General features: G+C 69.0%; 105 protein-coding genes, 2 tRNA genes and 1 pseudogene (1 of these 108 cut by a window edge). 44 read left to right on the forward strand and 64 right to left on the reverse strand.

The annotated features are described in order from the left end of the window. Window positions 1–36: 36 nt before the first annotated feature. Window positions 37–531 carry a MarR family winged helix-turn-helix transcriptional regulator gene (locus ACLQ2R_RS30010; RefSeq protein WP_425964290.1) on the reverse strand — a complete coding sequence of 165 codons (495 nt, stop codon included), beginning with the start codon at window positions 529–531 and terminating at the stop codon, window positions 37–39. 71 nt (window positions 532–602) lie between these two features. Between ACLQ2R_RS30010 and ACLQ2R_RS30015 the strand changes: the two genes are divergently transcribed. The 4 genes from ACLQ2R_RS30015 (at window position 603) to ACLQ2R_RS30030 (ending at window position 2,965) form a co-directional block, all read left to right on the forward strand. Further along, window positions 603–1,043: a nuclear transport factor 2 family protein gene (locus ACLQ2R_RS30015; protein WP_425964292.1), complete on the forward strand. Its 441-nt coding sequence runs from the start codon at window positions 603–605 to the stop codon at window positions 1,041–1,043. A gap of 2 nt (window positions 1,044–1,045) precedes the next feature. After that, on the forward strand, window positions 1,046–1,546 hold the full coding sequence (locus tag ACLQ2R_RS30020; RefSeq protein WP_425964294.1) for an SRPBCC family protein: 501 nt from the start codon (window positions 1,046–1,048) through the stop codon (window positions 1,544–1,546). A gap of 89 nt (window positions 1,547–1,635) precedes the next feature. Then, the gene (locus tag ACLQ2R_RS30025; protein WP_425964296.1) at window positions 1,636–2,451 is read left to right on the forward strand and encodes a hypothetical protein; all 816 of its coding nucleotides are present in this window, start codon (window positions 1,636–1,638) and stop codon (window positions 2,449–2,451) included. 31 nt (window positions 2,452–2,482) lie between these two features. Then, the gene (locus ACLQ2R_RS30030) at window positions 2,483–2,965 is read left to right on the forward strand and encodes a GNAT family N-acetyltransferase (protein WP_425964297.1); all 483 of its coding nucleotides are present in this window, start codon (window positions 2,483–2,485) and stop codon (window positions 2,963–2,965) included. A gap of 62 nt (window positions 2,966–3,027) precedes the next feature. Here the strand turns inward: ACLQ2R_RS30030 and ACLQ2R_RS30035 are convergent, their stop codons facing one another. Further along, complete coding sequence (locus ACLQ2R_RS30035; RefSeq protein ID WP_425964299.1) at window positions 3,028–3,507, reverse strand: MarR family winged helix-turn-helix transcriptional regulator; 480 nt, start codon at window positions 3,505–3,507, stop codon at window positions 3,028–3,030. Window positions 3,508–3,611: 104 nt separating this feature from the next. Between ACLQ2R_RS30035 and ACLQ2R_RS30040 the strand changes: the two genes are divergently transcribed. Together ACLQ2R_RS30040 and ACLQ2R_RS30045 are read left to right on the forward strand one after the other, a co-directional pair. Further along, window positions 3,612–3,896 (forward strand): MFS transporter, encoded by a 285-nt coding sequence (locus tag ACLQ2R_RS30040; protein WP_425964300.1) that lies wholly within the window; start codon window positions 3,612–3,614, stop codon window positions 3,894–3,896. 14 nt (window positions 3,897–3,910) lie between these two features. Continuing rightward, window positions 3,911–4,732 carry an NAD(P)H-binding protein gene (locus ACLQ2R_RS30045; protein WP_425964301.1) on the forward strand — a complete coding sequence of 274 codons (822 nt, stop codon included), beginning with the start codon at window positions 3,911–3,913 and terminating at the stop codon, window positions 4,730–4,732. On the opposite strand, the gene ACLQ2R_RS30050 is transcribed toward ACLQ2R_RS30045, so the two are convergent. The 4 genes from ACLQ2R_RS30050 to ACLQ2R_RS30065 all read right to left on the reverse strand — a co-directional run bounded on the left by ACLQ2R_RS30050 (window position 4,722) and on the right by ACLQ2R_RS30065 (window position 8,149). After that, on the reverse strand, window positions 4,722–5,249 hold the full coding sequence (locus tag ACLQ2R_RS30050; protein ID WP_425964302.1) for a DoxX family protein: 528 nt from the start codon (window positions 5,247–5,249) through the stop codon (window positions 4,722–4,724). The two genes, ACLQ2R_RS30045 and ACLQ2R_RS30050, sit on opposite strands and share 11 nt — an antisense overlap. Before the next feature lie 351 nt (window positions 5,250–5,600). Next, the gene (locus ACLQ2R_RS30055) at window positions 5,601–6,308 is read right to left on the reverse strand and encodes a dihydrofolate reductase family protein (protein ID WP_425964303.1); all 708 of its coding nucleotides are present in this window, start codon (window positions 6,306–6,308) and stop codon (window positions 5,601–5,603) included. 127 nt (window positions 6,309–6,435) lie between these two features. Further along, window positions 6,436–7,794: a sigma-70 family RNA polymerase sigma factor gene (locus ACLQ2R_RS30060; protein WP_425964304.1), complete on the reverse strand. Its 1,359-nt coding sequence runs from the start codon at window positions 7,792–7,794 to the stop codon at window positions 6,436–6,438. Beyond that, on the reverse strand, window positions 7,781–8,149 hold the full coding sequence (locus ACLQ2R_RS30065; RefSeq protein WP_425964306.1) for a YciI family protein: 369 nt from the start codon (window positions 8,147–8,149) through the stop codon (window positions 7,781–7,783). The genes ACLQ2R_RS30060 and ACLQ2R_RS30065 overlap by 14 nt, the downstream gene beginning before the upstream one ends. 280 nt (window positions 8,150–8,429) lie before the next feature. On the opposite strand from ACLQ2R_RS30065, the gene ACLQ2R_RS30070 reads away from it, so the two are divergent. Next, the gene (locus ACLQ2R_RS30070; protein WP_425964307.1) at window positions 8,430–9,062 is read left to right on the forward strand and encodes a TetR/AcrR family transcriptional regulator; all 633 of its coding nucleotides are present in this window, start codon (window positions 8,430–8,432) and stop codon (window positions 9,060–9,062) included. Window positions 9,063–9,064: 2 nt separating this feature from the next. Then, on the forward strand, window positions 9,065–9,508 hold the full coding sequence (locus ACLQ2R_RS30075) for an acyl-CoA thioesterase (protein ID WP_386247391.1): 444 nt from the start codon (window positions 9,065–9,067) through the stop codon (window positions 9,506–9,508). 12 nt (window positions 9,509–9,520) lie between these two features. On the opposite strand, the gene ACLQ2R_RS30080 is transcribed toward ACLQ2R_RS30075, so the two are convergent. The 8 genes from ACLQ2R_RS30080 to ACLQ2R_RS30115 all read right to left on the reverse strand — a co-directional run bounded on the left by ACLQ2R_RS30080 (window position 9,521) and on the right by ACLQ2R_RS30115 (window position 19,194). Then, window positions 9,521–10,411, reverse strand: a complete 891-nt coding sequence (locus tag ACLQ2R_RS30080; protein WP_425964308.1) for an ABC transporter ATP-binding protein — start codon at window positions 10,409–10,411, stop codon at window positions 9,521–9,523. Next, window positions 10,408–11,421 carry a FecCD family ABC transporter permease gene (locus ACLQ2R_RS30085; RefSeq protein WP_425964560.1) on the reverse strand — a complete coding sequence of 338 codons (1,014 nt, stop codon included), beginning with the start codon at window positions 11,419–11,421 and terminating at the stop codon, window positions 10,408–10,410. The genes ACLQ2R_RS30080 and ACLQ2R_RS30085 overlap by 4 nt, the downstream gene beginning before the upstream one ends. A gap of 263 nt (window positions 11,422–11,684) precedes the next feature. Next, on the reverse strand, window positions 11,685–12,728 hold the full coding sequence (locus ACLQ2R_RS30090) for a FecCD family ABC transporter permease (RefSeq protein WP_425964309.1): 1,044 nt from the start codon (window positions 12,726–12,728) through the stop codon (window positions 11,685–11,687). Beyond that, complete coding sequence (locus ACLQ2R_RS30095) at window positions 12,725–13,798, reverse strand: iron-siderophore ABC transporter substrate-binding protein (RefSeq protein WP_425964311.1); 1,074 nt, start codon at window positions 13,796–13,798, stop codon at window positions 12,725–12,727. The genes ACLQ2R_RS30090 and ACLQ2R_RS30095 overlap by 4 nt, the downstream gene beginning before the upstream one ends. A 227-nt stretch (window positions 13,799–14,025) precedes the next feature. Continuing rightward, window positions 14,026–14,799: an AraC family transcriptional regulator gene (locus ACLQ2R_RS30100; protein WP_425964312.1), complete on the reverse strand. Its 774-nt coding sequence runs from the start codon at window positions 14,797–14,799 to the stop codon at window positions 14,026–14,028. 309 nt (window positions 14,800–15,108) lie between these two features. Then, entirely contained in the window at window positions 15,109–16,659 is a 1,551-nt protein-coding gene (locus ACLQ2R_RS30105) for a pectate lyase family protein (protein WP_425964314.1), read from the reverse strand. A 427-nt stretch (window positions 16,660–17,086) separates the two neighbouring features. Then, on the reverse strand, window positions 17,087–17,728 hold the full coding sequence (locus ACLQ2R_RS30110) for a MarC family protein (protein WP_425964316.1): 642 nt from the start codon (window positions 17,726–17,728) through the stop codon (window positions 17,087–17,089). Between the two features lie 206 nt (window positions 17,729–17,934). After that, the gene (locus ACLQ2R_RS30115) at window positions 17,935–19,194 is read right to left on the reverse strand and encodes an arginine deiminase (protein ID WP_425964317.1); all 1,260 of its coding nucleotides are present in this window, start codon (window positions 19,192–19,194) and stop codon (window positions 17,935–17,937) included. A 506-nt stretch (window positions 19,195–19,700) separates the two neighbouring features. Here ACLQ2R_RS30115 and ACLQ2R_RS30120 point away from each other — a divergent pair. Beyond that, window positions 19,701–21,551 (forward strand): hypothetical protein, encoded by a 1,851-nt coding sequence (locus ACLQ2R_RS30120; RefSeq protein WP_425964318.1) that lies wholly within the window; start codon window positions 19,701–19,703, stop codon window positions 21,549–21,551. Between the two features lie 157 nt (window positions 21,552–21,708). Here ACLQ2R_RS30120 and ACLQ2R_RS30125 read toward each other — a convergent pair whose 3' ends face one another. Continuing rightward, a complete protein-coding gene (locus ACLQ2R_RS30125) occupies window positions 21,709–22,239 on the reverse strand; it encodes a YceI family protein (RefSeq protein WP_425964562.1) in 531 nt (176 codons plus the stop codon). Between the two features lie 348 nt (window positions 22,240–22,587). On the opposite strand from ACLQ2R_RS30125, the gene ACLQ2R_RS30130 reads away from it, so the two are divergent. Further along, on the forward strand, window positions 22,588–23,688 hold the full coding sequence (locus ACLQ2R_RS30130) for a hypothetical protein (protein WP_425964320.1): 1,101 nt from the start codon (window positions 22,588–22,590) through the stop codon (window positions 23,686–23,688). Between the two features lie 103 nt (window positions 23,689–23,791). Here the strand turns inward: ACLQ2R_RS30130 and ACLQ2R_RS30135 are convergent, their stop codons facing one another. After that, complete coding sequence (locus tag ACLQ2R_RS30135; RefSeq protein WP_425964322.1) at window positions 23,792–24,523, reverse strand: helix-turn-helix domain-containing protein; 732 nt, start codon at window positions 24,521–24,523, stop codon at window positions 23,792–23,794. 75 nt (window positions 24,524–24,598) lie between these two features. Here ACLQ2R_RS30135 and ACLQ2R_RS30140 point away from each other — a divergent pair, with 75 nt between their 5' ends. Continuing rightward, a complete protein-coding gene (locus ACLQ2R_RS30140; protein WP_425964323.1) occupies window positions 24,599–25,690 on the forward strand; it encodes an LLM class flavin-dependent oxidoreductase in 1,092 nt (363 codons plus the stop codon). Here the strand turns inward: ACLQ2R_RS30140 and ACLQ2R_RS30145 are convergent. Beyond that, window positions 25,656–27,392, reverse strand: coding sequence for a hypothetical protein (locus tag ACLQ2R_RS30145; protein ID WP_425964325.1), 1,737 nt, complete (start codon window positions 27,390–27,392; stop codon window positions 25,656–25,658). The genes ACLQ2R_RS30140 and ACLQ2R_RS30145 overlap by 35 nt on opposite strands. Before the next feature lie 356 nt (window positions 27,393–27,748). On the opposite strand from ACLQ2R_RS30145, the gene ACLQ2R_RS30150 reads away from it, so the two are divergent. Next, entirely contained in the window at window positions 27,749–28,180 is a 432-nt protein-coding gene (locus tag ACLQ2R_RS30150) for a hypothetical protein (RefSeq protein WP_425964327.1), read from the forward strand. A 221-nt stretch (window positions 28,181–28,401) separates the two neighbouring features. Here ACLQ2R_RS30150 and ACLQ2R_RS30155 read toward each other — a convergent pair whose 3' ends face one another. The 9 genes from ACLQ2R_RS30155 to ACLQ2R_RS30195 all read right to left on the reverse strand — a co-directional run bounded on the left by ACLQ2R_RS30155 (window position 28,402) and on the right by ACLQ2R_RS30195 (window position 39,179). Then, window positions 28,402–29,541, reverse strand: coding sequence for an NAD(P)/FAD-dependent oxidoreductase (locus tag ACLQ2R_RS30155; RefSeq protein WP_425964329.1), 1,140 nt, complete (start codon window positions 29,539–29,541; stop codon window positions 28,402–28,404). A 132-nt stretch (window positions 29,542–29,673) separates the two neighbouring features. Then, entirely contained in the window at window positions 29,674–30,258 is a 585-nt protein-coding gene (locus ACLQ2R_RS30160; protein ID WP_425964331.1) for a maleylpyruvate isomerase family mycothiol-dependent enzyme, read from the reverse strand. A gap of 110 nt (window positions 30,259–30,368) precedes the next feature. Next, window positions 30,369–30,809 (reverse strand): SRPBCC family protein, encoded by a 441-nt coding sequence (locus tag ACLQ2R_RS30165; RefSeq protein ID WP_425964333.1) that lies wholly within the window; start codon window positions 30,807–30,809, stop codon window positions 30,369–30,371. After that, window positions 30,806–31,153, reverse strand: a complete 348-nt coding sequence (locus ACLQ2R_RS30170) for an ArsR/SmtB family transcription factor (protein WP_425964335.1) — start codon at window positions 31,151–31,153, stop codon at window positions 30,806–30,808. The genes ACLQ2R_RS30165 and ACLQ2R_RS30170 overlap by 4 nt, the downstream gene beginning before the upstream one ends. 130 nt (window positions 31,154–31,283) lie before the next feature. Next, window positions 31,284–35,135: a type I polyketide synthase gene (locus ACLQ2R_RS30175; RefSeq protein ID WP_425964337.1), complete on the reverse strand. Its 3,852-nt coding sequence runs from the start codon at window positions 35,133–35,135 to the stop codon at window positions 31,284–31,286. A gap of 20 nt (window positions 35,136–35,155) precedes the next feature. Continuing rightward, window positions 35,156–36,199 (reverse strand): ketoacyl-ACP synthase III family protein, encoded by a 1,044-nt coding sequence (locus ACLQ2R_RS30180; RefSeq protein WP_425964339.1) that lies wholly within the window; start codon window positions 36,197–36,199, stop codon window positions 35,156–35,158. A 19-nt stretch (window positions 36,200–36,218) separates the two neighbouring features. After that, complete coding sequence (locus ACLQ2R_RS30185) at window positions 36,219–36,488, reverse strand: hypothetical protein (RefSeq protein ID WP_425964340.1); 270 nt, start codon at window positions 36,486–36,488, stop codon at window positions 36,219–36,221. After that, entirely contained in the window at window positions 36,485–37,495 is a 1,011-nt protein-coding gene (locus tag ACLQ2R_RS30190) for a ketoacyl-ACP synthase III family protein (protein WP_425964341.1), read from the reverse strand. The genes ACLQ2R_RS30185 and ACLQ2R_RS30190 overlap by 4 nt, the downstream gene beginning before the upstream one ends. 400 nt (window positions 37,496–37,895) lie before the next feature. Further along, window positions 37,896–39,179, reverse strand: coding sequence for a cellulose binding domain-containing protein (locus ACLQ2R_RS30195; RefSeq protein ID WP_425964343.1), 1,284 nt, complete (start codon window positions 39,177–39,179; stop codon window positions 37,896–37,898). Window positions 39,180–39,752: 573 nt separating this feature from the next. On the opposite strand from ACLQ2R_RS30195, the gene ACLQ2R_RS30200 reads away from it, so the two are divergent. After that, on the forward strand, window positions 39,753–39,971 hold the full coding sequence (locus ACLQ2R_RS30200) for a hypothetical protein (RefSeq protein WP_425964344.1): 219 nt from the start codon (window positions 39,753–39,755) through the stop codon (window positions 39,969–39,971). Between the two features lie 222 nt (window positions 39,972–40,193). Here the strand turns inward: ACLQ2R_RS30200 and ACLQ2R_RS30205 are convergent, their stop codons facing one another. Next, window positions 40,194–40,589 carry a RidA family protein gene (locus ACLQ2R_RS30205; RefSeq protein WP_425964564.1) on the reverse strand — a complete coding sequence of 132 codons (396 nt, stop codon included), beginning with the start codon at window positions 40,587–40,589 and terminating at the stop codon, window positions 40,194–40,196. Window positions 40,590–40,709: 120 nt separating this feature from the next. Here ACLQ2R_RS30205 and ACLQ2R_RS30210 point away from each other — a divergent pair, with 120 nt between their 5' ends. Then, window positions 40,710–41,687 carry a helix-turn-helix transcriptional regulator gene (locus tag ACLQ2R_RS30210; RefSeq protein ID WP_425964345.1) on the forward strand — a complete coding sequence of 326 codons (978 nt, stop codon included), beginning with the start codon at window positions 40,710–40,712 and terminating at the stop codon, window positions 41,685–41,687. Between the two features lie 57 nt (window positions 41,688–41,744). Here the strand turns inward: ACLQ2R_RS30210 and ACLQ2R_RS30215 are convergent, their stop codons facing one another. Then, window positions 41,745–42,806 (reverse strand): STM4015 family protein, encoded by a 1,062-nt coding sequence (locus ACLQ2R_RS30215; protein ID WP_425964347.1) that lies wholly within the window; start codon window positions 42,804–42,806, stop codon window positions 41,745–41,747. 172 nt (window positions 42,807–42,978) lie between these two features. Between ACLQ2R_RS30215 and ACLQ2R_RS30220 the strand changes: the two genes are divergently transcribed. Continuing rightward, a complete protein-coding gene (locus tag ACLQ2R_RS30220) occupies window positions 42,979–43,335 on the forward strand; it encodes a helix-turn-helix domain-containing protein (RefSeq protein WP_425964348.1) in 357 nt (118 codons plus the stop codon). A gap of 15 nt (window positions 43,336–43,350) precedes the next feature. Here the strand turns inward: ACLQ2R_RS30220 and ACLQ2R_RS30225 are convergent, their stop codons facing one another. The 4 genes from ACLQ2R_RS30225 to ACLQ2R_RS30240 form a co-directional block, all read right to left on the reverse strand. Beyond that, window positions 43,351–43,953, reverse strand: a complete 603-nt coding sequence (locus tag ACLQ2R_RS30225; protein WP_425964350.1) for a ClpP family protease — start codon at window positions 43,951–43,953, stop codon at window positions 43,351–43,353. Continuing rightward, window positions 43,950–44,576: a ClpP family protease gene (locus ACLQ2R_RS30230; RefSeq protein ID WP_425964352.1), complete on the reverse strand. Its 627-nt coding sequence runs from the start codon at window positions 44,574–44,576 to the stop codon at window positions 43,950–43,952. The genes ACLQ2R_RS30225 and ACLQ2R_RS30230 overlap by 4 nt, the downstream gene beginning before the upstream one ends. 90 nt (window positions 44,577–44,666) lie before the next feature. After that, window positions 44,667–44,978 (reverse strand): GNAT family N-acetyltransferase, encoded by a 312-nt coding sequence (locus ACLQ2R_RS30235; RefSeq protein ID WP_425964354.1) that lies wholly within the window; start codon window positions 44,976–44,978, stop codon window positions 44,667–44,669. Continuing rightward, the gene (locus ACLQ2R_RS30240; protein ID WP_425964356.1) at window positions 44,975–46,462 is read right to left on the reverse strand and encodes a condensation domain-containing protein; all 1,488 of its coding nucleotides are present in this window, start codon (window positions 46,460–46,462) and stop codon (window positions 44,975–44,977) included. Before ACLQ2R_RS30240 ends, ACLQ2R_RS30235 begins: the two co-directional genes overlap by 4 nt. Before the next feature lie 286 nt (window positions 46,463–46,748). On the opposite strand from ACLQ2R_RS30240, the gene ACLQ2R_RS30245 reads away from it, so the two are divergent. Then, the gene (locus ACLQ2R_RS30245; RefSeq protein WP_425964358.1) at window positions 46,749–47,069 is read left to right on the forward strand and encodes a hypothetical protein; all 321 of its coding nucleotides are present in this window, start codon (window positions 46,749–46,751) and stop codon (window positions 47,067–47,069) included. Window positions 47,070–47,493: 424 nt separating this feature from the next. On the opposite strand, the gene ACLQ2R_RS30250 is transcribed toward ACLQ2R_RS30245, so the two are convergent. Next, on the reverse strand, window positions 47,494–48,873 hold the full coding sequence (locus tag ACLQ2R_RS30250; RefSeq protein ID WP_425964360.1) for a lectin: 1,380 nt from the start codon (window positions 48,871–48,873) through the stop codon (window positions 47,494–47,496). Between the two features lie 2,067 nt (window positions 48,874–50,940). Here ACLQ2R_RS30250 and ACLQ2R_RS30255 point away from each other — a divergent pair. Further along, window positions 50,941–51,282, forward strand: coding sequence for a Type 1 glutamine amidotransferase-like domain-containing protein (locus tag ACLQ2R_RS30255; RefSeq protein WP_425964362.1), 342 nt, complete (start codon window positions 50,941–50,943; stop codon window positions 51,280–51,282). A gap of 193 nt (window positions 51,283–51,475) precedes the next feature. Here the strand turns inward: ACLQ2R_RS30255 and ACLQ2R_RS30260 are convergent, their stop codons facing one another. Together ACLQ2R_RS30260 and ACLQ2R_RS30265 are read right to left on the reverse strand one after the other, a co-directional pair. Then, on the reverse strand, window positions 51,476–51,964 hold the full coding sequence (locus ACLQ2R_RS30260; RefSeq protein WP_425964364.1) for a VOC family protein: 489 nt from the start codon (window positions 51,962–51,964) through the stop codon (window positions 51,476–51,478). Window positions 51,965–52,032: 68 nt separating this feature from the next. Continuing rightward, window positions 52,033–52,986 (reverse strand): helix-turn-helix transcriptional regulator, encoded by a 954-nt coding sequence (locus ACLQ2R_RS30265; RefSeq protein WP_425964366.1) that lies wholly within the window; start codon window positions 52,984–52,986, stop codon window positions 52,033–52,035. A 642-nt stretch (window positions 52,987–53,628) separates the two neighbouring features. Here ACLQ2R_RS30265 and ACLQ2R_RS30270 point away from each other — a divergent pair. The 4 genes and pseudogenes from ACLQ2R_RS30270 to ACLQ2R_RS30285 all read left to right on the forward strand — a co-directional run. Beyond that, window positions 53,629–53,769 (forward strand): annotated as a pseudogene (locus ACLQ2R_RS30270) (IS5/IS1182 family transposase); the annotation flags it as partial. 28 nt (window positions 53,770–53,797) lie between these two features. Then, the gene (locus ACLQ2R_RS30275) at window positions 53,798–54,232 is read left to right on the forward strand and encodes a VOC family protein (protein ID WP_425964368.1); all 435 of its coding nucleotides are present in this window, start codon (window positions 53,798–53,800) and stop codon (window positions 54,230–54,232) included. Between the two features lie 53 nt (window positions 54,233–54,285). After that, window positions 54,286–54,495, forward strand: coding sequence for a hypothetical protein (locus ACLQ2R_RS30280; protein WP_425964370.1), 210 nt, complete (start codon window positions 54,286–54,288; stop codon window positions 54,493–54,495). 766 nt (window positions 54,496–55,261) lie between these two features. Continuing rightward, entirely contained in the window at window positions 55,262–56,230 is a 969-nt protein-coding gene (locus ACLQ2R_RS30285; RefSeq protein WP_425964372.1) for an ankyrin repeat domain-containing protein, read from the forward strand. A gap of 284 nt (window positions 56,231–56,514) precedes the next feature. Here the strand turns inward: ACLQ2R_RS30285 and ACLQ2R_RS30290 are convergent, their stop codons facing one another. Next, window positions 56,515–57,102 carry a hypothetical protein gene (locus ACLQ2R_RS30290; RefSeq protein ID WP_425964374.1) on the reverse strand — a complete coding sequence of 196 codons (588 nt, stop codon included), beginning with the start codon at window positions 57,100–57,102 and terminating at the stop codon, window positions 56,515–56,517. An 804-nt stretch (window positions 57,103–57,906) separates the two neighbouring features. Here ACLQ2R_RS30290 and ACLQ2R_RS30295 point away from each other — a divergent pair. After that, complete coding sequence (locus ACLQ2R_RS30295; RefSeq protein ID WP_425964376.1) at window positions 57,907–58,344, forward strand: tyrosine-type recombinase/integrase; 438 nt, start codon at window positions 57,907–57,909, stop codon at window positions 58,342–58,344. Window positions 58,345–58,400: 56 nt separating this feature from the next. On the opposite strand, the gene ACLQ2R_RS30300 is transcribed toward ACLQ2R_RS30295, so the two are convergent. The 7 genes from ACLQ2R_RS30300 to galU all read right to left on the reverse strand — a co-directional run bounded on the left by ACLQ2R_RS30300 (window position 58,401) and on the right by galU (window position 63,486). Further along, window positions 58,401–58,474, reverse strand: a tRNA-Ala gene (locus ACLQ2R_RS30300). A gap of 57 nt (window positions 58,475–58,531) precedes the next feature. After that, window positions 58,532–59,371 (reverse strand): hypothetical protein, encoded by an 840-nt coding sequence (locus ACLQ2R_RS30305; protein WP_425964378.1) that lies wholly within the window; start codon window positions 59,369–59,371, stop codon window positions 58,532–58,534. A 124-nt stretch (window positions 59,372–59,495) separates the two neighbouring features. Further along, entirely contained in the window at window positions 59,496–60,149 is a 654-nt protein-coding gene (locus ACLQ2R_RS30310; RefSeq protein WP_425964566.1) for a GNAT family N-acetyltransferase, read from the reverse strand. Between the two features lie 47 nt (window positions 60,150–60,196). Continuing rightward, window positions 60,197–60,670 (reverse strand): MogA/MoaB family molybdenum cofactor biosynthesis protein, encoded by a 474-nt coding sequence (locus tag ACLQ2R_RS30315; RefSeq protein ID WP_425964380.1) that lies wholly within the window; start codon window positions 60,668–60,670, stop codon window positions 60,197–60,199. Between the two features lie 217 nt (window positions 60,671–60,887). Continuing rightward, window positions 60,888–61,358: a cyclic pyranopterin monophosphate synthase MoaC gene (gene moaC, locus ACLQ2R_RS30320; protein ID WP_425964382.1), complete on the reverse strand. Its 471-nt coding sequence runs from the start codon at window positions 61,356–61,358 to the stop codon at window positions 60,888–60,890. Between the two features lie 35 nt (window positions 61,359–61,393). Continuing rightward, complete coding sequence (glp, locus tag ACLQ2R_RS30325; protein WP_425964567.1) at window positions 61,394–62,581, reverse strand: gephyrin-like molybdotransferase Glp; 1,188 nt, start codon at window positions 62,579–62,581, stop codon at window positions 61,394–61,396. Between the two features lie 5 nt (window positions 62,582–62,586). Next, the gene (galU, locus tag ACLQ2R_RS30330) at window positions 62,587–63,486 is read right to left on the reverse strand and encodes a UTP--glucose-1-phosphate uridylyltransferase GalU (RefSeq protein ID WP_425964384.1); all 900 of its coding nucleotides are present in this window, start codon (window positions 63,484–63,486) and stop codon (window positions 62,587–62,589) included. 25 nt (window positions 63,487–63,511) lie between these two features. Between galU and ACLQ2R_RS30335 the strand changes: the two genes are divergently transcribed. The 3 genes from ACLQ2R_RS30335 (at window position 63,512) to ACLQ2R_RS30345 (ending at window position 66,338) form a co-directional block, all read left to right on the forward strand. After that, the gene (locus ACLQ2R_RS30335; protein WP_425964386.1) at window positions 63,512–64,090 is read left to right on the forward strand and encodes a 5-formyltetrahydrofolate cyclo-ligase; all 579 of its coding nucleotides are present in this window, start codon (window positions 63,512–63,514) and stop codon (window positions 64,088–64,090) included. A 180-nt stretch (window positions 64,091–64,270) separates the two neighbouring features. Then, the gene (locus ACLQ2R_RS30340) at window positions 64,271–65,776 is read left to right on the forward strand and encodes a potassium/proton antiporter (protein ID WP_425964388.1); all 1,506 of its coding nucleotides are present in this window, start codon (window positions 64,271–64,273) and stop codon (window positions 65,774–65,776) included. A 202-nt stretch (window positions 65,777–65,978) separates the two neighbouring features. Then, window positions 65,979–66,338 carry an FmdB family zinc ribbon protein gene (locus ACLQ2R_RS30345; RefSeq protein WP_425964568.1) on the forward strand — a complete coding sequence of 120 codons (360 nt, stop codon included), beginning with the start codon at window positions 65,979–65,981 and terminating at the stop codon, window positions 66,336–66,338. 83 nt (window positions 66,339–66,421) lie between these two features. Here the strand turns inward: ACLQ2R_RS30345 and ACLQ2R_RS30350 are convergent, their stop codons facing one another. After that, complete coding sequence (locus ACLQ2R_RS30350; protein WP_425964390.1) at window positions 66,422–68,443, reverse strand: MFS transporter; 2,022 nt, start codon at window positions 68,441–68,443, stop codon at window positions 66,422–66,424. 127 nt (window positions 68,444–68,570) lie between these two features. Between ACLQ2R_RS30350 and ACLQ2R_RS30355 the strand changes: the two genes are divergently transcribed. Together ACLQ2R_RS30355 and ACLQ2R_RS30360 are read left to right on the forward strand one after the other, a co-directional pair. Continuing rightward, entirely contained in the window at window positions 68,571–69,380 is an 810-nt protein-coding gene (locus tag ACLQ2R_RS30355; RefSeq protein ID WP_425964392.1) for an S-methyl-5'-thioadenosine phosphorylase, read from the forward strand. A gap of 273 nt (window positions 69,381–69,653) precedes the next feature. Next, complete coding sequence (locus tag ACLQ2R_RS30360) at window positions 69,654–70,286, forward strand: RcpC/CpaB family pilus assembly protein (RefSeq protein WP_425964394.1); 633 nt, start codon at window positions 69,654–69,656, stop codon at window positions 70,284–70,286. A 71-nt stretch (window positions 70,287–70,357) separates the two neighbouring features. Here the strand turns inward: ACLQ2R_RS30360 and ACLQ2R_RS30365 are convergent, their stop codons facing one another. Further along, entirely contained in the window at window positions 70,358–70,753 is a 396-nt protein-coding gene (locus ACLQ2R_RS30365) for a hypothetical protein (RefSeq protein WP_425964396.1), read from the reverse strand. After that, the gene (locus tag ACLQ2R_RS30370) at window positions 70,750–71,226 is read right to left on the reverse strand and encodes a hypothetical protein (protein ID WP_425964398.1); all 477 of its coding nucleotides are present in this window, start codon (window positions 71,224–71,226) and stop codon (window positions 70,750–70,752) included. Before ACLQ2R_RS30370 ends, ACLQ2R_RS30365 begins: the two co-directional genes overlap by 4 nt. 947 nt (window positions 71,227–72,173) lie before the next feature. Here ACLQ2R_RS30370 and ACLQ2R_RS30375 point away from each other — a divergent pair. From ACLQ2R_RS30375 to ACLQ2R_RS30390, 4 genes are all read left to right on the forward strand, one after another. Continuing rightward, window positions 72,174–73,013: a helix-turn-helix domain-containing protein gene (locus tag ACLQ2R_RS30375; protein WP_425964400.1), complete on the forward strand. Its 840-nt coding sequence runs from the start codon at window positions 72,174–72,176 to the stop codon at window positions 73,011–73,013. After that, window positions 73,000–73,200, forward strand: a complete 201-nt coding sequence (locus ACLQ2R_RS30380; RefSeq protein WP_425964402.1) for a DUF397 domain-containing protein — start codon at window positions 73,000–73,002, stop codon at window positions 73,198–73,200. Before ACLQ2R_RS30375 ends, ACLQ2R_RS30380 begins: the two co-directional genes overlap by 14 nt. Window positions 73,201–73,367: 167 nt before the next feature. Next, window positions 73,368–73,568 (forward strand): DUF397 domain-containing protein, encoded by a 201-nt coding sequence (locus ACLQ2R_RS30385; protein WP_425964404.1) that lies wholly within the window; start codon window positions 73,368–73,370, stop codon window positions 73,566–73,568. A gap of 166 nt (window positions 73,569–73,734) precedes the next feature. Continuing rightward, the gene (locus tag ACLQ2R_RS30390) at window positions 73,735–73,935 is read left to right on the forward strand and encodes a DUF397 domain-containing protein (RefSeq protein WP_425964405.1); all 201 of its coding nucleotides are present in this window, start codon (window positions 73,735–73,737) and stop codon (window positions 73,933–73,935) included. A 432-nt stretch (window positions 73,936–74,367) separates the two neighbouring features. Here the strand turns inward: ACLQ2R_RS30390 and ACLQ2R_RS30395 are convergent, their stop codons facing one another. The 4 genes from ACLQ2R_RS30395 to ACLQ2R_RS30410 form a co-directional block, all read right to left on the reverse strand. After that, entirely contained in the window at window positions 74,368–75,339 is a 972-nt protein-coding gene (locus ACLQ2R_RS30395) for a hypothetical protein (RefSeq protein ID WP_425964406.1), read from the reverse strand. Next, window positions 75,336–75,896, reverse strand: coding sequence for an RNA polymerase sigma factor (locus ACLQ2R_RS30400; RefSeq protein WP_425964408.1), 561 nt, complete (start codon window positions 75,894–75,896; stop codon window positions 75,336–75,338). Before ACLQ2R_RS30400 ends, ACLQ2R_RS30395 begins: the two co-directional genes overlap by 4 nt. Window positions 75,897–76,208: 312 nt before the next feature. After that, complete coding sequence (locus ACLQ2R_RS30405; protein ID WP_425964410.1) at window positions 76,209–77,240, reverse strand: D-alanyl-D-alanine carboxypeptidase family protein; 1,032 nt, start codon at window positions 77,238–77,240, stop codon at window positions 76,209–76,211. A 385-nt stretch (window positions 77,241–77,625) separates the two neighbouring features. Continuing rightward, window positions 77,626–78,108 (reverse strand): hypothetical protein, encoded by a 483-nt coding sequence (locus ACLQ2R_RS30410; RefSeq protein ID WP_425964412.1) that lies wholly within the window; start codon window positions 78,106–78,108, stop codon window positions 77,626–77,628. Window positions 78,109–78,697: 589 nt separating this feature from the next. Here ACLQ2R_RS30410 and ACLQ2R_RS30415 point away from each other — a divergent pair. Beyond that, window positions 78,698–78,770 (forward strand) — tRNA-Arg (locus tag ACLQ2R_RS30415). 303 nt (window positions 78,771–79,073) lie between these two features. On the opposite strand, the gene ACLQ2R_RS30420 is transcribed toward ACLQ2R_RS30415, so the two are convergent. The 8 genes from ACLQ2R_RS30420 to ACLQ2R_RS30455 form a co-directional block, all read right to left on the reverse strand. Beyond that, window positions 79,074–79,463 (reverse strand): DUF3883 domain-containing protein, encoded by a 390-nt coding sequence (locus ACLQ2R_RS30420; RefSeq protein ID WP_425964413.1) that lies wholly within the window; start codon window positions 79,461–79,463, stop codon window positions 79,074–79,076. Window positions 79,464–79,641: 178 nt separating this feature from the next. Beyond that, complete coding sequence (locus ACLQ2R_RS30425; RefSeq protein WP_425964415.1) at window positions 79,642–81,006, reverse strand: tyrosine-type recombinase/integrase; 1,365 nt, start codon at window positions 81,004–81,006, stop codon at window positions 79,642–79,644. After that, window positions 81,003–81,194: a helix-turn-helix transcriptional regulator gene (locus ACLQ2R_RS30430; RefSeq protein ID WP_086568687.1), complete on the reverse strand. Its 192-nt coding sequence runs from the start codon at window positions 81,192–81,194 to the stop codon at window positions 81,003–81,005. The genes ACLQ2R_RS30425 and ACLQ2R_RS30430 overlap by 4 nt, the downstream gene beginning before the upstream one ends. After that, complete coding sequence (locus ACLQ2R_RS30435; RefSeq protein ID WP_425964570.1) at window positions 81,191–82,546, reverse strand: replication initiator; 1,356 nt, start codon at window positions 82,544–82,546, stop codon at window positions 81,191–81,193. Before ACLQ2R_RS30435 ends, ACLQ2R_RS30430 begins: the two co-directional genes overlap by 4 nt. Before the next feature lie 268 nt (window positions 82,547–82,814). Further along, entirely contained in the window at window positions 82,815–83,141 is a 327-nt protein-coding gene (locus ACLQ2R_RS30440) for a hypothetical protein (RefSeq protein WP_399532398.1), read from the reverse strand. Between the two features lie 14 nt (window positions 83,142–83,155). Then, window positions 83,156–83,776 (reverse strand): DUF2637 domain-containing protein, encoded by a 621-nt coding sequence (locus ACLQ2R_RS30445; RefSeq protein ID WP_425964418.1) that lies wholly within the window; start codon window positions 83,774–83,776, stop codon window positions 83,156–83,158. 13 nt (window positions 83,777–83,789) lie between these two features. Beyond that, on the reverse strand, window positions 83,790–85,142 hold the full coding sequence (locus ACLQ2R_RS30450) for an FtsK/SpoIIIE domain-containing protein (protein WP_425964419.1): 1,353 nt from the start codon (window positions 85,140–85,142) through the stop codon (window positions 83,790–83,792). Next, on the reverse strand, window positions 85,135–85,488 hold the full coding sequence (locus ACLQ2R_RS30455) for a hypothetical protein (RefSeq protein WP_355553785.1): 354 nt from the start codon (window positions 85,486–85,488) through the stop codon (window positions 85,135–85,137). The genes ACLQ2R_RS30450 and ACLQ2R_RS30455 overlap by 8 nt, the downstream gene beginning before the upstream one ends. Window positions 85,489–85,616: 128 nt before the next feature. On the opposite strand from ACLQ2R_RS30455, the gene ACLQ2R_RS30460 reads away from it, so the two are divergent. Next, window positions 85,617–85,952 (forward strand): winged helix-turn-helix domain-containing protein, encoded by a 336-nt coding sequence (locus tag ACLQ2R_RS30460; protein WP_425964421.1) that lies wholly within the window; start codon window positions 85,617–85,619, stop codon window positions 85,950–85,952. Window positions 85,953–85,957: 5 nt separating this feature from the next. Here ACLQ2R_RS30460 and ACLQ2R_RS30465 read toward each other — a convergent pair whose 3' ends face one another. Together ACLQ2R_RS30465 and ACLQ2R_RS30470 are read right to left on the reverse strand one after the other, a co-directional pair. After that, complete coding sequence (locus tag ACLQ2R_RS30465) at window positions 85,958–86,134, reverse strand: hypothetical protein (RefSeq protein WP_386310585.1); 177 nt, start codon at window positions 86,132–86,134, stop codon at window positions 85,958–85,960. After that, window positions 86,131–86,346, reverse strand: a complete 216-nt coding sequence (locus ACLQ2R_RS30470) for a hypothetical protein (protein WP_425964423.1) — start codon at window positions 86,344–86,346, stop codon at window positions 86,131–86,133. The genes ACLQ2R_RS30465 and ACLQ2R_RS30470 overlap by 4 nt, the downstream gene beginning before the upstream one ends. A 154-nt stretch (window positions 86,347–86,500) precedes the next feature. On the opposite strand from ACLQ2R_RS30470, the gene ACLQ2R_RS30475 reads away from it, so the two are divergent. Beyond that, complete coding sequence (locus ACLQ2R_RS30475; RefSeq protein WP_425964424.1) at window positions 86,501–87,241, forward strand: DUF5919 domain-containing protein; 741 nt, start codon at window positions 86,501–86,503, stop codon at window positions 87,239–87,241. Window positions 87,242–87,244: 3 nt separating this feature from the next. Next, on the forward strand, window positions 87,245–87,721 hold the full coding sequence (locus ACLQ2R_RS30480) for an NUDIX hydrolase (protein ID WP_425964425.1): 477 nt from the start codon (window positions 87,245–87,247) through the stop codon (window positions 87,719–87,721). Between the two features lie 57 nt (window positions 87,722–87,778). Here the strand turns inward: ACLQ2R_RS30480 and ACLQ2R_RS30485 are convergent, their stop codons facing one another. The 3 genes from ACLQ2R_RS30485 to ACLQ2R_RS30495 form a co-directional block, all read right to left on the reverse strand. After that, window positions 87,779–88,345, reverse strand: a complete 567-nt coding sequence (locus tag ACLQ2R_RS30485) for an HD domain-containing protein (protein WP_425964426.1) — start codon at window positions 88,343–88,345, stop codon at window positions 87,779–87,781. A 67-nt stretch (window positions 88,346–88,412) separates the two neighbouring features. Then, window positions 88,413–88,886: a GntR family transcriptional regulator gene (locus ACLQ2R_RS30490; protein ID WP_425964428.1), complete on the reverse strand. Its 474-nt coding sequence runs from the start codon at window positions 88,884–88,886 to the stop codon at window positions 88,413–88,415. A gap of 4 nt (window positions 88,887–88,890) precedes the next feature. Then, the gene (locus ACLQ2R_RS30495; protein ID WP_425964430.1) at window positions 88,891–89,235 is read right to left on the reverse strand and encodes a hypothetical protein; all 345 of its coding nucleotides are present in this window, start codon (window positions 89,233–89,235) and stop codon (window positions 88,891–88,893) included. 163 nt (window positions 89,236–89,398) lie between these two features. Here ACLQ2R_RS30495 and ACLQ2R_RS30500 point away from each other — a divergent pair, with 163 nt between their 5' ends. The 6 genes from ACLQ2R_RS30500 (at window position 89,399) to ACLQ2R_RS30525 (ending at window position 106,089) form a co-directional block, all read left to right on the forward strand. Then, window positions 89,399–90,133, forward strand: coding sequence for an XRE family transcriptional regulator (locus ACLQ2R_RS30500; RefSeq protein ID WP_425964432.1), 735 nt, complete (start codon window positions 89,399–89,401; stop codon window positions 90,131–90,133). Window positions 90,134–90,560: 427 nt separating this feature from the next. Then, window positions 90,561–95,675 carry a DEAD/DEAH box helicase gene (locus ACLQ2R_RS30505; RefSeq protein WP_425964433.1) on the forward strand — a complete coding sequence of 1,705 codons (5,115 nt, stop codon included), beginning with the start codon at window positions 90,561–90,563 and terminating at the stop codon, window positions 95,673–95,675. Continuing rightward, entirely contained in the window at window positions 95,672–98,548 is a 2,877-nt protein-coding gene (locus tag ACLQ2R_RS30510) for a helicase-related protein (protein WP_425964435.1), read from the forward strand. Before ACLQ2R_RS30505 ends, ACLQ2R_RS30510 begins: the two co-directional genes overlap by 4 nt. After that, on the forward strand, window positions 98,545–102,801 hold the full coding sequence (locus tag ACLQ2R_RS30515) for an Eco57I restriction-modification methylase domain-containing protein (protein ID WP_425964436.1): 4,257 nt from the start codon (window positions 98,545–98,547) through the stop codon (window positions 102,799–102,801). Before ACLQ2R_RS30510 ends, ACLQ2R_RS30515 begins: the two co-directional genes overlap by 4 nt. Further along, on the forward strand, window positions 102,794–104,905 hold the full coding sequence (locus ACLQ2R_RS30520) for an AAA family ATPase (RefSeq protein WP_425964438.1): 2,112 nt from the start codon (window positions 102,794–102,796) through the stop codon (window positions 104,903–104,905). The genes ACLQ2R_RS30515 and ACLQ2R_RS30520 overlap by 8 nt, the downstream gene beginning before the upstream one ends. Next, window positions 104,902–106,089 (forward strand): McrC family protein, encoded by a 1,188-nt coding sequence (locus ACLQ2R_RS30525; RefSeq protein ID WP_425964440.1) that lies wholly within the window; start codon window positions 104,902–104,904, stop codon window positions 106,087–106,089. The genes ACLQ2R_RS30520 and ACLQ2R_RS30525 overlap by 4 nt, the downstream gene beginning before the upstream one ends. Before the next feature lie 117 nt (window positions 106,090–106,206). On the opposite strand, the gene ACLQ2R_RS30530 is transcribed toward ACLQ2R_RS30525, so the two are convergent. Next, entirely contained in the window at window positions 106,207–106,341 is a 135-nt protein-coding gene (locus tag ACLQ2R_RS30530) for a hypothetical protein (protein WP_425964442.1), read from the reverse strand. Window positions 106,342–106,356: 15 nt separating this feature from the next. On the opposite strand from ACLQ2R_RS30530, the gene ACLQ2R_RS30535 reads away from it, so the two are divergent. The 3 genes in view from ACLQ2R_RS30535 to ACLQ2R_RS30545 are tightly spaced (each overlapping or abutting the next) and all read left to right on the forward strand, a layout consistent with a single transcriptional unit that may run on beyond the window. Beyond that, window positions 106,357–106,716 (forward strand): hypothetical protein, encoded by a 360-nt coding sequence (locus tag ACLQ2R_RS30535; protein ID WP_425964444.1) that lies wholly within the window; start codon window positions 106,357–106,359, stop codon window positions 106,714–106,716. Then, window positions 106,716–109,592 (forward strand): helicase-related protein, encoded by a 2,877-nt coding sequence (locus ACLQ2R_RS30540; protein ID WP_425964446.1) that lies wholly within the window; start codon window positions 106,716–106,718, stop codon window positions 109,590–109,592. The genes ACLQ2R_RS30535 and ACLQ2R_RS30540 overlap by 1 nt, the downstream gene beginning before the upstream one ends. Further along, window positions 109,589–112,813, forward strand: partial view of an Eco57I restriction-modification methylase domain-containing protein gene (locus ACLQ2R_RS30545; RefSeq protein WP_425964448.1) — the 5' portion only. Its footprint extends 879 nt past the window's final position; only the first 3,225 of its 4,104 coding nucleotides appear in the window; its start codon is at window positions 109,589–109,591; its stop codon lies off the right edge, out of view. Before ACLQ2R_RS30540 ends, ACLQ2R_RS30545 begins: the two co-directional genes overlap by 4 nt.

The following is a 112,813-nucleotide window of genomic DNA, read 5'->3' on the forward strand; positions in this document are numbered from 1 at the left end:
GGTCCGGGACGTCCCGGACCGCCGCCCCGGTGGTCGTCAGGCGCCCATCCCCCTCGCCAGCCTCTCCAGCAGCGCGTCCAGCTCGGCGCGTTCGGCCTCGGAGATCCCGGCGGCCAGCCTCGCCAGGCCGGCCACGTGGTCGGCCAGCGCCTTCTCCAGCAGTTCCCTTCCGGCGTCGGTGAGCCGGACGCGGACGCCCCGCCCGTCCTGCGGGTCGGGGTCCCGTCGCAGGTGACCCGCCCTCTCCAGCCGGTCGACACGGTTGGTGACCGCCGCCGGGGAGAGCAGCAGCGCCGGTGCCAGCTCGCCCGGCGACAGCTCCCCGCCGCCCCGGTAGAGGGTGGCGAGCACGTCGAACTCCCCCCGGTTGAGCCCGTACGGGTGCAGCACCGCGGCGATCGCCGCGGCGGCCTGCCGCTCGACCCGGGTGAGCCTGCCGAACAGCGCCATGGGCGCGGGATCCATGCCGGGCCGCAGGGCGGTCCACTGCTCGATCATGCGCCGCACCGGGTCCCCGGCATCTTCCGTCATCCCAGTATTTTGACATCGAAACAGATCGGTGCAAGTATTTCTACATCGAAATACATTCGGGAGGTCCGACCATGAACACCACCGTCCCCGGTACCGCCACCGCCACCGGCAACGCCCAGGTCGTCCGGGACTTCTACGCCGCGCTCAACCGGGGCGACCTGGAGGCGGCCCGCCGGACGCTCGCCCCGGACACGGTGCTGCACGTCCCCGGGCGCAGCTCCAACACCGGTGACTACGAGGGACGCGAGGCCGTCGTCGGCTTCGTCGTCGGCGCCTCGACCGTCACCCTGGGCACGCTCACGCTGCACCTCCACCGCGTCCTCGCCGACGACGAGCAGGCCGTCGCCCTGGCCACGTACACCGCCACCCGCCCCGGCCTGGACGTCCCGCTGGAGAACAACCTGGCGCACGTCATGACGATGCGGGACGGCCTGATCGCCGAGTCCTGGCTGCACAGCCGCGACCAGTACGAGGTCGACGCCTTCTGGGGCGCGTCCCCGGTGAAGGCCTGACCATGGGCGTGATCACCGGCACGCGGATCGTCCGGGCCACCCCGGCCGAGGCCGCACGGCTCTTCCTCGACTGGTCGAAGGACCCTCTCTGGCGCGCCCAGGTCCGGCGGATGACCGTCGAGCCCCCCGGGCAGGCGACGGCCGGCCAGCGCATCGTGGAGGAACTGCGGTTCGCGGGACTGCCCTTCGTCACCCCCACCCGCGTCGAGCGGTCCGGCCCCGCCTTCGCCGAGTACCGTGGCGGCAGCGCCACGGTCACCGTGAGCGGATCGCGCCGCATCGAGACCCGGCCCGGCGGCGCGGTCGCCCTCGTCGCGACCCTCGACGTCCGGCTGCGCGGCCCCCTGCGCCCGCTGACGGGGCTGCTGCTCCCCTCCTACCGGCGCCTGCAGGAGGAGGACCTCGACCGTCTCGCCGCACTCCTGGGCGACGGCGTGCCCGACGACGACCTCCGCGCCTCCCGATCTCTCCCCCCGCCTTCAGCGGGTCTGTGGTCCCGGTAACCGACCGACCGACCGGCACCGGCGTCCGCCCCCTGCGTCGGCGGGTACGTCACCACGCGGCGGCTGCCGGTCCGGGGTAGCGTGTCTCCATGATCGATCGGGAGTCCGGAACGGCCGGGGAGTCCGGAACGGCCGGGGAGTCCGGCCCCCCTCCCGAGGGGCGCCGGTTGACCCCGCGCCGGGTGGCCGTCGTCCTCCTCGCCGTCCTCGCGGTCCTGCTCGCCGCCGCCGTGGCCGTGACGGCGCTGGCCTTCCCCTCGGTCGCCGCCACGACCTGCCCCGGCTGCTACGGCCTGGAACGGCTCCGGCCCGGCCTGTACGCGGAGCCGGGCCTGCCGCCGGAGCGGCGCCGCCAGGTGATCGAGGTCGTCGAACGGGCGGAACGGCGGGTGAGCGACTTCTACGGGGGGCGGGAGAGCTCGCCGGACGTCCTGGTGTGCCTCACCCAGGACTGCTACCGCCGGATCGGCGGCGGCGAGGAACGCGGCGTCGCCGTGCTGAACCGCGCGGTGATGCTCTCCCCGGGCGGCGCCAACCCCGTGATCGCCTCCCACGAGCTGTCCCACGTGGAACTGCGCGCCCGTCTCGGCGGCGGCGAGGTCCCGCAGTGGTTCAACGAGGGACTCGCCGTCCTGGTCAGCGACGACCCCCGATACCTCTCCCGGTCCGGCGACCGGTGCCTGGCCGAGCCCCGTCCGGAGCTCCCGGCCACGCTGGAGGACTGGCTGAGCACCGCGTCCGCCGACCGGCGGACCTACGCCGAGGCCGCGTGCCGGGTGAGCCGCTGGGCCGGCGTGGGCGGCGGGCCGCAGGCGGTGCGGAACCTCACCGGACGCCTGTCGGCGGGCGAGTCCTTCGCGGAGGTCACGGGGATCGCCGCTCCCGCGCCGCCGTCCCGGCCGTGACCCCGCGTACCGGCCCGCCGTACCCTTCTCCATGCCGACGTGGGGAAAGGCGGGCACCATGAAGATCGTCCTCGACGACCTCTCCGGTCCGGAGATCGCCGGATTCCTCGACGAGCACGTCCGCGAGATGCGATCCATCACGCCCCCGGAGAGCAAGCACGCCCTCGATCTCGACGCGCTCCGCAGGCCCGGGATCACGTTCTGGTCGGTCCTGGACGACGGCCGCCTGGTGGGTTGCGGCGCGATCAAGCGGCTGGACGCGGAGCACGCCGAGGTGAAGTCGATGCGCACCGCGCCGTCCCGCAAGCGGAGCGGGACCGCCTCCCTGCTGCTGGAGCACATCATCACCGAGGCGCGGCGCATGGGATTCACCCGCCTCAGCCTCGAGACCGGCGCGGACGACTTCTTCCTGCCCGCCCGCAGGCTGTACGCGAAGTTCGGGTTCGCCTGCTGCGAACCCTTCGCGGACTACCGGCCCGACCCGCTCAGCGTGTTCATGACGCGGACCCTCTGACGGGGTGACCCGGCTCCGGGCACCCCGGCCGCCGGGCGAGGCGGCGGGAGCGGGCGCCCGGCTCAGGAGGTCGCGGACGGCCCCTCCGAGGCCAGACGCGCGGCCTGCTCACGGCCCACCTCGGTGGCCCGGCGGAGGTACTCGGCGATGACGTCCAGTTCAGCGTCGGTGAAGGTCTCCAGCGCTCTGCCGTACGCCTCGCCGGGGACGTCCCAGACCGCGGCGACGCGGGCGCGGGCGACGGGCGCCAGCTCGACCAGGGCGCGCCGGCGGTCGTGCGGGTCGGCGACGCGCACGACCAGTCCCGTCCTGGCCAGGCGGTCGACCAGGCGGGTGGCCGAGCCGGGGGTCAGGCCGGTCAGCCGGGCGATCTCGCCGGTGCTCACCGGTCCCGTCTCCAGATCGAGCAGGGCGACACACTGCAGGTCGGTGGGGTGCAATCCCAGGTGGTCGGCCATCGCCTGGTTGAACAGCGAGTAGGCGGCGTAGTGCCGCTGGCTCTCTGCGGCGACCCGCCTCAGCAACTCGGCTCGATTTGACACGGGCTCCTCCATGCCTCACATTTACGTGCGCCGCGCAATGTTTGCGTAACGCAATATTTGCGTCACATCTGCATGTTCCCATCATCCCGGAAAGAGGAGACCCCTTGTCCACGCTCGCCCGCGCCGATCCCCCTCAGGCGCTCTCGCCCGGACGGCGGCGGGCCGTTCTGGCGGTCGTCCTGGCCGCCGCCGTCCTGGACCTGCTGGACGCGACCGTCACCACCATCGCCGCGCCGACCGTCGCCGCCGACCTCGGCGGGGGCGAGGCCCTCGTCCAGTGGCTCGGCGCGAGCTACGCCCTCGCCCTCGGCGTCCTGCTGGTGGTCGGCGGCAGGCTCGGCGACAGGTACGGCCGGCGCCGGCCTCGCCACCGAACCCCGTCACCCTGAAGGGAACACCGATCATGACCATCCTCGTCACCGGCGGCCGCGGCGCCGTCGCAGGCGCCCTCGTCACCCTGCTGCGCGACCGCGGGCTCCCGTTCCGCACGGCCTCCCGCGAGCCCCGGGACCACGACACCGTACGGTGCGACCTCGGCGACCCGTCCACCTTCCCCCCTGCCCTGGACGGCGTGACCTCGGTCTTCCTGTACGCCTCGCCCTCCCACGCCCCCGCGTTCGCCGAGAGGGCCGCCGAGGCCGGGGTCGAGCACATCGTGCTGCTGTCCTCAGCCGTGGTCCTCTCCCCGGACGCGGAGACCGACCCCCTGGCCGCGTTCCACCTGGAGACGGAGAGGGCCCTGACGGCGTCCCCCGTCCGGTCCACGGCGCTGCGTCCCGGCGCCTTCGCCGGCAACGCGCTGGCCTGGGCCCGGTCCATCAGGTCCGGCGCCCCCGTCGGCCTGCCGTTTCCGAACTCCCACAGCGACCCCATCCACGAGGCCGACATCGCGGAGGCGGCCCTGGCCGTTCTCACCGACCCGGCCCTGGCCGGCCGGCCGTACACCCTGACCGGACCGCAGTCCCTGACCTTCGCCGAGCAGATCGGCATCCTGGCCCGTGTGACCGGCAGGAGCATCACCGTCGCCCCGATCACCCCGGAGGAATGGAGGTCACGGATGGCCGACCACATGCCCGGGGCCTACGCCGACGCCCTTCTGGCCTGGTGGGAGTCCACCGACGGCTCGCCCGTCGGGACCACCCGCACCGTCGAGGAGCTGACCGGTCGTCCCGCCCGCACCTTCGCCGACTGGGCCGGGGACCACGCCGGCGACTTCACCGGGTGATCCGGCTGCCGGCGGACGTGACGCCCGTGACGTCCGTACGGCGCGGGCGTCCCCCGACGACTCCCGCCGCCCACAGGGCCACGCCGATGTAGAGGACCTGCTCGGGAAGGCGCTGCCACAGCGGCGTCGCCGCCTCCCCCGCCAGGGGCACCCCGGCCAGCGCGGCGTGGACGTTGGCCGGGAGCATGAGCACGAACAGCAGCGCCAGGCAGATCCCGGCCGCCCGCCGGGTGCCCGTCACCACCAGCCCCACCGCCCCGGCCAGCTCCAGCACGCCGGTCAGGTGGACCACGAGGCCGGGGAACGGGACGAAGGGCGGAACCATGGCCGTCATGTCGGCGTGGTTCGGCATGAAGGTCACGTCCGACGGGACGAAGTGGGCGGTGGCCGTCATCACCAGCATGACGGCCAGTCCGTGCGCTGCGCTCACCTGCCAGGTGGAGAAGCGCGCCCGGTGGGTCAGCGCGCCCAGCAGACGGAAGAACAGCGTGGCGACGGCGAGAACGATCACGGTCATGGGGGTCACCTTTCCTTGGATAGTGATACTACCCAAGATTGGATAGTTGGGCTATCCAAAAAACCGAGGTGCCCGACGGCCGAGATCGGTGGCTGATGATCGGTGATCGATAGCCGATGGCCGATGGCCGGTGGGAGGTGGCCGGCGGGAGGTGGCCGGTGGGAGGTGGGAGGTGCCTCCGAGAGGGGAAGCCGGGAGCCGGGCGGGGTGGCCGGGGAGAACCATCGAGACCTCCCCGGCGTTCGAGACGTTTCCGGTGTCCCCCGCCGCCCCCTGCGTTCGCGGTGTTCGCGGTGTTCCCGGCTTTCGCAGCGTCCCCGGCGGCCCCGGTGGCCCGGGAGGCCCGGGAGGCTACGGCGTGTCGGTTCCGGGTGTGCCGCTGCCGCGGCCGCGGTCGTCCAGGACCAGGGGCTCCCGCCCGTCGATCCTGTAGCGGATGTGGGTGACCCTCGGGCTCTGGACGACCCGGATGGGCGTGAGCTCGATCGCCTCCTTCACGGCGAGGTCGAGGTCGGCGTCGAACAGGCGCATCCCGGTGCCGAGGACGGTCGGGACGATGTGCAGCTCCAGCTCGTCCAGGAGGCCGGCCTTGATGACCTGGCGCAGCAGGGTGCCGCCCCCGGAGATCGCCACGTCCTTGCCGCCCGCGACGGCGCGGGCCTGCTCGACGGCACTGGCGACCCCGTCGGTGACGTAGGTGAAGCTGGTCCCGCCCTTGCGCCTCAGGACCTCGCGGGGGCGGTGGGTCACGACGAACACCGGCGCGCGGAACGGAGGCTCGTCGCCCCAGGGCACCTCTCCCCCGTCCGCCATGTTCCGCCCCATGACGTAGGCCCCGGCCGCCTCGAACGTCTCGCCGATGATGGCGGCGTCGACGTCGTCCTTGCCGCCCTGGAAACCCTGCCGCCCGCGCCAGGCCGCGCCGTCGATCACCCATCGGGTGATCCGGTAGAAGCCCGCGGCCTCCGCCGAGTCGATCCAGCTCCCCGTGCCGTCATGGCGCGGGCCGGCGTAGTGGCCGTCAAGTGAGATCGACATCTGTGCCGTCACCTTGGTCATGTCGTGTCGCTCCTTCGTGCGGACCCCTCGATGGGCCCGTTCGGGGAGGGAACGGAGCCGCGGACGGGATTTCTACACGCCCACGCCGGAAAAAGGGATTTCTACGCGCCCGCGCCGGAAATTCGAGTCATCCCGCGCAGCGGACGGCTCGCCCGAGAAGGAACCGCTGCTCGGGCCGGCTGCCGGCCAGGCGCGCGGCCTCCCGGTACGCCTCGGCGGCCTCGGCGGCCCGGCCGTCCCGCTCCAGCAGGTGGGCGCGGACCGCCAGCAGCCGGTGGTGCCCGGCGAGCACCCCGGACCCCAGCTCGTCCAGCAGCGCCAGCCCGGCGCGCGGCCCGCGCACCATCGCCAGCGCGACCGCCCGGTTGAGGGTGGTGACGGGGTTGGGCTCCAGGCGCTCCAGGATCTCGTACAGTGCCAGGATCTGCCGCCAGTCGGTGTCCTCGGCCGACGGCGCCTCGTCGTGCACCGCCGCGATGGCCGCCTGCACCTGGTACGGGCCGATCGGCCCCGTCGCCAGCGTGCGGGCGACGAGCTCGGTCCCCTCGGCGATGGCGGCGGCGTCCCAGAGGGAGCGGTCCTGCTCCGCCAGCGGCACGAGCACGCCGCCGGGGCCGGTACGCGCCGCGCCGCGGGCCTCGGTCAGCAGCATCAGCGCCAGCAGGCCCGCGGTCTCGCCCGACCCGGGCAGCCGCGCGTGCAACCGGCGTACGAGACGCAGGGCCTGCCGGGTCAGGTCGGGCCGGCGCAGGTGCGATCCGGCGCTGGCGCTGTAGCCCTCGTTGAACATCAGGTACAGCACGTGCAGCACGACCCGCAGCCGGGGCCCGTGCTCGGGGTCCGCGGGGGCCTCGAAGCGGGCCCCGGCCTCGCGCAGGCGCTGTTTGGCCCGTGAGACGCGCTGCCCCATGGTCTTCTCGGGCACCAGGAAGGACGCGGCCACCTCGGCGGTGGTCAGCCCGGCGACCGCCCTCAGCGTGAGCGCCATCTGCGAGGGAGCGGTCAGCGCCGGGTGACAACACAGGAACAGCAGCTCCAGCAGGTCGTCGCGGGCCTGTTCGACGTCCGGCGGCGGCGCGACCAGCGCGTCGCGCGGCGTGGCGTCGAGGGCGGCCCGCTCGCGGCGCTCGCGGGCGCCGTCGGAGCGGACCTGGTCGATGTAGCGGTTCGCGGCGACCGTGACGAGCCATCCCAGCGGGTGGGCCGGGACGCCATCACGCGGCCAGGCGCCCGCGGCGGTGATCAGCGCCTCCTGGGTCGCGTCCTCGCACCGGGCGAAGTCGCCGTGGCGGCGCACGAGCGTACCGAGCACCCGGGAGGCCAGCGACCTCAGCAGCTCCTCGACCGGGTCGCCGGCTCCCGGCCGTCCCCCGGCCGGATCACCGGTGCCGGGTGGGCCCTCGACCGGATCGCCCGTGCCGGGCCGCGTCTCGGCCGGGTCGCCGGCTCCCGGCGGCCCCCCGGCCGGGTCGTCAGGTCTCGGCACTCGCCCAGCCACGCTCCATCAGCGGCCACACCTCCAGGCCACCGACACCGTGGCTCAGCCCGGGATAGGATTTCGCGATCTCCAGCGCCCGCCGCTCGTCGTCGACCTCGACCACGAAGTAGGAGCCGACGTACTCCTTCGCCTCGATGTAGGGGCCGTCGGTGACGACCACGTCGCCCGCCACCGGCCGGACCGACCGCGGCCGGGGGAGCAGCCCCTCGGACCCGAGCAGCTCCCCGGACTCGCGCAGCGCGGCGTTGAAGCCGTCGACCTCGTCGATCAGCCGCGCCATCTCCTCCGGCGCCAGGCTGTTCCAGATGTCCTCGTTGCCGTAGATCAGCATCAGGTATCGCACCGCGGGGTCCTCGTTCTCGTCACCGGGCCGGCGCCACCTCCCGGAGGGGCGGTCCGCGCGTCATGTCCTCCGATTCTGCCGCAGCGGGAACGCTCACCCGGCCGCGCCCCGGCGTCCGGGCGTCCGGGCGTCCGGGCGTCCGGGCGTCCGGGCGTCCGGGGGCGGTGAGCCGAGCGCCCGTGGGCTCACCCCGGGGACCGCCCCCGTCGTGGAGGGGGCGCGGCGGTGTGCCGGTGCGCGCAGATATACAAACGATCGGTCGTTAATATAGTGTGCGTCCATGACGACCGACGGGCGGCGGCTGCGTGGATTGCGCAGCCGGGAGGCGATCCTGGAACAGGCGGTGAGCCTGGCCTCGATCGAGGGGTTGAACGGGCTCTCCCTGGGACGGCTCGCCACGGCGACCGGCACCAGCAAGTCCGGATTTTTCTCCCATTGGCAGGACAAAGAAGAGCTGCAGCTCGACGCGGTGGAGTGGGCCGTCCGGCAGTGGACCGAGGCGGTGGTGGCCCCGGCCATGCAGGCTCCCCCCGGCGTACGGCGGCTGTTCGCGCTGCACGAGGCGCGGCTGAAGTTCTACGGCGACGGCGTGCTGCCCGGCGGGTGCTTCTTCTTCAGCGTGCAGGCCGAGTTCGACGACCGGCCAGGGGCCGTGCGCGACCGTGTCTCACGCGCCCTGCACGACTGGCTGGGGTTCATCCGGCGGCTGGTGGGCGAGGCCGTGGCGCTGGGCGAGCTGGACGGGAGCGTGGACCCGGCCCAGCTCGCGTACGAGATCGACGCGCTCGGGGAGATGATCGTCCTTCACTCCCGCCTGCACGACGGACCGGCCGCCTACGTCCACGGTCGCCGTGCCGTGCTGCAACGCCTGCGCGCGCTCTGCCCGGACCCCGCACTTCTCCCGGAGGACTGACCATGATCGACGACGGTGTTCACGAGCCGGTCCAGGTGCATTTCGACGATCTCGACGCCATGGGACTGCTGCACAACTCCCGCTACTCCCTGCTGGTCGAGCGCGCGATCAGCGCGTACTGGCGCCGCCTGGGCTGGGCGCCCGATCCGGCCCTGTCGGCGTTCAAGGACGTCTTCCTCGCCGTACGCGAGTTCAAGGTGACCTACCACGTCCCCATCGCCGGGGCGGGCGAGCCGCTGGTGCACTTCTGGATCGACCGCCTGGGCCGCAGCAGCGGCGTGTACGGCTTCCGCGTGCTGTCGCCCGACCGCGCCGTGGTGCACGCCGAGGGCTACCGCGTCAACGTCAACCTGGACCCGGCCACGTTGCGGCCCGCGCCGTTCAGCGACGAACTGCGCACCGCCGCCGACTCCCTGCTCCGCCGTACGGCGGCGGCGGCCTGCTGAGATCCCGCCGCGTCACCGGTGAGCGGGGTCCCCGGAGCCCTCGGGGTCCGCGGGCGGGGTGGGCGGGGTGGGAGTGGTGGGCGGGGTGGGAGTGGTGGGCCGCGGCCGGATGTGGTGGCGGCCGATGGGGAGCATCAGGGGGCGGCCGGAGACGGGGTCGGCGATGATGCGGCTGTCGAGGCCGAAGACGGCGCGGACCATGTCCTCGGTGAGGACCTCGTCCGGGGTGCCGGAGGCGTGGACGCTCCCCTCGGCCAGGGCGATGAGGTGGTCGGCGTAGCGGGCCGCGAGGTTCAGGTCGTGCAGGACCATCACGATGGTGGTGCCGCGCGTGTGGTTCAGGTCGGTCAGCAGGTCCAGGACCTCGATCTGGTGGCTGGCGTCGAGGAAGGTCGTGGGCTCGTCCAGCAGCAGCAGGTCGGTCTGCTGGGCCAGCGCCATGGCGATCCAGACCCGCTGGCGCTGGCCGCCGGACAGCTCGTCGACCGGCCGGTCGGCCAGGTCCGTCGTCCGGGTGGCCTCCAGGGCGGACGCCACCGCGGCGTCGTCCCCGTCGTTCCACCGGGAGAAGATCCCCTGGTGGGGATGGCGGCCACGGCCGACGAGGTCGAGCACGGTGATGCCCTCGGGCGCGATCGGCGACTGGGGCAGCAGCCCGAGCGTGCGGGCCAGTTCCTTGGCGGGCATGCGGTGCACCTGCCTGCCGTCCAGGACGACACGGCCCGCCCGGGGCCGCAGCAGCCTCGACAGGGAACGCAGCAGCGTCGACTTGCCGGAGGCGTTCGCGCCGACGACGACCGTGATCTCGCCGGGCGGCACGGTCAGGTCGAGGGACTCGACGACGACGCGGTCGCCGTAGCCGAGCGTGAGGCCCTCGGCCGCGAGGGAGTGGGACGTGGTCACAGCGAGCCTCCGGCCCGATGGGTGCGGACGATCAGGTAGACGAGGTACGGCGCGCCGAGGACGCCGGTGACGACGCCGACCGGGTAGCGGATGTCGAACGCGAACTGGCCGGTGAAGTCGGCGACGAGGACCAGCAGGGCGCCGACCAGCCCGGCGGGCACGAGCAGGGAGCCGTTCGCGCCGACGAGCCGGGCCGCGATGGGGCCGGACAGGAACGCCACGAACGCGATCGGCCCGGCCGCCGACGTGGCGAAGGCGATCAGGCCGACGGCGGCGACGATCACCGTGACGCGGGTGTGTTCGACGCGGACCCCGAGGGCGGAGGCGGTGTCGTCGCCGAGCTGCATCGCCGACAGGTCACGCCCCTGCGACAGCAGGACGGGCCCGAGGACGGCCAGCGCGACGACGACGGGCACGACCTGGTCCCAGATCGTGCCGTTGAGGCTTCCGGTCAGCCAGCGCAGGGCCTCCTGCAGGTCCCAGTCGGCGGCCTGGGACAGGACGTAGGAGGTGATGCTCTCCAGCATGGCGGCGATCCCGATGCCGATCAGGATCAGCCGTGTGCCGACGACCCCGTCCCGGAACGCCAGGGTGTACACCAGCAGCGCGACGGCGAGGGCGGAGACGATGGCCAGGAACGACACCTGGGCCCGCTCCAGGGACAGTGCCACGATCGCGATGGCCGCCGCGGCGCTCGCCGCCCAGCTGATGCCGATGATGTCGGGGCTGGCCAGCGGGTTGCGGAGCATCGTCTGGAAGGTGACGCCACCCAGGCCGAAGCAGAGCCCCGCCGCCACGGCGAGGACGGCCCGCGGCAGCCGGAGCCGCCCGACCGTGAAGGACGCGCCGGGCACCTGCTCGCCGAGGACGACGCGGACCACGTCGCCGAGGGGGTAGAACGTCTGCCCGGCCATCAGGGTCAGGAGGAACCCGGCGACGACGAGCACCGCCAGGGTCAGGACGACGACGCGGCGCCGGGAGGCGCGGCGACGCCGGCCCCGGGCGACCATGAGGGCGACGGGCGTCCGGACGCCGGCGGGCGCGGAGACCGAGGCGAAGGCGGGAGCGGAGGCCGGGGCCGGGGCGGGAGCGGAGGCCGGGGCCGGGGCGGAGGCGGGAGCGGGGGCCGGGGCGGAGGCGAGGGCTGGGGCTGGGGCGGAGGCGGGAGCGGGGGCGGGAGCGGGAGCGGGGGCCGGGGTGCTCGCGGTCGCGCCCTCGCCGGAGCCGGGCCGGGCGGCGCCGCCCTGCCCGGCGGCTCGCTCGCTACGCTCGTTCACAGGTCACGCACCTTCTGACTGCGGACGATGTGGATGAAGAACGGGGCGCCGATCAGCGCCGTGACGATGCCCACCTCGATGTCCTGGGGGCGCGCCACCATGCGACCGACGACGTCGGCGGCGGTGAGCAGCGACGCGCCGACCAGGGCGGAGAAGGGCAGCAGCCAGCGGTGGTCGACGCCGACGAGCATGCGGCACGCGTGCGGGACGACGAGCCCGACGAAGGCGATCGGCCCCGCGACGGCCGTGGACGCGCCGCACAGCACGACGGCGCCGAGGGCGGCCGTGGCCCGGATGAGGACGACGCGCTCCCCCAGCCCGGCCGCGAGCTCGTCCCCCAGGGCCAGCGAGTTCAGCGCCCGCGCCGACAGCAGGCACACGGCGAACCCCACGGCGAGGAACGGCAGGACCTGCCCGACGCGCTCGTAGGACGCGCCGCCGACCCCGCCGATCTGCCAGAGCCGGAAGGTCCCGGCGATGTCGTTGCGGGGCAGGACGACGGCGCTGACCAGGGACGCGAAGGCCGCCGACGTGGCGGCGCCGGCGAGCGCCAGCTTCAGGGGCGTGGCCCCGCCGCGCCCGAGGGACCCGACGGTGTAGACGAACACGGCCGAGAGCGCGGCCCCGGCCATCGCGACCCAGACGTACCCGGTCGGCGACGTGAGCCCGAAGAACGCGACGGCGCTGACGACGGCGAGCGAGGCGCCCATGTTGACGCCCAGGATGCCCGGGTCGGCCAGCGGGTTACGGGTCACGCCCTGCATGACGGCCCCCGACAGGCCGAGCGCGGCGCCGACGACGATCGCGAGCAGGGTGCGCGGCACCCGCTTGACGACCGCCGCCTGTTCGATGGAGCCGTCCGCGCCGCCGAGGGCGGCCCACACGTCGGCCCAGGTGACGTCGCGCGAGCCGAGGGCGACGGAGGCCACCGTGAACGCCGCCAGGACCAGGAGCGCGACGACCAGCCACAGGACGCGGACACGCGCCGGACGCCGTACGAGAACGGCGTCCGGAGCGCGGCCGGTGTCGACCGGTGTCACCTGACCTTGTCCGCGACCTCGGCGAGCGCCTTGGCGTAGTCCTCCAGCACCCAGGAGATCGACAGGGGGGTCGGGTTCGCGGCGGTGCCCAGGGGCGTGCTGTCGGGCAGCAGGTAGATCGAGCCGCGCTTGACGGCGGGGATCTTCGACAGCAGCGGGTCCTTGCGGATCTTCGCGAGCAGTTCGCCCTTCGCGTCGCCGTACCCGGTGATGATGTCGACGTCGTCGAACAGGTCGATCTGCTCGGCGCTCCGCGTCAGGGCGAACTTGTCGGTGCCCTCGGAGGCCTTGGCGATGCTGGCGGGGATCGTCAGCCCGAGGTCCTCGAAGAACAGCGTGCGGGTGTCGTGCGTGGTGTAGAAGCCGATCTCGCTGACGTCGTTGGGGTCGACGTGCGTCATGAACATCGCCGACTTGCCCTTGAGCTGCGGGTACTTCGCCGCGACCTCGGCGATGTCGCCCTCGATGTCGCCGATGAGCTTCTCGCCCTCGGCGGCGAGGCCGATCGCCTTGCTGTTCAGCTGGATGATCTCACGCCACGGGGTCGCCCACGCGGCCTTCGGGTAGGCCACCACCGGGGCGATCGTGCTCAGCGTCTCGTAGTCCTGCTTGGTCAGGCCCGAGTACGCGGCCAGGATCACGTCCGGCTTCGTGTCGGCGACGGCCTCGAAGTCGATGCCGTCGGTCTCGTCGAACAGCACGGGCGTCGGGGCGCCGAGCTTCTCCAGGCGCTCCTTCACCCAGGGCAGGAGCCCGTCCTTGTCGTCGTCGCCGAAGTTCGCGGCGGCCATGCCGACCGGGACGACGCCGAGGGCCAGGGGCGCCTCGTGGTTGGCCCAGTTGACCGTGGCCACCCGCTGCGGCTTCGCCGGGATCGTGGTCGTCCCCAGCGCGTGCTCGATCGTGACGGGGAAGGCGCCGGAGTCGCCGCCCGTGCTCGCGCTCGCGCTCGGGGCGGTGCTCGCGCCGGTGGTCCCGGCGCCGGTCTCCGGCTGTCCACCGCAGCCCGCGATACCCAGCAGGGCGACGGCCGCGACGGCGAGGATGCGAAGGCTACGTGGACGCTTCAATCCGTACTCCACTTTCAGAATTTCCACCGGCGCCGGTCCTCACCCGTCGGATCGCGGTACGCGTCCGTGGAGCGTCACACGATGACCACCGCGCGATTTGATCTAGTTAGGTAAGGCTTACCTTCGCCGAACCTTAGGGGAAATGACCGACTTGTCGCAATCAAGCTTTTGAGACAGCGGTTGTCGCGATCGGGACACCAGGGGGTGGAGGGAAGGCGGCCGGGACCTCAGCGGGCCCGGAACGCTCCCGGGGTCAGCCCGGTCGTCCTCCGGAAGGCCGCGCCGAACGCGCTCGCCGAACGGTAGCCGACCTCCTCGGCCACGACGTCGACCTCCCAGCCCCGGGCGAGCAGGGCGACCGCGTGCTGCGCGCGCACCGCCGCGACCCAGCGCGCGAAGCTCGTCCCCGTCTCCGCGTTGAAGGCACGGGTGATCGTACGGGCGCTCACGCCCAGGTGGGACGCCCAGTCGGTCAGCGTCCGGGGATCACCCGGGTCGTTCCGGAGCGCCTCGACGATCGGGCGCAGCAGGTCGGAGGTGGGCACGTTCAGGAGCAGTTCGCGCGAGGAGGGGGTGAGCACGTCGAGCACCATCGCCTCGGTCACCGCCCGCGACCCGGGCGACAGCTCCGTGTCGGCGAGCCGCTCCAGCAGCAGCCGGAGCAGCGGGGTGATCTCGACGCCGACGGGCGTGGGGGAGATCGAGGTCATGGTGCCGAAGCCGAAGAAATTGGCACGGCAGCAGGTCCCCACGATCGCCGAGCCGGAGTGCAGCGTGCCCGCGGGCATCCACAGTCCCAGGGCGGGGGTGACCGTCCAGGCCCGTGCCCCCACCACGGCCGTGGACGCGCCCCGCTCGTTCCAGAGCAGTTCGTGGAAGGGGTGGGAGTGCTCGTTCCAGGTGGTGTCGCGGGCGATGGTCTCGCTCCAGCCCAGGATCACGAACGGCATCTCGACCGGCCCCGCCGCGAGGGCGGGCAGCGTGCGGGTCTCCCTGGTCATGGGAGGAGTCGACCGGCGGTCACGAAGGGGCGCGACCGAAGGTCACGGGAGGAGACGGCCGGGGTCATGGGAGGAGGTCGGCGCGGCGGGACGCGGGCGGCATCTCCCCAGACTAGTACCGCGTTCCTTCCCCACCCCGGTCGCCCGGGACCACGGGAAGCGGGGGCCGCCGGTCAGGCGGCCCCCGCTCTCGTTCTCGTTCCCGTCCCGATGATCGGTGGCGGACGGTGGGATCGGCCCGCCACCGATCGGTGCAGGTCGGTGGGACCGGCCCGCTACCGGCCGGTGCCGGACGCCGGCACCGGTCCGCTAGCCGGCGTAGGTCTCGAACTCGGCGATCCTCGGCGTACCGGACGAGCCGGTGATCTTGAAGGTGAGCTTGGTCAGCGAGGTCGCGGCGAAGGTGATGGTGCCCGCTCCGCTGCCGGACTTCAGCACGGCACCGTTGCCGCCGTTGAGGAGCTGCCAGGACCCGATGCTGGAACCCGAGGCCTCACGGATGACGGCCCTGGACACCGACTTGGCGGAGCTCCACTTGATCGAGATGTCACCGGTCGCGCCGGCCGGCGACCAGTAGGTGCTCAGGTTGCCGTCCCGCACGTTGCCGTAGCTCGTCCCGCCGGCCTTGCTGGAGCCGTCGGAGCCCGCCCCGATGCTGAGGTTGGTCCCGGTGGGCGGGGGGGTCACCGTCGGCGTGGGGGTGGGGGTGGGGGTGACGGTCGGCGTCACCGTCGGCGTGGGGGTGGGCGTCGTGGGTGAGCAGCTGCCGTTCGACACCTGCAGGCCCTTGTTGGCGCCCGCCGTCTGGCGGACGATGTTCGGCACGCAGCTCGCCCCGTCGAGGGTGAAGGAGTACGGGACGCTGACGCTGGTGTTGGACTGCGGGTTGGGACCGGCCGGGGCGTTGTCGCTGCCGGGGCTGGACCAGGTCACGTTGTCGAAGATGTTGCCCGCGACCTGCCAGTAACCGGCCTCGCTGGTGTAGAAGGTGCCCAGGACGTCCTTGGAGTCCTTGAAGTAGTTGTTCTCCACCTTGGCGCGAGCCCCGGCCCGGGAGTTGATGCCCGACTCGCGGAGGTTCACGTAGGAGTTGTTGTAGATGTGGGCGACGCCGCCGCGCAGCAGGGGCGTACGGGAGTCGAGGTTCTCGTACAGGTTGTGGTGGAACGTCACGAAGCCGTTCGAGCGGTCGCTCTCGCTGGACCCGATGAGCCCGCCACGGCCGGAGTTGCGCAGGGTGCTGTAGGACAGGGTCACGTACTGGACGTTGTCCTTCATGTCGAAGAGGCCGTCGTAGCCCTCCGACTCTCCGCCCGAGGCCTCCAGGGTGACGTGGTCGACCCAGACGTTGCGGACGGTGCTCTCCATGCCGATGGCGTCGCCGCCGTTGGACGTGGGCGAGCCCGACTTCTTGACGTTCCGGACGGTGACGTTCTGGATGATGATGTTGCTGGAGTCGCGGATGTGGATGCCCAGCTGGTCGAAGACCGCCCCGCCGCCGACCCCGATGATCGTGACGTTGCTGATCTGCTTGAGCTCGATCACACCGGCGGCGGTGTTGCAGCTGGAACCCGACACCTTGGTGGTGTTGCCGTGGTTGATCGTCCCCTCGACCTGGATGGTGATCGGGGTGCTGCTGCTGGCCCGGCCGCACAGGGCCGCGTGGATCGCGGTTCCGGTGGTGGCCCTCACCGTCTGCCCGCCGGCGCCGCCGGTGGTGCCGCCGTTGGCGGTCGCGAAGCCGGTGACACCGCCGACCGCCGCCGACGCCTGGAGCGCGGGCAGGGCCACACCGGCCACGGCCGCGATCGACGCCGTGGCCAGCGCCGCCTGAAGCCGCAATGCGACTGCTCGTCTCATCCTGGTCTCACCTTCGTTCTCGAATACCGGGTGCGTTCTTCTTCGTGCCTGTGGGTGGGGTCTTCTCGGCCGGCTCGGCCGCTGCCGCGGGGTCCGCGCCATCGGGTACGCCGCGCGATCGGGGAGGCGCCTGTGTTCACAGAGGACCTCCCTCGGACCGGGCCAGGGCCGTGGATCCGCGCGGGGCGACGCGGAGATCGGCCAAGTGGTGTGGCGTGCCGTCACCACGGCGAAAAAGGAGGACGCCGAGAGCCGTACGCCGGAAAGCTCTTCTCTGACGGCGCTGACGGAAAGCGCTTTCCCAATGATTGGACCTTAGCTGCCGCTGTCAAAACGTGTCAATGGCGATGACGGAAATCCCGACGAATCCGCCCACACACGTGCACACGCACCCGTAGGGGATAGCGGGAGCGCGCCCGTGCCGCCGTCAGGCGTTGAGCCGCTCCAGGACGAGGCCGGTGAAGCCGTTCGCCAGGAGGATGACGGCGATGGAGGTGAGCAGGATGCCGGCGATACGGTCGAGGAACATGGCACCCTTCAGGGAGATGCGCCGCTGCACGTGACCGGCCGCGTACAGGGTGAGGCCCGTGACGGCGGCGAAGCACAGCGCGGCCAGCGAGAGCGCCAGCCTGTCCCTGAGCGAGACGGCCTGCGCGGAGGCCGCGACCGCGAAGGCGAAGGTGGTCCCCCCGACGGTGAGCGGGAAGGTCACCGGCGTGAACAGCACCGATTTCACGCTCTCCGGCCCGGTCGGCGGCCTCTCCTCCGACGACTCCTCGGCGACGCCCGCCTTGCCCAGCATCAGCGGAACGGCGGCGAAGGCCAGCGCGATGCCTCCCGTGGCGGTGAGCGCGGCGGTGCTGATGCCGAGAAGTTCCAGGAGCGGCTCGCCGACCCAGAGCGCGAGGAGCACGAACACGGCGACGTTGAGCGCCAGGCCCGCGGCCAGGCGCAGGACCTGCCCGTGGTCGAAGGGCCGCACGGTCGGCAGGTAGGAGGCGAGTGCCGCGACGGGACTGTAGAGGCCGAACAGCGCCAGGAACAACAGGAGCGCCGGATGACCGCTCATCGAACGCCCCCGTGAGGGATGTCGCCGTTCAGGACCACCGTGTCCTCCCGTCTCGAAGCGTCGCGCGGACCATCCGCCCGCCCGGACCCGTCGTGCTCGGACTTGTCGCGCTCGGACCCGTCGTCATCGGACCCGTCGTCATCGGACCTGTCGCGCTCGGACGACCACCCGGCATCACGGACGGCGGATCGCATGACGGCCCGCGCTCAGATCGCGTCGCGCGCGATGGGACAGGTCATGCATCTGGCGCCGCCGCGGCCCTTGCCCAGCTCGAAGCCCTCGATCTCCAGGACCTCGACGCCGTGCTCGCGCAGCTTGCGGTTGGTGAAGACGTTCTTGTGGTAACCGATCACGACCCCGGGGGACAGGGCGAAGAAGTTGTTGCCCGAGTCCCACTGCTCGCGGGTCATCTGGTGGTCGTCGCCACCGGTCGGGATGATCTCCAGGCGGGTCAGCCCGAGCGCCTCCCGCAACGCGACGGCGAAGCTCGCGTCGCGGCGCACCTCCAGGCTGCCCTGCTTGTCCCCGGGACGCAGCGAGCAGGTGGCGGCGCTCTCCAGGAACGGCGGGTAGGCGGTGGCCTTGTCGACGTCCAGGAACGTGAAGACCGTGTCCAGATGCATGTAGGAACGGCTCTTGGGGACGTGGACCGCGATGATCCGCTCCGCCGCGCCCGCCGCGAACATCGACACCGCGATGTGCTCGATGGTACGGGCGTTGGTGCGCTCGCTCATCCCGATCACGACCGTGCCGTTCCCGATGGGCATCATGTCGCCGCCCTCCATCGCGGCCATGCCGTACGACTCCTCGTTGAAGCGCTCGTCCTCGCCGGCGTAGGGGTACCAGTAGGGGAAGTCCACGCCGGCGAACATCGGGTGGTGGTGGTGGACGATCGACTGGTTGATCGTCTCCAGCAGCCGCGCGTGGTAGAACATCGGGTTCAGCGAGACCCCGCCGTACAGCCAGGCCGCCGGGTCGCGCTGGTAGAGCGAGTTGGGCAGCGGCGGCAGGATGAACTCGCGCGGGTTCGCCGAGGCCGCCACCAGGGAGTGCTCCTCCAGGTCGGCGACGCCGAACTCCTCCTTGGTCAGCCCTCCGATGAGGTGGGTGGCCAGTTTCTCGCCGCTCCAGCCGGACAGTGTGTCGCGGACGACGTCGACCAGTGCCGGGCCGACGGTCAGGTGGGTGACGGTCTGCTCGATGGCGTGCCGCTTCACCTCGACACCCGTGTCCAGCGCCTCGGCCAGGAGTCGCTGGTGATGGAACACCTCGACGCCGCGCTCGCGCATCACCTCCACGAAGGCGTCGTGCTCGGCCTGCGCCTGCTCGACCCACAGGATGTCGTCGAACAGCAGGTCGTTCATGTTCCTGGGGGTGAGCCGGTGGAAGCTGAGCTCGGGCCGGTGCACGATGACCTTGCGCAGCGTACCGACCTCGGAGTGAACTCCCGGCGTCTGATCGGTCATCGCTCATCCCCTTCGAACGGCAAGGGCATCATTCCTCCGCGTACCCCCCTCAACCTGGGCTTGGCGAAGCTTTACCGCAGGTCAGGGAAGCCTGGAGAGGCTCACCGCGTCCTCGGTCCCGGTCGGCGGGCCCCGGGCCGGGATTCCAGGACACCGAGCGCGTACGACGGGAGGGCCCGCCCTCGCCTGCGCCGCACGTTCTCCTCGCGCACCGGCCCCCCGAGCGGCCCGATCCCACGGAGAACGGGGGCTTGTCGCGTCTCCCGCGGACATGATTCACTGACGGCACCCTCGAAACTGTAAGCAAACTTTCCAATAATGGACTTTCCGGTCTGGTGGCTTTCCGTGGCACATCCGCTCTCGTCCGGGCAGGGGGGATTCCGGTTCCTCCGGCGATCCGGCCCATTGGACCGCTCCTCCGCCGTCCGTCACCCGCGTCGGCCACCCGGCCTGCCCGACGCGCCCGGCCTGCCCGGCGTGTCCGGTCTCCGGTGGAGGGGCACCCCGTGAGCACCGCGCGTTTCTCCGGTCTGACCGCGCGCCAGGGCCCGCTGACGACGGGCCAGGCCAACATGGTCCGCTGCATGCTCACCGACCCGCCCGAGCACATGAACTACCGCGCCGTACGGGCCGTCCAGCCGGGGACGACGCTCGACGTGATCACCGAGGCCGTGGTGGGGCTGGTGACCCGGCACGAGTCCCTGCGCACGACCTTCCACGACGGCCTCCAGCGGGTCCTGGCCGCCGGAGACGTCACCGTCGAGGTGCACGACACCGGCGGGCCCCCGTCCGGGCACGACACCGGCGACCTCCCGGCCGGACGCGACACCGGTGCCCTCCCTGCCCGGCACGACACCGGCGGCTCCCCGGCCGGGCACGACGCCGGCCTCGCCGAGCAGGTGGCGCGGCGCCTGCAGGGGACGCGCTTCGCGCCGGACACGGAGATCCCCCTCCGGGTCGCCGTGATCACCTCCGGCGGCGTGCCGCGACAGGTCGCCCTGGTGACCACGCACTGCGCCATGGACGCGGCCGGGCTGGCCGTGGTGCTCGCCGAGTGGGACGAGCTTCTCCTGGGCAAGCCGCTCGCGCCGGTGACCGCGCCGCAGCCGCTCGACGTCGCGGCGGCCGAGCGTACCCCGGCCGGCCTGCGGCGCGCCGAGTCGGCGCTCCGCCACTGGGAGGGTCACCTGCGCACGGTGCCCCGCTCCACGCTGACGGTCCCGGTGGACGGCGAGACGGACTGGCTGCTCCCCCGGCTGCGCGTGCGCTCGGTCCCGGCGGCCGGGGCGCTGGAGCGGATCTCCGCGCGCACCGGGGCGAGCCCGTCGGCGGCGGTGCTCGCGGCCCTGGCGGCGCTCGCCGGGGTACGGGCCCGCATGCGGACGGTCGTCGTGCTGTCCATCTCGGCGAACCGGTTCCGTCCCGAGCTGCGCGAGTACGTGGGGCCGCTCGCCCAGGACGCGCTGATCCCCGTGGAGGTCGGCGAGACCGGCTTCGACGCCGTGTTGCGCGGCGCGCGCTCGGCGACGATGAGCGCGTACCGGAGCAGCCGGTTCGACTCGGCCGCCCTCATCCGGATCATGGAGGGCGTCCAGCGGGAGCGCGGCATCTTCTTCGCCAGGGACGTCGTGTTCAACGACATGAGCGTCCCCGGCCCGGCCGTGCGGGCCGGCCGCACCGGCGAGGACGTCCACTCGGTCTGGCTTCCGCCGGCCGTCCTGCCCACGCGCACCTCGCTCTGGGTCCACCGGCTGCACGGCGAGCTGGACGTCACCCTGTGGGCCGACCCGCGCTGCCTGCCGCGCGACGACACGCTCGCCCTCGGCGAGGGGATCGCCCGGCTGATCGCCGAGGCGGGCGACCGGGACGTGCCGCTCGCCGAGCTGACCTCCCTCACCGGCGTCGTCCCGGTTCCCCGGGACGACGGCTGGCTGCCGATCGACGGCTGCTGGGTCCACCTTCCCGAGGTCGAACGCCTGACGGCGGACGCGCTCGCCCGACTCACCGGCGACGAGACGGCCCTCACCACCGGAAAAGCCTTCACCACCGAAAGAGCCCTCACCGCCGGACATGCCCCCGTCGCCGAACGAGCCCCCGCCGCCGGAAAGGCCACCGGGAAGGCCGTCACCGCCGAGACGATCGTCGTCGCCGAGGCCGACGAGCGGCTCGGGCACCGGCTGGTGTGCTTCACGACGGCCCGGACCACCCCGCGGGCGCTGCACGCGGCCTGCATGAGCCTGCTGCCCGGCCGCATGTCGGCCATGACCCCGCACCACTACGTCGTCTGCGCCTCCGCCCCGCCCCCGGGCACCTCCTGGCGGGACCTGCCGAGGGTCGCCGAGGGCTCCGGACGCTGACCCCGCGCGAGACGACCGGCTCCTCCGGCTCGATCCGGTGGCCGCGGACCGCCGGGCACCCGCGCGCGGGGGACGGTCGTCGGGTGACGCTCCCCCGGCTCCCCCACCGGTTCGAGCCTCACGGGCAGGCTCGAACCGCACGGCGCCGGAGAGCCCCCTATGCCCCGACCAGGAAGGCGGTGACCTCAAGGGTGATGGCGAGACGGCGGCCCGTCATGCCCTTCGCCCTCGTCAGGCCGAAGGCGTACCTGTCGACGTCGGTCGTGGCCCGGACCCGCAGGCACCGATCGTCGGTGACGACGGGGCCGAGGGTCAGGACCGTGGGCCGCGTCACGCCCTTCACGGTCAGCGATCCCCGCACCGCGGCGCCCTCGGCGGATCGCGTGACGTCCTGGCCGCTGAAGACGATCTCGGGGTACGCGGCGGCGTCGAGGTAGTCCGAGGAGCGGACGTGCTCGTCACGCTGCGCGTTGCCGCTCTCGAAGCCGGCCGCCCGGATCACCACGTCCACGGTGGAGCCCTCGACGTCCTCGGTGACCAGTATCCGGCCGTGATCGACGGTGAAGGAGCCCCGTACGGGCAGCAGGCCGAACATCGCACGCGTCGTGAACCGGACCTTCGTCGCATCCGGATCGACGCGGTAGACGCCTGGCGTCACCCCGCGCCCCTGCCCGACCTCTGAATCCATCGTCACGCCGACCGCCTTCCTCTGTCGATGACGGACGGCACGGTGTCCACCGCCACATGGCCGAAGGAGCGCCCGCGAACGCCTCTCGCCCTTGAGGAAAACGGTAGGAGATCCGGCTCACCACCGGAATCGGGCTACGCGCACACCCCGGGTGTGGCTACGTACACCCCTGAAAGGGCGGGATCACCAGGGCGGCACGCGCAGCCGAGGCCGCCCACGGCCACGCCCAGCGCCCGCCTCACTGACGCGGTCGACGGCTCCGGCTCCGGCGCGTGCCACGTCGAGCCGTGCGACCCGTCAGGATCGCACGCGGTGACAACCGAGGCGGAAATCGTACGATTCACCACTATGAGGTCGCGAGTGGCGGCGCTGGCCGCCTGCTTGATCATGTCGGGCTGTACCCCGCGTTCTCCGCTCGGCACGTCGGCCCTCTCGCCACCGAGCACGCCCGCCGCGCCGGCCCCTTCGGCATCGGCCACGGCCGCCGCAGGGATCTCCCGAAGCTGGGTCCCGGTCCCCGGTCTGTCCGGCGACCACATGTGGGAGCGGGGCCTGAACGACGTGACCGCCGCCGGCCCCGAGCGGGCGTGGGCGATCGGGCACACCGGCTGGGAGGACAGCGAGACGACGGTGCTGCGTACCTGGGACGGGAAACGGTGGAAGGCGGTGCCCATCGAGGGTGGCCTGGGTGGCCTGGCGAGCGTCGACTCCGACGGGCCCCGCAACGCGTGGATCGTGAGCGGAGGTTTCCACGAGTCCATGGCCCAGCACTGGGACGGGTACACCTGGCGACCGCACCGGCTCCCCACCTACGGACTGGACCTGGCCGTGGACGGTCGCCGGGTGGTCGTGATCTCGAAGAACACGGTCCTGACCTGGAACGGCGCCGCCTTCGTCACCGAGAAGGCGCTCGGCGGCGAGGAGGTCAACCTGACCGCGGTGGACAGCGGCGCCGGTCACACCTGGATCGCCGGGAGGCGGGGGCAGGACGCGGGGCGGCCCGTGATCTGGCACGGCCACGACGGCGGGTACGAGGAGACCACACTGCCCGAGGGCGAACTCAACGCGATCCTGCAGATCGCCCCCGACGACGTCTGGGTGGTGGGCTGCGTCGGCCGGGACGGTAACGGCGGGGAGCGGCCCCTGGCGCTGCACTGGAACGGCCGGCGGTGGGAGCGGCCCACCATCCCGTCATGGAGGGGCGAGCTGCAGAGTGTGACCGCGTTCGGGCCCGACGACGTCTGGTTCGCGGGCCTGGACCGCGACGGGCCCGGCGCCATCTCGGTCCTGCACTGGGACGGCCGAAGCTGGACCACGGAGGTGCCCCCGCCCGGCGGGGAGGGACAGCAGGCGGTGATCGAACGAATCCCCGGCACCTCCCGGCTGTGGCTGACGGTCAACGTGGCCAAAGGCGACTCCCAGTCGATCGTCACCTACCGCCGGGAATGATCGGGCTCCACCGCCGGGAGTGATCGTCACCTGTCACCGGGACCGATCGACGCCCATCGCCAGGACCGGCGGAGCCGGCGAGACACGCGCCCCGGCTCCCCGTTCACCCCTCGGACAGCAGGGCCGCCGTGGCCGCGTCTGCGGGCAGGAACGCCTCCAGCCTCAGCTCCGCGACGGTCACGTCGAGCGCGGTCGCGAACGTCGTGATCGTGGTCGTCAGCCGCAGCTCGCCACGCGCCGAGCGCAGCCGTACGGGCGCGGCGAAGCCCACGTGGTCGGGCCCCGGCTCGGCGTGCGGCACGTACCCGGACAGCTCGGTGTGCAGGTCGTCGCGCGGGATGCGGTCGAGGATGTGCCGCGCCCACCGAGCCACGTCGACGATCCGCGGTGCCAGGCCCCGCGGGTGCAGGGCGAGACGCAGCACGTTGACCGGCGGGCGCAGCAGGTGTTCCGCGACGCCCTCGGAGAACAGGCGGGTCGCCGCGTCGTTGGCGAGCACCATCTCGTGCGCGGCGTCCACCACGATCGCGGGATAGGGCAGGTGGCCGGTCAGGATGCGCTCCAGTGCGGCGCGTACGTGTCCCAGGGCCGGGTCGTCGAGCGCGGTCCGCGGGTAGACGGGGGCGTAGCCGGCCGCGAGCAGCAGCTCGTTGCGTTCCCTGAGGGGCAGGTCCAGCGACTCCCCCAGCCGTACCACCATGGTCCGGCCCGGCCGGGAGCGTCCGCTCTCCATGAAGCTGAGGTGGCGCTGCGTCGTGCCCGCCCGCAGGGCGAGGTCGAGCTGGCTGAGACGGCGACGCCGCCGCGTCGCGCGCAGGGCCTGGGGGAAGTCCACGCTCCCAGTCTGCCTGGCCCGTCCATTCCCTCCGGGGAATTGCCACCATTCCTCCGGGTGAGCACGATCCGTCCCATGAACACGCGACTGGGAGTGCTGCTCCCCACCAACCACGGCCAGTGGGACGACGCGCGGCGGCTGGTCGACGTCGGTGTCCGCGCCGAGCGGCTGGGCTTCGACTCGGTCTGGGCCAACGACACCCTGCTCGGCCCGCGCGTCGAGCCGCTGACCATGCTCGCCGCCCTCGCGCCGGTGACCGAGCGCGTCACGCTCGGCACCGCGGCGCTGCTGCCCGCCCTGCGCCGTCCGATCGTGGCCGCGCAGGCGCTCGCCTCCGTCGACCACCTGTCGGCCGGGCGGCTGGTCGTCACCGTGGGCGCCGGTTTTCCCGGCCGGTCCGAGCCCGAGTACGCGATGTCGCAGGTGCCGTGGGAGCGCCGCTTCGGGCGGCTGGACGACACGGTCGCCCTGTGGCGGGCCCTGTGGTCGGGCGAGCGGGCGTTCCACGGCACGGTGCTGGACTTCGACGAGCTGCCCGCGTCCACGCCGTCCTACCGGGCGGGCGGGCCGCCGATCTGGCTGGGCGGTGCGAGCCGGTCGGCGCTGGAGCGCACCGGGCGGCTCTACGACGGGTGGCTGCCCTACCCGCCCGACCCCGCCGGCTACGACGCGGGTCTGCGGACGGTACGGGACGCCGCCGGGGCCGCGGGACGTCCCGCCGAGGCGATCACCCCGGCGCTGTTCGTCACGGTCCTGGTCACCGGCGACACCGACGACACCGGCGACACCGGCGACACAGCCGACGCAGCCGACGCAGCCGACGCAGCCGAAACCGGCGACGCGGCCGATGACGCCGCCGGCGCCGAGCGCGGCGAGCGTGAGCTCGACGCCTACTGCCGGGCCTCCTACGGCCTGCCGTACGAGGTGGTGCGGACGATCCAGGTGATGGTCGCGGGTCCCGCCGCGCGGGTGGCCGCCACACTGGCCCGCTACGTGGAGGCGGGCGCGGAGCACCTGGTCTGCCGCATCGCGGCACCAACCCTCGACGCGCAGCTCGACCAGATGGAACTGCTCGCCGGGACCGTCCGTCCGCGCCTGACCGGCCGATCACCCGGCACGACCACGACCGCCGCTACATCGCCCGCCTCACCGGGTAGACAAGGATGAGATCCGTGCCCGGACGCGTGTACAGGCGCAGCCGGTAGGTGCCCGGGCCGCCGCGCGCGAGGTCGGGGAAGCGCACCCGGCTCGCCGACAGCCTCTGCATCAGCAGGCGGCCCGACCCGCTGACGACGTCCGCCTCGACCACCTTGTCCCAGCCCTTGCGGCGCGGGGGCGGCGGCGCCGAGCGCAGTGCCTTCGCCGTGACGCAGGTCACCCAGTCCTGGGCGGGTGTGAAGATCAGGGCCAGCGGGCCGCTGGTCTCCAGGAGGCCGATCGGGTCCGCCTTCCAGATCGCGTCGGAGGCCGCCTCGGTGTCCGCCTCCGCGTCGTGGATGCCGTAGGGCATGCCGTCCCAGTCGTAGTAGGACGCGGTCGCCTGGAACCGGGTGCGCAGCGCGGGCCACGGGTCGCGGCACAGGGCGTCCTCCTTACGGGCCTCGCGCGCCAGCCGTTCGCGCTCGGTTCTCTCCTGCTCCGCCCGGCGCCGTTCGATCTCCGCCCGGCGCCGTTCGATCTGGGCGGACGACAGCAGCAGATCCGGGTGCCTGCGCCCGATCACCTCCGGGCAGAGCAGCGCGAGCAGCGCGGGCCGGGCCCTGACCGGCTTCCCCGCCGCGAACCTGGCGCACGCGTCCCTGCCCCTGGCGAGCAGTTCCTGGTCCGAGACATGCCGACCGGGCTTGTTCACGGTGCAGACGTAGGCCAGTTCGCGTTCGTGGGCCGGGGTGTCGGCGACACGGGGCGGTTCCCACGACATCGAGCACCCAGGGGCGTCCGGACGTCCCATGAGCGAGTCGTCCTGCCATCCCGCGATCGCGTCGCTCTGTCCGTTCTGCCAGGTGTAGGTGAGATGCGGGCGGCCCTCGGGGCCGATGACCGTCAGCGGGAGGACGGCGGCCGCGGCCGCGACCGCGACGGGTATCCGCAAGGGTGCCTTCCGCCTCGGCGCACGGCTCAGCTCGTGCGCCGTGCGTGCCAGCCAGACGACGAAGAGCACGTCCATCTTCTCGGCGATCGACTCGGCCGGGCCGCCGCTCGTCAGGGCGTCCACGAGCCCCATCAGGAACACGCTCGCGAACGTGCCCGCACCGATGAGGAGCGTCGCCCGGCTCCAGCGTCCGTCACGCCGCTGGGCGAGCAGGAGCAGCGTCAGCCCGGCGAACGCGGCCACTCCCGCGACCACGACGGTCACCTGCTCGGCCCGGCTCACGACGAACCGGAACAACGTGTCGTCCGCGAGGACGATCGCGAGCGATCCGGCCGTCCCCACCAGCCCGAGCAGGAGCGTGGCCAGCCGGAAGAGCAGGCCCGACCCGGTGAGCACCACCGTGAACAGCACGAGCTCGAGCCCCCAGAGCACCGGCCCGACGAACGTCCCCACCGGCTCCGGGAGGGAGAAGGGAATGAGCGTCCACACCACGGAGGCGTACAGCAGCAGCCGCAGCCACGTGGCCGTCCGGCGCATCGGCACGGCCGAGGGCGCGGGTCCGCGCAGGACCTGCCAGAGCATCCACGCGTTCACCAGCCCGAGCAGCAGCAGCCCGCCCAGCACCGGCAGCAGGGAATGCCTCTCGACGCCCTCGCCGGGCGGCTCCCACATGGTGACCAGCCACGCGGGCGTCGTGGTGCCCAGCACCAGGCCAAGAACGATCGAGGAAAGCGTGACGATCAGGTAGGCGGAAACCGCCGGACGGTGGAAGCGCACGATGAGCCATGATCGTAGTACGACCGGCCAACGCCCCTGAAGATCCGCTGGGTTTCCCCGGAAACGGTCGCCCGATACGGTGCACGACCGTTTCCGGCCCGGACGAACGCCCGCGTCGGGCCCTGTTCCCCGACGCGGGGAGAAGCGTGCGCTCCCACCACGCCGACCGCGCGGCCCGCCGTCCACCGGAACGATAGGAGGAATTGCGACCCGATGCGCGTCCGGCTCGATCTGGCACTCGTCGTCAAAGGGTTGGCAGTCCGCGTCAAGGACATTTCGATTTCTTCTGCTGGAATATGCGAGGGGATTCCTTCCGACGGTTTTCCCGATGCTCCGGAAAGAGAAGGAGAAAGCGAATGCTCACGAAGAGTGCGCGAAGCTTGATCGTTGCGGCCGCGATGACCGGTGGTCTCTTCACCGCGTTCTCGGGGGCGGCAGGCGCCGACGCCTCGGCGCCGGTCCAGCCCGCGGCGTCGGGCGGTGGTTGTTATGACCACACGCGAACCGACCCCTGCATCAGCCTGTCGGGCAACTTCCTGTATGCCGACTTCTACCAGAACAGCACGCCGGACTCGAGCATGAGCAGGGCCGTCCTCACCATTGTGAACAAGGGCAAGAATGTAAAGTCGGCGACGTATCAGCTCACCCGTACCGGGCGGTTCGGTCCCATCAGCTACAACAAGGCGACGCTTCCCGTCACCAGTGGATCCGCCTATGCCCGCGTCGACGTGTACACGAGCTCGGGCGCCCTTCACTACAGCGTCAAGAGCCCGGTTCAGTACTACTGACGTCGGGCGGCGCCCGCATGAGGTCCTGGACTTCCGCGAACCGGCGAGAGCGGGCATCCGGCCGAGTACGCCGGGGCCGGATGTGACATGGACGGCTCAGCGCAGTGAAGCGGCAGGGAAGCGGCAGGGAAACCCCCGGCGACATGTGATCGTGGTGGTCACGCGTCGCCGGGGGCTTCCTCGATCCCACCTCCGTGCCCCCGTACGCCCGCCGGGCGGCGTCACCGGTGAGGGGGGGCGATCGCCGGGTCCGCGAGGAGCGGGTCGACCTCGGGGAACGAACCGTCGCCGAACAGGATCCGCGCCGCCAGCGCGCGCCCCGCCCGGCCGCGCAGCGCGGCCACCGCCGCCTCCGCCGCGGCCGGGGACCGGATGCCGGCGAACACGCGGCGCAGCAGCAGCCGGCCCCGGAACCGGGCGCGCAGCGCGTTCCCGTCGTAGCGGCTCAGCACGCGCCGGTCGCCGGTGCGCAGGTACGCGGCGGTGACCGCCGCGGCCAGTTCGGACATGCGCAGGCACGGGTCCAGCCCGCCGGCCGTCAGCGGCGACACCGCGCCCGCCGCGTCCCCGACGAGCAGCCCGGCGGGGCACGCCAGCCGTCGCAGCACGCCCCCGACCGGGATCGGGCCGCCCCGGCGCTCGACCGGCCCGGCCGGTGGCGCGCCGCCGGGCGCGTCGGCGGCGAAGTCGTCCAGCAGGTGGCGGATGCCGACGCGCATCGCGTGCGGGTACCCCGCGACGCCGACGTGCGCGTGCCGACCGTCGTCGACGACCCATCCCAGGTACCCCGGGGCGATCTGGGGATCCAGCACGCAGTGGAAGGCCGGGACGGTCGTGCCGGACGCGATCGGGTGGACGATCTCGGCGCCGACGAGGAGGCGCCGGTTGACGTCGAGGCCGAGGTCGCGGGCCACCCGGGAGCGGGCGCCGTCCGCGCCGACGACGAACCGGGCCCTCACCGGTTCCGCATCCGTGAACCGTACGAGCCCGCTCGACGCGCCGTCGTACCGCACGCCCAGGAGGACGTGTGCCCCGGCCGACTCCGCCGCGCGGCGCGCGTGCTCGTAGACGGCCGCCATGTCGGCCACGCGGTACTCGTCCCGGTCGCTGACGAGGTGGATCGGTGCCCGCCGTGACGGCGGGTACAGCAGCACGTCCCGGATTCCCGGCCCGAGCAGGTGGTCCGGTACGTCGAAGTCGTCGAGGGTGCGGCGCACGAAGATCCCTGTCGTGCGGATGCCGGCCGACAGCGACCTGCGACGGTCGACCACCGTCACGTTCAGGTCCCGTCGCGCGAGCAGGCGGGCCGTGCGCAGACCGGCCAGGCCCGCACCCACGACCAGTGCATCCACTGTCTGCATATCTCGGACGGTAGGGGCGAAACCTCGCCCGTACGGCGGTCTGCACGCTACCTGTCGCATACCTCTACACCGTCACCGCACCCGGGACCGGCCGCGGTGGCGACCGTCCGGGCGTGTCGGGCCCCGGCCGTGTCAGCGGCGGGGCAGCGTCCGGCCGTCGGGCAGCGTCCGGCCGCTCAGGAGCGCGACCAGGGAGCCGCCGTCGGCGCGGACGAGCCGGCCGCTTCCCCGGCTCCAGCCGGTGTCGTCGGCCTCCAGCCGGACCCCGGTCAGGTCGATCCCGAACACGTCGCCGGTGGCGAGCAGGTCGAGGACGGCGGTGACGGCCTCCGCCGGTGCGACCGCGGGCCGGTCGAGCGCGACCGTCACGTCCAGGGAGTGGACGACGGCATGGATGAGCGCACCGGCCGCACCGCCGCCCGGGGGCTGCCACGCGTGCAGGTCGGGCGATCGGAGCCGGTCGAGAAGGTCGGCGACGGGCAGCGAGGCGTCCCGCGCGGCCACGGTGTCGGACAGGACGGCGAAGTCGCCGCCGGCCGCCGCCATCTCCTCCCCGAACCGTTCGGGAGTGAGCCGCGCCGGCATCGTCACGTGCGCGACCACGTGGCGCACGAGCCACTTCTCGCACAGCGACGGGGCGTCCCACGCGTCGGCGGCGGCGAGGAGGTCGGCGAGCCCCGTACAGGTCGGGGCCACCCAGGACCGGGGGTCGGTCACGACCGGTCTCCTTGCACGAGGTGGGCGAGATGTTTCACGACCGGTCTCCTTGCTTGAGGTGAGCGAGATGGTTCACGACCGGTCTCCTCGCCTGAGGTGAGCGAGGTACTTCACGACCGGTCTTCCGGCGCGAGGTGGGCGAGGTGTTCCTCGAGCCTGTCGAGGGAGGTGAGGAAGCCGGCGCGGGCCTCGGGCCCGCGCATCGTCTCGGGCACGTTCCGCTGACGGATGACGAGCGCGGTCGTGCCGTCGCCGAGGTCGTCGAGCGTGCCGGTGGTGTGCATCCCGGTCGCGGGCTCGACCCAGGCGAGCCGTTCGGGCGGGACGACCTCGGTGAAGGTGGCGACCATCCGGTGGCCGCCGTGCTCGCCGACCATCAGGGTCTCGAACCGGCCGCCGGGACGGAGCTCGACGACGATGCCGTCGATCGGCGTGGTCGTGCCGTCCGGCCCCCAGAACCGGGCGAGCTCGGCGGGCTCGGTGAGGCACCGCCACACCAGCTCGCGCGGCGCGCGCAGGACCCGCCGGTGGACGAACTCGTCGTCGTTCACCGGTCGTCATCCTCCTGCAGGCGGGCCAGGTGCGTCTCCAGCCGGTCCATCCGGTCCGACCACACGCGCCGGCTCTCCTCGATCCACGAGAGCGCGGTCTCCAGTGCCCCGGGTTCGAGCCGGCACGGCCGGGTCTGCCGGTGCCGCCCCTGGCTGATCAGGCCGGACCGCTCCAGCACCCGGATGTGCTGCGAGACGGCCTGCATGCTCATGGCGTACGGCTCCGCCAGCTCCTTGACCGTCGCCTCGCCCGCGCTCAGCCGGAGCACGATGTCGCGCCTGGTGCGGTCGCTGAGAGCCGTGAACAGCGCGTCGAGCCGTTCGTCCTCGGCGATGGTTTCCATGCGGCTACTCAAGCATTCGCTTTATCAAGTGTCAACTTGATAGAGAACCGCTCCACCCCGGCCACACCGGACGCGAAAGCCGGGTGGCCCGGGGGGATCGTCCCCCCGGGCCACCCGGCCGCAGGTGTCCTCAGCCGCCGATCGCGGGCAGGCCCTCGGGGACGGGAACGCTCTTCGCCGTCGCGTCGGGCCCCGGGGCCGTGAGCAGACCCGCCAGGTGGTCCGCGATCGCGGAGATGGTGGGCTGCTGCCACAGCAGGGTCGCGGGGAGACGGCGGCCGAAGCGCTTCTCCAGGCGTCGCCGGACCATGACGGTCATCACCGAGTCCAGCCCCTGCTCGACGAGGGGACGCCGGACCGCCAGGTTCTCGGGGTCCAGCCTCATCACGGCCGCGATCTCCGCGCGGATCTCGGGCAGGACCCGCTCGCGCAGGACCTCGGGCGCCAGGCCGGCGAACGACTCCGCGGGCCCCCGCAGATCCTCCTCGGCCTGGAGGGGCGCGTCGATCACCGGATAGCGCAGTCCCGCCAGGTGTCCCACCACCCGGCCGTCCACGTCGGCCAGCAGCACCCGGACGGTGTCCTCGGCGGCCGGGTCCACGGCCGCGTCGACGATCACCGTCGAGGGTGGCGTGCCGATCAGCACCACCTCGTCGATGCGCACGACCATGCGCAGCACCGGATCGCCGGGGAACACGCAGGGTGCCACGGACATCGCCGCGTCCAGCGCCGGCGCCCAGCTCCCCGCCTCCCCGGTGCCGACGGTGCCGGCGGTGCTCACGGTGGCCCGCAGCGCGCCGTCCGCGCCCAGCAGCGTCCCGATCGTCCAGTCGAAGCCCGTCGAGGGTACGCCGACGGCGGCCAGCCGCCCGTGCACGAACCCGGGATCGATCGGGGCCAGGGAGCCGCCGCCCGGCAGCATGTCGGGTTTCACCAGGCCCGGAGCGGCCACGTTCGCGGTGACGTGCACCAGCCAGGCGGGTTCGGGCTCGCCGGGACCGGCCGGGGTGCGGGCCGCGAGCCGCAGCGCCGGGGGCTCGTGCACGACCTGGACCTGCCGGCGTTCGGCGGTCATCAGCGGGTGCGTCATCTCCACGTCGGTGAGCGTGACGTCCTCGCCCTCTGCCGCGCGCAGGAACGTGTTGACCAGCACGGCGGCGGGCACGATCTCGACCCCGTTGAGGGTGTGGCTGCCCGGGTAGGGCCGGTCGGCGTCCCCCACGCTGGTCCGCCACACCCGGGTGAGGCTGCCGGCGATGCCGCTCCCGGCTCCGAGCAGGGTGTGGGAGTCCACGTCGTGCCCCCGGTTGCCGTCCCCGGCGTCCGCGTCGCGCCAGTGGCGGCGGTGCTGCCAGGCGTACGGCGGCAGGTCGGCCGGGCCGCCGTAGGGCTGCAGCCGGTTCCAGTCCACCTCGACGCCGTGGCAGTGCGCGGTGCCCAGCGCGACGAGGAAGGCCTGACGCTCCGGCTGGTTGCGGCGCAGCGACGTGCCGACGAACACGTCCTCGAACCCGTTCTCCGAGAGCGTCTCGGTCACCGAGTGCGCGACCACGGGGTGGGGGGAGATCTCCAGGAACACGCGGTGGCCGTCCTGCGCCGCGGCCGTCGTCGCCGCGGTCAGCCGTACGGGGTCGCGGAGGTTGGCCGCCCAGTACGCGCCGTCCAGGACGGGCGTGGACCGGGGGTCGGCCAGCGCGGTCGTGTACATGGGGACGCGGGGCGCCCCGAACGACAGGTCGGCGACGGCGGCGGCCAGGTCGACGGCCAGGGGATCCATGTGCGGGCTGTGGAAGGCGACGTCGGAGGCCACCCTCCGCACCACGATCCCCTCGACCGGCCACTCGTCCACGACCTCCTCGACCGCGGCCACGTCGCCGGACAGCACGGTGGAGCCGGGGGCCGACGAGATCGCGGCCACCAGGTCGGTGCGGCCGGCCAGCCGCTCGGCCGCCTCCTCGAAGGACAGGTCGACCATCACCATGGCGCCCTTGCCCTCCGCCCGGCGCAGCAGCCGGGAGCGGCGGCAGATCAGACGGGCGCCGTCGGCGACGCTCATCGCGCCGGCCGTCACCGCCGCCGCGATCTCGCCGACGGAGTGGCCGATGACGGCCTTCGGGACGACCCCGTACGCGTTCCAGAGCCTGGCGAGGCCCAGCTGCATCACGAAGATCATCGTCTGCACGCGGTCGATGGTGTCGAGGTCGCCGTCGGCGAGGACCTGGCGGGGCGAGAAGCCGATCTCCTCGGCGAAGATCGGCTCCACCTCGTCGACCAGGGACGCGAACTCCGGCACGGCCAGCAGTTCCCGCCCCATGCCGCGCCACTGGCAGCCCTGCCCGGAGAAGACCCAGACCGGTCCGGGGCCGGGCTCGGGCAGCACGTCACCGGTGAGGACGGCCTCGGCCGGCACGTCGCCGGCGAGCCTGCGCAGGCCCGCCGCCAGCTCGCCCGCGTCCGCCCCGACCACGACGGCGCGCCGGGCCAGGTGGGTGCGCCGCAGCGCCAGCGTGTGCCCCGCCGACGCCAGGTCGGCCCCGTCGCCGAGGTGGTCGTCGAGGTGGTCGGCGAGCGTGCCCGCGTACTGCCGCAGGGCCTGCTCGGAGGCGGCGGACAGCGGGAACAGCCGCTCCCCCGCCTCCTTGTCCCCGACCGGCTCCGGGGCCGTGTCGGCCGAGGGGGCCTGCTCCAGCAGGATGTGCGCGACCGTGCCGCCGTACCCGAAGCTGGAGACGCCCGCCCGGCGGGGGTGGTCGCGCTCCGGCCAGGCCGAGCGGCCGGTCACCACGCGCAGGCCCGAGCCCTCCCACGGGATGGCCGGGTTCAGGGTGTCCAGCACGCTCGGCGGGATCTCGCCGCGGTGGAGGGCGAGCACCGCCTTGATGACGCCGGCGATGCCGGCGGCGCCTTCGAGGTGACCGATGTTGGACTTGACCGAGCCGATGAGGCAGGGATCGTCCGCGGAGCGTCCCGCGCCGTACACGGAGGAGAGCGCCCCCGCCTCCAGCGGGTCGCCGAGCCGGGTCCCGGTGCCGTGCGCCTCGATGTAGTCGACGGTGGACGGCGCGACGCCCGCCTGCCAGCAGGCGCGGACCATCACGCGTTCCTGGGCCTCGCCGCACGGCGCCATGATGCCGTTGGTGTGCCCGTCCTGGTTCACGGCGCTGCCGACGACGAGCGCGAGGACCCGGTCGCCGTCGCGCCGCGCGTCCTGAAGCCGCTTGAGCACGACCACGCCGCAGCCCTCGCCGCGCCCGTAGCCGTCGGCGGAGGCGTCGAACGACTTGGACCGCCCGTCGGGGGCCAGGGCCCCGGCCGTGCCGAGCGTGAGGGTCTGGCCCGGCGTGACCAGCAGGTTGACGCCGCCGGCGAGGGCGACGTCGCTCTCGCCGAGCCGCAGGCTCTGCGCGGCCAGGTGCAGCGCGACCAGCGACGCCGAGCAGGCGGTGTCGATCGCCATGCTGGGCCCGCGCAGGTCCAGGGAGTAGGAGATGCGGTTGGCGACGGCGCAGGTCGCGGCGCCGATCCCGGTCCACGCCTCGATCCGGGGCAGGTCCTCCAGCAGGCTGCCCCCGTAGTCGGCGGTGCAGACCCCCATGAACACCCCGGCGTCGGTGCCGGCCAGCTCGTGCGGCGGCAGGCCGGCGTTCTCCAGGGCCTCCCACGCGGTCTCCATCAGGATCCGCTGCTGGGGGTCCATCAGCTCGGCCTCGCGGGGCGACAGGCCGAAGAACTCCGCGTCGAAGCCCTCGATGTCGCTCAGGAAGCTGCCGTGGCGCACGGCGTCGCGCAGCGCGGCGGCGTGTTCGGGGCTCCGGTTCTCGTACGGGCTCCAGCGTTCCACCGGCAGCGGGCCGGTCGTGTTCCGGCCGGCGCGCAGCAGGTCCCAGAACTCGTCCGGTGAGCGGACGTCGCCGGGGAGGCGGAGCCCGATCCCGACCACCGCCACCGGTTCTGCCCGGACGTCGCGCGGAGTGTCGGCCATCTGCGTTCGTTCCCTTCGGTTCAGGCCCACGGGGGCCTGTCAATGATCTGGATCACGGCGCCGGAGACGGTCACTCCCGGCCCGGTGCCGAGCATCAGCACGTGGTCGCCGGGGTTCAGCTGCCCGGTCGTCAGCAGGTGGTCCAGGGAGAGGACCTGGTCGCTGGCCCCGCAGTGGCCGATGGTGCGGCCGTAGTCCCAGGTCGAGCGGGACATGGGCAGGTCGAGCATGGCCATGCACCGCTGTTCGACGATCTCCTCGGAGTAGTTCATGAACGCCACCCGGGCCAGGTCGCCGGGTTTGATGCCGCTCTCGTCCAGCGCGCGTTCGACGACCTCCATCAGCGTCCGCTGGATGGCGAACAGCGCCGCGGTGGCCTCGCCCCTGGGCATGACGTTCTGCCGGAACTGCTCGTTCCTGGCCGCGAAGCTCATCTTCCGCCCGACCGTGACGCCCGGGGGGAAGAGGGGTTCGCTGCCCCGGTGCAGTTCCTCGGCCTCGGTCACCGTCGTCGTGCAGACCGACGTCAGGCGCGCGAAGCCCGTCCCGGTGGTGAGCACGAGCGCGCTGGCGGCGTCCCCGCCGACGTAGCCGGGGCCCATCCGCCACCGGTCCATCAGCGGGGTGCCGTAGTTGTCGGCGGCGACCAGCAGGGCGGCCTGTCTGCCGGGGGCGGCGTCCAGGTAGCCGGCCGCGAGCTCCAGGGCGATGAACATCCCGTTGCAGCCCTGCCGGATCTCGGTGGCCAGGACGTCCCCGCCGACGAGCCTGCGCTGCAGGTAGGAGTGGGGGGGCCAGCCGTCCGGCCCCTGGTGCCACGTCGAGGCGTACAGCAAAAGGTCCAGGTCGGCCGGTGCCCGGCCGCTGCGCTTGACCGCGCTCCGCGCCGCGTGCAGGGCCATCTCCGGAGCCGGTACGTCCCCGGCCACCACGGCCCCGGCCAGGTTGTGCAGCTCGGCGTCCTCGGCCGGGTACCAGCCCTTGGCGACCGCCTTCTCGACGCTGACGACGGTCCGGGGGACGAAGGCCCCCACCCCGCTGATGTAGGTGTCCGCGTACCGCATGACTCTGTCCTCGTCCCGGCTAGACGGATTCGAGTTCTCTGACCATCGCCACGATGGTCACGACGTCCCGGAAGTTCTCGGGGTCGAGCTTCGCGGCGGGGATCGGGACGCCGACGTCCCTGCGCAGGAAGTTCAGCAGCCGCGCGGTGCGCAGCGAGTCCAGGAGACCCGACACCAGGAGCGGGGTCGTCTCGTCGACCGTGACGTCGTCGCCGTCCTGGACGAGGTTGTCCTGGATGAAGCCGACCAGCCTGCGCGAGAGGTCGGTCGTGTGCGTGAGCTCGGTCATGCGCGTGCCTCCGCCGTGACGGGAGAGGTGGACAGGATCTTGAAAGCCGCCGCGGCGACGGACGTCCCGGAGCCGAACCCGACCATGAGCAGGTGGTCTCCGGCCACGAGCCCGCCGGTCGCGATCAGGTGCTCGAAGGCGATGAACTGGTCCACCGCGCCGCAGTGGCCCACGCGCCTGCCGTAGTCCCAGGTCGTCTGGTCCTCGTCGATGCCCAGCCAGGACATCTGCCCGTCCAGGTCCTCGCGGCGGCCGTGCGGCAACGCCACCTTCGTGATGTCGTCGAGCCCGATCCCGGCCTCGTCCAGGGTCCGCTCGACCTGCTGCATCATCGTCTTCTGGATCGTCAGGTGGATCCCGGTGCCCTGCGCCTTGAGCAGCTTCTGGCGGAACTCCTCGTGGCGGTCCCCGAAGCTCAGCCCCACGCCGACGGTGGCGTCCGGGGGGAACAGGGGGTAGCCGCCGTCGTTGACCGCGTCGGCCTCGGGGATCACCGTCGCGTTCACCGACAGGAGCTGGGCCATGCCGTACCCCTTGCCGAGCAGGAGCGCGGCCGCGGCGTCGCCGATCAGCGCCCCGGGCGTCATCCGCCAGCGGTCCACCAGCGGGGTGCCGTGGTTGTCGGAGGAGACGACCATGGCCGTCTCCCGGTCGGCGTCGGCCTGCAGGTAGCTCGCCGCCAGCTCCAGCGAGCTGATCATCCCCACGCAGCCGCTGCGGATCTCGAACGCGGGAACGTTCCCGCCGAGCAGGTGCATCTGCAGATAGTGCTGGGGCTGCCAGCCGTTCGGGCCCTGGTGCCAGACCGAGGGGTAGAGCAGGAGGTCGAGGTCCTTCGGGGAGGACTCGCCCCAGCGCTCGTACGCGTCCAGGACCGCGAGCCGCGCCATCTCGGGGGCGGGCATGTCGCCGGCCACCGCCGCGCCGATCTGCCGGAATTTCTCGGCCTCCTCGGCCGGGTACCAGCCCTCGCGGACCGCCTGCTCGACACTCACGCTGTCAGGCACGTAAACGCCAAGACTCCTGACGAACATATTGGATGTACGCACACGTCCCCTTAACTCATCAACGATCCCGGACACCGGTCCTCGGGCGCGGAAGGCGGCTCATCGGATTCATTTCGGGACCCGGGATGCCAGGGCGCCCTCGGCCGACCGGCGAGAACAACGGGAAATAGGCCGGCGCGCCGCCAGGGGAAAGAATAGGGGCGGCCCGTCGGGGAAATCAATACAAACGAGGGTCATCCGGTAAGTGGCATTCCGTGATCGGAATCAAACGGAACGTGTCGGGACAGGAAAATGCGTCTTTCCGCTCCACCCCACGGTTTGTCCGAATGCAATTCGGAATCCGGGCGACGAGAGAACGACACCGGGCCCTCGCCATTCGGCGAGGGCCCGGCGCGCCGTCTCAGGCGGGTACCCGCGTGCAGACGATGTTGTTGAGCTTGAACTGCGCCGGAATACCGTTCGACCCGGTGGCGGTCGCCGAGAAACCGAAGCTCTGGCTGGAGCCGGGGCCGATGTAGGAGTTGTGGCCGGCGTCACGGGCGGTCACCTGGGTGCCGGCCTGGGTCACCCCGGCGTTCCAGGCGCTCGTGACCTGCTGGTTGCCCGGCCAGGTCCACGTCAGGGTCCAGTCGTCGACGGGGGTCGCGCCGGTGTTCTTGATGGTCACGCTGCCGTTGAAGGCGCCGCTCCAGGTGCCGGTGGAGTAGGTGACCTCGCAGGAGTTGCCCATCTTGAGCCCGCTCCGCAGGAAGGTCGTGAAGTTGGGCCAGGTGGGGTTCAGCGTGCCGGTGGAGACGGTCTCGCCGCAGTCGGTGGTGGTGCGGACGGTCTGCAGGCCGTACTGGGCGGGGGCCATGATCTGGGGCATCATGTGGTCCGCGGCGGGCACCGAGACGAACGTGGCGTCGCCGCACTGCGCCTTGATCCTGTTGTAGAGCAGGACGCTCTGCCCGTGCGGCACCAGGAAGTCGGCCTGGCCGTGCAGGAACAGCAGCGGCGGGTCGTTCGCGTCGACGTAGGTCATCGGATTGGCCTGGGCCACCGTGGCCGGGCAGGTCTGGATCGGGCAGCCGACCAGCAGGGACTCCGGCGAGGCGGGGGAGTTGTGGTCGAGCCCGCCGGTCGGCAGGTTCTGCGCGTTCATCTGCAGGAAGTCGGTCGGGCTGTAGAAGGCGAGCCCCACCTGCACGGCGCTGGAGACGCCGGTCGTGCCGACGGTCCCCTCCATCGCCGCCACTCCCCCGGAGAAGGTGGCCATCTCCGTCAGCCAGCCGCCCGAGGAGTCACCCATGATCGCGAAGCGGTTGGGGTCGAGCTGGTACGTGGCGGCGTTCGCGCGCAGCCAGCGGATGGCCGCCTTGATGTCGTGCACCTGGGCCGGGAAGATCGCCTGGGAGCTGGGGCGGACGCTGACGCCGGCCACGGCGAAGCCCAGGGGGTTGAAGATGGCGGCGATCGCGTCCGCGCCGACCTTGCCGTCCTCACTCGTCCACGCCGAGCCGCTGTGCCAGATGATCAGCGGCCGGGGGGTGATGCCGGTGGTCGGCAGGTGCAGGTCCAGCAGATGCCCCCTGCTGCCCGCGGGCTGCGCGGGGGCGTACGCGATGTCGGCGATCACCGCGGCGTGGGCCGGCGGCGCGTAGGCCGTCGTCACGCCGACGGCCGCCAGCACGGTCATCGCCATGCCAACGATCATGGCCGTGCGGTTTCGAACTTGCATGGTGCGACTCCGGTCGGTCGGATGACCGCCGCTCTCCCGGTGACCGTCCGTGTCTTCTCCTGTGCCGGGGCAGCCGCGTTCAACACGCCGACCGTAGCGCCTGCGAGAACAACGTCCTGCTCGAGTGTCGCGGCTTACATCGATATGGGCGGGGAGACGATATGACACATAAGCGATGACGGTCAAAGTTTTCTTCATATCGTTCCAACCGACCAGAAATAAGGGCACAAAAAGCCCTTTATGGACTATACAGCGCGAAGGCACACAGATCATCCATGGCGTGTACAGGCGGTCGGATACGCACCCACGAGGTCTTTCCAAGACCGCCACGTCCGTAATTGGACAGCCCCGGCAACCCCCGGGAACGTCACACCGGATTTACCGGTGGTGAATACCCGCGAAACATTCGCCCTCCCCCGGCAACGCCGATGAAAGTTTCATGCCCCTGTCGCGGCCGATTCGAACCTGACAATTTTCCCGGCGCGCGGTAAGTGATAATGTCCAACCTTCATGATCTCCCCAGTCACAGGAGGACGAATGCGAAAGGTACGCGCCGCTCTCGTCTCGGCCGTCATGGTCATCGGCGTGTCGCTGACGGTCGGCGCCAGCCCGGCGCACGCCGAGAGGCTCGCCGGTGTTTTCAGGGAACACGCGGAGTGCGAGCGGATCGGGACCAACGGCGTCACCCAGGGCTGGTGGAACGGCTATTCGTGCGAGTGGGAGGGCAGTTACCGCTACTACTTCCTGTACGCGTGATCCCGTGACTCGCACGCGCCCCCGGCTCCGACGAGGCCCGACCGGGGGCACGTGCTCCGGCCCCTGGCCGGTCGTCACCGTCCCGCGCACCGGCGATCGCCCCCTGCCCACTCGTGCTCCAGCCCCCGTGGCCGGTCGTCACCGTCCCGCGCCGGAGATCGCCCCCACCCGCTCGTGCCGCCCGGTGCCCCCAGCGGCCCCGCCGGAGGCGGTGAGGTCACGTCACGCGACGGCGGTTCCCTCGAGCTCGACCATCAGGCCGGGGAGCGCCAGCCGTACCACCCCGAGCATCGTGGTGGGCGGTGTCGCCCCGGCGGCGCCCAGCCGTGACGCCAGCACGCCGTAGTGCTCGAAGAGCCGGTCGGCGTCGGTGGTGTAGACGGTGAGCCGGACGAGGTTCGCGAGGGACATGCCCGCCTCGCCGAGCACCGCCTCCAGGTTGTCGAGGCTCAGCGCCAGCTGCGCCGCCATGTCACCGGCGTGCTCGGGCCCGCCGTCGCCGCTCATCGCGGCCTGCCCGGCGCAGTACAGGGTCCGGGTGTGCCCGGAGACGACCTGCCCCTGGTCGTACCCCAGCCCCGCCGACCACGCCCACGGGTTGACCGCCGTTCGCTGCACTGCCATATCGGCTCCTTCGGTTCGTCGACATCACACGCGGCGGGCGTCCTCCCCGCCGCGTTGATCAGCCTCCCGGCAAATCACGACATCCTGTGTCGCGTATTCCCCTAGGGTTTCCGCATGCGCGCCGACCGGCTGGTCTCGCTGGTCCTGCTGCTGCGGCGGCACGGCCGGCTGTCCGCGACCGCGCTGGCCCGCGAGCTGGAGGTCTCCACCCGCACCGTGCTGCGCGACATCGAGGCCCTGTCCGCGGCCGGCGTCCCGGTCTACGCCGAACGCGGCCGGCACGGCGGTTTCGCGTTGCTGCCCGGTTTCCGGACCGAGCTCACCGGGCTGAACCACGACGAGGCCCTCGCCCTGCTGGTCGCCGGATCGCGGCGCGGCGCGCAGGCGTTCGGCCTCGGCTCGGCGCTCGCCTCGGCGATGCTCAAGGTGGTCGACGCGCTCCCCGAGAGCTACCGGGACACCGCGGCCGGCGCGGCCGAGCGGCTGCTCGTCGACCCCGAGACCGACCTCCTCTCGCGCCGGACGGCCGTCGAGGAGGCGCCCGGCGCCGCGGTGGCCGAGGTCCTGCGCGCGGTGCTCGCCGGGCGCAGGCTGCGCATCCACTACGCGACCGCCGACCGTCCCCCCAGGTGGCGCACGGTGGACCCGATCGGCCTGGTCACCGTACGCGACCGGAGCTACCTGCTGGCCACGAGGTCCGGCGAGGACCGCACCTACCGGCTGTCCCGGATCCTGGCCGCCGAGGCGCTCGCCGAACCCGCCCGGCGGCCGGACCGGGTCGACCTGGGCCGGGCCTGGCAGGAACGCGGCACGCGGTTCCGGACCGGCGGCGACGACCAGGTCACCGTGCTGGTACGGATGAACCCGGCACGGCGGGAGGACCTGGTGGGCACCGCGCTGGCCGTCCTCGCCGAGGAGACCGACGCGGACGGCCGACTGCGGATGGAGGTGACCTTCCAGGACCGAAGACACGCCGAATGGGCGCTGTGGCAGCTCACCACCGGCGCGGAAGCCCTGTCCCCGCGATGGCTGCGCGACTCCCTGCGCGACCGCGCCGTCGCGACCGCCGCCCGCTACGGGACGTCACCCTGAGGTACGCGCCACGCCCGGCGGGCGTGACGCCGGGCGTGGCGTTCTCACTCCGCGACCTCACTCCGCGACGGCGACGTAGCGCCAGTCCCCCAGCTGCCCCCGAGGTTCGGAGAGGTCGATCGCGACACCGGGCAGGGCACCCCGGACGCGTTCGCCCATGGGTGCGGTGAGGAAGTGGTGGTGCAGGTCGAGATGGCGCAGGTGGGTCAGGGGCTGGCCGCTCAGCAGAGCCTCGGCCCCCTCGTCGCCCAGGTCCCCCATGGCCAGGCTGAGCGCCTCCAGCCGGGCGACCACCGGTGCCGAGGCGACGGCGGCGGCCACCTCGTCCTGGATCTCGCTGTCGCGCAGGCCGAGCCGCCGCAGCGCGGGCAGGCCCTCCCCCGACAGGATGCCCTCCAGGTCGGCCACCGTGGCGTCACCGCCGTACTCGGCGACACCGAGCCACAGCTCCAGATGCTCCAGCGCGGGCAGGTCGCACCGCCCGAGCGCGCGGACGACCTCGCCGGGCAGCCCTCCGCTCTCGAACCGCAGGATCTCCAGGGAGGCGTGCCGCACGGGGCTCAGGCTCAGCCCGCCGGCGCCGCGCACGTCCAGTCGCCGCAGGCGGGGGAACGCCTCCAGGACCGGGGTGACGTCCCCCTGCTGGATCCAGGAGATCTGGTAGTCCGGTTCGATGAAACCGAGGAACAGGGAGCGCAGCGCGGGCAGCCGGTGGGCGTTGGCGGCGAGCACGGCGGGGGCGTCGCGCGAACTGATCCCGGCGACCACGACGGCCTGGATCCCGGAACCGTCGACGGTGTCGAGCAGTTCCTCAAGGCCCGCGGTGAACCCGGCACCGTCGGCCTCCTCGTATATCTCGCCGCCGTGCAGGGGCCAGGCGAAGCGCGAAGGGTCGAGGTCACCGTGGCCGTCGAGCTCGTCGAGGTCGGCGACGGGCAGCCCGGCGTAGGTGTCGCGGTGGCTGCCCGTCCCGTCGTGGCGGTAGAACGCGTCCTCGGGGAGGAACGTCTCGCCGGGGTCGCGCGGACCGGCCGCCTCCCCGGGGTGGAGCGCGTCGAGATACCGGTCGTGCCCTTCGTGCTGAGCGTCGGCGAACATCTCATTGCCTTCGGTGACCATACGGCGTCCTCGTTCGGGGGGTGCGGACCCCTGTCCTACCAGGCGCGGGCGACGGTCCCGAAAACGATCACCCGAATCCGGCTCGCACACCACCTCCGTGAACGCGACCGAGACGGTTTCGCTCTGCGCGAAGGCGGCGGGACACGAGGGCGCCCTCTACCTATGGTGAGATATGGCCTCCTCTGTCCCGCCGCTGCGTCCGGCGACCGATCGGACCGATCCCCCGTCGTCCCCGGCTCGCGAGCCGCTGTGGCGGCACGTGCTCGGCGAGCGTCTCAGGGGCCTTCGTCACGAGCGGGGCGAGAAGCTGAGCGAGACGGCACGTCGCGCCGGCGTCTCGCCGCAGTACCTCTCCGAGATGGAACGAGGCCTCAAGGAGCCGTCGAGCGAGATGATCGCCGCCGTCGCCGGTGCGCTGGACGTCACCCTCGTCGACCTGACCCTCGCCGTCGCCGAGAGCCTGCGGTCCGCCCAGAACAGCACGTCGAGGGGTGCCACCTGCTCGGCGGCGTTCGCCCTGGCCGCGTAGCGGGGCCTGCCGGGATCACCCGTGAGGCTGTGTGCGCTCCTCGATGATCTCGTCGAGGAGCCCGTACTCCAGGGCCGCGCGCGCGGTGAACACGCGATCGTGATCGGTGTCGGCGCGCAGGGTCTCGACGCTCTGGCCCGTGTGCCGTGACAGGATGCGCTCGATGTCCGCCCGGACCCGTACGACCTCGTCGGCCTGCAGGATGAGGTCGGGGATCGTCCCGCGCCCCTGGGCGGCCGGCTGGTGCAGGATCACCCGCGCGTGCGGCAGAGCGGCACGTCTCCCCTCGGCCCCCGCGGCGAGGAGGACGGCACCCACCGCGACGGCCTGTCCGACACAGGTCGTCTCGACCCGCGAGCGGATGTAGCGCATGGTGTCGTAGATCGCGAGCATCGCACTCGGGTCCCCTCCCTCGCAGTTGATGTAGAACTGGATGGTGCCCTCGGGATTCTCCGACTCCAGGAAGATGAACTGCGCGACGAGCGCGTTCGCGACGCCCGCGTCGATCGCGGTCCCCAGATAGACGATTCTCTCGGTCAGAAGATGCGAATAGACATCCATGATCCGCTCGCCACGAGGATTCTGGGCGATGACATTGGGGATCGTGTACGAACTCACTGGCCCGCTCCCTCGGTGACGCCGAATCCAAGCCTCGGACGATCCTGTGGCGCTATCTCGTCGAAACTCTGGACGATCGCGTCGATGAAGCCGTACTCCAGTGCCTGCTGCGCCGTGTACCAGCGATCGTGCAGGGAGTCCTCGAATATGCTCTCCACGGGCTGACCCGTGTCCGCGGCGATGAGACCGAGCACCGTGTCACGGGTGTGCCGCAGGTCGTCGGCCTGCAGTTCGATGTCGACCGCGGTGCCACCGATCCCGGCCGAGCCCTGGTGCATCAGGACACGCGCGTGCGGCAGGGCCCGGCGTTTCCCCCGGGTGCCCGACGACAGCAGGAACTGCCCGGCGCTGTAGGCGATACCCAGCGCGAGGGTCGACACGTCACAGGGAATGAGCCGCATGACGTCACGGATCGCGAGCATCGACGGAACAGAACCGCCCGGGGAGTGAATCCACAATGCGATGTCGGCCGACGCGTCCTGCGTGGCGAGTGCTATCAACTGGGTGGCGAGCAACGTCCCGTTGTCGTCGTTGAGAGGGCCGTCGAGAACGAGAACACGCCCGTCGTAAAGCTGACGCCTCACCCGCGCGTCGAACAGTGGAAGTTTCGATTCTTCGCTCATGCGTCCATCATGTGGGGCGTTTCGGATCGGCATCGGCACGATCCGCCTGCGGCAGATCCGCTCTGAGCAGCGCGCACCCGGCTCGCGGCATCACGGTCGGCGGCCGGCGCGGAACTCCGCCGCGCGCAGGACGCCCTCCAGCGTGAAGCCGGCCTTCTCCAGCGACCTCTGCTCCGCGATGTTCTCCGGGTGGGTGGCCGCCTCGATGCGCTGAGCCGGGGTGTGTGCGAACAGGTAGTCGCACAGCAGCGCCTGCGCGCGCCGGCCCACGCCGCGACCACGCCAGTCGGGGAGCAGGGCGATCCCTGTCTCCCCGTATCGGGAGACCTCGGACCCCCGCGCCGTCCAGCTCGTCATGCCCGCCGCCGACGCGGAGGAGGCCCCCCTCATGGCCCCGGTCACGGCGCCGATCGTCCCTCGCCGGTGGCCCGTACGTAGCCGCTGGGTGCGACCACGCCATGGCGTCCCTCGCGCAGGACCGCGGTGATCACCGCCTCGGCGGCCGCGGAGAGGTCGGTGTCGTGCCCGACCCGGGCGACGATCTCGTCTCCGACGGCCTCGACCCGCGCGGCGCCGTGGCCGAGAGCGAGGTCCACCACGGCCTGGACGCCGGCGAGATCGACCCAGCACGAGCGGGCACGCACCCAGCCCGGCCCCCGCTCCGCCGGGGGGATGCCGAAGCCGGACGGGTCGACGTCGCCGTCGGCTGCGGCGACGATGAGCCGCTCGACCCCTCCGAGCAGGGCGGCGGCCTCGTCGGCCGTGGCCAGGCGGGCGTCGAGGCCGAGCCCGCAGCCGATCTTGCCGTCCATTTGGTAGACGTCGAGCTCCGCGAGAGCGCCGAACATCCGGTCGTCCGGGCCGGGTTCCACACCGGCCGCCGGCAGGATCACCCGCGAGTGGCCGGTCGTGTTGTTGACGACCACGTCCCGGTGACAACCCATGCCGCGGGCCCGCTCCGCCTCCCCCTTCGCCTCGGTCAGCCGGACCGGGTCGTACCTGCCGTACCTGTAGGCCGCCAGGGCCGCGGCGTCCGTCCGGGACACCGACCGCAGGAACGAGGGCGACGCGGTGAACGGGACGATCGTCTCCTGGGCCACCGTGCCGACGTAGTCGCGCAGTTCCGGGGAGAAACGGTTGTTGCACAGGCAGTTGAGCTGGCATCCCGGGGCTCCGGTCCAGCTCGTCAGGAGCGCCGCGAACGCGGCCATCACGACCGCCAGCGGCCGCGCGCCCGTGCTCGCCACGATGCGGGCCACCGCCCCCGCCGCGGGCCGGGAACCCAGCAGGACGTGATGATGGCCGCGGGCGCCGGGAAAACGGAACGGCACGCCGAACGCGCACAACGGCTTCTCGGCCACCTGACGGGCCCAGTACCCGACCGAGCCCTCCAGCCGGCTCTGCCCCCGCGGGGTGAGCTCGTAGGTGGCGTGGTCGGCGGGATGGTACGCGGCGGGGGGAAGCGGCCGGCCCGCCAGCAGGTCGGCGAGTTCGGTGCGCAGGATCGTCATCGCCATCAGGTCCGCCGCCACGTGCGACACGCGCAGGACGACCAGGAACGGAGACCCCGACCGCGTCACCACGCTCGCCCGTACCGGAAGGTCGACGGCGGGGTCGAAAGCCCGGCCGGGCGGGACCCAGTCCCGGTGGGTGCCGGTGGCCTCGACCACCTCGGCGACGAGCGTCCCCGACGCGCGTACGACCTGCTCGCCGTCCCGCAGGAGGGTCCGCAGCGCCTCCCTGCGACCGATCAGCTCGCCCAGAGCCGCACCGACCGCGTCCATGGTGCTTCCCCGGGGCACGCGCACCGTCGTCGACAGGATGTCGGCCGGCCCGGGCAGGCCGGGACTGATCCACTCCAGCACGTTCTTCTGACCGACCGTCATGGGCCAGCGACCCGACCGGGGGCCGGAGAAGCGGACCTTCAGGTCGCTCGTCTCCGCTTCCCTACCGGTCGTCACGAGTCGCCTCACGGGGGACCGCACGAGACCCGGCGCGTGTTCCGTGGGGCTCACCGGCGGGTGGTCCGGCCGGACAGGACGGGCCCGGCGGGTCGGCCGCCGTGCCGGTGACGATCGCCGCGGCCGAATGGCTCGCTCAAGCCCGCTCCTTCACGCCCACCGCGTCGCCATCGTGACGCATGCCGATGGGGCATCCGGCCGGACTTCTGACGTGAGTGCCATATCGAGTTTCGTCACCGATCGGCTCTGTTCCGATATCGGTGGGAAAATGCTAAGGAGCGCCATTGAGGACGTCAAGACATCGGGCGATACCCGGTTTCCTGTCTTTTCCGGCCTCGGGCCGGCACTTCCCCGGCCCGGCCACGCGAGGTGGGGAAACCCTGCCGGGGCGGGCGTGCCGACCTCGGAGATCGGCCTCACGGCCGTCCGGGCGACGGCGGACATACCGGCCCGTCTCACCGGGGCGGTGACGCCATCGGATTTCGTCCTGCTCGACGAACGGGGAGACGACCGCGAAAGAACCGGCGAATGATTCACCGCTTTTGACAGTGGCGTCCGACCATTCGGTGAACCTTTTCGTGACCATCCGATGAGCCTTTTCGTTCCGGCGTCCCCGGTTACGGAAGGTCCGCGATGTCACCCGTTTCCGCCGAAGCCGCCACCGGCGGGCGCTCGCCACGTGATCCTCCACGTGTACGCTCCTGGCCTCGATGCCGCCCGGAGCCCCGCCGAAGCGGTTGCGAGACGGCGACGAGGGTGACGGTGTCCCATCGCCGCCGCGGGTTGCGCCCGGCGAACCCGGGGCGCGGCCGCCCGGGTGCGGGAGGACGTGCTTGATCTCCCGAGGGCGGGCGGACATGCGAAGACGGCCCCGCCGTCAAAGGGGAACCCCCGCCGGGACGGTCACTTTCCCCGGTGAGGGATCCCAAAGGTGACTCAGAGCTCCGAAAAGGGGATCAGCTCCGGGTCCAGCGCTGGTTGCCGGTTCCCAGGCAGGTCCAGATGTGCACCTTGGTGCCGTTGGCGGTGCCGTTGCCGGAGACGTCCAGGCACTTGCCGCTGCCGACCGCGGTGATGCTGCCGTCGGTGTTCAGGCGCCACTTCTGGTTGTTCTGGCCGTTGCAGTCCCAGATGAGCACCGCGGTGCCGTTGGCGGTCCCGGCCCCGTTGACGTCCAGGCACTTGTTGCCGTAGACCCGCAGCTCACCGGAGCCGGTGGAGGTCCACCGCTGGTTGGCCTGCCCGTTGCAGTCCCAGATCTGGGCCGTCGCGCCGTTGGCCTGGGAGGCGCCGTTGACGTCCAGGCACCGGTTCGACCCCACGCCCCGCAGAGCACTCGTGCTTCCCGGCGTCGCAGAGGGCGAGGGCGACGGGGTGATCGAGGGGGTCGGCGTCGGCGTCGGGTTCGTGCCTCCGAACTGCGAGAAGAAGTCGTACACCACCGGCCCGGTCCAGGACCTCTCGTGGGGGTTGTAGTCACCGGGGGACCCGTCCCACGGACCAGGGGTGTGACCTGCGTCGAAAGCGGCCCATGCGACCGGATACCCGGTCCGGCACCCCGAGTAGTAGGTGACGATGTGCGTCAGACTGCCCTGCGCCGGCTCCGGCGGGTTCTGGGGGGTGCAGCCGTTGTTCCTGACGAACCTGTCACGCAGCGACCGCCCCGAGGAGATGTTGAGCGGGTCCCTGAGGCCGTGCAGGCCGATGTACGCGATGGGCTCGGTGCCTCCGCTACATCCGCTGAGCTGCGCGCCGGCGTAGACCGCGACCGCGCGGAAGGTCGTCGCCCGGGCACACGCGAGCGCGTAGCTCATGCCGCCGCCGTAGCTGAAGCCCATGGCGAAGCGCTGGGAGGTGTCGACACACAGATCCGCGTCGATCCGCCGGATGATGTCGTCGACGAAGGTGACGTCCTCACCGCCGGAGTTGGCCCAGCCGTTGTTGAAGCCCTGGGGCGCGACGAAGATCGCGTTGCTGTTCGACAGCGCCCTCTGCCCGTAGTAGGACCAGGGATACCCGCTGGTCCCGCCCGAGTCGACGTCGCCGGCGGTGCCGCCGTTCCAGTGGAACCCGAAGAACACCCGATAGGGGGTGGTGTTGTCGTAGCTGTCGGGAAGCCTGAGGATGTAGCTGCGATTCTTCCCGCTGGTCGTGATCGACTGCGAGCCGCTTCTCAGCGTCGGAGTCTTGCCACACCCCGCGGTGGGCGCGAGGGCGCCGGCACCCGTGGACGACGTGGTTCCGCCGAGGCTGTTGCTCAGCGCCGCGTGACCCGTGGACAGGACGAGAAGCGCCGCGACCGCGATCGCTCCGAAGAGGGATCTGTTCTTCACCATCACGCGACTCCCTCTGCGGTTCGAATATCGGCACGTCTGGATGGGGACACCACTTGGTTCTCCTTCGTCGGGGGGTGGGAACCTCAGCCGGCCGGTGTCGCGGATCGACGCCGTTTCGCCGGTCTCCGCACTGAACATCACGTCCGGCCGATGCTTACCGGGGTCGCCGAACAGCCGCGCCCCGGTTCGAGACGGCCGGAACCGTTCACGTCACCGTCGTGGACGACGATGTCCGGCCTGGCCTCCGTGGCTTCGGCGGATACGGCTCGGCCGTGAGCCGCCTGTGGAGTTCACCTACGCGATCGGCGTGCCGTCGCTGATCCGCGTAACCGTCCTGAAGCGGCCCTCATGGCGGTGGCACGGCCGGCGAGTACCGTTCCGCACTCGGCACCGGCGGCCGGTGACTCCGGCGGCGGTCGCGTTCGCGTAGCTCGTTCCGATCGCTCACATGATTCTCCAGACATACCGCGGTGTCCGGCGAATGGCACCACGGAGGGGTGATCCTGAGGGACTGCGTGCGTCGAGGCGGTCAGGCCACGACGCACGACCGCCACGGAGTGCCCCACTCCAGATGCGGTCCAGCCGAGGAGACCTCCAACAGGAGGCATCCCGGAGACTTAGCTACCAATTACGTTCCTCACGCCGAGGCGCGTCAAGACCTTAAGCCCACTTATTTCTGACTCCTCACAGGCGGCCTTTGTCAGAGTGGGGACTCTTCCGGGCATAGGTGCAGCTAGAAGGCCCGCCCCTTTCCTTCACCCGCCCAAGGATCCGGTAGCTCGTCAGATGAGTAGTATTCATTGCCGGGCGGAAAGCAGGGACTGACGCTGATCCGGGCCTCAGCCGGTCGTGCTCTCGTGGAGGGAGCGGGCAGCGTGATCGACACTCCGCGGAAGGCGTATACCGGCGGCTACGAGGTGGCCGCGGGGCAGGTGCTGGAGGTGATCGGCGGGTTGCGTCCGCGGCCCGGCGATCGCATGCCCCCCGAGAACGAGCCGGCCCGGCGGCCGGGCACGAGCCCCGCGTGCACCGATAACGCTCTGCCCGGGAGGGAGAGGAAGGGGCCGTCCGACCACCGCGGGACGGTCACGGGTGAAAGTTTCACCGCGTCGCGCTCCCGGGAAGAGTGAACGCTCCTGGGCGAAAGCAGATGGGACCCGGTCGTCGAACAGACGTCAGGAACGCAGGACCCGCCGATTCTTGACAGGCGTTTCTTGCTTCGTGTCTACTCTGCCGCACCACTCAGGCCAAGCCCGCCGGGCGGAGGACACGTCTCGATGAACTTATGTGAGCGCTAGCAAAGACACTCGACGTGAGCGTCCCGCCCCAGACGCCCTGTCCAGCCCGTTTGACGTAGGAATATGAGCGTCACCGCCACCAGCGCCGGTGTCACCGGCCTGAGTCGCCGGCCGGTTTCCGAATGTCGACGACGCTCGAATCCTGGCTCCGTCACGAATTCCGTGAGGGCTCCGCGGCGCGCCGGCATCTTTGTGACCATGATGGGTGCCGACCCGAATTCGTCAGTCCTTTAGGCCATGATCGGCGCTTGTATCAGTACATTCCCCTCAAGGGGTGCCATGGCCGTCACCGACCAAGCCGGATGGTCCTGCACGGGCCGGAACGGCAGGACGCTTCTCGCTCTCCTCCGTGCCCGGCTCGACGCGGACGCCGATCCGAATGCGAGGACAGACGTCCGTGAACGGCCCCTTCACCGAGCAGCCGGGCGCGGCTCGCCTGAAGCGGCTCTCGTGACGGCCGCCCGGTCAGCCGTGAGCCAGAGCTCTGTGAACGGCTCAACACGACCGGACGCCGCATCGATCTTCCCATGCACCGATCTCCCGGCTCTCGGCGAGAGCGTCATGACCGCCACGTACAGGAGGCAGGCGTGAAGCTTCTCTCACTTCCGCCGGTGTCAGGAACCCGAGCATCCACGGCGCGCTGGCCGGCCTGCTGGGCACACCGATCGCCGACTCCAACGCCCTCTGCATCCCCACCGCCGGCTACGGGCACCCCCAGGGCAGTCCCGACAGGGTATGGGGTTTCATCAGCGGCCGGTCCTCCACCCCCATGTGCGAGCTGGGGTGGAAGTCCCTGGGAGTGCTGGAACTCACCGCGCTGCCCAGCATCGACGAAGGGCGCTGGATCTCCTGGGTCCGGGAGACGGACGTCCTGCTGGTGAACGGCGGCGACGCCCTGTACCTGTGCCATTGGATGCGGCAGCCGGGGCTGGCGGACCTCCTGCCGTCGCTGCGCGAGACGGTCTGGGTGGGACCGAGCGCCGGAAGCATGGTGATGCCCCCCCGTATCGGAGAGCACTTCGTCGGTTGGCAGCCGCCTGCCGGGGGCGACGGCACACCGGGCACCGTCGACGTCGTGTCCGAGGGGCACTGGAGGCTGTTCTCCTCCTGACACCGACAGGGTTCGCACGGTGGTCGCCGGCTTTCGCCGATCCCGGTCCGCGAAATGCCTTCGTGTCCAGATTGGCCTTCTTTCTACGCCGACCGCGTGACGTGGCGTCACGTGAGCTCGACAAGTGGCCGGAACCGACCGGGTGAGGGCAGGCGAACCGGTCGCCCAGGGCGTACCCCAGGCCGGTCGAGATTCAGGTCCGGGGGAAGATCTCGGTCTCAGGGCGTTGCATGTATTCCATCGCCGCGGTGAACTCCGGGTCGCCGAAGCGTCGCTCCATCTCCTCGGGCGTCACGTCCTCGATGTGGGTCTGGACCCACCACACGTTGCCGAACGGGTCGCGCACCCGCCCGACCAGGTCGCCGAAGGCCAGATGAGTGACCTCCGAGATGGAGACACCTCCCGCCTCGACCGCCTGACGGTGAACGGCGTGGGCGTCCTCGACGTACAGCCGAAGGAACGCGGGCGTCGCCGGCCAACTCGGGTCGCCGTCGAAGAGCATCACGACCGCGTCGCCGATGCGGACCTCGGCGTGCCCGATCACCCCGCGGGCGTCGATCACCCGGCCCAGTTCCTCGGCTCCGAACGCCTTTCGGATGTAGTCGATGACCGCGGCCGTGTCGCGGGAGATGATCCACGGCGTGACGGTCGTGTAACCCTCGGGGATCGCCTTGACAGACATATCGGGTAGCTCCTTCGTATGCGTGAATGTGCCACCGACGCTAGCCCTGGTGTAGATCAGCTTCTGTCCTACACGGCGCGAAATGTCCTAGCGGCCATCTTGCGCAGGTAGTCGACCAGCTCGGGCGGCTGATGCACCTCGAACTCGCAGCCGAGCATGACCAGCCGAAATGCCAGCCACTCCAGGGTGTCGCTCTGCCCGGACAGCCGGCAGGTGCCGGCGTCGATCGGCTCCAGCCTGCCCGCCGTGTCGCCGAGGCGGCGCGCCACCCACTCGGCCGGAGCGTGCAGGGTGGCGACGGCGCGGTAGGTGGGAGCCGTGGAGTACAGCCTGGCGGTGACGAAGGCCGCGGCGTCCTCGGCCGGCGGCGTCCTCGGCGGCACCCGCACTCCCGTCGGGCGGGGCCGGCTCACCCGGTCCACGCGAAAGATTCGCCAGTCGTTCCTGTCGTTGTCGAAGGCCACCAGATACCAGCGCCTGCCCACGGTGACCAGGCGGTACGGCTCGACGAGCCGACCGGTGGCGGTGCCTTCGCGCGATTCGTAGGCGAAGCGCAGCCGCTCGTGGCCGGCCGCGGCCCCGGCGATCACGGTGAGGATCTCCGGGTCGATGTCCGGCCCGGAGAAGGGCGATGGGGCCTCGGTCGCGGTGTTCAGCGCACCGACCCGGTGCCGCAGGCGGGACGGCAGCACCTGCTGGAGCTTGGCCATCGCACGGACGGACGCCTGGTCGATGCCCGCGACGGGATGCCTGGTCACCGTGCGCAGGCCGACGGCGATGGCCACGGCCTCCTCGTCGTCGAGCAGCAGCGGCGGCATGGCGGTGCCCGCCACCAGGCGGTAGCCGCCCTCGCCGCCCATCGTCGCGCGTACCGGATAGCCGAGGTCGCGCAGCCGCTCGACGTCGCGGCGGATCGTGCGCGGGCTGACCTGCAGGCGCGCCGCCAGCTCGCTGCCCGGCCACTCACGCGGGGACTGGAGCAAGGACAACAGATTCAGCAATCGCGCAGAGGTGCCGGACATGTCACCAAGGATGCCCGCAGGGAGCGTTCACGAGTACGGCTGAGCTGGATGGATTCGGGAGGTTCTGCGATCGTTCCCCTCTCGGGACGATCGTTTCCCAGGCCGTCTCCCCGGTAGCCGGCACCCCGTCGCGCATCTCACGCACGAGGGTTCGACGGGCCTCCGGACGGGCTTTCCCGGACACCCGCTCCGCGGCTCCCAAACCAGGACCGACCCAGTTCGGAAACCTCTGCAACGACAAGATCCCGCCTGACCGCGATGATCAGACGGGATCCCGTCAACCTCAGACCAGCCGTTTCAAGAACGGCCCCTTGTGGAGACGAGGGGATTCGAACCCCTGACCCCTTCGACGCGAAGCAGTTCGAACACATGTACCAACCATGTTCTCGCCCTCGCGACCTGCGCCCGACCGTCCGTCAACGTCCATCTACGTCTGTGATCGACCTTTACGGTTGTCACGCAGTTGGTCACTCAGAACCCAGCAAGAAGCGCCTCTTATGCTGCCCTTCGGCCTTGTCGGGGACAGCGGGGACAGCCTGCCTCCGACAGTGTCCCCGATTCTTCATGGCGTTCTCCCTGGTCAACCCCCTCTGGGGGACAGCGGGGACAGCGGGGACACCGGGGACAGCTCCAGGCGTAGTTGCCAGGCCTCCGGCTCACGGCGAACGCGCGAATGCCGTCCTGAAGAACCGGCGGATCCTGCGCAAACTCCGCTGCTGCCCGCTACGTTCAGGTCAACTCGTCAAAGCAATCTTCGTCCTGCAAGCTCGCGAGGTGCGGTGAAATACCTTCAGTATGGAAAGCTTCTCCCATGGCATCCGTTAAGCAGTTTCAAGTCACTTTCGACTGTGGGGAACCTGAACGCGTCGCTCGTTTCTGGTGCGAAGTGTTGGGGTATGTCGCACCGCCGGTACCTGAGGGATTTGCTACCTGGGACGACTTCAACCGCACGCTGCCGCCCGAGGATCAGGGTTCATGGGCCGCATGCGTTGATCCCTCAGGGGTGGGTCCGCGGTTGTTCTTCCAGCGCGTTCCCGAAGGCAAGGTCGTCAAGAATCGGCTGCACCTTGACGTGCGGGTCGGCAGCGGGCTCGTGGGCGCGGAGCGTCTGGCGGCCCTTGAGGCCGAATGCGCGCGGCTGATCCCGCTCGGCGCGGTCCGCGTAGAGCTCCTGCTTGCCGATGGGGTAAACGAGTCGACCCTCGTGATGCAGGACATTGAGGGCAACGAGTTCTGTCTGGACTGAGAGGTCTAAGCCAGGCCGTGCCGTATCCGAACATTGGGTTCGACATAAACCGCGTGGTTCTGGTCGATGTCGACGTGGACGGCGGCGAGCGCTTCCGGGACATCCTGAAGGCCCGGGGCGTCGAAGGAAGGCCGGTCCATTTGCGCCATTCGTCCAAAGTCCCGGCGATGGTCATGGAACGTGGGCATACCTCGATGATCTCGCCGCCTGCGCGTCCTTTCCTGCGCTTCGCGTCAAGAGCGGCTGAGAACACTCTAGGTTGATCACGCCTAACCCTCCGTGGAGGTCTGAACGGAGTGACGTTAGCAGGGCGGAGCCTTGGAGCTTGGACGTGCGGACAGGTTCGCGATGAGAGCAACCCATGATCAACCTCAAGGTGTTCTCAGCAGCTTTCGACGCGAAGCGTCCAGGCGCGAAGCGCAAAGGAGATGCGCGAAGCACCTTCATCGTGTTGCTTTTATCGAGGCCGCCACCGGTATGAGACTCGAGACCGGATGGCCGGATGTGGAGGACGCCCCCGTCGTCATCCTCACCAAGCCTGACGCCTGACCCGGGAACCGGCCGATCTCCTCACCACAACACGGCGGCCCACCCGCTCTGAAAACGTCCGCTGACTTCGCCCCTGAAGCCCGCAATGGGCAACGCGCCGCACGATCCCTGCCATCGGCGACCCGCACACCACTTGAGCAGCAAAAAGGCCCGGTTCCATGATCTGGAACCGGGCCTTTCGTCCTGTGGAGATGAGGGGATTCGAACCCCTGACCCCTTCGATGCGAACCCTGGTGGGGCGTACCGCTTCCGGTCAACGGATGCCATCCGGTGCCGTCAAATGTCACGACGATGACGTCCATTGGTCTCGGATGCGCTCCTGTGTCAGCGGGTTCGCTGACTTTTCGCTGACTCCGCTCAGCCGCTCGACTTGGACGACCGTGGCCACGGGAAGTCGTGTTTCCTGCGACCGGCACAATTTGTCGGCCTTGTACGTCATGATCAGCGCTCGTCTTCAGTACGTCCCTCTCAAGGAGTGCCATGGCCGTCACCGAAGGAGCCGGATGGTCCGGCCTGGGCTGGAACGCCTGGACGGATACCGCCACGATCCGTGCTCGACTCGATGCGGGCGCCGACCCGAATTCGGTCACGGACTTTCATGGACGACCCCTCCATCACGCGGCCGGGGAAGGCTCACCGGAAGTGGTCGCGGAACTGGCCCGGCACGTCGACGACGTCGACGCCGAGCACGAGGGCCGCACCGCACTGTGGCTCGCCGTCTTCAACGACCGTCCCGACAACGCGCGCGCTCTGGTCGCTGTCGGAGCAGATCCATGGCGGCCGATGATGAACGGCTGGTCTCCCGGACGGCTCAGCCTGGCCGGCCCCACCCCCAACCTGTTCCCCCTCCCCACGGGTGAGATCGGCCTGTCCGCCGCCGAAACCGCCGCCGTGGCGGAAGCCGAACGTCTGATCACGGCATTAGGCAAGTTCAACACCGACGGCTCCAGCCTGGCCTGTGTGGCCGGTATCACCGCGGCCGAGGCGGTGCTGCGCCTGGGAGCCGTACCGGCCGATGACGACGACGTCGAAGAGGTTCTGGACGACCCCTTCTGCGACCTCGACGACAGCCTGACCCTCATCGGCGTCACGGACGTGCCCGGCGGATGCGTCGTCAGCCAACCTTGGGGGTATGCCGCCTACACCTCCGGCGTCACGAAGCGCCTTTCCACAGGAACCGTCTGTTACGCCATGTACGACAACCCCGGGAGCGGCAAGCAGGGAAGCGTCTCCCGCAACGGTGGCATCGAGAGGTCGGACACCCATCCCGGCGGCGGTACCGTGGCCCGCGACGAGCCGGCCGAGGAGATATCGGCCACCTATCTTTACCGGTTCCAGGCCGTGGCCTACTGCTTCGCCGGCGCGGGCCTCCGCCCGGTCGACGCCCGATCGATCACCGGCCCACTCGACATGTGGCTCAGACTGCCCGATCAGAACCGGTGGACCTGACCGGCGGCACGACGAAGACGAGGTCCCTCCGTAGCCTGGAGGTGGCGCTACACGAAAGGGCCCGATCAGGCTGGTAAAGCTGCTGATCCAATGCGCAGATGGACGTCTCATCGAAGGCTGAAGCGACCCCAGCCGCTGATCCGTAGCCCGGATACCCGGGGCCCGTCGTGTCGGCGCCGGTGCCGAGGTCGTCGTCTACGGGTTGAGGGACGGCCAGGTCGCCAAGGGGTGTAATTCAACCTTTCTAGAGTCGTTCGGAGATCTCCGTAAGTGTCAGCACATCGTCAAGGTTCGATCGGGGGACGCGTGATAACTAATCCCGACTGTGGTTGATCGATCCACTCTTGATCCAGGCGAGTTCCGATAACGGTTTCGACGATAGCCATCGCAGTGGCATTCAGTGCAGGCCATTTGCGCTTCGATGCATGCCGGAGGAGGGGTAAATAGGAGCTAACTGCATCTAGGCCTATTCCGTGGACCATAGTTGGGTCAAAGTCAAGAATTTCCACTTGGACCTGTCCATTTTTCGCCACTTTCAATATACGGCGACCTGTAATATTCCAAGATACATGCCAGACGCTGTTATCAATGGCTAGACGTTCCATATTTGGCCCGTAACCGACGTGAGAGAATCCCTCAGGTTCCAAAAGAGCCATACATGCATATCGGGTGTTGATATAGGCCATTTCGGGAAATCCGACTTCCAGGTTTGACTGGAGGCAGTTTTCTGGAAGCGACAGGCGAGAGATAACTTCCGAAACAGCAAGTGGATCTTTCTCTGGAATGAGTACCGTCCAAGCCATCCCCTCGGCCAGCCATTCGATATCTCTTATCAGCTGCTCATAGTGTCGTACGATCTCCTGGAATGCCATATATTTCCTTTCTTGCTCAGAATTGATACAACCCGCCTCCCCCGAAGAGTTTTTTCGGAGGAGACGGGCCGCACACTCAACGGTCAGGGCTCTATGGTGTACTTACCTACAGCCCTCTTCCAGCATATTTGATTTATCGACTCCACGGAGGCGAGTTGCGTGTTGAATCGCATAAAGAACGGATCGTCAACGACACGTAGAATTCTGTCGCGATTAAGGAAGCGAGCGAAAATCCTACCTGCTATTTGATTAGGCCCTTGCTCCGTTCCGCGCATTGCACAGACCGAAAGGTTTCGATACCTGTCGCTTGTCGGAGTCCTTTCTTTAGTGGCAGCCCAGGGATATTCATCGCAGTCTTGACCCCCGACTGTTCCGTATGCTGGCCACAGACTCTTGCAGCGCGTCGTCGCTCTGCCTCGATTTTGTTCGGCCACAGCTGTGGACACCGCTCGATGCAGGTACTGCTCCTTCGAAGGAGGAGTGTTGCTTGAGAAGTTCCAGCAGCCAGGAATAACCTTGCTTGCCTTCTTTGGATACGTATCTGACTTATCGTAACAAGCTTTCCAAATGTGTTTGTATGCAGCGTCATAACCCGAAGCCATCTTCAGTAGCAGGGATGGCACAGAGTTCAGTACGCAAGCACCCTTGAACTGCTGGCTTATGTAACTTGCGGAGTCACATCTGGCAGTAACACGCCGGGAGGTCCCGCTTCCCGGGTTCGCGGTCGACCTCCTCACCCGACACCGGACCGCCTTCCCCGCGGGGCAGCTCGGCGAGGTCTTCACGGTCCGTAGCGGCAACCTGATGAGCCGGCACACCTTCCGCGCCCGCGTCTGGCGGCCGTCCCTCGTCCGGGCCGGCCTGCTCGGGTCCATCTTGGACCTTGGGGACGGCTTCCTCGGCACCTGGACCGACAAGACCGGCACCGAACGGCGCAAGCGGTTCGCGACCCACGAGGAGGCCGTCTCCCATCTCGCCCAGCACGCGGGCGAGGGCCTGAGGTTCCACGACCTACGGCACTGCTACGCCACCTGGCTCGTCTCCGAAGGCGTCCCCGTCAACGACGTGGCGGGACTCATCGGGCACGAGCAGATCTCGACCACGCTCAACCGCTACACGCACGCCTCACGCGACCGCAACAACAGGGCCCGCGCGGTGTTCGCTGACTTTTCGCTGACTCCGGTCCGTGAGAGTCCTGCGGAGGCCGTACGTCCCGCCCCGGAGGACGAAGCGACCTCATAGCCTCTGAGCAGCAAAAAGGCCCGGTTCCATGATCTGGAATCGGGCCTTTCGTCCTGTGGAGATGAGGGGATTCGAACCCCTGACCCCTTCGATGCGAACGAAGTGCGCTACCGGACTGCGCTACATCCCCAAGACGTGGACTAGGTTAGCAAACTTCCGGGGGCGCTCGCGCCACCCCCGGCTCCGGTCAGTCGCCGACCGCGCGGCGGGGTGACTCGGCGTACTGGTCGAAGATCTCGTCGCGGTGCGCGTCCAGGTCGATGATCTCGGCCACCGGCCGCTGTGTCTCCAGCAGGGCGGCACGGCGGCGGGCGCGTCTGGCACGTTCCGCGTGGGCCTGAGCGGCGGCCCTGCGGCGCTCGGCGTCGATCTGGACCGTGGCCCGCAGGACGGCGAGATAGAGGCCCAGAAGCACCACGGAGGGCGCCACGCCCCACCAGGGGACGACCTGGAGGCCCGCGGCCACCACGGAGGCGAGCAGGAGCAGCACGCACCAGAGCGTCAGGCGCCTGCGCTTGGCCACGTGCCTGGCCCGGCGGCGGCCCTCGGCACGGCGGCGCTCGGCCTCCGCCCGGGTCATGGCGGGCCGGGCCGGAGCCGGCCGGGCGGGCGCGGTACGGGTGTGGGTGCGGGTTTCGCCCTCGGGCACGGTCCAGGACGCCTCGGAAGGCGTCTCGGACGCGGCAGCGGCGTCCGGCGAGGTCTCCCGGGCGCCGGGCCCGGACGCCCCGTCACCGGGGTCACCGGACTCCGCGAAGGACGAGGAGTCGGACTCGGCCTGGAACGAGGCCGACACGGACACCGAGGACGGCGAGGACGAAGAAGACGCCGCGAACGTGGACGGGGAGACCGGCAGCGGCTCGGCCAGCGTGTTGGTGGAGTCCTCGTCGCTCCCCTGCTCCTCGTACGCGTACGGGCTGGCGTCCTTCTCCGGGTCGGCGTAGGTGTTACGGTCGCGGCGCAGCCACATGGGCACGAGCACGCACAACCACATCACGACGATGGCCAGGTACAGGAAGACGCTCACGGCCGCCTCCGAGCAGCGTGAAGACGCGCGTGCTCCGACGGCGTCCTCGATCTGCTCATGTCACGCACCGTAAGACCGCGTGTCACTATTTGACGAGCATTCGATGCGGTGTGTCGCGAGTTCTTCAAACGTCTTCATGTGGGCCGCCCCCGTGCGCGGCCGCCTCACGGGCTCTCCGCCACCGCCCCATCAGGCCCCTGGGCACGTCCTCGACGGTGAGCGCGTAGCAGATGTGGTCGCGCCAGGCGCCGTCGATGTGCAGGTGCCTGCGCCTGATCCCCTCCTCGCGGAAGCCGAGCTTCTCGACCACCCTGCGGCTCGCCTGGTTCTCCGGCCGGATGTTGGCCTCGACGCGGTGCAGGCCGGTGGTGAAGAAGCAGTGGTCGACCGCCAGGGCGACGGCGGTGGGGGTGATGCCGCGACCGGCCAGTGCGCCGTCGATCCAGTAGCCGATCTGCGCCGATCTGGCCGACCCCCAGACGATGGCGCCCACGGTGAGCTGCCCGGCGAAGACGCCCTCGTAGGTGACGACCCAGGGCAGCGCGAGCCCCTGCCTGGCCTCCCTGCGGAGCGTTCCGGCCATCGACACGTACGGGCCCAGGCCGGTCTTGAACAGGGGTGTCTCGGGGTTGGTCGGTTCCCAGGGGCGGAGCCAGTCGGCGTTGCGGAGGCGCGACTCGCGCCAGACGCGCACGTCCCTCAGCCGCAGCGGCCGGAGTCCCACCGGGCCCTCGGCCAAGGTCACCGGCCAGCCACGTAGTCGATCCACGCCCTCCATCATCCCCCCAAGGCGACCCGCCGTGCCATGGAAGCGGGACACCCGGATCAGCGGGGGTGATCCCCCCCGCGGATCTGGTCCACGGCGTGCTCCAGTACGGGTCCGAGCACGGCCATGCCGTCGCGTACGCCACCGGAGGAGCCAGGCAGGTTGACGATCAGCGTGCTCCCGGCCTGGCCCGCGAGCCCCCGGGACAGGATCGAGGTCGGCACCCTGTCCCGGTTCGCCTGCCGGACGGCCTCGGCGATGCCGGGGATCTCCCTGTCGATCACCCTCCGGGTCATCTCGGGAGTGAGGTCCGCCGGGGTCAGCCCGGTGCCGCCGGTGGTGACGATCACGTCGTACGCCTCGGCCACCCCGGCGCGCAGCGCCGCCTCGACGGGCTCACCGTCGGGGACGACCCTCGGACCGTCCACGTCGCACCCGGCCGCGGTGAGCAGCTCGGCCAGCAACCTGCCCGAGGTGTCCTCGTACGTCCCGGCGGCGGCCCGGTTGGACGCGGTGATCACCAGAGCTCTCATCGAACACCTCCGTGCTGGGGATCCCCGGCGCCGGGATCCCGGGCGGGGGGTCGGACGGTCATCATCCCAGCTCCGCGGCGGCTCCGGCCGTCGTCGTTCCGTGTTCCCAGAGGTCCCTGGAACCCCGGCTCGCGAAAACACCGACCTGCGAAGACCTAGTCCTCGGAGACCCGGCCCTCGGAGACCCCGGCCCGTGACGGCCCAGCGCGCGAAGGTCTCAGGGACGGGTCCAGACCCCCGTCTTGCCGCCGGTCTTCTCCTCGACGCGGACGTCCGTGATCACGGCCGCCGGGTCGACCGCCTTGACCATGTCGATCAGCGCCAGAGCCGCGACCGAGACCGCGGTCAGCGCCTCCATCTCGACGCCGGTACGGTCGGCCGTCCTGACCCGGGCGGTGATCTCCACGCCCTCGTCGACCACGGTCAGCTCGACCTTGACGCCGTGCAGCGCGATGGGGTGGCAGAGCGGTATCAGGTCGGGGGTCCGCTTGGCGCCCATGATGCCGGCGATCCGCGCGGTCCCGATCGCGTCCCCCTTGGGGATCTCCCCCGACCGCAGCAGCGCCACGGCCTCGGCGCCGAGCAGCACCCTGCCGGTGGCGGTCGCCGTACGGACGGAGACGTCCTTGGCCGAGACGTCCACCATCCGGGCGGCGCCGGTCTCGTCCAGGTGGGTGAATCCGGTCATGCCATCGTCCTCTCCGTTACCGCTCACAAAGCCGCTCACAAGGGGATGACCTCCACGTCCGCCCCCTCGTCGAGCTCGGTGACCGACTCGGGGACCACGATCAGCGCGTCGGCCGAGGCCAGGGCGGCGAGCTGGTGGGAGCCCTGCCTGAGCACCGGCGCGACCGTGCCGTCCGGTCCGAGGACCCCGCGCAGGTAGGAACGCTTGCCGTCGGGCGAGCGCAGCGCGGCCGTGGTGACCGCCCGCACGGTCGGCGTGGGCCCGGCCGGCAGGCCGCGCATCTTCCGCAGCGCGGGCTGGACGAACACCATGAACGACACGAACGACGACACCGGGTTCCCCGGCAGCGCGAAGATCGGGATCTGGTCCTCGCCGACCACGCCGAACCCCTGGGGCATGCCCGGCTGCATGGCCACCCGGTCGAAGCGGACCGTGCCGAGCGGTCCCAGCGCCTCCTTGACCGGCTCGTACGCGCCCATCGAGACGCCGCCGCTGGTGATCACGACGTCGGCCCGCAGGAGCTGGGCGTCGAGCTGGTCGAGGAACTGCGAGACGTCGTCGGTGACGATCCCGGCCCGGTACCCGTCGCCGCCCGCCTCACGGACGGCGGCGACCAGGGTGTGGCTGTTGGACTCCCAGATCTGGCCGGGTCCCAGCGGCTGTCCCGGCTCGACCAGCTCGGCGCCGGTGGAGATCACGACCACCCTCGGCCGGGGCCGTACCAGCACCCGGCGGCGGCCGACCCCGGCCAGCACGCCCAGCTGGGCCGGTCCGATCGGGGTGCCGACGGGCAGGACCACGTCACCGGCGCGCACGTCCTCCCCTGACCGGCGGACGGCGTTCCCCGCCCGCGCCGGGCGGTCGATCGCGACGCGGGCCGTGCCGCCGTCGGTCCACTCGACCGGGACCACCGCGTCGGTCCCGGCGGGCATCGGGGCGCCCGTCATGATCCGCATGACCATGCCGGGGCCGATGGCCTGCAGGCGGCCGTCACCGGCGGCGATGTCGTCGATCACCGGGAGCGTCACCGGGGCGTCCGCGACGTCCTCGGACCGCACGGCGTAGCCGTCCATGGCCGAGTTGTCGAAGGGCGGCAGCGGGACCGGGGCGGTGACCTCCTCGGCCAGCGTGGTGCCCAGCGCCCGTTCCAGCTCCACCTCCAGCGGGGCGAGGACCCGTACGGTGCGCAGGATGTCGGAGAGATGGTCGTCGACCGACCTCAGGGAGCTCATCGCGAGGCCAGGAACTCCTTGAGCCAGGGCAGGAACTCCGGTGCCAGGTCGGGGCGGTCGGCGGCGAACTGCACCACCGTGCGCAGGTAGTCGATCTTGTTGCCGGTGTCGTAGCGGCGGCCGCGGAAGAGCACGCCGTGCACCGGCCCGCCCTGGTCGCTCCCGCGTCCGGCCAGCGTGCGCAGGGCGTCGGTGAGCTGGATCTCGTCGCCGCGTCCGGGCGGGGTGTTCTCCAGCACCTCGAAGACGGCCGGGTCGATCACGTACCGGCCGATGATCGCCCAGTTGGACGGGGCCTCGTCGGCGGGGGGCTTCTCCACCAGGTCGGTCACCCGCACCACGTCGTCCTCGCCGGTGGGCTCGATGGCCGCGCACCCGTACAGGGAGACCTGCTCGGCGGGGACCTCCATCAGCGCGATGACGCTGCCGCCGTGCGTGCCGCGTACCTCGATCATGCGCTTGAGGAGCTCGTCGCGGTGGTCGATGAGGTCGTCGCCGAGCAGGCAGGCGAAGGGGTGGTCGCCCACGTGCTGCTTGGCGCACAGGACCGCGTGTCCCAGGCCGCGCGGCTGTCCCTGCCGTACGTAGTGCAGGGTCGCCAGATCCGCGGGCTCGCGCACCTGGGAGAGGCGCTCGTCGTCGCCCTTGGCCTCCAGGGCCTCCTCCAGCTCGATCGCCCGGTCGAAGTGGTCCTCGATGGAGCGCTTGGTCTTGCCCGTGACCATGAGGAGGTCGAGCAGACCGGCGGAGACCGCCTCCTCGACGACATACTGGATCGCGGGCTTGTCGACGATGGGCAACATTTCCTTGGGCGTCGCCTTGGTCGCCGGAAGAAAACGGGTGCCCAGACCCGCCGCGGGAATTACGGCTTTCGTCACAGCTTCAAAGTCGGCCATAACCAAAACCTTAGTGGAGGGATCCGTGGACAAGCTGAAGCTGCGCACCTCGATCGAGGCCGCGCGCTCCTCGATCCCCGACGAGCGGCGGCACGCGGCTTCGGTGCGGATCAGGGAATCGCTGATGGACCGGCCCTGGGTGCAGATGGCCGGGCTGATCGCGTGCTACTGGTCGATCGGCACCGAACCGGCCACCCACGGGCTGGTGTTCGCCCTGTGGAAGCACGGCGCGACCGTGATCCTGCCGGTGCTGCGTGAGGACGACGACCTCGACTGGGCCGTGTACGACGGCCCCGACACCCTCGCCCCCGGGCGGTTCGGGCTCATGGAGCCGGTCGACACCCGGCGCGGCGTCGACGCGGTCAGGACGGCGGCCCTGGTGATCGTGCCCGCGCTGGCGGTGGACGCCTCCACCGGTGTACGGCTGGGCCGGGGCGGGGGGTCCTACGACCGGGCGCTGGCCAGGGTCGGCCCGAACGTGCCGACGGTGGCGCTGCTCCACGACGGCGAGCTGCTCGACGGGGTGCCGGCCGAGGCGCACGACAGGGCGGTCCGCTACGCCGCGACGCCGGACGGGATCGTCAGGATCCCCACGGACGCCTGAGGCACGTCCCTCCCCCAAACCCCTCAGAATCCCCGCGAGCCGCGGGTCATCGGAAACCCTCGAAAACCGGCGCGGATCACCGCCGGAAGTCCGGACCGTGACGGCCCGTGCGCGGTCCGCCGTGCATGACGACCGCCCCGAATGCGACACAATGGTCCCCGGAGTCAGAGAGGGGGCCAGATGGGACTGGACGTCTGGCTGCTTCTCGGTGCCGTCATCGTCATCGCGGCCATCGTCGCCGTGCGCGTCGCCCACCGCAGCGGCCTGCCCAGCCTCCTGATCTTCCTCGGCTTCGGCCTGCTGCTCGGCGAGTCCGGGTTCGGGCTGCAGTTCGACAGCCCGGAACTCGCCCAGCAGATGGGCCTGATCGCGCTGGCGATCATCCTGGCCGAGGGTGGCCTGACCACCAACTGGAGCCACGTCAAGGGGTCCATCCCCACCGCGCTGGTGCTCGCCACCGTCGGCGTGGGCGTCAGCATCGCGGCCGTCGCGGTCCCGGTGCACCTGATCCTGGGCATGGACTGGCGTACCGCGCTGCTGCTCGGCGCGATCCTCGCCTCCACCGACGCCGCCGCGGTCTTCTCGGTCCTGCGCCGCCTGCCGCTGCCCTCGCGCCTGGCGGGCATCCTGGAGGCCGAGTCGGGGTTCAACGACGCCCCCGCGGTCATCGCGGTCGTGCTGCTGAGCGCCGCCACCTCGCCCAGTCTCGGGGTCGCGCTGGTGGAGGTGGTCTTCGAGCTGGTGGTGGGCGCGGCCGTCGGCCTGGCGGTCGCCCCGCTCGGCACGTACGCGCTGCGGCGCATCGCGCTGCCGGTCTCGGGCCTGTACCCGATCGCGGTGCTCGCGCTGGCGTTCGTCGCCTACGCCGGGGCGATGCTGCTGCACGGCAGCGGTTTCCTGGCCGTGTACCTGGCCGCGCTGGTCATGGGCAACTCCCGGATGCCGCACCGCGCGGCCTCGCGGGGGTTCGCCGAGGGCGTGGCCTGGCTGGCCCAGATCGGCCTGTTCGTGATGCTCGGGATGCTGGCCAGCCCGTCGGAGATCCCGGCCGCGATCGTGCCGGGCCTGGTGGCGGGGTTGATCCTGGTCGCGGTGGCCCGCCCGGCGTCGATCGTCGTCTCGGCCCTGCTGCTTCGGCTGCTCCGCGTCGACCGGCTGAACTGGCGGGAGCAGGCGTTCCTGTCCTGGGCCGGGCTGCGCGGCGCGGTCCCCATCGTGCTCGCGACCATCCCGTGGGCGGCCACGTCGGTCAACGAGGGCACGGCCAGGTTCGTGTTCAACGAGGTCTTCGTGATCGTCGTCGTGTACACCCTGGTGCAGGGGCCGACGCTGCCGTTCGTGGCGAAGGTGCTGGGGCTGACCACCCCGTCGGAGGCCCGTGACCTGGAGGTCGAGTCGGCCCCGCTGGAGGAGCTGAACGCCGACCTGCTCCAGGTGAGGGTGCCGCCGACGTCCAAGCTGCACGGGGTGGAGATCTTCGAGCTGCGGCTGCCCTCGGACGCCCAGGTGACGCTGATCGTCAGGGACGGCCGGACGTTCGTCCCGGCCGAGTCCACCAGGATCCGGGTGGACGACCAGCTCCTGGTGGTGACCACCGCCGCCTGCCGCACCATGGTCGAGCGCCGGATGCGGGCGATCAGCCGCAGGGGCAAGCTCGCCGGCTGGTACGGCGAGAAGGGCACCTGACCGAAACCCCGCATGGCGAGCGAAAGCGGGACATGGCGTAGATCTTTCTGTACGTCTTCCTGTACGGCCACCAGGGCACCTGACGGGAATCTCCCCATGGAATGCGAGAACTCCGACTCGCGTTTATGCTTGTCGGCTGCGTACCATTAGCAGTCGCGCCACCAGAGTGCCAATCGGCGCGGACCACTACGAGGAGGAGCGCGTGCCCACCTACCAGTACGCCTGCAACGCCTGTGACCACCAGTTCGAGATCGTCCAGAAGTTCTCCGACGACGCGCTCACCGAGTGCCCGAGCTGCGCGGGCAACCTGCGCAAGGTGTTCTCCGCGGTCGGCATCGTCTTCAAGGGCTCGGGCTTCTACCGGACCGACAGCCGGTCGTCCTCGTCCAGCACGGTGACGTCCGCGAACGGCTCGTCGAGCTCCTCGGGTTCCTCGGACTCGTCCGGTTCCTCGAAGTCGGACTCGTCGTCGGGCTCCTCGGACTCGTCGAGCTCCACGGGCTCGTCGGACGCCAAGCCGTCGAAGAAGCCCACGACCACCCCGGCCGCCGCCGCCTCCTAACCCCTGGCCCGGCCCCGGCGAACACGGTCGAACGGCTCGGGGGCCGGCCGTACGGCGAGAACGCCCCCGACCGGCTGCGCGGTTCAGCGGCCCGACGGCCGGTCCGCGGCCGAGCCGAGCAGCTCGCGCGGAAGCCGGTCCAGCAGCTCGCGCAGCCGTGGGTGCTCGGCCGGGTTCCAGTCCTCGACCAGCCGGGCGAGCCCGTCGCGGGCCTCCTGAACCAGGCGGCCCGCCGCCCGCTCGCCCTCGCCGGTGAGCTCCAGGACCTTCCCGTCCCCGGACCTGCGGACCAGGCCGCGCGCGACGAGCGCGTCCCCGTACGGCCGGCCCTCCTCGACCGTCACCCCCGCCCGCGCCGCCAGGTCCGCCCCGGCCTGCGGCCCGCACGCGGCCAGCCGGGTGACCAGCCAGACCGACCCCGCGGGCACGTCCATCCCGGTCGCCTCGCCCAGGCGGCGGTAGTAGTCGGCGCGCATGTCCGCGTCCGCCAGCCGCCACAGCCCCCGCTCGACCTCGTCCAGCGAGGACCGCTCGACCGGCGCCGCCCCGTAGCAATCCCCGGGATCGGTCACCTTCGTCGTCTCCCGCAGCGGCGTCTCGGGCAGCAGCCAGGCGATGGCGAACGCCACCAGCGCCGTCGGCACGCTGTAGAGGAAGACCTGGGCGATCGCGCCGGAGTAGGCGTCCAGGAACGCCGTGGCGGTCCCGGGAGGCAGCCGCCGTACGGCCGTCGGGTCGGCCTGGACGGTCTCCGCCAGCCCCGGCGGCAGGTCGGCCGTCCGCGCGAGGCGTTCCAGCGAGCCGCCGAGCCCGGAGCTGAAGATCGCACCGGCCACCGCGACGCCGAACGAGCCCCCGATCGTCCGGAAGAACGTCGCCCCCGACGTGGCCACCCCCAGGTCCTCGAAACCGACCGCGTTCTGCACCGCGAGGACCAGCACCTGCATCACCAGCCCGAGCCCGACCCCCAGCACGAGCAGGGACAGGCTCAGCTGCAGGGCGGAGATGTCCGGATTCACGTACGAGAGCAGGTAGAGCCCGACGGCGGTGACCGCGCCTCCCGCGATCGGGAAGGCCCGGTACCTCCCGGTACGGCTGATGACCAGCCCGCCGGTGATCGAGGTGACCAGCAGCCCGGCCATCATCGGCAGCAGGTGCAGGCCCGAGGTGGTGGCCGACACCCCCTGGACGACCTGCAGGAAGAGCGGCATGTACGTGAGCGAGCCGAACATCGCGAACCCCACCAGGAAGCCGATCAGCGACGCCACGTTGAAGGTCCGGATCCGGAACAGCCGGGGCGGCATCACCGGCTCCGCCGCCCCTTGCTCGACCCGCCACCACAGCACCAGCAGCACCACGGAGGCCGCGGCCGGCCCGAGCACGGCGGGATGCCCCCAGGGGTAGGTGGTCCCGCCCCAGGTGGTCACCAGGATCAGGCAGGTGGCGGCGGAGCCCAGCAGGACGATCCCCAGGTAGTCGATGGTGTGCCGGGTCCGCTCCCCGCTCGGCGGCAGCGCGCGGGCGACCACCGCCAGGGCGACGGCCCCGAGGGGCAGGTTCACGTAGAACACCCACCGCCAGGACAGGTGGTCCACGAACAGCCCCCCGAGCAGCGGCCCCGCCACGCTGGAGACGGCGAACACCGCCCCGAAGAACCCCTGGTACCTCCCGCGCTCCCGGGCCGGGACGACGTCGGCGACGATCGCCTGCGAGAGCACGATGAGCCCCCCGCCACCGAGCCCCTGCAGGCCCCGGAACGCGATCAGCTCGCCCATGCCGCGCGCCTGCCCGCACAGCGCCGACCCGACGAGGAAGACGACGATCGCCGCCTGGAAGAGCCCCTTCCTGCCGTACTGGTCGCCGAGCTTGCCCCACAGCGGCGTCGACACCGTCGAGGCCAGCATGTACGCGGTCACCACCCAGGACAGCTCCGCCAGCCCGCCCAGGTCGCCGACGATCGTGGGCAGCGCCGTGGAGACGATCGTCTGGTCCAGGGACGCCAGCAGCATGCCGAGCATGAGCGCGCCGATGACGAAGCCCACGCCCTCGGCGCCGTCGGCGCCTCCCGCGCCTCCCGCGCGCTTCCGGGACCGCTGGACAGCCATGGCGCGCCTCCGATCGGTTCCACCGATCCTACTCACGGTGAGCAAGCGATCACTCGGTGGGTGCGGTTGTCCACAGGCCCGCCCCTGGGCTCCTCGCGGGCCGTCCGGCCGCGCTAATCTCGGCGCCATGGTCACTCGCGCGGACATCGGGGTCATCGGCGGCTCGGGCTTCTACTCGTTGCTCGACGACGCCACCGAGATCGAGATCAGCACACCGTACGGCCCACCGAGCGACGTGGTCACCGTCGGCCGCATCGGGTCGCGTTCGGTCGCCTTCCTCCCCCGGCACGGCCGCGACCACCGCTTCCCCCCGCACCGCATCCCCTACCGGGCGAACCTGTGGGCCCTGCGCTCCCTCGGGGTCCGCCAGGTCCTCGCGCCCAGCGCGGTCGGCTCCCTGCGGGCCGAGATCGGCCCCGGCGCCCTGGTCGTTCCCGACCAGCTCGTCGACCGCACCTCCGGGCGCACGCAGACCTACTACGACGCGGGCGGCGTCGTCCACGTCGCCTTCGCCGACCCCTACTGCCCCGCCGGCCGCAAGGCGGCTGTCTCCGTCGCCGGTGCCTCCGGCTGGGAGGTGTCCGACGGCGGCACGCTCGTGGTCATCGAGGGCCCGCGCTTCTCGACCCGCGCCGAGTCCCGCTGGTTCAGTGCCAACGGCTGGTCGATCGTCGGCATGACCGCCTTCCCCGAGGCCGTCCTCGCCCGCGAGCTGGCCCTGTGCTACACCTCGATGTCCCTGGTCACCGACCACGACGCCGGGGTCGAGACGGGCGAGGGCGTCACCCACGAGGAGGTCCTGGCCTTCTTCGGCACCAACGTCACCCGCATGCGCTCCCTGGTCGGCGACGTCATCGCGGCCCTTCCTGAGGAACGGGTGTGTCCTTGCGGGAGTGCGCTGGACGGGTTGAAACTGCCGTTCGAGCTTCCTGGCTGAGCCCCGGGGCTTTTCGGGCTCGACGGGCTTGGCGGGTCGTCACCGTTCGAAGGGGCGGCCTGCTCCCACCCAAGGCGGTCCCAGCCCTGGCGGGGGTGTCCTGCTCCCGGTGAAGGTCGTCCCGCCCCGCAACGGGGCCGCCCCTTTCACAAGTCGGTCACCCCCGTCCCCTCCGGCTCGTCCCCTTCGCAAGTCGGTCATCCCCGTCCCCTCACTCGAGGGGGCGGCTCGTCACGGGCACCGCGCCGCCCGGCTCTTCCCACGGAGTCAGCCATGCCGCGCGCCCTGCGCCGTCTGTTCGACCGCCGTCACCGCCTCATCGCCACCGTCGTCGCCGCCCTGGCGATGGGCTGTGCTCTGCTGGCACTGACCCCGGACACGGCGTCGGTGACCGTCCTCGTCACCGCCAAAGACCTCCCCGGTGGCGTGTTGACGTCGTCCGACCTGACACCGGCCGCCCTGCGACCCGATACCGTCCCCGAGGGCGTCCTGAGACCGGGCACGCCGTTCGCTGGGAGAATCCTGGCGGGTCCCGCCAGGCGCGGGGAGCCGCTGACCGATATTCGCCTCCTCGGCCCCGGCCTGCTGGCCGCCCACGGCCCCGGAACGGTCGCCACCCCGGTACGCGTCGCCGACCCCGAGACCGCGCGCCTGCTCTCCCCCGGCGACGTGGTCGACGTGCTCGCCGCCGCCTCGACCTGGGACGGCGCCGTCCCCGCGAAGACCGTGGCCGAGGACGTCACGGTCCTGGCCACCCCCGGCAACGGCGCGGGCGGCTCAAGCGGCTCAGGCGGCGACACGGACGCGCTCGTCGTCCTGGCCACCACCTCGGAACAGGCGACCGAACTGGCCTCGGCCCAGGCGGGCGGACGGCTCTCGGTGACCATCGGCCCACGCACCGGGTGATCCTCACATCGGGAGGTACTTCGACGAGGACGCGGCGGCCTGGACCGGGGAAGGTAGACCGCCGCGCCTGTTCAGGAGATATCGCCCGCTTGAGGGCGATCGGTCTCGGGGTTGGTCACGGTCTCGCTCTCGGTCTCGGTCTCGGTCTCGGTCTCGGTCTCGGTCTCGGTCTCGGTCTCGATGAGCGTCCAGCGCCGGGCGATCGTCGTCATCTCGGCCTCGCGCATCTGAGCCTTCAGCCCCTCGACAGTGCGATCACAGAGCAGCAGCGGCTCAGGGGTGGGCCAGGTGGCGATGGCGTGGAAGAGGCGGCTGCCAGTGCCGTAGAGCACGGCCCAGCCCGGCCAGGTGATCTGCAACAGCGCCGCCTCGGCGCGAGCCTGGTGATCCCAGGTGTAGTGGGGGACGGCACTGACGGGCCGGCCGTCCCGGTGACGCCCCTGAGTGGAGGCCAGGCGGCGGATCATGGGTTCACCTGTCCGACGATCTGCTCCTGAGGCTCGTCGGCATCCTGCTGAACCTCGCTGTTGGCCTGTCGGGCCTTCTCGGCGCTTTGCCGCTCAGCCTCCTCCTGCCGCTGCGCCTCCTCGGCGATGGCCTCCTGCCGCTCGGTCTCGACTCGAAGAGCGTCGAGGGTGTCGGCATCGACGGTCCGATCGGCTCCGGCGTCGAACGCGACCAGAGAGAAGGGAACCTCACGACTGGCCCACAGCCGCCCGGCGTCGCTGAGGATCAGCCGCCACCCGGGAATGACGGACCCGACCCTGGCCGACGTGGACCCGTCCTCGGTCGGTACGGACTCGACCCGCTCAGAACCGGCCAGCTCCAAGCCGGCCGACTCGGAACCAGAGGACTCGGGAGCCGATTCGGGACTGACCGGTTCCGGACCGATCGGTTCAACACCGGCCGGTGTGGGTGGGGTGGATTTAGCATCGGTCATTGATTGGACCTCCATCCGATCAAGGGCCCGTCCGGACGTTGGTAGCGGTGGACGGGCCCGCTTCATGAGGCAGGGCAGATCATGGAGGGGTGTGCCATACCGGCCCGGCGACCGGTACGGAGCCAGGGTGACCGTCGCGCGCCGCGAAGCACGGACGGCGGCCCGCCCGGGGCAGGCCGTGGGGCGATGTCCGGCGCCGAGCCGAGACGGTCTGGTGAGAACGGCCCCGACCTCAGGCACCGGACGACGGCGGCGGGGCGTCCGCCGGAACGATGCCGGTGCGGCAGGAGCCCCGATCACGTCCCGCCCCGGCCGGCACCGAGTGGATATCGGCACGGCCATCTCATCCGAGACCGGCCCTCCAGCCCGCTGAGCAGGCACCGATACCTCGGCTCGCTGAGCAAATGCTGAAGTCTCGGCTCGTTGAGCGGGCACCGGCGGAATCACCTCGGCCCGAGGCGCGGAAGCGAGCGGCTCGAAGCAGGGCAGAGAGAAGTCCCCGGTACGACGGGCCTCCAGGCGAACGGCCATCAGAGCGCCACAGGGCTGCACGTACTCATGATCGGCCGGTCGGTCGTCGAGGCAGCCGTGCGCGTAGGGGGCATGCCCGCAGGCGGCACACCCCATCGGCATTGGTGGAGCATCGGCGAAACAGCCGCAGCCGCTCGCCGTGGTCCGGTCAAGAACCGGAGCACTAGGGTTGTTCACGGGTCAGGACTCACTTCCTGATCAAGGGCTCGTCGACGGTGGCCCACACCGTCGACGGGCCCGTTTCATGTCGAAATCACGCGACGACGCAGAGCGCAAGCTGATCACTGAACGTTCGACTCTCGCCACCCTGCGTGACGTACAGCATGATGCCGTGAGAATCTCACAGCAGCAATCCCATCGCACATATTTGTTGTGTTGAGCAGGAGAAACTGTTCGGGCTCCGGCAAACTGACCGCATGAAGTACTCCACGGTTCGCCTTCGTCGCCTTTCGCGTGAGCTGCGCACTTTGCGTGCGGTCACCGGCCTGACGACCGAGGCCGCCGCCGAGCATCTTGGGTGGTCCAGGTCGAAGCTCAACCGCTTCGAGACCGGCAAGATCGCTCCGACACCCGGAGATGTGGCGGCCATCTGCCGCCTGTACTGCGTGGAGGAAGCGACCACCGAGGCCATGGTGCAACTCACCCGCGAAGTCGCCCGACGGGGCTGGTGGACGGCCTACTCGGACGTGTTCACCGGGTCCTACGTCGAGTTCGAGGCGGCGGCCAGAACGATCTGCCACTGGGCACCGTTGGTGGTCCCGGGTCTACTTCAGAACGAGGACTATGCCCGAGAGGTCATCAGGGCGGGTCACCCGGATCGGTCCGATGTCGAACTGACGCGTCGCGTCGACGCCCGTATGCAGCGCAAGACCACCCTGCTCGGCTCTCAAGCTCCGACGTTGCACTTCCTCATCTCCGAAGGCGTCCTCCGCTACCCCGTGGGACCAGTCGGCACCATGGCCGATCAGCTCGACGACATTCTGCAAGCCATGGACAGACCGAACATCACCGTCCAGATTCTCCCGTTGAAGGTCGGCGTTCACTGCGGCACCGAGGGCGCCTTCTCGGTGCTGTCCTTCGATGACGACCCAGATTTGGGCTATGCCGAATGTCCCGCAGGTGAGGTCTACGTCGAGGACGGCGAACAGGTCCGGCGACTTATGCTGACGTTCAAGCGCCTTACCGACGCGTGCCTACCCCCCAAGGAGTCCGCGGCGTTCGTCGCCGCGGTGAGGAGTGACCATGCTCTCCCCTGACCTGTCCGGCGCCGAATTCCGTATGTCTACCCTCAGCGGCCCCAACAACGACTGTGTCGAAGTGGCCACCAACCTGCCGAGTCTTGTCGCCGTACGCGACAGCAAAGACCGAAACGGCCCGACCCTGACCTTCTCTCCGGCGACCTGGAGCAACTTCCTCACGGGCATCCGCAACGGAGAGATCTGACCTGGCGGCGAGCACCGGCCTCGGGGGCAGCGCACTCGTAGAGGCAGGCGAGGTTCATGTCAAGGACGGCGAGCAGGTCCGCGACTTATGCTGACGTTCGAGTGCCTCATCGACACATGCCTGTCCCCGAGGAGTCCGCGGCTTCATCGCCGCAGCGAGGAGTGACCGTGCTCTTCCCTGACCTGTCCAGCGTCGAATTCCGCACGTCAACCCTCAGCGATGGCGGCAACGGCTGCGTCGAGGTGTCCACCAACCTGCCGGGCCTCGTCGCCATACGTGACAGCAAGGATCGCAACGGCCCGGCCCTGACCTTCTCCCCGACGGCTTGGAACAACTTCCTCACGGGCATCCGCAACGAAGAGATCTGACCCGACGGCGAGCACCGGCCTCGGGGACAGCGCACTCATAGAGGCGGACGAGGCTTGCGTCGAGGACGGCGAGCAGGTCCGCGACTTATGCTGACGTTCGAGTGCCTCATCGACGCGCCTGTTCCCGAGGAGTCTGCGGCGTTCGTCGCCGCGGTGAGGAGTGACCATGCTCTCCCCTGACCTGTCCGGCGCCGAATTCCGCACGTCCACCCTCAGCGGAGCGAACAACAACTGCGTTGAGGTCGCCACCAACCTGCCGGGACTCGTCGCCATACGCGACAGCAAGGACCGCAACGGCCCAGCCCTGACCTTCTTCCCGGCGGCCTGGAACAACTTCCTCACGGGCATCCGCAACGAAGAGATCTGACCCGACGGCGAACGTAGGCTTCAGGGCGGCAAGCCCGCAAGGACCACGCTCAGCCCCGTGGGCTTCTGGCAGAACGAGCGTAGCCGCGTCCGAGAACATGATCGATCATCGGACCACGCGCCAGAAGGGCGAACGACCATCGCGAATCAGCCCCGATCAGAACGGCCGACACATCCGAGCTGCCGCCACCGACGATCGGCCCATGGCTCGGTAGGTGGTCTGCGACACCGTGTGCGGGCCGACTCCGGCACCGATGCCCATGGGGCATCGGGCCGTGTCGCTGAGTTCCGACACCGCCCCGGCGGCTGCGGTGCGATCACCGGAGTGCTCCTCGCTGCCGGAACCAGCGTTGATCTCTCCTCGTCGTACCGGCACACCTGACGGCCCGGCCCGTGCCCGCTTTGCGGGAGCAGGAGCTGGGCCGTCTGATGGTCAGGAGGCCGGCGGTGGTGCGCTTCCGTTGTGGAACGGGTTCTCGGCCAACCGCTCGGGCGTGACCAGGAAACGGATCACACCGGCCTCTACCTGCCAGGCGTGCCATACGACCCAATCGCTTCCGGCACGGTCGGCGGGAATCGGATCGAAGGACGACATACCGCCGGTCCGCGCGTCGATACGGATGCGGCTGAACATCACGCGCAGGTCCCGCCGGTGAGCCTCGGCCACCATGTCCCGCACAGATCGGCCGTGCCGCAGGGAGACTCCGGCGAACATCTCACCGGGGTCCATGGCCTGGTCGGTGTTGGCGTACTGTTCGCCGGGCCGGGCCTGGCGGCCGAGCCGAACGTCCACGTGGCCGGTGAAATCGGCGGGAATGCGCATCACCATGACGCAGCCGCTGTCGCGGCCCGGCCGGCATCCCTTCGGAGCGGTCTCCGTCGACAGGAGCACGCCACCGAACCGTGGGCCCGGGGGATCCGGCTCGGTCCGCGGATCGGGAAGCGGATCGGGGACCTGGTCGCCGCCGATCACCATGCCCAGGATCTGTCCCACGGCTCCCGGGGAGACCGGCACCGGGCGCAGGTCGATGTCCAGGCCGACCGCGCGGAACGCCTCGGTGTACCTGGCGTGATCGGCGAAGGGGTCGATGATCCGTGCGACGTACTGCGGGCCGTCGCGCACGATCGCGACGGCGGAGTTGGCGTAACTGACGGCGCTCCGGTCGCGCAGCAGACTGGGACCGACGACGACGCCGATGGCGAGCATGCCGACGACGGCCGCCGCGATCGCCCACCGCGTTCTCCGGGGCCGCCCACCGGTCGGTGAGGGCGGCGCCGCGGTGCCCGGTCGTGAGGCGGTGATGGCGGCGAGCAGCGTTCGTGCCCCCGCGGCGGACGCCTGCCCGGCCAGTTCGTCGTCGCGGACCCGGGCCAGACGGCTGATCGCTTCATCGGTGTCGTTCATAGCGGCCTTCCTGCCGAAATCTGGGCGTTCCTGGTCGTCGGCGTGAACGTGAGGTCCGCCGCGGCCAGCCGGTGCGCGAAACGCTTGCGGGCGCGGTGGAGCCGGATGCGTACGGCGTTGCGGGAGCAGCCCAGGACACGGGCGATCTCGGCGGCGTCCAGGCCCTCCCAGGCGACCAGTGACAGCAGCTCGCGATCGTCGTCGGACAGCCTGCGGAACACGTCGGCCACCTGGGTGAACTCCAGGCGCTCGTCGGGCTGGGCCGTACCGGCGTAGAAGGCGACGACGTCCTCGTCCAGTGTCGTGTGGCGGCTGCGGTGCCGCAGGCGTCCCCTGCGGTGGCCGGCCAGAACGTTGCGCGCCACGCCGTACAGCCACAGCCGCGCCTCGTCACCGGCGGGCAGGTCCTCTATACGGCGCCACGCGATCTCGAACGTCTCGGCCACCACGTCGGCCGCGTCCTGAGCGCAGTCGCAACGGCGGATCGCGTAGCCCAGGATCTGTTCGTAGGTGTCGAGATAGACCTTCTCGAACCGGATGTGATGGTTTTCATCCACTGGCAATCCTCATGAACGGCCTTCCGCGTGATGGGGGTTCGCGTATGACCCTTCATGTCGCAGATGCCGCGATCATTTCTCCGCCCTCCGGACCTCCCTCGTCCTGCCGTGACGGACAGGTCCGCGTGCCGAGGGCTTCATCCCGTGCCACACCGGCGGGCGACCGTCATTCCCGTTCGATCGTCGTGGCATGGGAAGGCGTGGCGCGATCAGCTCTCACGAACATTTTCACGTCCTGTGATCAGCGAGCGTTGCCCGCCCCCGTCGGTAGGCGGTGCCCGTTCCCGCCCGCGGAACCGTCTCGGAGAGTCGTTACAGCAGAGAGCCGATCTTGGGGTCGTACTCCCAGTGCCAGGGTTCGAACGGGCTGGAGTAGGCCCACTTGGGGTGGATCCAACCGAACTTCTTGCCGTTCGTCTCCAGCCAGTTGAACTGTGCCGAACGGAACCGCTCCACGCCGCCGCACAGGTCGACAGCGAGCCCCAGCCCGTGGTTGCTGCGTCCCGGGACCGCCGCCAGGCCCGGGCGGGTGTAGTAGACCGACTGCTGCTCGGCCAGGCTCCGGTAGCTGTCGGTCACGCACATCGGCCTGCCGAACTGCCGCTTGTACGACTCGTTGAGGCTGATGAACGCGAGTGCGGCGTCACCGCGAAGCTGGTTGCCCCGCTGCTGGAGCGGACAGAGATAGGCCTGCGGGATGAGCCCGTTGGGGAACTCGCTCATCGACGACGCCCGGGTCGGATCGCATCCCGCGGCGGGCTGTCCCCGCTTGTTGATCTTCACGCCCAGCTTCACCAGCGCCTTGGTCAGAGACTGCACGATCTTCTGCGAACGTGCCCTGAGCGTCTCGATCTCGGCACCCATCTGCGCCTCGGCCAGGAGATTGCTCGCCCGGAGTTCCTGTGCCTCGGCCGCCAGCCGCTCCCGTTCCTTCTGCAGGCGACTGCTGTCCTCCAGGATCCGGTCCCGCTCGGCGATGAGCTGGGTGACGGTCGCCATGTTGCGCAGGGTGCCGGCGTCGGCCTGCCCCGACAGGAACCCGACCGCGTCCCCGCCCGCCGGCTGCTGGTAGAGGAATGCGACCAGGTCCGACAGCGGCTGCCGGATCTGAGCGAAGGCCATCTCGGCCTTCTGCAGCTCCCTCAGCGTGGCGGAAAGCTTCCGCTCCGACTCACGGATCTGCGCGCGGCGATCCTCCAGCGCCTTGGTCGCGGCCTCAAGGTCCTTGGCCGCCTTCTCCGCCTCGCGACGCAGCTCGGTGAGGTTCACCGGATCGGCGGGGGCGGCGACGTCCGCCGGTGCCTGCTGCGCGGCGGCGACTCCCGGGGTGAGGGAAGTCATCATCGCGACGACGGCGATCAGGGTCGCTGATCGACGAGGTGGCACGTTCGACCCCTCCGTTTGCGAATTCGTGACCTGGGCCAGGCACGCACGCTACTACAGCCGACCAGCCGCACGGGCCAGCTCCCCACAGCCGTTATGCGCCGAACACCCCTTTTTGCGACCAGACAAGTCAGACTTTTCCCCGACCGGACTTCCCACAGGCGTCCCCGGCCCAGGCATGCCACCACCCCACCGGACACCCCGGCCGACCCCTCGTCCGCGTCGCCGGCGTCAGCTTCCGCGGCATCCTCTTGGCGGTCGTCCCTGACGCCCCGCCCGCTGCCTCCGGCGCCCGCCCTGCCGCCTCCAGCGTCCTGCCCAAGGGTGACCGTTCCGCCGTCCTCGATCACGCCCGCCCCCTCCAGGGCGGCACCGGCACCGTGCGCATCACCTGAGGCGCCGTCACCGGCACCACGCGCTTCAGCCAAGGATCGATCGGCATCGCGTACGAACCCGAGGTCTCTTTCCGCGTCTTTCGGTGAGCTTCGGGCGAGCCGGGTCGAATCCGTACAGGTACGAAGGCATCCGGGTGGCCCATCCCCGCCATTTCGCCGGCCGTCTCGTCCACATCACCCGCGTCACCGACACCATCCGCGATGCCCGTACGCGCGCTGCCGCTCGCGTCACCCCTGTCATCCGTCGTGTCCGTGGTACCGATCTCGTGAGGCACTTCGAGCACATCCGCCCCTGCGGCGACGAGCACCCAGCCGCCGTACACCTGGTCCGGCCGCAGCGGCGGAGGCATCAACCTCGCCTTGAACAGCCCGGCCGGTACCGGATCGACCACGACCGGCACCACCGCCACCGCACCTGTGCTCGGGTCGGCCATGTCCGGGGGCGACTCCCCGGCCGGCGCCAACGCGCCATTGTCCGGCCAAGACGGCGCCTCCTCTTCGTCTCCGGCTCCCAGGGCGTTGCCAGTTCCCGCCCCAGCATGAGGTGGTGTGCCACTCGACCTCCCCTGGTCATACGCGGCCCGTGGGTGCCCCTCGTCTTCCTCCCTCAGCTCAGCGCTCCCCCAGGCTCCCTCCGGGCTGTCCCACACGCTCTCTTGCCCGCCGTGCCCGCTCTGAGGGCTGCCCGCTTGACCGGATACACCAGAGCCTGGATCGGCGATGGCCGACCGCAGGATCGCCTCATAGCCCGTCAGCTCAACCGCCAGTAACCCCCCGGCCAGAAGCGCGGGCGCCAGCATCGCGCCGCAGAGCACCACCGGCTGAAGCGTCCGGCGCCCACGATCACGCTTCCGTCGCCCATTGATCACAGAGAGTGACAGTAAGCCCGCCCATCGTCACCCTCGCGCCCACTTGCCGCCCTTTTACTCCACGTCAGCGAACCGATAACCCGCCGCCCGCCCCCAACTCCCCCTCCGGGCGCGCGAACACTCCACACTTTCGCTATCCTTGCCAGGAACCCCTGCCTCCGTAGCTCAGGGGATAGAGCACCGCTCTCCTAAAGCGGGTGTCGCATGTTCGAATCATGCCGGGGGCACCTAGTTGACCTTGTGGTTTGCCGTCTGACCTGGGAGTTCTTCCCGAGCACGACTTCCGCCGTGTGCAGTCGTAGGCCACCAAATGCAGCCCTGGATCACTGTTCACGGAATATGTACGGGATGATCTTGTAGCCATCCGGCCAGGTCGCAACGCCCAAGCCGGCCAGCCCTCCCTATCCCAACTCCCTCAGGAACACCCTGCGATCTGGCGAGCTATCAGCGGAAACTTGAGCGTGGTGTGCGTGGCGGCGAAATCAGCGAGGCGTGATGGAGCGAGAGCATCAGCTCGACGATGACCGAGATCAGCCAGCGTCATAATCGGCCACCGGCCACGGCACGGTGTAGTAGCGCTGCTCCTTCGCGCGTTGTATCAGGCGGGCGAGCCGCTGACCTCCAAGCACTTTCAGTGTGAAGAGCTCCGGGTTCCCTTGGCGCACGTTCTCGACGACATAGATGTAGAAATCGGGATTGCGCCGAGCTTCCTCAACTTGGCGGACCTCCAGCCATAGATCTGCGCCCCGGGCTGAACGGCCGTACGCTTTCACTTCGATGGTCCGTGGCGGGCTGTCGATGTCCGCGGCAGCGCCCGTACCACGGGTGTCGTGCGCGAGACGACCCTCCTCACGCTCTCTGGCAATGACGTATTCGATGGCGGCTTGTTCGACCGCCCGGTTACTCACGATTTCAGGCACCGCACCCTCCGCATCAAGCTGTTGCAGGTCGCTGCTGCTGACGTGGCGGTGCAGCAGAACTCACCTCACCATCTGCTTTCGAAATATCGCCGTGATCAGTATCCGAGTTACAGAGATCGCCAAGGGTGAAAAGCAAGAAGCCCCGGACTCGCCGAGGCTTCTTCATGGTGATTCTCGATCATGTCTCCAGGGCTTTGGTGATTTGGCCGTTGGCCCGAGCCCGCTGCCCTTCGATGCACTTGGCGTAGACGCGGAGAAGGACGTCAACGCCGTGGCCGGCGCGCTGGGCCACCTCGGTCGGGGGGACACCGGCATTGAGCCAGAGGGAAACCGCCGCGTGTCTGAGATCATATGGTCGGGCTGCCAGCGGAGACGTGACCTGTCCGGCAGTAAACGCCAGCCGCCGGGCTTCCTGCCAGACGGCGGAGTACGCCGAGGAGGAGAAAGGTCGGCCCTTGCTCGTCCGGAAGAGCCTGCCGTCCTTCTCCGCGCCGTACGTCTGGATGTGTTCGCGGAGGGTCCCGACGAGGACGGGAGGGATCGGGATCTCCCTGGTATCGTCCTTGGCTCGGTGCTTGAGACCACGTTCGTCGTGGGTCTCCCCCGAGTTCGTCCACCGCTTGTTCGCCTGCGGACGCGCCTTCTCCAGGGTCACCAGGCCCCACCCCTTGGCGGGAAGGTGGCAGTTCTCCTGCCGTAGCCCTGAAGCTTCTTCGGGTCGGAGCGCCGCGTAGTACATGCAGGCGAACATGGCCATCATCCGGGGGCCCCGCGTCCGGCCCACCTGCTTCACGGCGTCGAGCAGCGTTCGTGCCTGAACCGGGTTGACCACCGTTCGAGGATCGACGCTCCCAGCGGCTTTCGGGGGCTTCCACTTCACCGCGTGCAGCGGGTTGGCGGGCAGCTTCTTGAGTTCCACCGCGGATTCCATCATGTGATGGAGCACGGCCCGCTTGCGCCGTACGGTGTTGGCCGCCGCCGGTTCGCCATCGAAGCGGAGGGCGATCGCGTCGAGAGCCGAGCGGATCACGGCCGGTTCCAATAGGTCGACAAGGGGCAGGGACGCCGCTTCCAGCCAGGCGAACGCCACTTTGTACTCCGGCCGCAGTTCCCCGCGGCGCTTGTCCGGTAGAAAGGCGTAGTCGCGCAGCACCGCGCGCAGGTTCTCATCGTTCGGCCTGCTGGGAAGATCCTTGACGAGCGCGGGGACGAGGGACAGCAGCGCGTACGTCATCGTCTCGCGGGTTCGGGCCGCCGAGTGGACCCATCGAGCCGCCATGTACGACCGGGCAAAGCCGAAGAAGGTCGGTCCAGTGTCGACGGGCTTGGCCATCGACTCGGGAAGGCCGGTCACCAGGTCGAAGGCTTCTCCCCTCCTCGTTGCCTGCCGTAGGTCAGAGACGAAATTCTCGGCGAGCGCCTTTGTTCGGAAAGTCTTGGACCGCTCCTTGGCCCCAACCTTCCACCGGACGACATACGAAGGCGTCTTACTGGAGGCGTTCCGACGGATGTCCCAGATCCGCACGTCGTACGAGATGTTCATGCCGCCTCCCGGAGGGTGTCCAGCCAGGCCGCGAAGTCGCTCCGCCAGACGCGGATCTCTCCGTTGGGCAGCTTGATGCACTTGGGGGCGTGGCCAAGTTCACGCCAGCGGTAGAACGTCCGGCGCGAGAGCCCACCCAGCTCGTCGAGCACCTGGGGAACGGTCAGCAGCTCGTCACGCCGACTCATCGGGCATCACCTCCACCGCTTGTCGGCGAGGTAGGTAAGGCCATGCCGGTCAGTGCAGCGGCGAGGAGGGCATCACCGAGTGAGTAGCCCTTTCCGGCGTACTCCCATTCGGCGACGACGAGGACAGTGTCCTCGTCGAAGAGGGGCAGTCGGCCGGTGGTGATCGCCTCGTCGCGGGCGTAGGCGGTGCGGTCAGCCCGGATGTCGCCAAGGGTGGTGGAGTAGTGGCGGGAGCGGGTTGAGAAGTGGCCGCGGAACCCGAGCATGTGTGCCCACTGGATCAGCCGGAGATCGGCCAGTTCGTCGAGGGCGCCGAGGCGTAGGCATTCGGCGATGAGGCGGCGGGGGTGTTCGCGAAGGTTGAAGGCGGTCAGGTCGTCGAGGGGGTTGATGCGCCGGTCGAGGGTGCCGACGCATTCGGCGGCCTTGGTGGCGTATTTGGCGATGTAGCCGGCGACGGCCTGGTCGGTGAGGTCGCCATTCATAGTGATCGGCCGGGTGTCGATCTGGGTGCCCCAGCGCAGCACACGGGCGGGTTCGTCGGCGACGGCAGGGACGGTCACGGACACGGCCGAGGCGGCATGCCGTACGGCGTCGGCCAGCAGGTCAGCCGACGCCCAGGCCGGAGGCGGCGAGGTGGGTCCGTCCGGGCCGTCGAGGCGGATGACGGCGTGGAAGTGGACGACGCCGCGGCGCTGGTATTCAGCGACCTTGGCGAAGGAAATCGTCAGCTGTTTGCGCAACTCCCGCAACGTCAGACCGGAGGATTTGGCGACGCGGCGGCGCAGGGCATCGGTGAAGTACCGCCAGAGCTGTGGGGCGAGGGCGTTGAACAGCACGCTTCCGGCGTGGTCGTAGCAGTCGACACACAGCGGTTCGCCCAGGCACGCCTCGTCGGAGCCGTGCCGGGTGGTGCAGGACATGACGTTCCCGTGTGGGCAGGTGGCCGCATCGCGCCGGGCGTGGCAGGGCAGGGTCTTGCCGTTCTTCTCCCGACAGGTGTGGACGGCGCCGAAGGAGGGGGCGGTGAGGGTGACGAACAGGCAGGGGTGAGCGGTGACGGTGTCGGGGACGCCCTTGCCTCCGGCCAGGCCCGCGCGGATGAGTTGGTAGGTGTCGGCGCGGTAGACCTCGGCGCAGGCCGGGCAGCGGGACGCGCGGCGGGTCTTGCACGGGACGCGCAGGACGCCGTCGGGTTCGGTGCGGGTGCTGTAGCGGTGCAGCAGTTCGCCGGTGGCCCGGTCGAGGTGGTCGACGCGGCCCCGCAGGTGGATCGGCTGGCGGCAGCCGCCCGTGGCGCGGATCTGGGCGGCCCATCGGGAGTAGTTCGGGTCGTGCAGGCGGGCGATCATGCCCGTGATCGCGTGCGTGTTGGTTGTGGATGCGGGCAAGATGGGGACCTCCTTTCACTCGTTGGGTGAGAGGGGATGGCCCCCGACCTGGCAGGCGTCTTGGCGGATGTACGGCCAGGCCGGGGGCGCCGACGACTCTCAGCAGAAGCCGAGGCCGTCGCAGGATTCGCAGGTAATGCCGAGGCTGTCGAGTCCGGTGCCGCCGCAGTGGCAGCACCGCCACCGCTTGGGCGGGATCTCAGCCGCAGTCCCCCGCTCGTTGGGCGGATCAGAACCCATGAGGCGGTTCACCGGTAGCACCGTCTCGGGCAGCTTCGAGGATCGCCGTCACCTCGAAATGGATCGGTCCAAAGCAGCGGGCGACCGTGTAGAGACCGTGCGGCAACAGACGCGGGTCGACCTTCGTGCCGCACAGCGCAGCGATCCGGTCGACCTCGGCGCGCAGGCCGGTGTCGGTGCTCTGCGCGGGGTAGTAGGTGATGATCGTCGGGTCGGTCGGGACGGGGACGGCGGGGTTGGTCTCCATGAAGGTGGCCAGGTCCCGCAGGCCGCAGATGAAAGCGGTACGACGCTCGGAGTCGGTGGAGGTGGACATGAGTGGTTCTCCTTTCACAGGGCTTCCGGAGCTGTGCGCAGGGTGCGCAGCAGGTCGGAGGCCAGTTGGTGGGATACGCCCAGACGGGCGCGCAGGGTGTCGCGGCTGATCGGCCTGCCCTGCGCGGTCTGGTATTCCTCGGCCACGCGGCGGGCGTAGTCGAGGAGTTCTGAGGACGGGCCGTCCTGCTCGATCTCGACGATCGGGACAGGCGTGGGGACCGGTTCGGGGACGACCTGCGGGATGGAGGACGGAGCTGAGGCACGGCGCTCCAGCATGGAGACCGCGACGAGGAAGGCGCCGGCCGGGGTCGCGGCGGTGATCCATCCCCACGGGGACGGGTCGGCCTGGTTGAGGTTGGCGGCCAAGGACAGGACGACCCCAGCGATCAGGACGAGGGTCGGCCAGGAGATCCAGCCGTCCGGGACGCGTCCGGTCTTCTTGTCGCGCTGGCGTTCGCGGGCGGCCATGACACAGGTGAGATCGACGCACACGGCGATGGCCCAGGCCATCCAGCCGGACTGTCCGTGCTCGGTGGCCGTGTCGCGGATGTGGGTGAACGATCCGGCACCCGCGATGACGGCCAGGACCAGGACCGGCCCGGAGTCGAGCAGCCAGCAGGCAAGGCGTCGCATCGTGTTCCCCCTATCAGGCGTTGAGGAGTTCGCCCAGGTCGCAGGTGTTCATCTCGGTCGTGTGGGCGCCCGCGGTGATCTCGTCCCAGGACGGGGCCAGGTCGGCGTACATCCGGGCCGCGTGTTCGGCTGCCTGCTCGGAGACGTGGAAGGAGCGGGCGCGGTACCACTGGCCGTCCTGGGAGGCGACGATCGCGACGCCGGGTGTCTCGGCAGCGATGGCGCGGGCGGAGACCAGGGCGGCCGGGTCGAGGTCGCCGAGGGTCATGGTCGCGGTTTCGGGATCGTTGACCCGGTGGCAGATCCGCCCCGAGCACTGGGCGCGCAGCGCGGTGACTCCGGGGCCGAGGTCGGAGCCGATCCGCTGACCGCAGCAGAACAGGTAGATCCCGAAGGCCCGCCCGAGCTGCGCCACCCGCAGCAACGCCGTCGAGGTCTTGGCGATCTCGTCTTTCTCGCTCTTGTCGGCCATCAGGTACAGCTCGGCCAGCTCGTCGACCAGGACCACGACCGGCACCGGCCGCACCGCCGCAGGGAGCTGCCAGAGGTTACGGGCGCCCGCCGCACGGCACAGGCCCATCCGCTCCAGCATGAGCGTCACCAGGTCGTCGAGCAGGCCGACCGACTCGGCGCGCGAGGTGGCCAGCGCCGACAGACGAGGACCGTACGGGGTGAACTCCACGCCGCCCTTGAGGTCGAAGCCGACCAGCGCGACCGGTTGCGGGGCCAAGCCGACGATGAGCGCGTTGGCGAGGTTGGATTTGCCGGACTGGGTGGCTCCGGCATTCAGCCAGTGCGGAACGGTCCGGAAGTCGATCACCCAGGGCTTGCCCGTCTCCAGGCGACCCACGGTGACCTTGAGTAGTTCGTCGGACGGCGGGAGCCGATCGACCTGGATGAGCGGGTCGCGCATGGTGGCGGCCAGGACGACCCGTCCGGGACGAGGGGAGGAGACCCGGACGGCATGCACCCGCCAGGAATGCGCGAGACGTTCCGCGGCCTGGCTGTAGTCGTCCGGGATCTGCCCCTCCAGCAAGCGGAGTGTGACGCGCCAGCCGTGCCGGGTCGGCAGGGGCAGCCACATCCACGGTTTGGTATCGACCGCGACCCGGCGAAAACGTCGCCGTACCTTCACGGTGCCGGTGGACACGATCGAGCCGGGGGTGAGGGTGAACCACCAGCGCGCCCGCTTCTTGGTCAGGCCGCAGCCGAGGGCGACCTTGCGCCAGCTGGCCCGGACGCTGATCGCGGTGAGCGGGTAGCCGGCCACCAGCCAGAAAGACCGGTGGTGGAAGTGCCGCCAGGCGTAGAGGACGACCGCCGCGCAGAACAGGGCGATGAGCAGCAGCCGCAGGGAGTCAGGCAAGGTCGCCTCCCTGTGGCACACCGGAGACGGGGACGATCGAGGCGGCCTTGTAGCTGATGCCCCAGCGGGAGGAGCCGTTGCTCGGGATCTCCCAGACGTAGCCGACCATGGCGGTCGGCACGACGTCTTGGCCGGGAGCGATCGGTGGTTCTCCGGAGGTTCCGACCTTGACCAGTTCGATCCGGCCGAACTCGTCCTCGGCGAGCAGAACGGATTCGTAGACCTTGTTGCCGTCCTTGTCGGTCTTGATCTTGCCGGTGTCCTGGTCGACGATGCGAGGCCGGGCGGCCTTGACGCAGGTGAAGCGGAGCCGGTGGGTGTCGACGGGGATCGGGATGGTGCGCATGGGTGGACCTCCTTCTTTCGTTTCGAGCAACATAGTTAACCTAGTTGGCATGGTTGTCAATGTTCCCGTGGTTGGCTTGGTCGCGTGTCTGTGCTGAACTAGGGACACAGGCGACAGAAGAGGGATGGATGGTCAAGAACACGGGGCGACCCGGCTACTTGCAGATCGCCGACGACCTGCGTGACCAGATCCGGCGCGGTTCCCTCGCGCCCGGTGATCCGCTGCCGTCCACAACACAGCTGGCGACCGCCTACGACGCCTCGCTGAGCGTGGTGAAGCTCGCCGTCGGAGTCCTACGGAACGAAGGGCTGGTCATCGGCCAGCAGGGCAAGGGCGTCTTCGTCCGCGACGACGCAGCGCCGGCCCCACCGGCCTCCGATGACCTCACCGAGATTCGCGCCACGATCCGGGACCTGTCGGAGCGGCTCGCACGGGTCGAGTCGACGCTGGCCGACCGTCAGTAGCAGGGTCATCCCCGAACGTGGCAGCCGGTCACCCGCCGGGCCAGACCCGCTGCCCGACTCGGTGGGGCATCGCCCAGGCGCATCCGCCGGTCCTCCTGGCGCATCCCGATCAGGACAAACACGTAGCCGACGAACACGGCCACGCCGAGCACGAGGCCGATGATCAGTGGGATCGCGGTCACGTCCAGCTCACCCCCGCCTCGGCGATGCCGCGCGGACGGCCGGCCGGACGTCGGGTCTCCTGGCGCCGCTTGGTCGTCCTGCGCTTGGCTCCCTGACGTCGCATCCAACGGTCCCGCGCCCGGCACTTGCGGCACAGGAACTGCCCCTCCTCCAAAAGCGCGCCGCACCCGCAGGCGGGGGTCTCGTCGATCGGCCGGATGTAGTTGATCACTGTTGTCTCTCCTCTCGGTCGCTGTCGGTGGCGCCTTGCGATACCGAGAGTGCGACAGAGAGTCAGGACGAGATCACTACAGGATGGGACAGGTTCAAGACGTCCGGTCTACGATTGCCAGGTCCCTGAACGTCCCCTCCTACGGGCAGGTGAGATGGCGAACGAGCGGTTACGGGTGGCCCTCCTCGAACACGGCACCACGGTCAACGCACTGGCCGAGGTCGTCGGGGTCGACGCCAAGACGGTGGAGCGGTGGATCACCCAGGGCCGCATACCGTACCGAAAGCATCGATTCGCGGTCGCCAAACTCCTCGGCCTGGAGGAAGCGGACCTGTGGCCGGGCGCGCTGATACTCAAGCAAGTGGCTGCGGTGTCCGAGAGCGAGATCGTCACCGTCTACCCGCACCGCTGGGCCGTTCCCAAGGACACCTGGGGACGTCTGTTCTCAGCGGCCGAACGGGAGATCGGTGTGCTGGTCTACAGCGGCATCTTCATCGCCCAGGACACCGGCCTCATGCGCCTGTTCGCCGAAAAAGCGGAGGCTGGCGTACGGGTACGGATCCTGCTCGGAGATCCCGACTGCGCAGAGGTCGCGCAGCGCGGCGCGGACGAGGGTCTCAACGACGGCATGGCCGCTCAGATCAGGACCGCGCTCCTCCTCTACCGATCACTGCGACAGCGCGACGGGGTGGAGATCCGGCTGCACGACACCATCCTGTACAACTCCATCTACCGCGGCGACGACCAGCTTCTCGTTAACACCCACGTCTACGGCAGGTTCGCCGCAGACGCACCGGTCATGCACCTGCGCAAGGTCACCGGTGGCGACATGGTCTCGACCTACCTCGACAGTTTCGAAGCCGTCTGGAACCGGGCCACCCCGGTAGAGTCCTAAGCCATGGCCCGCCGGCTGGACTTCTACGACGACCCCTCAGCGCCCGCGCCCAACAGCCTGGTCCCCTCAGTGAACGTCGTGGTCGTCAACGACACCGGGGACATCCTGATGATCCACCGCACCGACAACGACAACTGGGCCGTCCCCGGCGGCGCCATCGACCTGGGCGAATCCCTGCCTCAGGCGGCGATCCGGGAGACGCTGGAGGAGACCGGGATCACCTGCGAGATCACCGGCCTGGTCGGCACCTACACCGACCCCAGGCACGTCATCCTCTACACCTCCAACGGCGAAGCCCGCCAGGAGTTCTCCATCGTGCTGTGCGGCCGACCGATCAGCGGCGAGCCCACCCCGAGCGACGAGTCCCGCGAAGTGCGGTGGGTGCCCCGCGACCAGGTCGACTCACTGACCATGGATCGGTCGATGCGGCTGCGCATCGGCCACTTCCTGGCCGAGGCCGCGGGGCCGTACATCGGATAGCCAGGTATCCCACCTGGCAAGCACCAACACGTTCTAACTGGCTAACTGTCGTGCTGCCTAACTGTCGTACTTTCTCAGTCCGTCGGACAGCGCACTTTCGACCGCTCGCACGGCCGAGGTGATGCACGGGGTCGCGTTGGTGATGGATCGGCTGACCAGGTGCTCGGGGCCGTACCGAGAGTGGATCTCCGCGAGACGGGCATCGACGTCCAGGATGAGGCCGTCCGGACTGGTGGTCATGTCGCAGTAGGTCAGTGCCTCCACCAGCTCCGGACGTTCCCGATCGAACTCCTCGTTCAGCGCATCCAGCAGACCTCGCTCGGTCGCCTCGTAGACCGCACACGAGTGATGCGCGACCAGCCGTGCCAGCTGGCCATCGGCCTGGTACACGTCGCGTAGGTAGCGGGCACCGTCCAGCGGGTGGAAGCCGGTGTCGACCAGCTCGGGTGAGTAGCCGATGTCGTGCAGCCAGGCCGAGGCGGTCAGCAGATCGGCTTCCTCCCCGAGGATCGGTGCCAGCGTCTCGGCCCGCGCGGCCACTCCCTGGGTATGCGCCCACCGGCGCGGCAACGGCTTCTCCAGCAGTTGCCTGGCCAGGTCACGCGCCCACTCAGCTTGTCCCATGAGGTTCACGATAGACGTCGGTCCCCGAGGTGAATCCAGAGCTTGAAACGAGATGTCCCAAGACGTCTCAATCCCGCACAGCTTGGACGAAATGCCCCTTCCCGTGCCGCGTCACGATCAGTCCCTCGCATTTCAGTTCGTCGAGAGCCTGACGGACCGTATTGCGTGATGCCCCGTACTGCTCACGCATCGCCAGCTCGCTCGGCAGCTTGGAGCCGGCCGCGAGCGTCCCTGTCCCGATCTGCGTACGCAGCTCGCTGGCGATCGCCTGATACCGGTAGGCCGTGTTGATCTCCCCCTCGGGGCCGTTGACCACGCGTCCCTTGCTGGGCAACGTGATGATCAGCTCCTCGTCCGCCAGGATGGCCAAGCCTCGCCGGACGGTGGAGCGGGCCAGCCGGTAGTACTCGGCCAGCGCGGACTCAGAGGGCAGCACGCTGCCCGGAGGGTACTCACCCGCGCTGATCTGGGCGCGGATGCGGTCGGCGAGCTGGCGATGAACCCGCCCGCCGGTTAGCCAGTTGCTCGTCTCAGGAGTCATCGGATCAGCAGCGGTAGGCGTCTGCGACCTTGCTCAGGTCGACGCTGAGCGTTCCCTGCTCCCCTTCGCGCCAGCCCTCGCCCGCGGCCTCGACGATCCGCTCGGCGGCCTTCAGCAGGTGCAGCGATGAGATCCGCTCGTCGTGCTGCTCTCCCCAGTAGAACCAGTGAAATGCCATCTGCACGTACACGCGCCGCGTGCGGAAGTGCAGGTCGAGAACCTCCAGGCAGGGATTCCCGCTGCCGTCCACGATCAGGACGGTGGTGACCTCGCGCGCTCTGAGTTCGCCGTCCAGGGCGGTGAGAAGATCTTGCTGGTAGGCGCGCTGTCGCTCTCGTGCGGTGGTCATGAACTCAAGCTCCCATCGACGTGAAGGGCAGAGCCTGGGTGGCCTGCTCTGTGCCGACGAGCTTCGTCTCCGAAGGTTCTTCTCCAACACCGCAACCAAAGGACGTCTAGGGACGTCCCATGTTAGCGTCACTGGCAGTGACCGTGTCACGGAAGGGAACCCCATGAACGAGAACCTCCGCCATGCCCTCATCCGGGCGCGACTGCAACCCCTCGACGTCGCCACCCACCTGACCGTTGATCCCAAAACCGTCGGCCGCTGGCTGAACGGCCGCATCCCCCACCCCCGTCACCGCCTGGCGGTCGCCGACCTCCTCCACGTCACCGAAGACGACCTATGGCCTGAAAACATGCGCCAGCGCCGAGGACTTCCCGCCGAGATCAAAGCCGTCTACCCGCACCGGTGGAGCGTGCCGGCCGACACCTGGCGCGCCTTCTTCGAGTCCGCCCGTACGGAGATCGGCATCCTCGTCTACAGCGGACTCTTCCTCGCCGAGGACGCCGGACTGCTCCGCATCCTCACCGAACGGGCAACCGTCGGGGTGAGGGTACGCATCCTGCTCGGCGATCCCAACAGCCCTCACGTGGCAGCCCGCGGAGACGATGAAGGCACCGGCGGCGACGTCATGGCCGCCCGCGTCAAGAACGCACTCACCCTCTACCGGCCGCTGCAAGGCATCGACGGAGTCGAGATCCGACTCCACCGCACCGTCCTCTACAACTCCATCTACCGAGCAGACGACGAACTGCTGGTCAACCTGCACGCCTACGGCACCCGAGCCCCCGAGGCACCCGTCATCTACCTGACACACACCGAGACAGACAGCACCGCGACGACCTACCTCGACAGCTTCGAACGCGTCTGGATCAGCGCCGAACCCGCAGCTCAGATGACCTGATGATCAACCTTGTTCAAGATCGAACGTAACTTATCTGTTCGTCTTCAAGGGCGGTCCGCTGCGCGGCCCGCCGGGCGGCAAGCGTGCCCGGCTGCGGCTCTTCGGCCGGTCCGGGCACGCACCGCCCGCGCCCGCAATGCCGACAGAAGTCACCAGTTAAGGCCGTGACGATCGCTCACTTCAGTTCTGCCCGTTCAGGGCTGGGGCGATCGACGCCAAGCCCCTCCTCCGTCAGGACTTGCCACCGGATGACCATGGCTGAGGTGACAGCAACTGACCTGGATCACATTTCCGACCAGCGATCTGGACTGTAATGGAATGGTGATGGAAGAAAGGGCTTTGCGGCTTACCCGGCCTTACAGTACGACTGTGTAGGCCGATAGCGTGCTGCTCTACGGGAATCCGAAAATCGCAGAATACGGGCGGAATGGACGTCTTCAAGGTTCACGAGCAGCTGATCAGCGACTATGCCGCCTTTACGTCGGGCTTTACTGAGATCGAGGACAGGCGGATCAAGGAGCACATCCGGAAGCGTCTCTCTGAAGGGGAGCAGTGGCCGGACCCGTACCTGTCCCTGAACCCGAACTTCGCGCCCGGCGGGTCCATCACGGATCTCATCCAGCGTGGCATCCTCGTCGAGGAGTGCGAGCGCATCTTCCGCATCGGCAAGGATGACGAGTCAGCCGGTCAAGTCCTCAACCTGCACTGGCACCAGCGTGAAGCTGTGGATATCGCCCGAACCGGCGCAAGTTACGTGCTTACCACCGGGACTGGATCAGGAAAGAGCCTCAGCTATATCGTGCCGATCGTGGATTGGGTGCTCCGACAGAAGGAGCGCGGCGTCTACCAGCCCGGCGTGAAGGCGATCATCGTGTACCCGATGAACGCTCTGGCCAACAGCCAGGTGCACGAGCTCGACAAGTTCCTTAAGGAGGGGTACGGCCCTGGCCGTGAGCCCGTTACGTTCCGCCGCTACACCGGCCAGGAGAAAGGGCACGAGCGGCGACAGATCCTCGCCAATCCCCCGGACATCCTGCTGACCAACTACGTCATGCTCGACCTGGTCCTGACCCGGCCGGGTGAGCGGGACAGCCTCATCACGGCGGCGCGTGGCCTGCGTTGGCTGGTGCTTGACGAGCTGCACACCTATCGTGGACGCCAGGGCGCGGATGTCGCCATGTTGGTTCGCCGCGTACGGGATGCCTGCGAGGCCGATGAGATCCAGTGCGTCGGCACGTCGGCGACGATGACCACCGAGGGCAGCGAGCAGCACCGCCGCGCGAAGGTGGCCGAGACTGCGGGCCGTCTGTTCGGCGTGCCGGTTGCGCGGGCACACGTGATCGGTGAGACCTTGGAGCGTGCCACGACGGCCGATCCGGGCGCCGTGACCAGTCTTAAGATTCCCGAGCAGGATTATGAGAGCTTCGTCGCCGACCCGATCGCCGCATGGGTGGAAGCTCAGTTCGGTGTAGTCGCTGATCCGGCCGCTGGCACGCTGACCCGTCCGCTCCGGCCGCGTACGGTCCGTGAGGCAGCCCGCGATCTGGCCACGCTTAGCGGGCACACGCCGGACGAGTGCGCGGTGGCGATCCAGGAGACGTTGAAGCGAGGCGCGGCGATCGACCATCCGCGGACCCAGCGGCCGGTTTTTGCGTTCCGACTGCACCAGTTCTTGTCCAAGGGCGACGACGTCTATCTGAGCATCGAGCCTGAGGACGTCCGCTACATCACCAGCCGCTACCAGACGGTGGTCCCGGAGGCCGGTAAAGAAAATCACATCCTGGTCCCGGCGTCGTTCTGCCGGGAGTGCGGCCAGGAGTACCTGACCGTGCGGCGAATAGCCAACAAGGGGACCACTCGGTTCACCTCGCGCCGCGACATCGACGCGAGCGGCGAGGAGCTGAACGGCTACCTCTATATCTCCAGCGATTTCCCATGGCCGGACACTCCGAAGATCGCCATAGACGACCAGCGGGTGCCAGAGTCGTGGCTGGAGACATCGACTGACGGCTCCCCCAGCGTCATTGCGGCCAAGCGCAAGCATCTCCCCGAGATCGTCCACGTCACCCCCGACGGTCATCTGAACGAGGACGGCACCCGCGCCGCCTATATCGCCGCGCCGTTCACTTTCTGCCTCGCCTGCCGTACGTCATACGAGCAGGTCCGGGGCAGCGACTTCGCCAAGCTGGGGTCGCTCGCGGTGGAAGGCCGCAGCTCCGCCACCAGCGTGATCAGCTCGACCGTGGTCCGCACACTGCGCGAAGACGCGGAGCTCGAGAAACCTCAGCGCAAGCTGCTGGCCTTCACCGATAACCGGCAGGACGCCAGTCTGCAGGCTGGCCATTTCAACGACTTCGTACAGGTCGTTCAACTCCGAGGTTCTCTGTATCGGGCGCTCCAGGCGACCCCTGACGGCCTCACGCATGAGGTAATCGCCCAGAAGGTGACCGAGGCCCTGAAGCTTGAGTTCGCCGATTTCGCGCAGAACCCCGAGGCCAGGTTCACCGCAGAGCGCAACACGTGGAAAGCACTACGCCAGCTCATCAACTACCGGCTTTACCTGGATCTGGAGCGCGGCTGGCGGATCACCATGCCCAACCTGGAGCAGACCGGTTTATTGAAAGTCGACTACCTGGATCTGCCGGACATCGCCGCGGCTCAGGACCTTTGGGACGGCGCGCATTACGCGCTGCGCGACGACCGATCCGAGCTGCGCGAGGAGCTGTTGCGGACGCTGCTGGACGAGCTGCGCCGCGTCCTGGCGATCGACGCGGACTGCCTGACGGAGCCCGGGTTCGAGCAGATCAAGGAGGAGAGCCGCCACTACCTCAAAGATCCGTGGGCCATGGAGCCGACCGAGAATGTCGTCTACGCTGCGGTCGCCTACCCACGAGCGGGTCAGCGTGGCGGCTTCCGGTCTACCCGCGACCTGCACCTGACCGGCTTCGGCGCCTACGGCAAGTATCTCCTGCGCGAGCACGTGGGCCTGAACCGAGACGACGCGCACGCGATGATCCGCGACATGCTGGCGATCCTCGAACGCTGCGGCATTCTCGCCGAGGAGCGCGATGGCTACCAGCTCAAGGCATCGTCGGTCATCTGGCGGCTCGGCGACGGCAAGTCCGGTGCCGAGGACCGCATCCGTAAGCATGTCGCTGTAGACACAGGCCCTCGGATCAACCCGTTCTTCCAGCGGCTCTACCGGGAAAAGGCGGCCAACCTCGCCGGCCTGCAGGCACGTGAGCACACCGCTCAGGTCATGAACGAGATACGTGCCGTTCGCGAGGAACAGTTCCGCGCCGGCGACCTCCAGGTGCTCTACTGCTCGCCCACGATGGAGCTGGGCATCGACATCGCTAGCCTGAGCGCGGTGGGGATGCGCAACGTTCCGCCCACGCCGGCCAACTACGCTCAGCGGGCGGGCCGCGCGGGGCGATCCGGACAGCCGGCACTCGTGGTCACCTACTGCGCCACCGGTAACGCTCATGACCAGTACTACTTCCGCCACCGCGACCAGATGGTGGCCGGGTCGGTGGCCGCACCTCGGCTCGATCTCACCAACGAGGATCTGATCCGCTCTCACGTCAACGCGATCTGGCTGGCCGAGACGGGGTTACCACTCGACAACTCGATCAGCGGCATCCTCGACATCGACGCCCCCGCATTCCCTCTGCTACCGAAGGTGCGCGCGGCGGTCGTCGGCAGCCACGCCCAGTTACGGGCCGGCGAGCGGGCCCGCATAGTCCTTGCGGAACGCGTCAGCGAGTTGCAGGTCACATCGTGGTGGCACGACGACTGGATCGACAGGACCGTCCACGACGCCTCGAAGGAGTTCGACGCTGCCTTCGACCGTTGGCGTGAGCTCTACCGTACGGCGCAGGCCGAGCGGGAGGAGCAGCACCGCATCATCGGTGACCACTCCACCGGCAAGAGGAATCGTGACATCGCGACCGCCCGCCGCCGGGAGGCCGAAAACCAGCTCAAGCTACTGCGTAACGAGGACTCCGAGGACTTTCAGACTGACTTCTACTCGTACAGGTACCTCGCCTCAGAGGGGTTCCTCCCCGGCTACTCCTTCCCTCGGTTGCCGCTGCGTGCCTACATCGCCGCCCGCAAGGGCAAGACCACGGAAGTCGAGTTCATCCACCGGCCACGGTTCATCGCCATCCGCGAGTTCGGCCCGGACGCCCTCATCTACCACGAGGGCTCGCGCTACCAGGTCAAGGAGGTCCAGCTCGCACCGAACGAGCAGGGCGGCAGCGGGCTGGACACCAAGTCGGCGCGGCGCTGCGAGTTCTGCGGCTACCTGCACGACTCGGTCGTCGGCATCGACGTGTGCGAATCGTGCGGCGGGCGGCTCGGCAAGACCATGCACCGGCTGCTGCGGCTGCAGACCGTCAAGACGGTCCGCCGTGACCGGATCTCCTCCGATGAGGAGGAGCGCCGCCGCGCCGGGTACGACCTGATCACCTCCTATCGGTTCAACGACCATGGTGTAAGACCCGGCCGACTCGACGCGACAGCCGTGCACAACGGCACGCTTTTCGAGCTGCAATACGGCGACACCGCAACGGTGCGGGTTACCAACATGGGCCGCAAACGGCATACGGGCGACGGATTCTGGATCAACGTTCACACTGGTCGATGGCTGACGGAGAAGGACGCGCTGACCCCCGACCCCAACCCGATCGACGACGCTAGCCGCATCGAGGCCAAACAGCAGGTCCTCCCGTACGTCGAGGACCGCCGCAATATCCTGGTCACCCGCATGACCGCGGCTGTGAGCGAGGACACGGCGATCAGCTTCATGTACGCGCTGGAACGCGGGATCGAGGCCGAGTTCCAACTTGAGGACAGCGAACTAGCTAGCGAACTGCTACCTGACGAGGCGCACCGAGGGCGGGCCTTGTTCATCGAGAGCTCCGAGGGTGGCGCGGGCGTGCTACGACGCCTGGTCATGGAGGACGACGCCCTCGCCAAGGCCGCCCGCCGGGCATTGGAGATCGCCCACTTCGACCCCGACACCGGAGAGGACACAGGGGGCGCTATCAATGGCGAGCGTTGCGCCAAGGCCTGTTACGACTGTCTGCTGTCCTTCGGCAACCAGGGCAAACACGAGCAGATCGACCGCCACCTGGCACGCGATCTGCTACTGGCGCTCACCCGAGGCCACGTACCTAAGCATCCGGTGGAGGGGCCCCAGGACATCTGGGAGCCGGTTCGCTACGACGCCGAGCCCAACGATCTGCTGCACGCGTTTGTGTGCTGGCTGGAGGAATGGGAGTACCGCGCGCCGGACAGGCTCAACGCCAATCTGGACGGCGTACGACCGGAGATGGTCTACAACACCCCGAACGGGCAGGTGGCGGTGTTCGTCGACGGCCCTGGCAACACCGCCGATCCGGGCCGGGACGAGGATGCCGAGGACGAGCTTCGCGATCTCGGGTGGAGCGTCATACGTGTCCCCTACGGTGGGGACTACTTGCAGATTGTCAAGAAATACCCGAGTGTCTTCGGAATGAGCCGCAGGGAGCAGCGTTGACCACCGTCTACAGCCCTGGATCGCTGGTCCGCGCTCGTGGCCGCGACTGGGTCGTGCTGCCCGGAACCACCGACAAGTTTCTGGTCGCCCGACCACTGGGCGGCGGCGACGACGAGATCGCCGGCATCCTTACCGACATCGAAACCGTCACGCAGGCCACGTTCCTGCCTCCGCAGGCAGGCGACGCCGGTAACTCGGTGAGCGCCGGGTTGTTACGGACGGCGCTGCGCGTCGGGTTCCGCTCGACGGCCGGTCCGTTCCGATCCCTGGCCGGTCTCGCGGTCGAGCCGCGGCCATACCAGCTCGTCCCCCTGCTGATGGCGCTGCGCCAGGAGACCGTGCGACTGCTGATCGCCGACGATGTCGGCATTGGCAAGACCATCGAGGCGTCCCTGATCGCCGCCGAACTGCTCGCTCAAGGCAGCGCCACCGGTCTGACCGTGCTGTGCAGCCCTGCTCTCGCCGAGCAGTGGCAGGAAGAGCTCGCGAGCAAGTTCCGAATCGACGCCGAGTTGGTCCTGCCGAGCACGATCAAGCGGCTGCACAGGAACGCCATCCTGGCCGATGATGAGTCGATCTTCCATTACTACAAGCACACCGTGGTCTCCACGGACTTCATCAAGTCGCCGGCCCGGATGAAGGAGTTCATCCAGTCGTGCCGCGACCTGGTGATCGTGGACGAGGCACACACGTGCGTCGCGGACGGCTCGACCGGCGGCAGCCGCACCCAGCGCTACAACCTGGTCCGTGACCTGGCTGCCAAGAAGGACCGGCACCTGATTCTGGTCACCGCGACCCCTCACAGCGGCAAGGACGAGGGTTTCCGTAACCTGATCGGCCTGCTTGACCCAGCTCTGCCGAGCCTCGACCTTGACGCCCCGAAGGGCCGCGACGAGCTGGCCAAGCACATGGTGCAGCGCCGGCGCGGCGACATCCGGAAATATCTAGATGAGGAGACTAAGTTCCCGTCCGACCGGCAGACCCACGAGGAGCGTTACTACCTGACTGATGACTACCGGAAGCTTTTCCGGCAGATCATCGAGTACGCCAGGGAGACCGTCCGTGACTCCTCCGGCGGTCAACTCCGCCAGCGGGTGCGCTACTGGTCGATCCTGGCGCTGCTGCGAGCCCTGGCCTCTTCCCCGAAGGCCGCGGCGGCCACTCTGCAGACCCGAGCCAAGAACGTGGAGTCCGAGACGCCTGAGGAAGCCGACCGAATTGGCCGCGCCACCGTCCTCGACATGGCCGAGGACGAGGCCGCGGAGTCGATCGACGTCATCCCCGGCGCCGACGACCTCGATGATGGCGACCAGGCCGAGCGAGCTCGTCTCCTGCGTTTCGCCAGGCAGGCGAGTGCACTGACTGGGAAGGGCGACCCCAAGCTTCGCAAGCTCGGTGACGTGGTCCAAGGGCTTCTCGCCGACGGCTACGACCCCATCGTATTCTGCCGGTTCATCGACACCGCCGAATACGTCGCCGAACACCTGCGTACGATGCTCGGCAAGACCGCACAGGTCGGTTGTGTCACCGGCATGCTCCCGCCGAGCGAGCGCGAGGCCCGCATCGGCGAGCTGAGCGCGATGGAGGGCCGCCACGTCCTAGTCGCCACCGACTGCCTGTCGGAGGGCGTCAACCTGCAGGACGCGTTCCAGGCCGTCGTCCATTACGACCTCGCCTGGAACCCCACCCGCCACGAGCAGCGCGAAGGCCGGGTCGACCGGTTCGGCCAGCCCGTCGACACGGTCCGCGCGGTCACCATCATCGGCGCCGATAACCTCATCGATGAGATCGTCATGCGGGTCCTCATCCGCAAGCATGAGGAGATCCGCAAGAGCCTCGGCGTCAGCGTCCCCGTGCCGAACTCCTCCAACCAGGTCGTCGAAGCGCTGATGGAAGAACTGCTGACCTCGGGCAGCGAGACCTGGCAGCAACTTCCGCTCGACGGCTTCGGCGCGGGCGACCTGCACGCCGAGTGGGAGAGCTCGGCTGCCAAGGAACGGCAATCCCGCACCAAGTTCGCCCAGGTCGGCATCAAGCCGGATGAGGTCGCTCGGGAGCTGGCCGAGACCCGCGCCAGCCTCGGCTCGTCCGGCGAGATCGAGGCGTTCGCCCGCGAGGCCCTGGACGCGCTCGGCGCGTCAATGACTGACCAGGAGTACGGCTTCGCCGCCGTTACCGCCACCCTGCCGACCAGCCTGCGCGACACCCTGCCCCTAGGGCAGGCCCAGCCGCTACCGTTCCACCGCGCCCTCCCGGTGCCTCGCCGCCACGCTCACCTCGACCGCACCGACCCGTCCGTCGGCGGGCTCGCCCGCTACGTGCTCGACAGCGCGCTCAACCCGAAGACCTCCGGCCCGCGGCCCGCACGGCGGTGCGGAGTGATGCGCACCGATGCTGTGCAGCGCCGTACGACGCTGCTGCTCGCCCGGTTCCGGATGCACCTGGAGTTGCCTACAAAAGACGGCAAGAAGCCTCTGGTGGCAGAGGAAGCTCGCGTGCTCGCCTTCCGCGGCAGGCTCGACAACCCCGACTGGCTGTCGCAGGAGGAGGTGGAAGCGCTGCTTGCGGCCGAGCCCAGCGGCAATGTGGCCCCCGATCTTGCTCACGACGACCTCGACCGGCTGATCGCCCCCGAAACTCGCGAACAGCCCGATGGGTCAGAGTGGACTAAGCCCCGGCTGATGTGGCGATTGGAACCCGCGCTCGACGCCGAGGCAGAGGCGATGGCCGAACGGCTACGCGACTCCCATGCTCGCGTACGGGCCGCCTCCCGGCAGAGCGGCATCAGCAAGATTAGCGTCACCGCCAACAAGCCCGCCGACCTGCTCGGCGTTTACATCTACCTTCCCGTCCTCCCGGGAGCCGTGCGATGAGCCGCTCACCATTCCCCTCTGTCCGTACGGCCGGCGGTCTGCTCGCAGCCGACCTGTTCAACAGGGTCCTGAAAGCCGAATCCGGGGAGAGCGCGCTCCCTGGCCGCGAGCCTGAAACGTACGGGCTACTCCCGCACGAGAACGTTCGCGAGGCCGCCGCCCGCGCCTTCGACTACCTCAACGGCGCCTGGCAGGCGTTCACCAAGGAACGGGAGAAGGCCGCTCAAGAAGGCCGGGCACCACGTACTCGGGACCGATGGCTGATCCCGCTGCTGCGTCAGCTCGACTACGGGCACCTGACTGCCGCGGGCGGCCTCACTATCGACGACGTCTCCTACCCAGTCAGCCACCGCTGGGAGCACGTGCCCATCCACCTGCTCGGCTGGAACGTCGACCTCGACCACCGCACCCCCCGCGTCACCGCGCAGGCACCGCAGTCAATGGTCCAGGAGCTGCTGAACCGCAGCGATGATCACCTTTGGGCGGTTTTGTCCAACGGCAGCAAGCTGCGGCTGCTGCGCGACTCCCGGTCACTGGCCGGGTCGGCGTTCGTCGAGTTCGACCTAGAGCTGATCTTCTCCGAGCAGCTGTTCGCGGACTTCGTTCTGCTGTTTCGGCTTGCCCACGCGTCCCGCTTCGCCGTACCGGCCGACAAGACCGCTGCGGACTGCTGGCTGGAGCGCTGGCGGGCCGACGCCGCCCAGGTGGGCGAACGCGCCCTGGCCCGGCTGCGCCAGGGCGTCGAGCAGGCCATCAACACCCTCGGCACCGGCTTCCTCAGGCATCCCTCCAACGACCGGCTGCGCAAGCACCTCGCGGGCACCCTGACCCCGGCCGACGTCGACGAAGAAGAGAACGTCACGCTCGCCGAGATGATCGCTCGCGCGGAGTCTGAGGGCAGATCACACAAGCTCCGCAAGGAGGATTACAACCGAGCGATTCTGCGCCTGGTCTACCGGCTGTTGTTCTGGTTCGTGGCCGAGGACCGTGATGTCCTGCTGATCCCGCTTCCAGAGGACCCAGCGCTCGCCGACGAACGCAAGCACGTCCTAGCCGCGCGGGAACGCTACACCCGCTACTTCTCGGCCCAGCGGCTGCGCGACCGTGCCATCCGCGGCGGCACCGACCACCACGACGACCTTTGGGAGGCCGTACAGCTCGTCCTGAGCGGACTCGGTGAGGAAGAGGGTCGCCGAGAGCTGGCGGTCCCTGGCCTCGGCGGCCTGTTCGAGCGGATCACGCGGTTGGATGACGGCACACCCCTGAAGCGCAGCCGGCCGGACGAGCCGGATGCACCGCTGGAGGGCCTGCGGATCGAGAACGGACGCCTTCTTAAGGCCATCCGCCACCTGGCCGTCGTCGACTCCACATCCCAGCGGCGACCGGTCAACTTCCGCGAACTCGGCTCGGAGGAGCTGGGCAGCGTTTACGAGTGGCTGTTGGAATTCCACGTCGACCTGGACACCACTGCACGCACGTTCACCCTACGGAAGGCGGACGGTAGCGACCGCAAGACCACCGGCTCCTACTACACCCCGTCGTCACTGACTGAGGCGCTGCTCGACACCACGCTCGACCCCGTGCTGGATGAGGCCGCGAGCGGCGCAGACACAGTGGAGGCCAAGGCAGAGGCCCTGCTGAACGTCACGGTCTGCGACCCGGCCTGCGGCTCCGGCCATTTCCTCGTCGCCGCCGCCCGCCGCATCGCTCGCCGCGTCGCGCAGATCCGCTCGGACGAGGACGAGCCTTCCCCCGACCTTGTACGGCAGGCCATGCGCGAGGTCGTGTCACGGTGCATTTACGGCATCGACATCAACGAGATGGCCGCTGAGCTGGCCAAGGTCTCGCTGTGGATCGAATCGGTCGAGCCCGGGAAGCCTCTAGCGTTCCTCGACACCAACATCCGCATCGGCAACGCACTCCTCGGGACGACGCCAGCCCTGATCGACAAGGGCATTCCCAAGGGAGCGTTCAAACCGATCGAGGGCGACGACCGGGCGACTGCCACCGCTGTTGCCGGTGAAAGCGAACGGCAGCGGGAACTTGAAGCCAAGGCCCAGGCGTACCAGGACACATTGTTCGGCAGCGAGACAATCGACTACGGGACTGAAAAAGCCGCCAGCACGACGCGTGAGCTGGTCACCACCATTCCCACGAGCCTGACCGACCTTGCGGCTTATCGGCGACAGCTGCGGATAATCGACGAGTTTCGCCGACCGGCCAAGCGGAAGGCCGATGCCTGGTGCGCGGCCTTCGTCCAGGAGCTCATTCCGGAATACCGGCTCATTCCCATCACCAATGCCGTCCTGGAATGGATTGGACGCACCGAGTTATCCGGGGATGACAAGCGGATAGCCAGCCGGGTAACCGAGCTGGCCACTGCCTACCGGTTCTTCCACTGGCATGTGGAGTTTCCCCACCTGTTTCGCACATCCGCCGACGACCTGGATCCGGGCACCGGCTGGGGCGGCGGTTTCTCCTGCGTGATTGGCAACCCACCCTGGGAGCGGGTCAAGATCCAGGAGAAGGAGTTCTTCGCCTCCCGCAACGAGGACATCGCGAACGCCAAGAATGCCGCCGCCCGCAAGAAGGCCATCGCCGCGCTCAAGGACAGCGATGAGGAGGCCGACCGCGACCTCTACGCCGCGTTCACAAGCGAGCTCCGCCAGGCCGACGGTACGACCCTGCTTTTGCGCGACTCGGGCCGCTACCCGCTGACCGGCCGTGGGGACATCAACACCTACGCCGTGTTCGCCGAGACCGGCAGGATGGTCATCTCCCCGCACGGCCGGGTCGGCATGGTCCTGCCCACCGGCATTGCCACTGACGCCACCACCCAGTTCTTCTTCAATGATCTCGTCGAACACGACCGACTCGTCCACGTGTACGGCTTTCGCAACAATCGAGGTCTCTTTAAGGGAGTCGGACACGGGGACGTCCGCTTCTGCCTACTTGGCTTCACTGGCTCGCGTGGCGGGGTCGCTGCAGCTAAGTTCGCATTCGATCTCGGGCTACCTAACGAGATCAAGGATTCCGCGGTGGTCTACACTCTCTCGCCGACGGACATCAGCCTGGTGAATCCCAACACAGGCAACTGCCCCACCTTCAAGAGCCCAGATGACGCACGCATTACCCTCGGCATCTATCGCCGCGTCCCCGTGCTTTGGCAGGAGTCCCCCGAGCGCAACCTCTGGGATCTGTCGTTCCTGGCCATGCTGCACATGGCCAACGACTCCAGTCTCTTCCGGCCCAGCGCGGCCGACGACGAGACTCTGCAGGACATGCTCGACGACGGCTGGAACTTCTACGGCAACGTCCTCGTCCGCGACGGTGAACGACTCCTGCCCCTATACGAAGGCAAGATGCTATGGCATTTTGATCATCGATTCGCGGACTACCGGGACCGGGCGCAAGATCGAGTTGATTACATCTTGCCGCGAACGTCCAGTGATCAAAAGGCAGATCCCCGGTTTGACGTACTTCCCCAGTACTGGGTGCCGGAGCAGTCCGTCGAGAATCGGCTCTGTCCGAAGGACAACCTCCGCGCCAGCCGGGTGCGCCGGTGGGACCGCGGCTGGCTGCTCGGCTGGCGCGACATCTGCCGCAGCTCCGATGTTCGCACGATGATCATCTCCGCACTCCCTCGCACAGCGACCCCTGACGCCACATTGCTGATGCTTCCGGGTCATGGCCTTGCCGATGGACTTCTTGGCAATCTGTCATCGTTCGTCCTCGACTACGTTGTCCGGCAGAAGAGCAGCGGAACCCACCTGAAGTACTTCACTGTCCGCCAGCTTCCGGTGCTGCCGCCTTCGGCGTACGAAAAGGAATGTCCGTGGGACCCGGACAAGCAGCTGGATGATTGGGTGCGGGCGCGGGTGTTGGAGCTCGCCTATACCTCTTACGACATGGAGGCATTCGCCCAAGACCATGGCGACGACGACCCGCCGTACCGATGGGACGAGGAGCGGCGGTTTTGGCTACGGGCCGAGCTTGACGCGGCCTACTTCCACCTTTATGGCGTCACTCGCGACGACGTCGACTACATCATGGACACATTCCAGGCGTTCCGGAACGTCAATCTCGACCTGTTCACCCGCACGAAGAAGACGATCGGCGAGATCTACGACGCCATAAGCGACGCGATCGTCGAGCGCAAGCCGTACCAGACACTCCTCAAGCCCCCACCCGGCGACGGCCCTCGCCATCCTGTGTGGCCACGCCCTACGCATCCAGAGGGTGACCGTGGCTGAATCAGTCCGCATTGAGGCAATGTTCCATACCGCGATGGAGCTCCTCCGGGACAATCTGGAACCACTGACCAAGCAACAGGTCATGGATCTGGTCGCGAGCCGATTCGAGTTCACCGAATACGAGGACCATCGCGACGATCAGGGCCGTCCCCGCTGGCGGGTGATGCTCGGCTGGCGAACCGGTGACGCCGCCACGATCGGCTGGATTATCAAGCGCGGAGGTCAGTGGTCTCTCACCGATGCCGGCATCGAAGCACTGGAAACCTACTCGCAATCCGAGCTTTTCGCTGAGCTCGTCCGTCGATATCAGGAGATCAGAAAGCATCGCCTGCAGGCGCAGAAGGCGCTGTCAGGCAATGAGCAGCTGATCGCCAACGCCCTCGGTGTCGTTCCGGCCGGTAGCTGGACGTCCTACAAGGACCTTGCTGCGGCGACGGGCCTTGCTGAAGCACAGCTACCCCACTTCCTCGCGCACGTCGACATCTCCGGTGCCCACCGTGTGGCCTACGAGGACGGCAGCCTTCCTGAGGAAGGCATGCGCTACTACCGGTACAGGGGCGGCGATGTCGCTCAGACTCTCAAGGCAGAGGGGGCCGCCTTCGACGAAGAAGGCAAGCTGTCCCTGGAAAATCATGTGCCAGGCTGGGAGATCCAGGAGCGATTAGCGGAGCTTCCGTCGCCTGATCTCGAGTCTGCGGTCCGCCGCGCCTGGCTGATACGTGGATCGTCAGTTGATGGACGCGATCTCGTGCCCATCTGGCTGCACAAGGAGTCGGCGTCGCTGGCGGCGTCCAGCCTGCGGGAGATTGTCATCCCGGTCGGCCGGGACGAGTTGAAGACGATCGTCGAGGAGGACTATCAGCACAAGTCGTACGCGGTCCGGGAGGCAAAGCTCGCCGAGTTCGATGCGTTTTGCAACCGGATGCGGTCCGACGACTATGTGCTCACCACCACCCAGGGCAAGACGTACGTCGGGCGGATCACCGGAGATGCCGTCTACACAGCCTCCACCGACAAGCGCTCCAACCTTCGCCGTCCGGTCGAGTGGGTGAATGCGACCCGGCCAGTACCGTTCGCGAACCTGGCGCAGCCGCTCCCGGCCAAGCTGCACAGCCAGTCGGACGTGGTCGAGCTGACCGAGAACATCGCCGCTGTCGAGGAGCTGTTGACTGCCCTCGGCATCGACCTCGGGAAGAGTACGACTGAACCGCCCAGGGAGCTGGCCTTCCCAGCCATCGCGCAGGACCTGGCCGACGAGATCCTGATCGACCAAGGGCAGCTCCAGCGATTCGCCGACCTGCTGTGGGAGAACAAGCAACTCATCCTGTACGGCCCGCCCGGCACCGGTAAGACGTTCATCGCCCGCAAGCTGGCCGGAGAGCTCGCCGAGCCAAGCGCGGTCAAGCTGGTGCAGTTCCACCCGTCCTACACCTACGAGGACTTCTTTGAAGGGTTCCGTCCCGTGCAACGCTCGGACGGGCAACTGGCCTTCGAGCTGCGGCCGGGGCCCTTTCGGCAGCTCGTGGAGGCGGCTCGGCAGCATCCGTCCGATCCGTACATCCTCATCATCGACGAGATCAACCGGGCGAATCTGGCCAAGGTTTTCGGCGAGCTGTACTTCCTGCTCGAATACCGCGACGATGCCATCGGGTTGCTGTACTCGGCGGAGTCCGACTTCACCCTGCCGCCCAACGTGTTCGTCATCGGCACCATGAACACCACCGACCGGTCGATCGCCCTGGTGGACGCGGCGATGCGCCGCCGGTTCCGGTTCGTCGAGCTGCACCCGGGCCTCGACCCCGTCAGGGGCCTCCTCGGCCGGTGGCTGGAGGACCTACGCAAGACCGACGAGCTTGCCGTACACAACCTGGACGCCCCCAAGGTACTCGACGCACTCAACGCCCGCATTGAGGACCATGATCTGGCGATCGGTCCCTCCTACCTGATGAAACCTGGCATCTACCACCGGGAGGACGGCCTGGCCGTCGTCTGGGAAACTGCGATCTTGCCACTACTCGCCGAGCATCACTACGGCAGCCCGCCCACCGTCCTCGACCGCTACCGCCTTTCCGCTCTCCGCCGAGCGCTGGCCGTACTGGAATGAACCAGATAGAGGTCGCCGAGACCGGTCAGGCCCTGGTGCGGCTCGCGCACGAGCAGGGGCGCCAGCTCGCGGACTCCGGTGTCGTGGAGGCGCGGCCATCGCCGTACGAGACGGATCTGTGGGAGATCACGCCGCGTGGCAAGGTGGGCGTCGCCCTCGTCGGGGACGTCGAGGTGTGGGTGACCCCGAAACTGGCGATCGACCGGCTGCTATTCCTCGTCGGGTACGCGACCGACCCGAAAGGGTGGCGAGACGAGACCGTCCACCTTGACGTCCGAGAAGGACTGATCCCGGCCGTGACACAAGCGCTGTGGCGGCAGACCGGGCACGCCCTGCGGCAAGGGCTGTTGCAGGGCTATCGGACGGTGGAGGAGTCTACATACGTGCTTCGCGGGCGGCTCCGGGAGGGCGACCAGCTGCGGCGGCACCACGGCCGGGTCATCCCGATGGAGATTCGCCACGACGACTTCACCGTCGACATCCCGGAGAACCAGATCCTGCTGGCGGCCGTCACGCAGCTGCTGACCCTGCCACGGGTGGACGGGGAGTCACGGCGGCGGTTGGCCGCACTGCGGGCGCGACTATCAGAGGTGTCCAGCCTGGTCCGGGGCACCGCGCTGCCGGCCTGGCACCCATCACGGTTGAACACCCGTTACCACACCGCGCTGCGGCTGGCAGAGATCGTGTGGCAGGCGACATCCCCCGAGCACTCCCCCGGCGGGGTGATTGCCAACGGATTCCTCTTCAATCTCCCGAAGATCTTCGAGGACTTCGTGACCGTGGCCGTCTCCGAGGCGTTACACGGGCAGTACGGCGGAGCCGCCTACTCGCAGTACCAATGCTACTTAGATGAGGCGCTGACGGTTCGGATGCGGCCCGACCTGGTGTGGGAGGTGAACAGCCGCCCTGTGGCGGTAGCGGATGCCAAGTATAAGCAGGAAAAACCGGCTGGGTATCCGGACGCGGACCTGTATCAATTGCTGGCCTACTGTACGGCGCTGCGGCTGCCACGCGGGCATCTGATCTACGCCAAGGGAAGCGCGCAGGCGGCCTTACACGTCGTACGGCATGCGGGGATTGAGATTGTCTGTCACGCGCTCGACCTCTCCGAGCCGCCCGAGGTGGTTCTGTCGCAAGTGAGTCGTATCGTGGCCGAACTGGCAGCGGAGTCTCAGACGGCCTGAGGGAGAATCGCGTGGCACGGCTGAGCATCGACAGCAGCTTCCTGTGGGAGTTCGACAAGCTGGAGCGCTCGATGCAGAAGAAGGCCGAGGAGACCTTCGCCAAATTCCAGGCGCCACTCACACCGGCATCCACCTGGAGAAGATCAACGCTCCCACGAACGGCTGCCATCGATTCGGATCGACGACACCTACCGCGGCATCGTCCTCGCGCCGGACGACGGCGACCTCTACATGCTGCTCAAGATAGGTCATCACGACTAGTTGTATATGTGGGCGCGCCGCCTCCGGGTCCCTGTCAATCGCGCGGTCGGCGTCATCGAGATCGCCGACGTCGTAGCGGTCGAGGAGGCCACAGCCAAGAAGTCCCCCAAATATGCTGCGAGGTGGTTCACCCAAGTGAGCGAAGCAAAACTACCCGTAAACAGTACAGGCGGTGCCATCATGCGTGAGGGTGACGTGGCCATGTTCGTTGACGGCCCGGATCACAACGCAGTCGAGGTGAAGCTGAGGTACGGACAGGCGAAGGGCAGACTGTCGGAGCAAGGCTGGCTGGTGTTCCGCTACGACGGTTGGGAGCAGCTCGTGAGAAAGTTCCCCAGCATCTCCCTTCACAGGCGGAGAGCCTGATGACGGGTCTTTCCGTACGGGACGACTCGATACAGGACTACCCGCCCGGAGCACTGGTGCGAGCCCGTGGTCGTGATTGGGTAGTGCTGCCAGAGAGCACCGCTGACCTCGTGGTGGCCCGCCCGTTGAACGGTGACGGCGAGTTTATAACTGGGCTGTTCCGAGACGAGATCAGCCCTGCGGAGTTCCTACCGCCAGTGCCCGCGCCGGGAGGCATCGGCGACCACCAGGCCGCATCACTGTTGCGTACCGCGCTGCGGCTGGGTTCCGCGGCAAGCACCGGGCCGCTACGGTCGCTCTCCGAGATTGCCGTTACCCCACGGCGGTACCAGCTCGTGCCCCTGTTGCTCGCCCTGCGGCAGCAGACAGTACGGCTCCTTATCAGCGACGATTTCGGTATCGGCAAGACAGTTGAAGCTGGGCTCATCGCCAAGGAATTACTCGCCCAAGGAGACGCGCGAGGACTTGTAGTGATATGCCCTCCGGCGCTGGTTGAGCAATGGCGGGATGAGCTGGCCGAGAAGTTCGCCATAGATGCAGAGCTAGTTTTGCCCTCAACTGCGGCGCGTCTGCAGAGGGTGGCGGGAGACGACTCGATCTTCGAACGCTACCCGTTTACCATCGTCTCCACAGAGTTCATAAAACAGGAGCGGCACTGGGACCTGTTCGCCCGTACATGTCCTGACCTCGTCATCGTCGACGAGGCGCACACTTGCGTCAGCTCGGCCGGTAGTGGGCAACGCCAGAAGCGATATGAGCTACTGCGCAGGATCGCCGACAACACGCTCCCCGATGGACGTCTTCGTCATCTCCTTCTCGTCACCGCCACACCGCATTCGGACGAGGAGGCATTCCGCCAGCTACTCAGCCTGCTCGCACCAAAGCTCGCCGAGCTGGATTTGGAGCAGCGACGGGGTCACGAGGAGCTGGCCAGGCACTTCGTTCAGCGTCGCCGTCGCGATATTCGCCGTTACCTCGATGAAGAGACGCCATTCCCGACTGACCGGCAGTTCCGCATGGTCGCCTACACTCACACGCCGATCTATGCCGATCTACACCATCACACGCTTGCCTTTGCTCGCGAAACAGTTCGCGGCGCCGAGGGAGAGCGAACCCGTCGGGTCCGCTGGTGGTCGGCGCTTGCCATGCTGCGTTCTACCGCTTCCTCGCCTCGTGCCGCTGCGGCCACTTTCCAGACACGCTCAGCGACAGCAGCGACTGAGACCATCGCCGAAGCCGATGAACTGGCCAGCCGCAGCAGTTACGACCTGCTCGAGGACGAGGCGTTGGAAGGGATCGATGCGGCGCCCGGCGCCGATGACGAGACCCTACCGGAGAGCACCCGCGGGCACCTGCGGGCACTCGCCACCGAGGCCCTCGCGTTGGAGGGCACCCGCCACGATGCCAAACTCGCCACCGTTATTTTCGAGGTCAATTCCCTGCTGAGAGACGGCTACGACCCGATCGTGTTCTGCCGGTACATCCCCACCGCCGAGTACGTCAGTGATCATCTACGGAAGGCTCTCGGCAAAAAGGCGGCCATCGATGTGGTGACCGGTACGCTGCCGCCATCCGAGCGGGTCGCGCGGATCAACCACCTCACAGTCCAACCAGGGCGGCACGTGCTCGTGACCACCGACTGTCTGTCGGAGGGGGTAAATCTCCAGAATCACTTCCAAGCGGTCATCCATTATGACCTGGCCTGGAATCCCACGTTGCATGAGCAGCGCGAGGGCCGGATCGATCGATTCGGCCAACGACGCGCATACCTGCGGTCCGTTGCCCTTTACACCGAGGACAACGGGATCGACAACGTCATTCTTGAAGTTCTGATCCGCAAGCATCAGGCGATCGCGCGGCAGACCGGCATGCCTGTACTGGTGCCCGTGCCCGCTGATGGCGTACTGAATGCCCTCGTGGAAGGGTTACTGCTCGGTGAGGAGCATCCCGGACAGCTTGCATTGGATGCCGCTGTAATACAGCAGCGAAACAACCTGCATCATGTCTGGCAAAGCTCTGCCGATCGGGAGATCGAGGTACTCAGAAAGTACGCCTACTCCGGAGTCGAACTGGACGAAGTGAAGGACCTAATCGTCGACCTACAGTCCACCCTGGCAACGCCGGCGGAGGTACGCGCCTTCGTTAGGCATGCGCTACATGAGTACGGCGCCGTCATCGTTCCCAGGCAAGACGGCTTCATCGCACAGACGACGGGACTAGATTCTGCGGTACGCGACGCATTGGGACTGACTGGTGGCGCGAATGAACTGGTCTTCCAAGGCGACCTGCCAGTACTGCCCGGCCAGCACGCACTCGTGCGCAGCGATCCTGCAGTTGTCGGGCTCGCTCGGGCTGTACTCGAAAGCGCACTAGACGAGGCGCCCGACGATGGCGGTACTTCGGAGGAAAAACAGCATCGCAACCCTGCCGCCCGGTGTGGCGTGATCCGGACCACCGCAGTGAGCACCCGGACTGTTCTGCTGTTGGCTCGCTACCGGTTCCGCCTCACGTTTCCTGGCGCGGCCTACCCCCGTATGGTGATTGCTGAGGACACCCAAATGCTCGCCTACCGCGCCAATGCCGGCGGTCGAGAATGGCTGCCTACCGAGGAGATCAGTGCACTGCTGACCGCAAAGCCAGAGAACACTCTGGAGGAGTTCGTGCTCAATCAAGCCAAACGCGCTGTCGCCGAGCTTGACGAGGTGCGGGACGCACTCGACGCTCGCGGTGCCGAGCTTGCTGAACAGCTTCGCGATACCCATGAACGAATCCGGACGGTGGCCGCAAGAAAGAAGGGTGGCTTGAAAGTGGAGCCACACGAGAGCGTCGACGTGCTGGGCGTCTATGTCTTCACTCCTCCGGGAGAGGCACAATGAGACGCTCCGAGACAACCTATTCCGCCGTCAGCATCGAGGGTGGCCTACTCACCCACGATTTAATCAAACGCATCACTCAAGGCAAAGGCAACCTGCCAGGTAACCTGCCCGAGGACTACTACCTCTTAGCGGGTGAGCAGCTAAAAGATGCCGCCAGCCGCCATTGGGACTACCTATTAGGCGTGTACCGGACTTTCCAGCAACGGCTCAACCGACCGTCCGGTACGTCGATGACGACGTTGACTACGGAACACTGGTTGCTAGTGTTGCTGAACGAGCTCGGCTTCGGCCGAGTTCTACAGGAAGGCACCCTTACCACAGACAAAGAGTCCTATCCGATCAGCCATTCGTGGGGCCATTTACCGATTCACATCGTCGGCTGGGATCGTGGCCTCGACCAGCGCATCGCCAGCGACAACAAGGCCACTCAAGCGCCGCAATCGATGCTGCAGGAGTTTCTCAACGCGAGCGACAATCACCTGTGGGGCCTGCTCTCTAATGGCAAATTATTGCGCACCCTGCGAGCCTCAACTTCCTTAGTCGGATCGTCCTATATCGAGTTCGACCTAGAAGCAATCTTCGGTGGAGAGCTCTATGCCGACTTCGTACTGCTGTTTGCGCTGCTGCACTCCTCACGGTTCGAGGTATCCAAGACTACGGACGGATCAGCGACACCTTCCGATTGCTGGCTGGAACGATGGCACACGTACGCGATGCAGACCGGAATTCGGACACAGGACGAACTGCGAGTCGGCATTAAACAAGCCCTAGAAGAGCTGGGAACCGGGTTCATCGAGGTCAACCCGTCCCTGCGGGAGGCACTGAAGCGAGGGCCAGATCACGGCGGGATCTCCGCCCATGACTTCCGGCATGAGCTCCTACGGCTGGTCTACCAGTTGGTTTTCCTATTTGTTGCTGAAGACTCTGATGTGCTTCTGAAGCAAGATCCGAATCCACCGCCAGGCGAGACCAACGAGGAGCGTGCACAGCGGGAGCGGCGGCGTGCCGTTCTCCAGGCCGCCCGCGAACGCTACAGCACGTACTTCTCCACCGCACGACTGCGTCACATCGCCCGCTGTAGACGCGGCGACAGGCACCGTGATCTTTGGCGCGGTTTGCTGATCGTGCTGAACGCTCTCGGCACGGACGGAGGCAAGCCTGAGCTAGCTCTTCCCGAACTCGGCGGACTGTATTTCCGCGGGGGCGCGCCGAGAGATGAGTCCCCCTCGTCTGACTTGCTGGGCGACTGTGAGATGCCGAACGACCGGCTCCTGACTGCGGTCCGGCTTTTGAGTCAGGTCCCCGACGAGAAAGGGCGCGGCCAGTACATCGACTTTATGCATCTCGGCGCGGCGGACCTGGGCAGTGTGTACGAATCATTGCTAGAGCTGGATCCGCTGCCCGACACTGTGGCCATGCGCTTCCAGCTGGAAGCAAAAGGCATGGGTCATGAGCACAAGGCCGCAGGGTCGTACTACACGCCCGCACCGTTGATCGAGTCACTGATCGATACCGCTCTTGACCCAGTGATCGAGGAGTTTGCCGCCTCGGGCATCCCCGATGACCTGCTAAATATTACGGTTTGCGACCCCGCATGCGGGTCCGGACACTTCCTTGTCGCAGCAGCCCGACGCATTGCCCGCCGATATGCTTCCATGTACTCGGGTGACGATGAACCCACCCTCGAAGCGACTCGTGACGCACTCAGCAAGGTTATCCGGCATTGTGTATATGGCGTCGATGTCGATCCACTCGCCGCCGAACTAGCTAAGGTATCGCTCTGGCTAGAGTCATTGGAGCCGGGGAAACCACTGGCGTTCCTTGACGCGCATATCAAGGTTGGAAACTCCCTGCTTGGCGTGACTCCGAAACTGCTCAAAGATGGCATCCCGGACGCCGCCTTTAAGGTGGTTGGCGACGACGACCCTGCGGTCGTACGCGAACTTAGAACCGCAAACCAGAGGGTCCGAGATGTGGGGCAGTTCAGCCTGTTCGATAGGGGCGTCCTCGTCAGCGCTGGCAACCTCCAGCTGGGAGTCGACGTCAGCGAGATCGCGACTATGCGCGGCAATACCCTCGCCGATATCCGTGAGCAGGCCCGCCGCTACCGCGAGCTGCAGAACTCGCCGGCGAAGCTGCATAAGACACAGATTGCCGACGCCTGGTGCGCAGCCTTCGTATGGCCCAAGCGCAAGGATGCCCCGCCCGCGATCACAACGCAGACGATCCGAGAGCTCAGCGAGGACATCGCGCTACCCGACGACAGTGCCGAGCTGCTAGGGAAACTGACCAGCCGATACGGGTTCTTCCACTGGCATCTCGAGTTCCCGGAGATCTTTCAGGTCGTGGACGAAGAGACCACCGACGCAAACCCCGACACTGACTGGCAGGGCGGCTTCTCCTGCGTACTCAGCAACCCTCCGTGGGCACGGGTGAAGCTGCAGGAAAAGGAATTCTTCACAACCCGCCACGCGGAAATCGCCAAGGCTCCAAATGCCGCCGCACGCAAGAAGCTTATCAAGGCACTAGCCGACACCGACGACCTCGCCGAACGTGCGCTGTATCAGGAGTATTATGCCGCTCTGCGTGAGTCGATGGGCTGGTTGCAGTTGTCCTGCGACTCGGGCCGTTATCCGTTGACCGGCCATGGCGACGTAAAAACCTACGCGATGTTCGCTGAAACCGCCCGTACGATTACAGGTCCACGCGGACGAAGTGGTCTTGTACTACCTACGGGCATCGCCACCGACGCCACTACAGCTAAGTTCTTTGCAGATTTGGTGCGAAAACGCGCACTTTCCTCCTTATTCGACTTTGAAAATGAAGAGCACGTATTATCGGACATACACAGGCAATTCCGATTCTGCCTCTTTAGCATGCTTGGGCCCGGACTGAATGGCAGCTCAATTTCGCTGGCATTCCGGACACGACGGGCCGAACAACTCCCCGGGACGACATTCCCTCTGACTCCGGAGGACATTGAGCGAATCAATCCCAATACACTGACCTGCCCAGTTTTCGACACGCGGCGTGACGCCGAGATCATAAAGAAGATCTACAGCAAGGTTCCGGTGCTATGGCTGGAGAAGTCGGAGTCAAACTCTTGGGGATTATCGTTCATGGCCATGCTGCATATGGCGAATAATTCGAATCTATTTCACACTCAAGACGACGTGGAGGTTAGGGAAGAGGGGTGGCGATTGCAGGGTAATGTCTTCGTC

The sequence above is a fragment of the Streptosporangium sp. DT93 genome, assembly GCF_049844535.1.
Taxonomy (GTDB): Bacteria; Actinomycetota; Actinomycetes; order Streptosporangiales; family Streptosporangiaceae; genus Streptosporangium.

Coding starts and splice junctions, on each gene's coding strand:
- ACLQ2R_RS30490 (WP_425964428.1), bottom strand. CDS start 88,886: ATGACTCCTGAGACGAGCAACTGGCTAACCGGCGGGCGGGTTCATCGC.
- ACLQ2R_RS30350 (WP_425964390.1), bottom strand. CDS start 68,443: ATGGCTGTCCAGCGGTCCCGGAAGCGCGCGGGAGGCGCGGGAGGCGCC.
- ACLQ2R_RS30100 (WP_425964312.1), bottom strand. CDS start 14,799: ATGACCAGGGAGACCCGCACGCTGCCCGCCCTCGCGGCGGGGCCGGTC.
- ACLQ2R_RS30355 (WP_425964392.1), top strand. CDS start 68,571: ATGGTCACTCGCGCGGACATCGGGGTCATCGGCGGCTCGGGCTTCTAC.
- ACLQ2R_RS30255 (WP_425964362.1), top strand. CDS start 50,941: ATGTGCGAGCTGGGGTGGAAGTCCCTGGGAGTGCTGGAACTCACCGCG.
- ACLQ2R_RS30070 (WP_425964307.1), top strand. CDS start 8,430: ATGACGACCGACGGGCGGCGGCTGCGTGGATTGCGCAGCCGGGAGGCG.
- ACLQ2R_RS30440 (WP_399532398.1), bottom strand. CDS start 83,141: ATGTCCACCTCCACCGACTCCGAGCGTCGTACCGCTTTCATCTGCGGC.
- ACLQ2R_RS30340 (WP_425964388.1), top strand. CDS start 64,271: ATGGGACTGGACGTCTGGCTGCTTCTCGGTGCCGTCATCGTCATCGCG.
- ACLQ2R_RS30175 (WP_425964337.1), bottom strand. CDS start 35,135: ATGGCCGACACTCCGCGCGACGTCCGGGCAGAACCGGTGGCGGTGGTC.
- ACLQ2R_RS30505 (WP_425964433.1), top strand. CDS start 90,561: ATGGACGTCTTCAAGGTTCACGAGCAGCTGATCAGCGACTATGCCGCC.
- ACLQ2R_RS30260 (WP_425964364.1), bottom strand. CDS start 51,964: ATGTCTGTCAAGGCGATCCCCGAGGGTTACACGACCGTCACGCCGTGG.
- ACLQ2R_RS30200 (WP_425964344.1), top strand. CDS start 39,753: ATGCGAAAGGTACGCGCCGCTCTCGTCTCGGCCGTCATGGTCATCGGC.
- ACLQ2R_RS30375 (WP_425964400.1), top strand. CDS start 72,174: ATGAAGTACTCCACGGTTCGCCTTCGTCGCCTTTCGCGTGAGCTGCGC.
- ACLQ2R_RS30410 (WP_425964412.1), bottom strand. CDS start 78,108: ATGGCCGACCCGAGCACAGGTGCGGTGGCGGTGGTGCCGGTCGTGGTC.
- ACLQ2R_RS30455 (WP_355553785.1), bottom strand. CDS start 85,488: ATGCGCACCATCCCGATCCCCGTCGACACCCACCGGCTCCGCTTCACC.
- ACLQ2R_RS30295 (WP_425964376.1), top strand. CDS start 57,907: ATGAGCCGGCACACCTTCCGCGCCCGCGTCTGGCGGCCGTCCCTCGTC.
- ACLQ2R_RS30210 (WP_425964345.1), top strand. CDS start 40,710: ATGCGCGCCGACCGGCTGGTCTCGCTGGTCCTGCTGCTGCGGCGGCAC.
- ACLQ2R_RS30170 (WP_425964335.1), bottom strand. CDS start 31,153: ATGGAAACCATCGCCGAGGACGAACGGCTCGACGCGCTGTTCACGGCT.
- ACLQ2R_RS30310 (WP_425964566.1), bottom strand. CDS start 60,149: ATGGAGGGCGTGGATCGACTACGTGGCTGGCCGGTGACCTTGGCCGAG.
- ACLQ2R_RS30185 (WP_425964340.1), bottom strand. CDS start 36,488: ATGACCGAGCTCACGCACACGACCGACCTCTCGCGCAGGCTGGTCGGC.
- ACLQ2R_RS30180 (WP_425964339.1), bottom strand. CDS start 36,199: ATGCGGTACGCGGACACCTACATCAGCGGGGTGGGGGCCTTCGTCCCC.
- ACLQ2R_RS30360 (WP_425964394.1), top strand. CDS start 69,654: ATGCCGCGCGCCCTGCGCCGTCTGTTCGACCGCCGTCACCGCCTCATC.
- ACLQ2R_RS30050 (WP_425964302.1), bottom strand. CDS start 5,249: ATGACCGTGATCGTTCTCGCCGTCGCCACGCTGTTCTTCCGTCTGCTG.
- ACLQ2R_RS30085 (WP_425964560.1), bottom strand. CDS start 11,421: ATGGTCGCCCGGGGCCGGCGTCGCCGCGCCTCCCGGCGCCGCGTCGTC.
- ACLQ2R_RS30110 (WP_425964316.1), bottom strand. CDS start 17,728: ATGAGCGGTCATCCGGCGCTCCTGTTGTTCCTGGCGCTGTTCGGCCTC.
- ACLQ2R_RS30020 (WP_425964294.1), top strand. CDS start 1,046: ATGGGCGTGATCACCGGCACGCGGATCGTCCGGGCCACCCCGGCCGAG.
- ACLQ2R_RS30015 (WP_425964292.1), top strand. CDS start 603: ATGAACACCACCGTCCCCGGTACCGCCACCGCCACCGGCAACGCCCAG.
- ACLQ2R_RS30540 (WP_425964446.1), top strand. CDS start 106,716: ATGACGGGTCTTTCCGTACGGGACGACTCGATACAGGACTACCCGCCC.
- ACLQ2R_RS30265 (WP_425964366.1), bottom strand. CDS start 52,986: ATGTCCGGCACCTCTGCGCGATTGCTGAATCTGTTGTCCTTGCTCCAG.
- ACLQ2R_RS30105 (WP_425964314.1), bottom strand. CDS start 16,659: ATGAGACGAGCAGTCGCATTGCGGCTTCAGGCGGCGCTGGCCACGGCG.
- ACLQ2R_RS30215 (WP_425964347.1), bottom strand. CDS start 42,806: ATGGTCACCGAAGGCAATGAGATGTTCGCCGACGCTCAGCACGAAGGG.
- ACLQ2R_RS30250 (WP_425964360.1), bottom strand. CDS start 48,873: ATGGTGAAGAACAGATCCCTCTTCGGAGCGATCGCGGTCGCGGCGCTT.
- ACLQ2R_RS30435 (WP_425964570.1), bottom strand. CDS start 82,546: ATGATCGCCCGCCTGCACGACCCGAACTACTCCCGATGGGCCGCCCAG.
- ACLQ2R_RS30405 (WP_425964410.1), bottom strand. CDS start 77,240: ATGATGACTTCCCTCACCCCGGGAGTCGCCGCCGCGCAGCAGGCACCG.
- ACLQ2R_RS30030 (WP_425964297.1), top strand. CDS start 2,483: ATGCCGACGTGGGGAAAGGCGGGCACCATGAAGATCGTCCTCGACGAC.
- ACLQ2R_RS30445 (WP_425964418.1), bottom strand. CDS start 83,776: ATGCGACGCCTTGCCTGCTGGCTGCTCGACTCCGGGCCGGTCCTGGTC.
- ACLQ2R_RS30535 (WP_425964444.1), top strand. CDS start 106,357: ATGTGGGCGCGCCGCCTCCGGGTCCCTGTCAATCGCGCGGTCGGCGTC.
- ACLQ2R_RS30150 (WP_425964327.1), top strand. CDS start 27,749: ATGCTCACGAAGAGTGCGCGAAGCTTGATCGTTGCGGCCGCGATGACC.
- ACLQ2R_RS30075 (WP_386247391.1), top strand. CDS start 9,065: ATGATCGACGACGGTGTTCACGAGCCGGTCCAGGTGCATTTCGACGAT.
- ACLQ2R_RS30425 (WP_425964415.1), bottom strand. CDS start 81,006: ATGAACATCTCGTACGACGTGCGGATCTGGGACATCCGTCGGAACGCC.
- ACLQ2R_RS30380 (WP_425964402.1), top strand. CDS start 73,000: ATGCTCTCCCCTGACCTGTCCGGCGCCGAATTCCGTATGTCTACCCTC.
- ACLQ2R_RS30290 (WP_425964374.1), bottom strand. CDS start 57,102: ATGGCATTCCAGGAGATCGTACGACACTATGAGCAGCTGATAAGAGAT.
- ACLQ2R_RS30220 (WP_425964348.1), top strand. CDS start 42,979: ATGGCCTCCTCTGTCCCGCCGCTGCGTCCGGCGACCGATCGGACCGAT.
- ACLQ2R_RS30045 (WP_425964301.1), top strand. CDS start 3,911: ATGACCATCCTCGTCACCGGCGGCCGCGGCGCCGTCGCAGGCGCCCTC.
- ACLQ2R_RS30195 (WP_425964343.1), bottom strand. CDS start 39,179: ATGGCGATGACCGTGCTGGCGGCCGTCGGCGTGACGACGGCCTACGCG.
- ACLQ2R_RS30275 (WP_425964368.1), top strand. CDS start 53,798: ATGGCATCCGTTAAGCAGTTTCAAGTCACTTTCGACTGTGGGGAACCT.
- ACLQ2R_RS30055 (WP_425964303.1), bottom strand. CDS start 6,308: ATGACCAAGGTGACGGCACAGATGTCGATCTCACTTGACGGCCACTAC.
- ACLQ2R_RS30025 (WP_425964296.1), top strand. CDS start 1,636: ATGATCGATCGGGAGTCCGGAACGGCCGGGGAGTCCGGAACGGCCGGG.
- ACLQ2R_RS30010 (WP_425964290.1), bottom strand. CDS start 531: ATGACGGAAGATGCCGGGGACCCGGTGCGGCGCATGATCGAGCAGTGG.
- ACLQ2R_RS30460 (WP_425964421.1), top strand. CDS start 85,617: ATGGTCAAGAACACGGGGCGACCCGGCTACTTGCAGATCGCCGACGAC.
- ACLQ2R_RS30230 (WP_425964352.1), bottom strand. CDS start 44,576: ATGAGCGAAGAATCGAAACTTCCACTGTTCGACGCGCGGGTGAGGCGT.
- ACLQ2R_RS30140 (WP_425964323.1), top strand. CDS start 24,599: ATGAACACGCGACTGGGAGTGCTGCTCCCCACCAACCACGGCCAGTGG.
- ACLQ2R_RS30125 (WP_425964562.1), bottom strand. CDS start 22,239: ATGGATTCAGAGGTCGGGCAGGGGCGCGGGGTGACGCCAGGCGTCTAC.
- ACLQ2R_RS30530 (WP_425964442.1), bottom strand. CDS start 106,341: ATGACCTATCTTGAGCAGCATGTAGAGGTCGCCGTCGTCCGGCGCGAG.
- galU (WP_425964384.1), bottom strand. CDS start 63,486: ATGGCCGACTTTGAAGCTGTGACGAAAGCCGTAATTCCCGCGGCGGGT.
- ACLQ2R_RS30115 (WP_425964317.1), bottom strand. CDS start 19,194: ATGACCGATCAGACGCCGGGAGTTCACTCCGAGGTCGGTACGCTGCGC.
- ACLQ2R_RS30155 (WP_425964329.1), bottom strand. CDS start 29,541: ATGCAGACAGTGGATGCACTGGTCGTGGGTGCGGGCCTGGCCGGTCTG.
- ACLQ2R_RS30395 (WP_425964406.1), bottom strand. CDS start 75,339: ATGAACGACACCGATGAAGCGATCAGCCGTCTGGCCCGGGTCCGCGAC.
- ACLQ2R_RS30285 (WP_425964372.1), top strand. CDS start 55,262: ATGGCCGTCACCGAAGGAGCCGGATGGTCCGGCCTGGGCTGGAACGCC.
- ACLQ2R_RS30315 (WP_425964380.1), bottom strand. CDS start 60,670: ATGAGAGCTCTGGTGATCACCGCGTCCAACCGGGCCGCCGCCGGGACG.
- ACLQ2R_RS30500 (WP_425964432.1), top strand. CDS start 89,399: ATGAACGAGAACCTCCGCCATGCCCTCATCCGGGCGCGACTGCAACCC.
- moaC (WP_425964382.1), bottom strand. CDS start 61,358: ATGACCGGATTCACCCACCTGGACGAGACCGGCGCCGCCCGGATGGTG.
- ACLQ2R_RS30430 (WP_086568687.1), bottom strand. CDS start 81,194: ATGAGTCGGCGTGACGAGCTGCTGACCGTTCCCCAGGTGCTCGACGAG.
- ACLQ2R_RS30480 (WP_425964425.1), top strand. CDS start 87,245: ATGGCCCGCCGGCTGGACTTCTACGACGACCCCTCAGCGCCCGCGCCC.
- ACLQ2R_RS30240 (WP_425964356.1), bottom strand. CDS start 46,462: ATGACGGTCGGTCAGAAGAACGTGCTGGAGTGGATCAGTCCCGGCCTG.
- ACLQ2R_RS30495 (WP_425964430.1), bottom strand. CDS start 89,235: ATGACCACCGCACGAGAGCGACAGCGCGCCTACCAGCAAGATCTTCTC.
- ACLQ2R_RS30370 (WP_425964398.1), bottom strand. CDS start 71,226: ATGACCGATGCTAAATCCACCCCACCCACACCGGCCGGTGTTGAACCG.
- ACLQ2R_RS30485 (WP_425964426.1), bottom strand. CDS start 88,345: ATGGGACAAGCTGAGTGGGCGCGTGACCTGGCCAGGCAACTGCTGGAG.
- ACLQ2R_RS30525 (WP_425964440.1), top strand. CDS start 104,902: ATGAACCAGATAGAGGTCGCCGAGACCGGTCAGGCCCTGGTGCGGCTC.
- ACLQ2R_RS30515 (WP_425964436.1), top strand. CDS start 98,545: ATGAGCCGCTCACCATTCCCCTCTGTCCGTACGGCCGGCGGTCTGCTC.
- ACLQ2R_RS30475 (WP_425964424.1), top strand. CDS start 86,501: ATGGCGAACGAGCGGTTACGGGTGGCCCTCCTCGAACACGGCACCACG.
- ACLQ2R_RS30390 (WP_425964405.1), top strand. CDS start 73,735: ATGCTCTCCCCTGACCTGTCCGGCGCCGAATTCCGCACGTCCACCCTC.
- ACLQ2R_RS30365 (WP_425964396.1), bottom strand. CDS start 70,753: ATGATCCGCCGCCTGGCCTCCACTCAGGGGCGTCACCGGGACGGCCGG.
- ACLQ2R_RS30130 (WP_425964320.1), top strand. CDS start 22,588: ATGAGGTCGCGAGTGGCGGCGCTGGCCGCCTGCTTGATCATGTCGGGC.